Source organism: Tessaracoccus sp. OS52, assembly GCF_020687685.1.
In the GTDB taxonomy this organism is placed as follows: domain Bacteria; phylum Actinomycetota; class Actinomycetes; order Propionibacteriales; family Propionibacteriaceae; genus Arachnia.
The window spans coordinates 56,870-172,212 of sequence record NZ_JAJEWM010000004.1 but is presented as its reverse complement, the minus strand read 5'-3'; the positions used below and the strand labels follow the sequence as shown (position 1 = coordinate 172,212).

Genomic DNA, 115,343 nt, shown 5'->3' with positions numbered 1-115,343 from the left:
ACCTTCCGCGGTCTCATTCGCGCTCAATGGCCGCCCCGGGGTATCCCCGGAAACCCGCGAGCGCATCCTGGAAGTTGTCCGCCAGGCCAACTGGCGCCCCAACTACGCCGCGCAGGCGCTCAGCAGGTCCCGGGCGGGGGTGATCGGGGTGGTGACGATCCGAGAGCCGCACCAGCCACTCTGGTCGGCCAGCTTCGGCGGACACTTCCTCGCCGGCGTCCAGTCCGAGATCGCCGAGCACGGCGTCCTCCTCATCCTCCATACCGTTGAGAACCTCGCCGACGAGGCAGCGCTGTACGAGCGCTGGCTCGGGGAGCGCCGGGTGGACGGCGTGCTGGTCATCAATCCACAGGTGGCCGACCCTCGCCTGGACGAACTGGACCGGATCGGCCTGCCGGCCGTCGTGGTCGGCGACACCAGGGGGAGGTCCGACCTGAGCTGCGTCTGGACCGACGACGAAGCCGCCGCAGCGCTGGCGGTGCAGCACCTCGCCGACCTCGGACACGAACACGTGGCGCGAATCGGAGGCGACCCCCACCTGCTGCACTTCGCAATCCGAGAGGCCGCATTCCTGGAGGCGGCCAGGAAAGCGCGGGTCGAGATGCACGCCGAGACAATGCGGGCCGACCCGTTTGCCGCCGAGGCCGTCCGCCGACTCTCCACCCAGCGGCACAATCCGCTGACAGCGGTGATCGTCGAGGACCTGGAGTTCGCCGTGCACCTGACGGGCGCACTGCGTCAGGCAGGGATCTCGGTGCCGGGCGACGTTTCCGTCCTGGCGTGGGACGACGGCCCCGCCGCCACCCTGCTCACCCCCGCGCTGACCGCCCTGCACCGCGACATCACCCGCTATGGCCGGCTGGCCGCGAAGCAATTGATCGAGGTCATCTCGTCGGGCTCCCGCGAGGCCGTCGCGGGGACTCAGACGCATCTTGTCCCCCGCGAGAGCACCGGGGCAGCGAGAACGTCCGACACCGCCCCAGCCGCTGACCGGTCGGCGCCAACCGCCGAGTGAGCACGGGCCCGCCGTGAACCCGTCGAAGTTCAGCACTTGACAACTAAACCCCTTTAGTTGTTAGCTACTTCCACCGGCCAGGTCTCATGAACTACCCGCTTCCTACTCAATGCCGAGAGAATTCGAGGAACCAGAGATGCTTGCATCCATCCGCCGCACCGGCGCAGCACTCGCCAGTGCCGCCCTGGCCGTCACCCTGATCGCCGGTTGCACGACGACCGGTGCGCAGGAACCCGACAGCCCTGCCCCATCCAACTCAGCCAGCAGCGAGGCCCCCGCCACACCCGAACTCGGTGGGACCCTCGCGCTGGCCACCACCAGTGACATCGGACCCAAGCTGTTCATCGACGACTTCGAGGCCGAGACCGGCGTCACCGTGAAGGGCACCTACGCCGAGGCCGGCGCACTGGGTGAGCAGTTGCGAATCCAGATCACCTCCGGCACCGCGCCCGACCTGTTCCGCTCCGCGCCCGGTTATGCGGCGCCGTCGTCGGTGCTGAACCTGGCCCAGGAAGGAGCTCTCATGGACCTCTCCGACCAGCCGTGGGCAGAGAACGTGCCTGAGTCCTTCTCCCGTCTGCAGGAACTCGATGGCAAGACCTACGCCTTCCCGACCTACGGCCAGGCGATTCTCGCCTTCTACAACAAGGACGTCTTCACCGAGGTCGGCGTCGAACCGCCCACCACTTGGTCAGAGTTCATCGAGGTGCTCGACGAGCTCAAGGCCGCGGGGAAGGTGCCGATCTCTCTGGGACTGGCGGACAACTACGTCATCCAGTTCCTCCCGTACGCCCTGTCAGCGACTCTGGTGAACGGCGCCGAGCCGGACTTCTACGAGAAGCTCGAAGCCGGGGAGACCTCCTTCTCCGAGTCCCAGGGCTGGCGTGAGACGTTCGAGCTCTTCCTGGGGCTGATCGAGGACGGCTACACCACGCCCGAGCCACTGGGCATGCCGGGCGACCCCGCCATGCAAGCGGTCGGCAGCGGGGAGGCCGCGATCGTCGTGATGCCGTCAGCCGCCTCGCCGGTACTGGCCGGGTTCATGGCCGGCGGTGAGGACTCGATGGGTTCCTTCGCCATCCCGGCGACGGACGACGCCAGCCAGACACACATCCCCTTCACCCCTGACTACCTCGTGGTGAACGCGGACGCGGAGAACCCCGACGCCGCCCTGGCGTTCCTGGACTACATCTCCGAACCGGAGCGCACGGCTCAGTGGGCAGCAGAGGTGGGTGCCATCCCGGCGCTCGCCAACGCCGAGCCGATCGACAACCCCCTGAACCAGACCGTCCAGCCCTTCCTCGACGAGGGCCGCACCACCCCGTTCGCCAACCACGGCTGGCCTGGTGGGCAGGTCGCCACCGCGCTCATGGAGGTCGGGCAGCAGGCCGTTGAGGGCTCCAAGAGCGTCGACGACCTGCTGGCGGCACTCGATGCGGCCTACGAGGAGGCCATGCAGTGAGCACTGCACTCGCCACGAGGGGGTCTGCGGCCACCCCGCAGATCCCCTCGGGGGCGAGCCGCTCCGGGGGGCGCAGGGCGGCCCGTCGCCGGCTGGTCCCCCAATGGTTCCTCCTGCCCGCCCTCGCCCTCTACATCCTCGTCGTCCTGTATCCGTCGGTGGCGGGCGGCGTCTACGCCTTCACCGACTGGCGCGGCGGCGCCGAGGCCAACTTCATCGGCCTGGAGAACTTCAGCGACATGCTGGCGGACCAGGCCGCCGTCGCCTCACTGCGCAACACGCTGCTGATCGCCGTCGTCCTGACCATCGTGCAGTCCGGCCTCGGACTGCTCCTCGCCCTCGCGCTGAACTCGGCGATCCGGGCACGCAACCTGCTGCGCACCCTGTTCTTCGCCCCGATGATGATGCCGCCGGTCATCGTCGGCCTGCTGTGGCAGTACATCTACACCCCCGGCGGCCCGCTCGACACCGCCATGGGCGCGCTCGGTCTGGGCGAGCTGGTCCAGAGCTGGCTCGGCAACTCCGACGTCGCCCTGTGGTCCATCATCGCCAGCGTCGTGTGGCACCACGTCGGCATGTCGATGGTCATCTTCCTCGCCGGCCTGCAGGGCATCCCCTACGAGCTCTATGAGGCGGCCGCCCTCGACGGCGCCGGTCCGCTGCGACAGTTCTTCTCCGTCACCTGGCCGCTGCTCGGGCAGGCCATCACCATCGCCACCGCCCTGACCATGACGTCGTCGCTGAAGCTGTTCGACCAGGTCTTCGTCATGACCGGCGGCGGCCCCGGGGTGTCCACCCAGACTCTGTCGCTGATCATGTACCGCGAGGCCTTCGTCTACGGCGAGTACGGCTACGGCTCGGCGATCGCCCTCGTGCTGACGATGATCGTCGCGTTCATCGTGTTCATCCAGATGTCCATCACCAGACGAGGGGAGGTCGACGCGTGAGCGCCACCACCACCGAGTTGGCCGGGCGGGCGGTCTCCGCACCGGCAGCGCCGCGGCGTCGCCGTCGGCTCCGTCACGGCTACGGCAGGCCGCTGCTCGAGGTCGCGATGATCCCGATCACGATCGCCTACCTGTTCCCGCTCTACATCATGGTCTCGATGTCGTTCAAGACCACCTCGGAGATCGCCGCCTCCACCGTCGCTCCCCCGCAGTCGCTGTTCGTGGGCAACTACCAGACCGCCTGGATGAGCGCCGACCTCGGCCGCGCCATGCTGAACAGCCTGTTCATCACGGCCATCAGCATCACGGTGGCGGTCCTGATCGGAGCGATGGCCGCCTACGCCATCGTGCGCGGCAGCAGGCGCACCAGCACCATCAAGCTGATGACCTTCCTGCTGGGGCTCATGATCCCCGGCCAGCTCGGAATGGTCCCGCTCTACCTGCTTATGCGCGACGCCGGGCTGCTGCAGACCCACGCCTCGCTGATGATCTACTACGTCGGCAGCCTGATGCCCATGACGGTCTTCCTCTACACGGGTTTCCTCAAGACCCAGTCACCCACGTACGAGGAGGCAGCGAAGATCGACGGCGCAGGTTGGTGGAAGTCGTTCTTCCACGTCGTGTTCCCACTCCTGCGGCCAGTCACGGGAACGGTCATCATCATCAACACCATCAACACCTGGAACGATTTCCTGACGCCGCTGCTCTACCTTGCCGGCACGGACAACCGGACGCTGCCCGTGGCGGTGTTCTCCTTCCAGGGGGAATTCGCCAGCGAGTGGGGCCTGATCTTCGCGGGCATGATGATCGCCGCCCTGCCGGTGCTGATCGTGTACTTCTTCCTGCAGCGCCACGTCATCCAGGGCTTCGCCGGCGGTCTGAAGGGGTGAGCACCCACCCATGACCGACGGCGGCCTGCGCCCGGTTACCGGCAACGTCCACCTGCCCGTCCGCAGCGGGCCCCCGGACAACCTGACCGACGCCCGCTCCCTCACCACCCGGATGCGACACGAGCTGCTCGTGGACGCATCCGGGTTGCGGTTCGTTTTCGCCAACTGGTTCAACGACCTGGGCCGGGACAGCGCGGGCCCCAACCCCATCACCGTGGGAGCCGAGGTCGTCGAGGCGGATTCGGTCGTCACCTTCGATGGGGCGCCGACGATCACCCTCGCTCCCGGCGAGGCGCGCATCTCCGACCCCCTCGACGTCGACCTTCGTCGCGGAGCCCGGTTCTTCAGCGTCACGACGGTGTCGGCTCCCCCGGGAGGACGTATCCCGCTGGGCCCGCAGACGGACGCGCTGGACGGCGAGGGCGTCGGCTCCGGCACCCCTGATGGCGGCCGGTTCCGAGCCAGCACAGCGCACGGCTACGGGCCCTGGCAGATCCTGGCCCCTGCGCCGTCGACCGATGCCTCCCCCACGCTCCTGGTGACCGGAGACTCCAACGCCGTCGGCTTCGGAGACCGCAGGGGTGAGGCCTGCCACTTCGGCTGGGTCCGGCGCGCCTTCAGGCTTCCGACGGTGAACCTCGCCGTCAGCGGAGCCACCGCGCGGGGCACGCTGGGCGCGGACTCGCGCCGCCGTCGAGACGAGTTGCTGCGGTGGACCCGGCCCACGCTCGCCGTGGCAGCCCTGGGCACCAACGACCTCCAGCAGGGCGGGCCTGGTCTGTCCGAGATGCAGGAGATCCTCACCGCCCACTGGAGCGAGCTCGCCGACCGTGGAATGGCCGTGCTGGCCTGCACGCTACCGCCGGTCACGACCTCCGCCGACGGCTGGCACACCGTCGGGGGGCAGTCCCCCACCCCGGGCTGGGAGGTGCGAGAAGAACTCAACCTGTGGCTGCGCTCTCGTCCCGGGCCGCTGGCCGGGATCCTGGACCTCGCGGCTGCGCTGGGCACGGCGTCGTCGCCCCATCGCTGGGCCCCCGGCCTGACCGCGGACGGCCTGCACCCCAACCCGACGGGCCATGCGGCTGCGGCCCTCGTCGCGGCTGGCGGGCTCCCCGACCCCTGGCCCCTCTGAGACACCCGCGAAACCAAGGACGGGCGGCATGGTCAACATGCCGCCCGCCCCTGTGCGCTCGTGGCCGGGACCGGACCTGAACTCAGGCGATCCGGAAAATGGCGCTGTGCCACTTCTCCAATGGCAGCCGGATGCCGTTGTGGACAAGTGAGTCCGTGGTGCCCGAGAACACCTCTGAGCCGTCCTCCGCGATGAGCCGGAAGGAGCCCTCCCGCTCGATGCGCGGGTGGATCTTGTCGCGCCCGGGGTTCTTCTCCCCGCGTCGGTAGACCACCAGGTGCTCCGGCCCGACGGCGAACTGGTAGTCCACGCTCGTGCGCTTGTCCACCAGCACTCCGGCGCCCTCGAGGAAGTCGGCCAGGGCGTCCGCGTCCAGCTCCTCCAGGTCGTCGGTCCACAGGATCGGGATGTCGAAGCTCTCGGACTCAAGTACGGACCTGACGCGAGCGTCGAGGTTACGGCGGTCCGCCACCACCGCCTTGTAGCTGAACTCCGCGCTCAGACCGTCCACCTGCTCGAGCCCGGTGGGGACCATCGTCAGGAGGCGGTCGATCACCTCGTCGTCGGTCAGGAGATGGAACCTGGGCAGGTGCAGATCCAGCGCGAGCCGCACGAACGGAACGACGGAGAAGTTGTGGCCGTTGGCGATCGGGACCGCAGCGGGGTTCTGGATGAGCGCCACCTGCGCCCCGGACCAGTCCACCGGACCAGCTGCGTAGACGGGCGAGAATCTCCGGAAGTGCTCGTCGAAGACCTCCCGGAACGGCACGAAGTCGCTGGCGTTGTGCCACAACGCCCAGTGCAGCTGTCCCACCGCCCCGGCGGCGTAGTACTGCGCCAATCCGGCCTCGATCATCAGCTCGCCCGCCTCGGCCTGCGGCATCCCGGGCAGGAACGACTCCCAGCCGTAGCTGCCGCCCTCGCCGTTGTAGACCGGAACCGGCGACGTCGAGTAGGGCGCGAACAGCGACGAGATCGCGTGGCTGAACACATCGTCGACGTCCCGGGCCAGCCAGGGCGAACGGCGTTCCTGCGCGTCCGGGCGCAGGTCGATCGGGGCATTGGGCAGGTAGTGGTGGGGTGCGTTTCCGTCCACCAGGTTCGGCAGTTGCCAGGTCGCGACGGCGGTGGAGACGTCGTGGCCGTAGGCCGGCACCATCGCGAAGACCAGGCGGTCGGGGTCGGCGCCCTTCACTGCCAGCGCCGCCTTCTCGGTGACGCGGCGCCAGTTCGCCTGGATGGACATGAACGCGTCGTGCGGCTCGTTGTGCGGGATCTCGATGCCCATGACGGCACCGTTGCCGCGGTAGTGGCCGGCGAGCCACTTGTGCGAGTCCAGCAGGGCGGCGAGGTGCTCGGGGTTGGAGAGGTCGAGTGCTCCTCGTTCCGTGCTCGACGGCGCCAGGTAGGCGAAGGCGGTCCCCGGCTTGCCCGTGCCCGCGTCGTGGTTGTTACCGCCGCTCCAGTAGTCGTAGGGGTCCACGGGGAAGCGGTGCCAGTCCAGGATCAGCCGGATGCCGTGCTTGCCCGCCTGCTCGACGAAGTGATCCAGCATGGCCAGCCACTGCGGGTTCATGCCGCGGGAGGTGATCTCGCCGAGCCACGCGTCGTCGTCGGGGAACACTCCCCGGGCGGGCTGCACCATCCCGAGGTTGATCGGGACACGGACCGCCCGAAGGCCCCAATGGGCCATGAGCGCGACGTCGGCGTCCAGCGCCGTCCAGTCGGCATTGCGCGGGAAGCGGAGCATCACGAGGTCGTAGTTGAAGCCGGTGAAGCCGAAACGGCGCTCGCCGTCCATCAGCTTGCCGTCCACCACCCGCAGGCCCGCCAGTTGCTGGGGAGTCCGGACCTCGATCGGGAAGACGTGGGTCACGCCGAGGTGGTCGATGCTGATCTCGGTTGCGCCCGGCGCCACCGGAGTGAGGTAGCCGAACTCGTTGACGCGCAGCACCGACTCGTCGCCTGAGGTGAGGGTGGAGTGCTGGGTGACGTCCAGGGCGGAGCCGTCGGCGTACCGTGCGCGGACCACGAGAGGGACGAGGTCCGGCTCGCCGGTCAGGACCAGCGGCAGGCCGGTGGTCTCCAGTGAGGCCGGGACCTGCGGGTCGACGGTGTGCTCCACCCGTACGTCGTCGAACCATGCCGTGGCGCTGGTGGCACCCAGCGTCAGGTGGTCCTTCCACACCTGGAGCTCGAGGCGGATGACGTCGGCCATGCCTGCAATGTTGTTCCAGTGGGTCAGTGAGACATCCTGCCAGCCGGAGGCCCCGGGGGTGACGTTGACCTGGGCGTTGCGCTGACCCTGGGTGGCGCTCACAAGGCGCACCTGGACCCGCGATACGTGCTCGGTGCGCACCTTGAAGGTCACCCGCGTTACGGCCAGCCGGCCGAGGGTCTTGCGGAGGGCGACGTAGCGTCCGCTCGCGGAGAAGTCGCCCCTCAGCCGGCCCGACTTCAGCCCCTGGGCCGCGCGGGACTCGTCGAGGGTGAACTCGGCGACGGCGGCGCCGTACTCGTTGCCGAGGTGCACCGCCCAGGGCTCGTGCCGGGACTCGAAGTGGCCGACGACGTCGGTCCAGGTCGTCGGTTCGGCGGCGGCCTCGGACGGGAACACGCCGTTGGCCAGCAGCGACGTCGCGACCGACGTCGCCACCACCGCCCCGGTCCCCATCAGCAGACTCCGCCGGGTGATTGCTTCTTCCATGGATCCTCCTGGGTCATGCGCCGCGTCGTTGCTAAAGCGCTTTAGCCGAGCTTAAGGAAAGCAGCGGTCCATAGTCAATGGCCATCGGCTCCGGGGTTCGGGTCCCAATGCGGCATGCTTGCGGAATGAGACTCTGGAGCCTCAACCCCTCGCTGCTCGACCGCGCCGCCCTCGTGGCGTGCTGGCGGGAGGGGCTCCTGGCTCAGGCGGTGCTCGCCGGCAGGACCAAGGGCTACCGCAACCACCCGCAGCTTGAGAGGTTCCGCTCCGCCCCGGACCCGCTCGTCGCTACAGCCACCTATCTCACCGCCGTCGCCGCCGAGGCCGCAGTCCGGGGCTACCGGTTCGACCTCACCCGGCTGCTGGCCATACCGGACCCGGAGCTTCTGCTGACCGTGACGACGGGCCAGCTGGCCTTCGAACTTGAACACCTGCGGACAAAGGTGCGGGCGCGCGCACCGCAGTGGGAGCCGCAACTCACCGCGCCCCTCCCCCACCCCATGTTCGAACCGGTCGACGGCGACGTCGAACCGTGGGAGCGCCAGCAGGCAATCGGAGAACCCGCGGCCGGCTGAGGCGCTTAGCGCCCCTGGGAGACTTCCGGCAACCGCAGTCCCCACACCGCTCCGAACATCCCGAGCACGGCCAGGAACAGCAGCGCCCAGACCACCCCCGCGAGCGCCAGCAGGGAGCTGATCCCACCAACGACCAGCAGGATCACGCCCATCGCGGTGTTGGAGACGGCGACGTAGACGGTGCGCTTGTCGCCCTCGGCCATGTCGACGATGTAGGTCTTGCGGCCGACGCGCACGCCGGTGTGGAGCATCGTCAACAGCAGGTAGCCGAGGATCAGGGCCAGGGAGCCGACCAGCGTCGAGCCCGAGAACCCCGGGAGGGACACGACGACGACGAGGGCCACGATCACCACCGACGCCGCGGCGGCCCCGTAGGCCATGAGCTTGCGGCTGGAACGGTCGGCGGCGCGGCCGAAGATGCGGCCACCGATGATCGAGGCGATCCCCGAGGCGATGACGAAGCCACCCAGGCCCGCGAGGCTGCTGCTGCCCGACGAGACCGCCAGCGTCACGACGAAGGGCGGGCTCAGCGCCGAGACCAGCAGGAAGCTGCGGGTGGTCACGAAGCTTCGGAACAACCGGTCCTCGCGCAGCAGGCGAAGCCCGTTGCCGTCGGACAGGCTCTTGGCGCCCGCTTCCCGTCCGGCAGGTTCGTCGGCCGGTTCTCGCACCGCGGCGTAGACCGCAGCCGCGCCCGCCCACAACACTGCCGCTCCTGCGAGGAGCCAGGCGAGCTGGCCCGCGGAGAGCTCCGCGCCGCCCAGCGCACGGATGCCCAGGCCGAGGGTGATTGCGACCACCCCCGATGCCGTCGTGGAGAGCCCGTTGATCTGGCCGCGCTCCCCCTTGGGCAGCGTGCGGCCCATGACGTCCTTGGTGCCGATGGAGGTCAGGCACCGCCCCAGGGAGAACACCGCGAGCGCGACGACGATGGCCACGCCGCCTGCGACCCCGGCGGCGACCGCGGCGGCCAGAGCCATCGCGGCCACGGCGAGCGCCTGGACGACGTGGCCCGCGACCACCACCCACTTGCGGTACCTGATCCGCACGATGAGGGGCGTGAGGAAGGCCTGCGGGAGCATGGAGCCCGACTCACGGATGGGGACGAGCAGGCCGGTCAGCGCCGTCGGGGCGCCCATGGCGTGCAACAGCCAGGGCAGCACCGTCGAGGGTGCCATGGCCTTGTCCCCGGAGGACTGCAACGCGCTCGCGAAGACCTGCAGCAGGCCGTTGCGTGGGACGTCGCGGCGGACGTCGTCGGGGAGCTGCGCTTCAGCCTCGCGCGACCGGTTCACCAGTGCGGAATAGAGACTGCCCGACGTGCCCATCCCACGACCTTAGCGATTTCGCGCGCGGTGAGCGGATCGGCTAACATGGCCGATGGCCCAACGGCCAAATCGGGGTGTGGCGCAGCTTGGTAGCGCGCGTCGTTCGGGACGACGAGGCCGCAGGTTCAAATCCTGTCACCCCGACGTTGTGATTCGGCCCTGATCTGCGCATTCGCAGGTCAGGGCCGTTCTGGTCCCCCGGCTCGTTTCGTCGTCGATGTTCCAGCTGACGCGCCTTGGGCTGGCAGTTCGCCGGTCAGCGCCGGGTGTGCGGTTGCATGGTTTCACCCATCGGTCCGAGCCCGAAATGGGGCGGTCGCCCGACGCGGGCGGGTGCGGCGCGTTCCTACCGTGTTGGACATGAACACATCTGTGGAGACAGTCATCGTGGGAGGCGGGCAGGCCGGATTGGCAACCGCCCACCACCTGCTTCGCCAGGGACGGGAGTGCCTGGTCCTGGAGGCCAACCAGCGCGTGGGGGACGGCTGGCGGCAGCAGTGGGACTCCCTGCGGCTCTACAGCCCGGCCAAGTTCGACGGCCTCCCCGGGATGCCCTTCCCCGCGAGCGCGTGGCACTTCCCGACCAAGGACGAGACCGCGGACTTCCTCGAGGCCTACGCCACCCAGCTCGGGCTTCCCGTTCGCCTCGGCACCCGGGTGCTCCACGTCGCGGCCGACGATGGAGGGTTCCGGGTGGACACGGACGAGGGGACCTTCGACGCCGACAACGTCGTGGTGGCCACCGGGACGTTCGGGCGCACGCCATACGTACCCGACTTCGCCGCCGGCCTGGACCCCGCAACGACGCAGTTGCACTCCAGCCAGTACCGCCGACCGGCCCAGCTCCCGGAGGGCCGTGTCCTGGTGGTCGGGGCATCGCATTCAGGACAGGACATCGCGCTGGAACTGGCACGCGAACGCCAGGTGGTCCTGGCGGGCCGGGACTGCGGGGAGATCCCCGTACCTCTGGAGAGCCGGCGCATGCGGGCGCTGTTCCCCCTGATCTGGTTCATCTGGGGCAGGGTGCTGAATCGCGGTACGCCGATCGGTCGCAAGGAACTGAGGAAGATCCGGTTGCACGGTGGGCCGGCCCTTCGGGTCAAGCGGGCTGACCTCCGCGCGGCGGGTGTGGAGCGGACCACCGAGCGCGTCGTCGGGGTCCACGACGGCCGGCCGGTCCTCGGGGACGACCGCGTGCTGGAAGTATCCACAGTCATCTGGGCGACAGGCTTCCGGCAGCAATTCGACTGGATCGAGCCCGACGTCGTCGGTGAGGAAGGCTGGCCACGAGAGGAGCGGGGCGAGGTGGCCGAGGTACCCGGCCTGTTCTTCTGCGGGCTGTCATTCCAGTCCTCCTTCCGGTCGATGCTGCTCGGCGGCGTGGGCGAGGACGCTGCGCACGTCGCGCGCCGAATCACCGAGCGCGCCTCCCTCAGCGTCCGCGCGTGACGACAGAATCGACCGGCGTCACCCCCGGGCCAGGAGCGTAGCCTTGGTCCTGGGGTGATGTGCAGGTGGGCGTGGTCGAGGAACTGAACCGCGGTCGCGAAGCATTCGAACGGCGCGACTGGGCGACCACCTACGCCCGGCTCGCCGAGGCCGACGCCGACGCCGAGGAACCTCTCCCCACGAGCGCACTGGCAATGTGGGCCACCGCGGCACACCTGCTGGGACGCACCGACGCCTGCATCCGGGTACTGCAACGTGCCCTGCAGCAGCACATCGACGCCGCTGAGGTCGAGCCCGCGATTCGCTGCTGCTTCTGGCTGGGCATGACGCACATGTTCACAGGTGACATGGCGGTTGCGGGCGGGTGGTGGAGCCGCGGTTGGAGGCTGCTGGAGGAGCTCCGGGTCGAGAGCGCGGAGAGGGGCTACCTGCTGTTCCCCCAGTGCGTCCATGCACTGTCAACCGGACAGGCCGAGCTGGCGGCCGAGAGGGCGGCCGAGGTGGAGCAACTGGGCCGCCGGTTCAAGGACGCGGACCTCGTCGCCATCGGGATGCATGGACGCGGGAGGGCGTGGCTGTCCCAGGGCCGGGTCCCCGAGGGAGCCGCCCTCATGGACGAGGCCCTGGTCGGCGTGTCTGCCGGTGAGGTCTCACCGGTGCTGGCCGGCATGATCTACTGCAGCACGATCGAGGCGTGCCAGGAAGTATCCGATTTCGATCGCGCCCGGCAGTGGACGAAGGCGCTCACCCGCTGGTGCGACGAGCAGCCGGACCTGGTGCCGTACACGGGACAATGTGCCCTGCACCGCGGCCAACTGATGCGTCTGCATGGGGCCTTTCCCGAGGCCATCGACGAACTGCGCCTCGCGACCGACAGGTACGCCGTCGGCGGAGCGGTGTACGCGTCCGGGCTGGCGGTCTACGAGCGGGGCGAGGTGCACCGCCTGCGGGCGAGTACGAGGTGGCAGAGGCAGCCTACAAGGAGGCCAGCGGCTACGGTTGCGAGCCCCAGCCCGGTTTCGCGCTGCTGCGGTTGGCCCAGGGCCGCACCGACGACGCGCTCGCTGCGGTACACCGGCTGCTGGATGAGACCGACGACTCGGTACGGCGTTCCAAGATCCTGCCGGCTTGCGCTGAGGTCCTGCTCGCGGCCGGTGACGTCGAGGCTGCGCGCCACGCCGTCGCCGAGCTGAGCGACATCGCTGCGAGGTTCGACTGCACGGCGCTGCTGGCGCAGGCGGCCTCGGGGCGGGCCAGCATCGTGCTTGCCGACGGCGACCCGGCCCGCGCCCTGCCCGAGCTCCGCAGAGCCTGGCGGTACTGGTACGAACTGGACGCCCGGCACGAGGCAGCCCGCACGCGGCTGCAGCTCGGGCGGGCGTGCCTCGCCGCCGGGGACAAGGACTCAGCCCACATGGAGATCGAGGCGGCTGCGGTCGTCCTCGCCGAACTGGGGGCGGCCCCGTTGCTCGCGGAAGCCGAGGGCCTACTCGGACTGCGGCGGAGACCGGACTGTCTCACCGCTCGCGAGGTCGAGGTGCTTCGCCTGGTGGCCGTCGGGAAGCGCAACCCCGCGATCGCGGCGGAGTTGTTCCTGAGCGAGAAAACCGTGTCGCGGCACCTCAGCAACATCTTCACCAAGATCGACGTCAGCTCCAGGACCGCAGCAGCGGCGTACGCCTTCGAGCACCACCTGGTGTGACCCGCCGCCGGGCGCCCGACGCCGGCCGACTCGACGGTGCCGGTCTCCGGGGAAGTCGCGTCAGGCCCCGGGGGCGCCGGGCGGCGTCTGCCCGGGCTCCTCCATGCCTGTCTTCTCGTCGTGCTCGTTGGCGCCGAGGCTCTCCCCGCCGCGGCGTTGCAGGCGCATCCGCTGGTACTTCCAGCGCTGGGCGATGGTGGCGCGGGAAGCTGCCCGCTCCTTCGTCCCTAGCGGGTCGTCGCCGAGGACCGGGTCGTAGCCAGCCTGGTAGCGGTCGCTCCACACCTGCAGCACGGTCCACGCGACGGCCGTGTACGGCACCGCGAGCACGGCACCGAAGATGCCGCCGACGATGGTTCCTATGGTCAGCGCCAGGAGGACGATGAGCGCGTGCAGGCTGAGGGTGCGGCCCATCACGACGGGCTGCAGCAGGTTGCCCTCCACCTGCTGCACACCAATCACGATGGCCACGACGATCAGCGCCGCCACCGGGCCGTTGGCCACGAGCGCCACCAGCACAGCCAGGACACCGGCGAGGGTGGCGCCGATGATGGGGATGAACCCGCCGACGAACACGATGACGGCCAGCGGCAGTGCCAGCGGGACGCCGACGATGGCCAGCCCGATCCCGATCAGCACGGCGTCGACCAGCGCGATGATGGCCGTGCCGCGGACGTAGCCGCCCAGCACTTCGCGGGAGCGGTCCACGGACTCGGCCAGCTTCGCCCGCGTCTCACCGGAGAACCAGCGCAGCGAGAAGTTGACGATCAGCCCGCCGTCCTTGAGCAGGAAGAACAGCACGACGATCATCAGCACGAGCCCGGTCAGGAAGGTGGTGACCGCCGACAAGCCACTGAGTGTGTTGCTGGCCAGACCACTGGTGAGTCCGCCGCTGGTGATCAGGTCCCTGATCTGGTCGACGGCGTCCTCCACCAAAGCGGTGTCTATCGGCAGCGGCCCGGAGGCCACCCAGTCCTTCAGCGCGGCCCAACCGTCCTGTGCCGACAAGACCAGTTCGTCCCATTCCGAGCGGATGGCGAACACGATTCCGGTGACGGTTCCGCCCAGGACGAGCAGGATCCCCAGGAAGGCGGTCAGTGTCGCCAGCAAGTGGGACCAACCCTTCGACACCAGCCAGCGCACCAGCGGCGAGACCGCTGCCGCCAGGATCAGGGCCACCAGGATCGCGATCACCACGACGCTGACCCGCAGCAGGAGCCAGACGGCGCCCGCGATGACGGCACCGATCAGCAGCGTCTGCCCCGCTCGGGCACCTGCCCGGCCCAAGGGGTCGGCCCACGGGTTCCAATTGGTACGCACATCCCGCCCGGTGGGGCTGGTTTCCTGCGCGGGCCCCCCGCTGGATACCGGGGTCTCGTTTGGGGTGGTCATGCAGTTGCTCCTTCAGGTCGGGGCTGGATCCGGTGCGGTGTCGTCGTGAAACCGGTCCGGCGGGCGGGATTGGCGAGCACGGGCTACCAGTCCACCTGCGCGCCCGAGGTGTCGAGGCACTGCAGTTCGGGGTGTCCCTTCGGGATGTCGTTGTTCTCGAACTCGGCGCAGTCGAGCAGCGCCTGCATGCTCATCACGATCCCCCACTCGCCGTCGACCTCACCCCAGATGACGTTGGAGGCACCGCAGCCGGGCGCGAAGTCGGTGCCCGTCACGAACCCGCTGGGGTGGTAGGCGGTGATGGTGAGTTCGCTCTGGCAGCCGCTGGCGTCCGCGGTGCCGACGACCTGTGCGGCGTAGTCACGGAACGTCTGGGGAACCTCGGTCAGGTTCGACGCCTCCGCGGGCACCTTGACCTCCACCTCCATGGTCACCCACTCCCCCGCTCCAGGCTGGGCGGCGCTCGTGGCGGTATCCGGGTCCGACGGCGTGGGTGCCGGCTCTGGCGCCGGCTCGGTCGATTCTGCCGGGCTGGCCTGGGAGGGCTCGGCGGCCGTCGCCTCCGGTTCGCCGGTGGTCTCCTCGGGTGTCGGGGCGGTGGTTTCGGCTGCACTGGGAGTCGATGGCGGGGTCGTCGCATCCGGGCTGGTGGTCTGGCCGCAGCCGGTCAACAGCGCAAGTCCGAGCGCGAGGGCGGGGAGGGTCCGCTTGATTCTCATGCGTCGAGTCTTCCATCCCATCGGCCAAACCCGTAGCACCCGCTCGGCACGGTCTCGACACGCGCCGCTCGTTCGCACGGTCTCGACACGCGCCGCTCGTTCCTCGCGGGCGCTACTCGACCAACGGGCTCCACTGACCGAGCAGCAGCTACCGCGCGGGCGCTACTCGACCAACGGGCTCCACTGATCCAGTAGCACCCGCCCCCGGGTCTCGACACGCGCCGCTCGTTCCTCGCGGGCGCTACTCGACCATCGGTGGACCAGGCCTGGGTCAGGAGATCCGGCCCAGCACCAGCGGCGACGGCGTGGGCTCGGCCGAGGCGTATGCCACGGCCCCGTCCAACGCCTCCGCCGCGTGCTCGAAACGCTCGGGCGTGTCGGTGTGCAGCGTGAAAAGGGGCTGCCCTTTCGTGACGCGATCCCCGGGCTTGGCGTGCAGCTCGACCCCCGCCCCCGGCTGGATCGAGTCCTCCTTGCGCGCCCGCCCAGCGCCCAGCCGCCAGGCCGCGACCCCCACGGGGAGCGCGTCCAGCCGTGAGATCCAGCCGTCCTCGGCCGCCTCGATGACGCTCGTGTGCGCGGCCACCGGGAGTTCCGCCGTCGGGTCGCCGCCCTGGGCGCGGATCATCTTGTTCCACAGGTCCATCGCGCGACCGTCCCGGAGCGCCTCCGCCGGGTCCTCGTCCAGCTTTCCGACGGCACCGAGCAGCTCCCGCGCGATCGTGACGGTCAGTTCCACGACGTCGGCAGGTCCACCGCCGGCCAGGACCTCGACGGCCTCCCGCACCTCCAACGCGTTGCCGGCGGTGAGTCCGAGCGGCGTGTCCATGTTCGTCAGCAGCGCGACGGTGCTGATGCCGGCGTCGGTCCCGAGGTCCACCATCACGCGCGCGAGGTCACTCGCCTGGTCCACCGAAGTCATGAACGCCCCGTTGCCGACCTTGACGTCGAGCAGCAGCGCACCCGGGCCCTCTGCGATCTTCTTGCTCATGATGGAGCTCGCGATCAGCGGGATCGCGGCGACGGTGCCTGTGGTGTCGCGCAGCGCGTAGAGCTTCTTGTCCGCAGGGGCGAGTCCGGACCCGGCCGCGGCGATCGCGACGCCGATGTCGTCGAGCTGGGCGAGCAGTTCGTCGTTGGTGAGGTTGCCGCGCCAGCCCGGGATCGACTCCAGCTTGTCGAGCGTCCCGCCGGTGTGCCCCAGTCCGCGCCCGGACAGCTTGGGCACCACCACACCGTAGACGCCGAGCGCGGGGGCCAGCGGGAGGGAGATCTTGTCGCCGACGCCACCCGAGGAGTGCTTGTGGACGACGGGGCGGCCGAGCGAGGAGAAGTCGAGGCGCTCACCGGAGTTGACCATCGCCATCGTCCAGCGGGCCACCTCCTCGCGGGTCATCCCGTTGAGGTAGATGGCCATCGCCAGGGCCGCCATCTGCTCCTCGGCGACGATGCCGCGGGTGTAGGCGTCGATCACCCAGTCGATCTGTTCCCCGGTGAGGACACCGCCGTCGCGCTTGGTGTGGATCACATCGATGACGTCCATGTTCATACTCCGGATCCTATTGGCCGGTTGGCCTCGCCGCTCCCCCGGCGTCCCTCCGGGCCCCGCCGGATTCGTGCACGCGAAGATCGTCGAGCTTTCGCTGCAGCACCCGGCGCTCGCTGTCGTTGCGGACCGCCGCGACCGCGGCTTCGAGCTCGGTGCGCGCCTCGTCGATCCGTCCGAGCCTGCGCAGCAGTTCTCCGCGCACCGCGTGTGGCAGGTGGTGACCGGCCAGTTCGTCGCGCGCCCGCAACGCGTCCAGGAGGTCGAGCCCTGCCTGCGGCCCGTCGCTGTAGGCGACGGCCACCGCGCGGTTGAGCTCCACGACCGGGGAGCCGGTGAGGTCGGACAGCGCCCGGTAGAGCACCGAGATGCGCCGCCAGTCGGTGGACTCGACGGTGGCGGCGACGGCGTGGCACTCGGCGATCGCGGCCTGCAGTCCATAGGCCCCCAGACCCTCGCCCACCTCCTGCGCCCGCGCGAGGGCTGCGCGGCCGCGTCGGATGGCTTCGTGGTCCCAGCGGCGCCGGTCCTGGTCCTCCAGCAGGATCGGATCCCCGTGCTCGTCGAGCCGGGCCGGGAACCTGGCGGCAGTCAGTTCCATCAGGGCCAGCAGTCCGTGCGCCTCTGCGCTGCCGGGCAGCAGTGCCACCAGGATCCGTGCCAGCCGGATGGCTTCCGCGGCGAGGTCCGGGCGCATCCAGCCCTCCCCGTGGCTGGCGGAGTGCCCCTCGGTGAACAGCAGGTAGAGCACCCCGAGGACGCCCCTCATCCGCGCCGGCAGTTCCTCGCGCGGCGGCACCTCGAACCCGACGGCGGCGTCGGCCAGGGTCTTCTTCGCGCGCACGATGCGTTGCTGGACGGTCGCCGTCGAGGTGAGGAAGGCTGCCGCGATCTCGTCGGTGGTCAGGCCCGCGACCACCCGCAGGGTCAGCGCGACCTGCGCCTGCCCGCTCAGCACGGGGTGGCAGGCGATGAAGATCAGGCGCACGACGTCGTCGTCGATGGCGTCGGGGTCCCAGGGCAGCGCATCGGGTGGGCGCTGGTCGATGCCGAAGGCGAGCTCTGCCAGGTGGTCGCGGTGCCGGACGTCGCGGCGCCACTGGTCGATGGCGCGGCGTTTGGCGACGGCGGTGAGCCACGCCGCCGGGTTGCGGGGCACGCCCTGCTGCGGCCAGGACGCCAGCGCCTCGCTGAGCGCATCCTGGGCGAGGTCCTCGGCAAGGGAGAAGTCGCCGACGATGCGGGTCAGGGTCGCGACGATCTTCGCGGCCTCGATCCGCCAGACCGCGGCGACGGCACGCCGGGCGGATTCCTCCGCCCGGCGTGTGTCGTCGTCGCCGGTCATCGGCCGCGGCCCGGCCGGGCGTCAGCCGTCGCGGGCCGCGCGTTCGCCGTCGTCACTGGGCGCGGAGCGCCTCTTCCTCGCGCCAACCCTTCTCCTTCTCGATCCACTCGTTGTCGGCGGGGAAGTCGGACTCGTCGGTGACGCGTCGCACCTCCAGCTTGCTGCCGGGACCCAGCGGGCAGCGCTTGGCCCACTCGGCGGCTTCCTCGATGGTCGGCACCTCGAGCATCCAGAACCCGGAGAACAGTTCCTTGGTCTCGCCGTAGGGGCCGTCGGTCACCAGCGGGGTCTCGGTGGAGAAGTCCACCACCAGGCCGGGCTCCTCAGCCAGGCCATCACCGCCGATCATCACGCCGGCCTTCATGAGCGCCTCGTTGTAGCGGCCCATCCGTTCGATGACCTGCTCGAACGGGATGTCCTTGTAGGCCTCGACTGCTTCGTCGGTGGCCCGCATGATCAACATGAACTTCGACATTTTCAACTCCTTGGTGTGGGGGTCGCGTATCGACCCTCTCATTCAAGACGTCGAACGGGAAGGGCGTGGATCGACATCGGTTCGGAAGAAATTCTGCTGCAGCGCGGATCGGCTCGTCACGGGTCTTGATGCTCGATACAAGCCGTGTACGGCGGGTAACGAGCACCAAGGCTTGTATCTGGATACAGGTGGCGCCTCGGTCTCCCTCACGCCGGGGAGGGCCAAGGCTCAGTCGACGTTGTGGCGCAGGTAGGCGGGCTCGCGGAGGCCGAGCAGGGCCTCCGCCATGCGTACGGCCTCGACGGTGCGGGCGACGTCGTGGGCGCGGACGAGCCGGGCGCCGCGCTCGATGCACCACACCGTCGTTGCCAGGGTGCCCGCAAGCCGGTCCTGCTTGGACCTGTCGAGGGTCTCGCCGATGAAGTCCTTGTTCGAGAGGGCAGCCAGGGTGGGTGCCCCGAGCCGGGTGAACTCGTCGAAGCGGCGGCAGATCTCGAGGGTGTGGAGGGTGTTCTTGTTGAGGTCGGGGCCGGGGTCGACGATCAGCTGGTCCATCCGCACGCCGGCGTCGGCGGCTCGGTCGACGCGGTCGATCAGGAAGGAGATGATCTCGCCCACGACGTCGGTGTACTGCGGGCGGCGCAGATGCTTTCGGGGCTCGGCCTTGGAGTGCGTGAGGATCAGCGTGGCGCCGGTCGCGGCGGCCAGGGGCGCCATCTCGGGGTCGAACAGGCCGGAGGTGTCGTTGATGATGGCAGCCCCCGCTGCGATGGCGGCGCGCGCGACCCCGGAGCGGAAGGTGTCCACGGAGATGGCGACGTCGCTGGTCCGGGTCACCTCCTCGATGAAGGGGCCGATCAGCTCGATCTCCTCGGCCTCGGACACCTCGCGGGCGTCCGGGCTGAACGGGACGCCGCCAATGTCGACGATGTCGGCGCCGGCTTCCGCCGCGGCGAGGGCGGCGTCGACGGCGGGCTGCAGTTCGAAGGTGCGCCCCGCGTCGTAGAAGGAGTCCTTCGTCCGGTTGACGATGGCCATGACGGCGACCCTGCGGTCGAAGTCGAAGTCACGACGGCCGATGCGCCGTTGCGCGGCCGTGATCGTGGGGAATGTGGTCACACGGGCCATTCAACCAGTTGCCCCAAGGCTGCGGGCCTCGCGTCTGCTGCCGGTGCCGTAACTCGCCACCCCCACAGCAGTGGCGAACGCACCGAACGGTGGCGAACCCACCGGAGCGCGAAGGTCAGGCGCTCACCGATGGGGGTGGTGCATCCGTTTGAGTGAGGGGCTCAGGACGAGCATGATCAGCGCGCAGACGGGGGCCGCGTACAGCGCGAGCCGCAGCGAGGTGGCGTCGCCGATGGCACCGATGACGGGCGGCCCAACCAGGAAACCGACGCGCAGCAGCCAGGTGACGATCGTCAACCCGGTACCGGGTGCCATGCCGGGGAGTTCGTCGGCGGCATGCATCGCCGACGGGATCACCGTCGCCACGCCCCAACCCGCGCAGGCGAACCCGGCGATGGTCCCCACCGGGGTGGGGAAGGTCAGGGCAAGCCCCATCCCGACGGCGGCGATAACCGATCCCTGCAGCAGCGCACCCCGGGGCCCGAAGCGGTCCACCAGGGCGTCGCCGGTGAAGCGCCCGATCATCTGGGTTCCCTGGAGCGCGACGAACGCCATGCCGGCGACGAAGGGGACGACGGTGAAGGCGCGATCCATGTAGACAGCACCCCAGGTGGCGCCGACGTCCTCGATCAGCCCGGCGGCGGCGGCCATGATGCCGAGCGCTGCGAGGCGCAGCAGGATCCGGCCGGGGATCCTGCGGGTGGGGGCGGCGCCGTCGGCGTGGACGGTGGTGATTTCGCGGTCGGGTCCGGGCAGGAGCAGGGTGCGGCACCACAGGTCCAGCACCACGAAGATCAGCGCCAGCGCCAGGCACTGGAGCCAGATCTGGACGCCGGCCTGGGCAGCGATGGAGCCGAGGAAACCGCCGGACACCGCGCCGATGGACCACCAGGCGTGGAACGAGTTGAGGATGGAGCGCCCGTACTCGCGCTGGACCCGCAGTCCGTGGGCGTTCATGGAGATGTCGGTGAGTGCGTCGAAGGCCTGCATCAGGAACAGGCCCCCGGCGAACACCCACGCGGCCGGTGCGTTGCCGATGACGTTGATCATGATGATGGCGCCCAGTTGGGAGACGACCGCGACGTTGGCCGAGTTGAACCGCCGCATCAGCGCCGCCGTCGCAAGGCCCGCGACGAGCCCGCCCAGCGGCCCGATCCCGACCGAGAGCCCCCAGAACGTGTCGGACAGTTCCAGGGCGCGCTTGATCTCGGGGTAACGGGGCAGGAGGGATGCGAAGGTGGCGCCGTTCAGCCAGAAGAGCAGGACGACGCCCCAGCGGGCGCGGCGGGCTTGGTGCGAAGGCGCGGGCGGCATGATCCGCTGCTGCTAGAGGGAGACCGGATGCGGTCCGGGAGCCGGACCCCCGGCGGAACCCAGTTCCGGCGTGGACGCCGGTGCCTGGTCCAGTTCCGGCGTCGACGCCGGTGCCTGGTCCGCGACGACGGAGGGCTCGGCGCTCGGACGCCGGGTGATGGGGCCGCGGTCCGGGGGCTCGGAGGAGAACATGGAGCGACGTCCCTCGAACGCCCTGCCCAGGGTGACCTGGTCCGCGTACTCGAGGTCCCCGCCGACGGGGAGCCCGCTGGCAGGCCGGGTGACCTGGATGCCGAAGTCCTTCAGTATCCGGCTCAGGTACGCGGCGGTGGCCTCCCCCTGGGTGTCGGGGTCCGTGGCAAGGATCACCTCCGTCACCTCGCCGTCGGCGAGGCGCTGGAAGAGTTCCCTGGTGTGGAGGTCGCCCGGGCCCCTGCCGTCGATCGGGGAGATGGAGCCGCCGAGCACGTGGTAGAGCCCGCGGAACTCCGAGGTCCGCTCGATCGCGATGACGTCCTTGGACTCCTCCACCACGCAGATCATGGAACGGTCACGACGCGGGTCGCGGCAGACGCGGCAGCGGTCCTCCTGCGTCACGTTGAAGCAGATCTCGCAGAACTTGGCGGACTGCTTGACGCGACGCAGCGTGTCGGCGAGCTCGAACACCTCTTCCTCGGGCGCGTCCAGCAGGTGGAACGCGATCCGCTGGGCGCTGCGGGGACCGACGCCGGGGAGGCGGCTCAGCGCGTCGATCAGGTCCTGGATGGGGCCTTCGTACACCTCAGAACCCGAGGCCCCCGGGCAGCTGCGGCATCTGCGGCAGCCCGGCCTTCAAGGCTTCGTCGGCCTGTTCCTTCGCGGTGCGGAAGGCGGCGATGATCAGAGCGGAGAGGGTCTCGGTGTCATCCGGGTCCCAGGCCTCGGGCTTGATCTCGACGTCGAGCAGTTCCCCCGTGCCGGAGACGGTCACCTTCACCAGGCCACCGCCGGCCTCGCCGTCGAAGGTCTTGGCCGCCTGCTCCTCCTGGGCCTTGACCATGTCGGCCTGGAGCTTCTGCGCCTGCTCCATCAGCGCATTCATGTCGAGTCCTTCAAACATCTGTCACTCCTTCTCAGTGCCTGGGCCCAGCTTAGGTGCGTCGGGGAACACGGTCATCGGTCCTGCTCGCTCACGTCGATCACCTCGGCGCCGAACGCCTCGGTGAGCAGTCCGGCGGCCGCCGCGTCGGCGTCTGCGAGGCTGGCGTCGTCGTCGGCCACCTCAGGTTCCGGTTCCGGTTCCGACGGCGCGGGCTCGGCCACCTGCGGCGCGGGTGCCGCGGGCATCTGGCCCGCGGGGCGCTGCGCGGGGCGCTGCTCGTCCGGTTCGGCGCCGGCCACCCCACCGCCGCTGGCCACCACCGACTGGATCCGGAACTCCACCCCGATCACCTCGATGATGCTGTCGGCCAGCACGTCGAGGCTGCCACTGGTGCCGAAGTTCTCCTTGGCACCCGAGTTGGCGAACCCAAGCACCAGCGCCCCTTCGGTGACGTCGAGCACCTGCGCATGCTGGCTGAGCATCATGAACGTGAACCGACGGCGCTTCTTCACCTCGGCGAGCACGTCGGGCCACAGCCGGCGCACATCGGCGGCACCGAGGCTCGGGCCCCGCTGCTCCACCACCCTCGGCGCCGGTGCCGGCGTCGCCTGGGAGACGGGCGTCCCCGACGGCGGTTGCCCGGCCGGGCGCTGGCGCATGGGGTGGCCCATCGCCGCTGGCGTCGCGGCGTCGGCAGGCGCTGCGGGCGCCGACGCCGGGGGCCGCTGGGACTGAGGCCTGTTCTCGGGCGTCCCGCCGGCGGGCGCCGAGGGCTGGGCGTCGGGCGCAGGCCGCTGCTGCGGCGCCGACTCCGAGGGCGGCGTCGGCTGCGCGGGCTGCTGCCTCTGGGCGGCGGCTGCGGAGGGCACGTCGGCCCAGTTGGCCGGCGGTGCCTCCGAATGGCTGCCGAGCATGCCGACCACCCGCTCCAGCCGGTCCATGCGGGCGTGCAGGCCGCGCTCGTCGGCGTCGGCACCGGGCAGCAGCACCCGGGCACACATGAGTTCCAGATGGAGGCGGGGGGCGGTGGTGCCGCGCATCTCGGTGAGGCCGGTGGCGATCACCTCGGCGGCGCGGGTCAGTTCCCCCGCGCCCAGGCCGGCCACTTGCGTGGCAAGGCGCTGTGCCTGATCCGCGGCGACGTCGAGCATGCCGTTCTGGGCGGCGTCAGGGACGGCGGCCAGGATCACCAGGTCCCGTAGGCGGCGCAGCAGGTCCTCTGCGAACCGGCGGGGGTCCTGGCCGATCTCCACCACCTTGTCGATGGTGCGGAACACGCCGGCGGAGTCGCCCGCCGCGAAGGCATCCATGATCTCGTCGAGCAGCGCGTCCGGGGTGAACCCGAGCAGCGCCGCGGCCTGCTCGTAGGCGACGCCCTCCTCCCCGGCGCCACCGAGCAGCTGGTCCAGCACCGACAGCGAGTCACGCACCGAGCCAGCGCCCGCGCGCACCACCAGCGGCAGCGCCTTCTGGTCCACCGCGACGCCCTCGGCCTCGCAGATCACCGAGAGGTAGTCCCCCAGCACCTTCGGCGGCACCAGCCGGAAGGGGTAGTGGTGGGTGCGGGAGCGGATGGTGCCGATGACCTTCTCCGGCTCCGTCGTGGCGAAGACGAACTTGGCGTGCGGCGGCGGCTCCTCCACGAGCTTCAGGAGCGCGTTGAAACCCGCCGTGGTGACCATGTGGGCCTCGTCGACGATGTAGATCTTGTAACGGCTGTAGACGGGGGCGAAGAAGGCCCGTTCGCGCAGGTCCCTGGCGTCATCGACGCCGCCGTGCGAGGCGGCGTCGATCTCGATGACATCGATGCTGCCTGGCCCGCCTCGCGCCAGGTCCGTGCAGGAACGGCAGACCCCGCACGGCACCGACGTGGGGCCCTGCTCGCAGTTCAGGCAGCGGGCGAGGATGCGCGCCGACGTCGTCTTGCCGCAGCCCCGGGGCCCCGAGAACAAGTAGGCGTGGTTGACCTTGTTGTTGTCCAGGGCCCGCTGCAGCGGGACTGTGACGTGCTCCTGGCCGATGACGTCGCCGAAGGTGTCCGGGCGGTAGCGACGGTAGAGCGCCAGAGGCGCGGCGGTCTCGACACGCGCGGCAGTGGTCTCGACACGCGCGGCAGTGGTCTCGACACGCGCCGGCTCGTCCCTCGCCGGCGCTACTCGACCATCGGAGGAAGGCGCCACTGGCCCATCGGCGGAAGGAGCTACTCGACCATCGGCGGAGGGAGTTGCTCGACCATCGGGAGCGGGCTCGTCGAAAAGCCCGGGCCCGTCCTGGGGTTCGAAGTCGAAGCCGGCCTCGGCAGCGTCGTACTCGTCGTAGTCCTGATCCACACCCATACCCTATGCCAGCCCCCCGACATCACGACCTGGCGGCCCGGCGCCCGGGAATTGGCGTCGCGCTCCGCTACTCTCTTCGCCAGTGGAGCAGTAACGCCGCTGCTCCATGTGCACCTGCCCGTGTCCCCCGCACGACCAGCACTGGAGACAAATGCTCGACCCGATCCGACGCCTGTGGACGCGGCTGACGTACACCGAGAACGCCAAGCGGAGCATCCTCAACAAGCAGTCCCTGTTCATGGGGCTGCTGCTGGCAGTGGCTGTGGTGTTCGCGACGTCGGAAGGCGCCCTCGCCGACCCGGGCACCTTCTACGCGGGCGTCGCCCTCGCCGTCGTCGCCACCATCGTGGCAGGCCTCATCCCATGGGAGCGGATCCCGTTGACCTGGTCCGGGCTCCTGCCGGTGGCCGACTTCATCGCCGTCGGACTGCTGCGCTACTCGGTGGCACCCCACCTGATTGCCGTCTCCCTGTTGATGTTCCTCCCGACGGTGTGGCTGGTGACGCTGTACCGGAACGTGGGACTGTTCATCGCGACGGCGCTGGCGCTGCTGACCGTCGGCATCCCGGTGCTGAGCGACGAGGTGGGCCAATTCGGCGCCGTCGACGTGGTGCGCGTGCTGCTGCTGCCGCTGACGGTCTTCCAGGTGGGCTGGTTCATGTCTGGCCTCCTGCTCTACGTCGAGCGGGCCAACGAACGGATCCAGCAGGAGACCGACGCGAAGATGGCCCTCCATGAGGAGAGCGCCCGCCAGGCCCGCCTGCTGCAGAACATCATCGACAGCGTCGACGTCGGCATCATCGTCGTGGACCGCCGCGGCAACATCGTCTTCCGCAACCACTACCAGCGCCAGATCCTGGACTTCGTGACGCCCGCCGGCATGACGGATCCCACCGAAGCCGACCTGCTGGAGTTCCTGCCCAACACCGACATCCCCGTTCCGCCGGAGCGCCGGCCCCTGCGCCGGGCCACTCTGGCGGAGTCCTACAGCAACTACCTGGTGCTGATGGGTCCCCCCGAGGGCGAGCAGCGCGTGGTCTCCACCACCGCCCGCCAGATCACTGACTCCCGGGGCGAACGCGACGGGGCCGTCATCTCCTTCACCGACGTCACCTTCCACATGAAGGCGGTGCAGTCGCAGTCGAGGTTCCTGTCGATGGTGTCCCACGAACTGCGGACCCCGCTGACGTCGATCGTCGGGTACTTGGACCTGGCTCGCGACGAGGAGCTCCCGCCGGCCGCGGCCGGATACCTCGACGTGGTGAACCGCAACGCCGAGCAGCTGCTGGTGATCGTGGAGGACCTGTTGCACAGCCAGAAGCTGGCAAACGAGAAACTGACGTTCAAACGGCGGCCCGAACGGCTCGACCGGCTGGCGGAGCTGGCCTGCGACTCGGCCCAGGCGTCGGCTGCGGCGAAGGGGATCACCCTGGAGCGCCACCTCGAGCCCACGCCGGTGGCCAGTCTGGACCTCGCGCGCCTGTCGCAGGTACTGGACAACCTGCTGTCCAACGCCATCAAGTTCACCGCTCCCGGCGGGACGGTGAAGGTGGCCACCCAGGTGACCGCGTCGACGATGGACGTGGTTGTCTCGGACACGGGGATCGGGATGACCCCGGAGGAGCAGTCCCACCTGTACACCCGCTTCTACAGGACCGACGGGGCCACGGAGCACCACATTCCCGGTGCGGGCCTGGGGCTGGCGATCTCCCGTGACATCGTGCACGGGCACGGCGGTCAGATCTCGGTGGCCTCGGAGCCGGGCGTGGGAACGACGTTCCGGGTCTCGTTGCCGCTTCCCGGCCACGACCGGGCCGACGTCGGCAGGAGTCAAACCCAGGAGTCCCCCATCCGGGCAAACTGAGGGTTCAGGGCATGGAAAGAGCCCCTCGCGCACCCGGAAGAGCTCACTTACCCTTGCTGCCTTCCGACCCTGGGGGAGTTGGGCGAGATACCGCCGCGCGAGGAGCCTTCCGGGAGTCTACTGCATGCGGGCAGAACCGAAAAAGCGGCGGGATCCCCGGCGTCACCTGAGCCGGCAGAAGGCGTCGACGTCGTCCACCCGTCCTGAGACGATCAGTTCGTCACCGGCCTGGATCACGGTCTCCGGCACCGCGTAGATGAAGTCCTGTCCGGGTCTCTTCGCGCCCACGATGGTGACCTTGTTCCGGGTGCGGACCAGCGTCTGGCGCAGCGACTTGTCCCAGATCTCCCGCGGGGCGCGGGTGCGGGCCATGGCGAACCCGTCCTCGAACTCGAAGTAGTCGATCATGTAGCCCGAGACGGCGTGGGCGACGCGCTTGCCGGTGGAGGCCTCCGAGTAAACGACGTGGTGGGCGCCGATGCGTTCCAGGATGGCGCCGTGCTCCCGGGTGGCGGCGCGCGCCCAGATTTCCTTCACGCCCGCCTCGGACAGCGCCAGCACCGTCATGATCGACAGCTCGACCTTGCTGAGGGCGACCACCGCCTTCTGGATCCGCTCGATCCCGATCTGGTCCAGCGCCTCGCGGTCTGATGGGTCCAGTTCGATGACGTTGCTGAACTCGTCGGCGAAGCGCACGGCCTGGAGGTGGTCCTCCGTGACGGCGATCAGCGGCACGTCCATGTCCGCCAAAGCGCGCGCGGTGGCGGAGCCGAACAGGCCGAGACCCACCACCAGCACGGTTTCTTCCGTGACCCGTCGGTCACCCGATCTACCCAACAATTGGCTGCTCCTCCGGTAGGACGTAGCGCCGATGACGTGCGCGCAGGGCGAGCGCCGCTGCTACGGAAACGGTCCCCACCCTTCCCAGATACATCAAAAGCATAAGGATCACCAAGGACTCCGGTTTGAGTCGCGGGGTGATCCCGGTGGTCAGGCCGACGGTGCCGAACGCTGAGATCGTCTCAAACAGGACCTGCTGCAGCGTGAAATTCTCCGTCGCGACGATGACGTAGGTGGCCACTGCCACTGCTGCGGAACCCAGGATCACGACGGCGAGGGCCGCACGCTGCACCGTCGCCGGTATGGCCCTCGGGCCGACAACCACCTGGTTCTCGCCCCGCAACTCGGCCACGACGGTGGCCAGGATGATTCCGATGGTGCCCACCTTGACACCCCCGGCCGTGCCGGCCGAACCGCCCCCGATGAACATCAGCACGTAGTAGAGCCCCAGAGTGGACTCGCTGGCCCCGCCGTAGTCGATCGAGTTGAAGCCGGCGGTGCGGGGAAACACCGCCCCTGCCAGTACCGCAAGCGAACGGTCCTGGACCGACATGTTGCCGATGGTGTTGGGATTGTTCCATTCCGCGAGTCCGAAGACCACCGCCCCCAGCACCAGCAGCGAAACGGTGCCCGCGACGGTGAGCCGGGTCTGGGTGCTCCACCCAGAGTTGCTGGGGGCACGTCGCAACAGCCTGCGGCCCACCTCCAGAAGCACCGGGAACCCCAGTCCGCCGAGCACCACCGCCACACAGATGGGAACGATGATTCCGGGCTCACCGACGAAACTCATCAGGTTGTCGCTGTAGAGGGCGAAGCCGGCGTTGTTGAACGCCGAGACCGCGTGGAAGGCTCCCTGCCAGACCGCCGACGCCCAGCTGTCGGTATGGGGGCGGAATCCCAGCGTCAGGACCACGGCCGTGACCGCCTCCGCCGAAAGCATCACAGCGGCGATCATCCGGGGCACCCGCAGGACCGAGCCGAAACCGGTGCGCAACTCCTGACCCGCGACCATCGCGCCCTGCAGCGAAATCCGGCCCGTGACCACCATGGTCAGCAGGCTCGCCAGTGCGACGATGCCGAAGCCGCCCACCTGGATCAGCGCCATGATGATGAACTGGCCGACGGGGCTCCAGAATGTGGCGGTGTCCACGGTGGTCAGACCGGTGATGCAGACCGCAGAGACCGCCGTGAATGCCGCCTGCAGCAACGGTGCCGACTCACCACTGGTTGTCGCCTGGGGCAGCATGAGCAGCAGCGTGCCGACCGTGATGCCGATCAGGTAGACCACGGGCACTACCCGAGCCGGGTGACCCAGCCAGCGAGTTAGGCGCATGCGCTCGATCGTAGACCTCGGAGGCGCCCACGCGTCGCACCGGCCGTCAGCCGCCGCCGTTCAACCCCGTTCAGCTGGCAAGGGTCCGCGAGCGGGCGTCGTGCTTGCGGGCGGACCGCGGCAGCTGGAGCAGCCGCTCCGTGACCCGGCGGCGGGAGATGTCGTTGGTCATGGAGTCCAGCCCGGTCGCCACCAGGTCGTCGATGGAGACGACCCCCACGAGCTGCCCGTCGCTGAGCACCGGCGCGCGGTGCAGCCCCTTGGCGTGGATGAGGCCGATGAAGGCGGGCAGGTCGTCCTCCGGGCAGGCGCTGAGCAGGTCCTCGGAGCAGGCCTTGCGGACGGTGTCGTCCCCCGAGCCGCCCTGGGCGAAGATGCGCTCCACGAGGTCGCGGGCGGTCACCACTCCGACGACGTGGTCGTCCTCAATTACCACCAGGAACCCCGTGTGGTTGGCCTTCATGAGCTTTGCGGCGGCTCGCACGCTCTGGTTCGCCCGGATGGTCACGGCCCCGGTCATGCAATCAGCGACGGTCACAGGCATGGCGTCCTCCTTGACGTTCCTGTCTCCATTCAGCCCCCCGGAGGGGGTTCCATGATACGCCCGGGGCGGGCTCGTCGGGGACTGCTGTCCAAACGCGGCCCTCGCCATCGTTGATCGAGCAGCGCCGACGAGCGAAGCGAGCCAACCAGCCAGCCACCGTTGATCGAGTAGCGCCGCGCGAGCGAAGCGAGCCGGCCGCGTGTCGAGATCAGGGCCACGACTCTCCATGGCCTCGACACGGGCGCTCGCAGAGCTCGCCGGCCCTACTCGACCAGCGGGCGGAGGGAGCTCGCCGGCCGCCACCGTGATCGAGTAGCGCCGCGCGAGCGAAGCGAGCCGGCCGCCCTGCGTTGAGCAGGGAGCGGCAGCGACCGTGTCGAAACGTGACGAGATCACAACCCGCCCACGAAGATATTTCTGAGAAATCCCAGCTTTCCCTTAGGGTTGCTGGCGATGTTTCATTCCGCGGTGGAACCGCAGCGCGCCTCGAGGGCGGCTAGACGACTCACTTGGATGGACCTCCTGCGAGGGACGGCGGTCCTGTTGGTCATGGTCAACCACGCCATCGGCATGGCCCATATCGACGGCTGGGAGATGCCGCAGTGGCTGCTGGACGCGACGCGCTCCGTCGAGCCTTTCCGACTCCCGCTGCTGCTGCTGGTGTCGGGACTGTTCCTCCCCCGGGCACTGACCAAGCCGCTGCGAACCTACGTCAGCGGAAAGCTGCGGCACCTCGCCTGGCCGCTGTTGCTGTGGGCACCGTTGACCGTCTGGCTCCACGTCCCGGAGCGCGCGTCGGATCCTTCCGCCTACCTCGGGGCCTCGCACCTTTGGTATCTGCTGACGCTGCTGTTCTGCTACGCCGTCGGGCTCGTCGCGTACCTGATGGGGATGGGGACGCGGTTCATCCCAGCCTGGACTGTTCCCGTCGCGTTCCTCGTGATCCTCTTCCACTGGGCACCTGACAAGGGGAACTACTTCTGGTTCGGCGCCTTCTTCTTCGTCGGCGCTTGGCTGGTGCCGCACCTGCGGCGGCTCCAGAGTGCTCACTGGTCCGTCTTCCTCGGGCTTGCGATCGTCGCCGGGATCGGCTCCCACCTGCACGTCCAGGGCGTCACGAGCGGTCAGAACCTGCTGGTCTTCGGCGTCGCCCTGGCCGGCTGCGGGGCTGCGCTGTGGGCCGCGCCCCGGATTCCCAGGACCAAGGTCGTGCGCTGGCTTGAGGGGATCGGCCGCCGCTCGATCGCCTACTACGTCGTGCATCTGCCCGTGATTGCCGCGTTCTACAACCTCATCGAGGACCGGGGAATCCCGACGCTGCCCGCCGTCGCCGCGGCGTTCGCCCTGTCCTTCGCGGTCCCGTCCGCCCTTGTCCGCGCCCCCCGGCACGGCATGCTGTTCTCGTTCCCGGCGCCGTCCCCCGCTGGTCGACTAGGGCCTGCGCACCCTTCCGCTGGTCGAGTAGGGCCTGCGACGAAGTCGCCAGCCCGTGTCGAGACCACTCTCCACCCCCGGGATCTCGACACGGCATCCGCTCGCTCCGCTCACGGCTGCCTACTCGATCAGCGATAACACGCACCCCTCCGCTGGTCGAGTAGCGCCTGCGCACCCTCCGCTGGTCGAGTAGCGCCTGCGCACCCCTCCGCTGGTCGAGTAGGGCCTGCGACGAAGTCGCCAGCCCGTGTCGAGACCACTCCCCACCCCCAGGATCTCGACACGGCATCCGCTCGCTCCGCTCACGGCTGCCTACTCGATCAGCGGTAACACGCACCCCCCGCTGGTCGAGGACGACCCTCCACCCCCGCTGGTCGAGTAGCGCCCGCGAGGAACGAGCAGGCGCGTGTCGAGACCACCCCGGGATCTCGACACGGCATCCGCTCGCTCCGCTCACGGACGCCTACTCGATCACCGATAACGCCGCGCACCCTAAACCAGAACCTGAGAATCCTTTGGATTTCCTCTCAGCGAGTGTTAAGTTTCTCCAACCCGCACACAACCCGAGGACTCGAAAGGGGTGGCAATGCTCAAGCGTTCGCTGCACATCCTGCTCCTGGTCGTCATGGGGGCAGCGCTCAGCATCGCCGCTCCGTCGATGGCCAGCGCCGACATCTACACCCAGCCCGGAGACCACGTCGAGAACGGCCGTTACTGGCGCACAGACTGCGAGATGTACTCCTCCAACGTGGTTCGCTGCGAGACCGACATCTGGGCCACCACCGTCGTGGAGCACGAGGGCAACTACTACAACCACGACGCGTGGGTCTTCAACAACCTGACCTACCTGCCCTCCCCCGCCGCGGTCTGGGAGAAGAACCCGCTGGCCTACAACCACACCTGGACCGGCGACGACGGCCGCCAGTGGAAGACCGAGTGCAACACCGCCGCCACCGGGCAGAACGGCTGCCGCACCTACGCGCAGGCATCCTTCGTCTCCAATGAGGGCGGCGTCTTCCGCAACCAGACGGAGTACGTGTTCAACAACATCGTGCAGTTCTCCACCTCGACCATCCCGGCCCAGTCCACCATCCCGGCCGCAGCCCCGGCCATCTCGGGCATGCCTGAGGATTCGCAGTTCGTGCCGCCGGCCAACACCAACCCGGTCAACACCTGCCGCGCTTCGTACTACGGCCCCGGTTTCCATGGCAACCTCACCGCCAGCGGCGAGCGCTTCAATCAGTACGCGATGACCGCAGCCCACAAGACGTTGCCGTTCGGCACCTTGGTCAAGGTCACCAACGCGGCCAACGGCAAGAGCGTGACCGTGCGCATCAATGACCGTGGCCCCTACTCCGGCGACCGTTGCCTGGACCTCTCGCTTGGCGCCATGCAGGCCGTCGGCGGCACGGGTGCCGGCGTGATCACGGCCAACTGGCAGATTGTCAGCTGAGCCAGCAGAAATCCCCCCGCGCGTGGTGGCAACCGAATCCGGTTGCCACCACGTGTTGTAAGCAGGACAACTCAATGGGGCGGGCGTCCTGCCCGCACGAGCTCAGCGACCATTGGGATCTGATTGGGCTCGGTGTTATCGTCGGGAAGCAATTTCCTCGCGTATTCGGAAGGTCGGGGCATGCTCAAGCGCTCTCTATACATACTCATGGTGGTCGTGGTCGGAGCAGTCCTCGGCATCGCCCCCACGCAGACGGCGAAGGCAGTGGAGCCGACGCTGTACAACCAGCCGGGCGTGCACTACGTGAACGGCCGCTACTGGAAGACCGAGTGCGTCATGTACTCGACCAACGTCGTGCGCTGCTCCACGAGCATCTGGGGCAACAAGATCATCGAGAACGACGGTCAGTACTACGACCGTGAGGGCTGGGTCTTCAACAACATGACCTACCTGCCCTCGCCCGAGTCCAGCTGGGCCGGCAACAACCTTGCCATCCACAACGCCCGCTGGACCGACGACGGTGGCCGCCAGTGGCGCACCGAGTGCAAGACCCCCACCACCGGCCCCGACGCGTGCCGCAACTACGTGGTGGCCAGCATCCTGATCAAGGAGGGCGGCCAGTACAAGAGGGTGCAGCAGGAGGTCCTCAACTCCATCGTCCAGTTCTCGACGTCGAGCGTCCCGCCCCAGACCACCATCCTGGAGCCAGCTACCACGCCCCCGGGTGCCCCTGTCGAGGAGGGTTTCGTCCCGCCTGTTGCGACGTCGGTCTACACCCAGCCCGGTGACCACCTGGTCAACGACCGCTACTGGCACACCGAGTGCGCCATGTACTCCTCCAAGATCGTGCGCTGCACCACCGACATCTGGGCGACGAAGGTGGTCACCTACGCCGGGAAGTACTACACGCACAACGGCTGGGTCTTCAACAACATGACCTACCTGCCCGCGCCGAAGTCCGTGTGGGGCACCAACCCGCTCGCCAACACGGGCATCTGGACCGCCAGCGACGGCCGCCAGTGGAAGACCGAGTGCAACACCGCCGCCACCGGTACCAACGGCTGCCGCTCCTACGCGATGGCCAAGGTGGTCGACTCCGCCGGCGGCAGGTTCGTCGCCAGCAACAAGTTCGTCCTGAACAACATCGTGATGTTCAGCACGTCCAAGATCGCCCACCAGAAGACCATCCCGGCCTCCGCGCCGCCGCTGGCCGGCGTTCCCGTCGAGCAGCCGTTCGTCCCGCCGGCGAGCGTCACCTTCCGCGCCGATTCCCGCTGCCTGACCGGCCGCGCGCTGTGCGTGTCGAAGAACCAGCGCAAGATGGCCTGGATGGTCAACGGGCAGATCCTGAAGGTCGTCGACGTCCGCTTCGGCAAGGAGGGTGCCTCCACGGAGACCCGCAACGGCGCCCACCGCGTCGGCTGGAAGTCCCGTGACCACGTCTCGAGCATCTACGGGACTGCGATGCCGTTCGCGATGTTCTTCGACGGCGGCCAGGCGGTGCACTACTCGGACAACTTCCGCCGCGTCGGCTACGACGGCAACTCCGCCGGCTGCGTCAACGTCCGGGACTACGATGCCATCAAGTGGCTGTTCGACACCCAGGTGAAGGTCGGCGACAAGGTGATCGTCTACTACTGAGCAACCTCACCCCGCTGGTCGAGTAGTCCCCCTCGCTGGTCGAGTAGGGCCCGAGCGAAGCGAGCGCCCGTGCCCCACGCTGGTCGAGTAGGGCCCGAGCGAAGCGAGCGCCCGTGTCGAGACCAAGAACTGCGGCGTCCCACCCAGGGGCGTCGCAGTTTTCGTCTCACCACGCGACACCTCAATCAAGACTTGAAACATTCACCGGGCAGGCAGAGCTAAAGCCTTTTCGTCCGTGACAATGGGTTTCGCTCGGGGTCAGCCTGCCCACGCCAGAAACCCTTCCCCGTCATCGATGGAATTGGCGGCAGCCGGTTCCGGACTAGCCCCTTCTCCGCGATATGGTGGCCCCTATGGCCGGGGAACCTGAGACTAAGACCACCACTCCAATGTGGCGGACTCCGGGGAACCCACTTTCCGCAACCGTTTACAAAATGCCTGCGGTCTGGCGTCGCACCATCCTCATCGCCTGGGACGGTTTCTCCTGGATCCTCGCCATGCTGGCGTTCCTCGCAGTCCGGTACGACCTCCGGCTGACTGACCCCCAATGGGCCTGGGTGCTCGGCTACACCGGGATCTCCGTGGCCGCGCAGGTGGTTGTCGGGCTGCTCACCCAGCTGTATCTGGGACGCAACCGGATCGGGAGTTTCGCCGAGGCCTCCTGGGTCGGCGCCTTGGTGATGATCATCGCCATCCCGCTCGGTCTGCTCTTCAGCGTCATCTCGCCCGACTTCCCCCGCGGCGTCGCCATCATGCTGCCCCCGATGGCCCTCATCTTCATGGCGGCCGCGCGCTGGGTGTTCCGCATCCTCATCGCGGCCAGGCCGCACTCCCCCGGCGACGACGCGGTCCCGGCCCTCGTGTACGGCGCGGGTGATGCCGGCTACCAGGTGGCCCAGCTGGTCGACAAGGCCGAGAACGCGCCCTACCGGATCGTCGGGTTCCTCGACGACAACCCCGACAAGCGCCGCCTGCGCATCGAGGGGTACCGGGTGCGTGGCAACGGCAAGCACTTGGTGACCGTGGCCCGGGAGCAGGGCGCGCAGGCCGTCATCCTCGCCATCTCCAATGCCACCCCAAAGTTGATCAAGTCAGTTGCCGAGCAGTGCGACGCCCACGGCCTCGAGCTGGTGGTGCTGCCGCCGGTGCGGGAGATGATCGGTGGGCAGGTGACGCTTGGCTCCCTTCGGCACATGAACGTTGCCGACCTGCTGGGCCGGCGTCCCGTGGAGACGGACATCAGCGCCATCGCCGACTACATCAGCGGCAAGGTGGTCCTGGTCACGGGCGCCGGCGGCTCGATCGGCGCGGAGCTGGCCAGCCAGGTCTTCAAGCTGGGCCCGGCCAAGCTTGTGCTCCTGGACCGCGACGAGTCGGCCCTGCACGGGGTTCAGCTGGAGCTCTACGGCAACGGTCTGCTGGACACCGACGACATGGTGCTGTGCGACATCCGCGACACCGATGCGCTGATGCGGGTCTTCGAGACCCACCGCCCGGAGGTGGTGTTCCACGCGGCCGCGCTGAAGCACTTGCCCATGCTTGAGCGCTACCCCGCTGAGGGCTGGAAGACCAACGTTCTGGGTACCCGGAACGTGCTGCACTGCGCGCAGGCCACGGGGGTTGAGCGGTTCGTCAACATCTCCACCGACAAGGCCGCCGCCGCGAGCAGCGTGCTGGGCCGGACCAAGCGACTGGCCGAGCGCCTCACAGCCTGGTACGCGAAGGTCCACGGCCTGCCCTACCTCTCGGTCCGGTTCGGCAACGTGCTCGGCTCCCGGGGCTCGGTTCTGATTGCTTTCCGTTCGCAGATCGAGAAGGGTGGACCCGTGACGGTTACCCATCCCGACGTGACCCGGTACTTCATGACCATCCCCGAGGCCTGCGAGCTGGTGCTGCAGGCCGGCGCGATCGGCAGGCCGGGCGACGTGCTGGTGCTCGACATGGGGGAGCCCGTGAAGATTGTCGACGTTGCCAACCGGATGATCGCCGAATCCGGCAAGGACATCGAGATCCACTTCACCGGTCTGCGCCACGGCGAGAAGATGCACGAGGTCCTGTTCAGCACTGTTGAGCAGGGCGCACCGTCGGAGCACCCGCTGATCAGTGAGGTCTATGTGCCGGCGCTGGATCCGGAGTTGGTCCCCGAGTACCCCACTAGCCGGGACGAAGTGCTCGAACTTCTGGACATGGAACCGACGATGTACCCCCAGACGGTGGCCACCCAGTCAACTGAATGGCGAACGACCAGTCCATGATCGAACTACCCCCGTCCCCGGAACCATCCGACAGACCGGATGCACCCCCCGTGACACGCGACAGAGCAGCGTTGGTCCACGCGAGGACGGTATGACCGCGTTTCTGTGGGCGGCTGTGGCTGCAGCGGGAGTCACATCCCTGATCGCACCCATCGCACTTCGCCCCCTGCTGGTGCGGATGGGCACGTTCGACGTTCCGAACCAGCGGTCGTCTCACCTCAGACCGACTCTTCGTGGCGGTGGCCTGGCCCCGCTGTTGGGCCTCGCGATAGGGGCGGGTCTGGCTACTGCGACGGCGTCAGGCACTTGGTCCATCGTGTTTGGCGTAGTTACGCTCGCCGCTGTGGCGAGCGGGCTCCTGGGGCTTGCGGAGGACCTTCGCGGACTGCCGGTGACGGTGCGCGCCGGGATTCAACTCGGCATTGGCACCGCAATGGCAGCAACGCTGAGTGTGGCGACCGGCGCCCCCTGGCTCACGGTGCCGCTCTCGGCATTGTTCTTCGCGGCCAACGTGAACTTCACCAACTTCATGGACGGTGTCAACGGGATCTCCGCACTGAACGGTTTGGCAGCAGGGCTCGGATTCGGCGTTCTAGGCGTTGCCGCGGGCCAGCCCTGGCTGACCACCGTTGGACTCATCACCGCAGTGACGTTCATCGCTTTCCTTCCTTGGAACCTGGCACCTCCCGGAATGTTTTTGGGCGACGTCGGTAGCTACCTCCTCGGAGGAGCTCTGGGAGCCACCGCTCTCGGAGCAATCTTCGCCGGTGTGAACCCAGTGGCTGCCCTGGCTCCGCTTGCCATCTATTGGGCCGACACGCTGTCAACGCTTGTCCGGCGCATTCGCCACGGGGAGCCGGTGGCTCGAGCTCATAGAACCCACACCTACCAGCGACTGACAAACACAGGGCTTTCCCACGTCGGCTCGGCATCGGTTGTGGCGGCCTTCACCTCGGCTACCACGACGATCGGGCTACTCACCGGCACGTCCCTCATCCACTGGTCAGTTGCTGCAGCTCTCATCGTCGGGCTGGCCATGGTGTATCTCGCGCTTCCGAGGTTGCGCGGAGACGTTCTCCCCGCACCAGTGAAAAAGCCCGCTCCGGCGGTGCCGTTACCCGAGGCCTATTCCCCGCGCCCGGGCTGGCATCCGACGCGCTGGGCAGTCTTGGGTGCGAGCGGATTCGTGGGCCGAGCACTGGTCCAGCACCTAACTTCACAGGGTTTACAGATCCTGCCGATCACGGCACCTCGGCTGAATCTGGATCCTGCTGCTCTTGAGGTTTCCGACCTCTTGGAAATGGCGGGACGCCTGCCTGAGACAGCTTCTCTGGCGGATTTGCTGGCTGGCGTAGAAGTCGTCGTCAACGCCGCGGGTCTGGCTACTCCCGACGCCGCGGATGGCCCTGAGTTGCTCGGCGCTAACTCGCTGCTTCCTGCCGTGGTAGCGATCGCCGCCGAACGAGCGGCTGTGGGGCGAATGATCCACCTCAGTTCTGCTGCCGTGCAGGGCGCCCGGCAAGTACTGGACTCATCGGCCGAAGTAGACCCTTTCTCCCCTTATTCGCGTTCCAAGGCCCTCGGTGAGGCAGCACTTCTCACGTTGGCCCACGATCGGCCTGAGGCGTCCCGCGGGACAGACCTTGTAACCGTACGAGCGACGTCAGTCCAGGGAGACGGCAGGGCAACGACCGAGGCACTCCGCCGGGTAGCCCGTTCCCCAATAGCGACCGTCGCACATCCCGGCGACCACCCGTCTGTGGTCAGCAGTTTGACCGGGCTGGTTCACTTTGTGCACCGAGCAGGAGTGGCCACCGGTCCGGTCCCGGCAGTTCTACTCCAGCCGTGGGAGGGACTGAACGTCAAGGAGGTTCTCGAACTCGCTGGAGACCGGAGCCCTACCGTCCTGCCTGCGTGGCTATGTCGATCAGCGTTGTCAGTGGGGAAGTTGTTCGGTCGCTTCGCCCCCTCAATCGCTGGCGTGGTGAGGCGAGTCGAAGTGATGTGGTTCGGACAGCGACAGGGTCCATCGGGGTTGCCCGACCCGGAGCGCCCCAACTCCGAGTTCGTTCGGGCTGCCCTCCGACCGAGTGAGGCGAGGCGATGAAGCTTGGCCTGCTGAGCCAGTGGTATGACCCCGAGACCGGCCCTGCTTCCCTGCCGGGAGTCTATGCTCGAGAGTTCTCCAAGCAAGGGCACGAGGTGAGAGTGCTAACGGGTTTTCCCAATTATCCCGACGGGAAACTGTACCCGGGTTATTCTCTGAAACCCCGCCTTCGCGAGACCCATGGAGACGTAGAAGTCACCAGGGTGGCGCTGTATCCGAACCACAGCCACTCAGCGATTGGCAGAGCCCTCAATTACGCCAGTTTCGGCCTGTCAGCCACGGCCCTCGGATCTGGGTCGCTACGCGGCGTGGACGCGATCTGGGTCTATAACTCCCCCGTCACTGTCGCCGCGCCCATGTTGGCTCACAGCAAGTTCGGCCAGGTACCCGTATTCCTCCATGTTCAGGACCTGTGGCCTGACTCGCTGGTGGAGAGCGGAATGTTCCCCACCGGGTCCCTCGGGCAACGACTGGCCCGTGTCGTCGCCGCCCTGGTCCGACTGACTGAGCGCAAGTCCGCCGTCATCGGCGTGATCTCCGAGGGCGTCAGGGACCTCATCCTTGAACGTAACCCGGACATCGATCCATCCAAGGTGGTCTACGTTCCGAATCCAACGAACGAGGAACTCTTTCGTCCAGTGTCTGAGCTACGGAGCCAGGCAGGAATCGAGAAGCATCAAGGTGGTCCGGTGGAGGTCCTTTACGCGGGCGCCATCGGAGAGGTTCAAGGGCTGGACGTGCTCATCGACGCGGCCTCCAGCTTGATGAATCGCCCGGACATTCGCTTCACTCTCGTCGGCGACGGCATCAGCAGGGCCCGTCTCGAGGCGCGGGCGAAGCAGGAGGGCCTGACCAACGTGACCTTCACGGGGCGGGTCCCCCAGGATGCGGTGCCGGGGTTGATGGCTCGGGCAGACATTCAGTTGGTCAGCCTCGCATCCCGACCGTTTCTGGCGCATACGACGCCCAGCAAGATCCCGTCGCTTCTAGCCTCCGAAGTTCCCATCCTCGCCGCCTTGGAAGGCGACGGCGCCAACATGATCAAGGACTCCGGTGGTGGCATTGTGGTGCCACCGGGGTCAGCCGATGCGTTGGCTGCTGCTATCCGCCACCTCGCTGACGCGGGCCCCGAGGCTCTTGAGGCAATGGGCCGCACGGGGCGAACCTTCTACATGGAGAAGCTGTCCGCACGGGCGGCTGCCTCCAAGATCACCAAGGCGCTGGATAGTGTCATGACGAGACGATGATGGAGGAGTACCGATGACAGAGAATTCGTACGCAGACCGACGCGTTCTGGTGACGGGAGGTACCGGATCCTTTGGGCACACGGTCGCGGCCAAGCTCCTTGAGTTCGGTGCCTCGGAGGTTCGTATCCTCAGCCGTGACGAAGAGAAGCAGGACCGTATGCGGCACCAGTTGGGCGATGCCCGCCTCCGCTTCTACCTTGGCGATGTACGGGATTTCGTCAGCGTCGAACGCGCAACGCGCGACGTTGACTTCGTCTTTCACGCGGCTGCCCTCAAGCAGGTTCCATCCTGTGAGTTCTTCCCGCTGGAGGCAGTGCGTACGAACGTACTTGGGAGTGAAAATGTCGTGCGGGCGTCTGAGCAGGCCGGGGTCCGGTCCCTCGTGTGCCTCAGCACCGACAAGGCTGTCTATCCCGTGAATGCCATGGGAATGTCCAAGGCGCTCATGGAAAAGGTCGCTCACTCGCACGGGCTAAACAACCCGAATGCCGTCACCACGGTCTCGTGCGTCCGCTACGGAAACGTCATGTACTCGCGCGGGTCCGTGATACCTCTCTTCATCAGTCAACTGAAGGCCGGCAAGAATCTCACGGTCACCAACCCTGACATGACCCGATTCATGATGTCCCTGGCGGACTCTGTGAGCTTGGTCGAGTTCGCTTTCCACCACGCAGTTCAGGGTGACCTGTTCATCCGCAAAGCGAAGGCTTGCACAATCGGCGATCTGGCGCAGGCGGTCCTCAACCTCTTCAAGTCCGACGCTAGAGTCGAGGTCATCGGTACGCGACACGCGGAGAAGGTCTCGGAAGCTCTCGCTACGAGAGAAGAACTCTCTCGCTCCAAGGACATGGGTGAGTACTTCAGGATCCCTGCAGACAACCGCGACCTGAACTACAGCTCCTACTTCGAGGAGGGTGACCCGAGCCAAGCGAAGTACGACGACTACGACTCTCACACAGTCCCCCGGATGACCGTCACCGAGGTCGAAGCATTGCTCCTGACCCTGCCAGAGGTCCGGGCGGAGCTTTCTAGGGCTGGAGTATCGCAGTGACGGTAGTGCTCACGGGGGGACAGGGATTTCTCGGCTGGCACACTCGGGCGGCCCTGAGGGAACAGGGAATTGACGCAGGGCGGCTACCCGTGGGGCGCGGATTCGACTTGGCAGAGGCCGCACAGACGGTCTCCAGCGCGCATCGCCTCGTGCACATCGCAGGAGTCAACAGGGCATCTGACGGGGAGGTCCGCGACGGGAACGTCCTGTTCGCGAACCAGATCGCAGAAGCCCTGCGGCGGGCCGGAACGCCTCCGCCGGTGGTGGTGTACGCCAACTCGACCCAAGCCGGCAACGGCACCGTCTACGGCACCGCTAAAGCCCAAGCAGGGGACGTCCTGGCAGCGGCAGCGGCCGATGTCGGTGCGGAGTTCGTCGACGTCAGGTTGCCCAACCTCTTCGGCGAGCACGGCAAGCCGTTCTACAACGCCGTTACCGCGACGTTCTGTCATCTGCTCGCTGAGGGTGGCCATCCCACGGTGGAGAACGACAAGGAACTCACCCTCCTACATGCCCAGAACGCCGCGGACCTTCTGACAGGGGCGGTTGACACCTCCGGGCAGGCGGGATTGGAGCAGCAGGAGACTGTCTCTGGCCTCCTGCGCCGCCTCACCGGCCAAGCTGAGTTGTATGCCCAAGGTCAGATCCCGGACATCTCCAACCCCTTCGACCGGGATCTCTTCAACACCTACAGGTCCTACGTGATCCATTCGAAGACTCCGATCTCACTCACCCGGCACGCCGACGCGCGCGGTTCCTTCTTCGAGGTGATTCGCAGCCATGGGGGCACGGGGCAGTCGTCCTTCTCCACCACGGTCCCGGGTATCAGCCGGGGGGACCACTACCACCGCCGGAAGGTCGAACGGTTCACGGTCCTGGCCGGGGCGGCGCGAATCTCATTGCGCCGGCTCTTCAGCGACGAGGTGCTCCACTTCGACGTGACTGGGGCAGCGCCCGTGGCAGTCGATATGCCAACCATGTGGGCCCACCGGATCACGAACACCGGTTCTGGGGAGCTCTACACCTCCTTCTGGACCGACGACCTTTTCGACCCATCACGTCCCGACACGATTACAGAGGTGGTCTAGCCGCATGGTAGGAAAGCTGAAGGTTGTCACAGTCGTGGGCACCAGGCCCGAAATCATCAGAATCTCCGCCACAGCTAAATTGCTGGACAGGCACTGTGATCACGTGCTGGTTCACACCGGTCAAAATTACGACTACGAGTTGAATGAGGTGTTTTTTGAAAACCTCGGACTCCGGAGGCCGGACCATTTTCTGGAAGCCGACACAAGTTCTTTGGGCGCCGCGCTGGGAACAATCCTGACGAAGATAGAACCAGTCCTTCTCAGGGAGAACCCAGACGCATTCCTTGTCCTGGGTGATACCAACAGCTGCATCTCAGCGCTGATGGCGAAGCGTCTTCGGATCCCTGTTTTCCACATGGAAGCAGGGAACCGATCGTTTGACGAGAACGTCCCCGAGGAGACCAACCGACGACTCGTCGATCATGTATCAGACTACAATCTCGTCTATACAGAGCACGCTAGGCGCAACCTGCTGGCTGAGGGTATCCACCCATCACGAATTCTTCTCACGGGCTCACCCATGCGTGAGGTGTTGAATCAAAATGCAACCGCCATCGAAGCGAGCGATGTGGTGTCACGCCAAGGGTTGCAGCCCAAGCAGTACCTGTTGGTGAGTCTTCACCGCGAGGAGAACGTCGACAACGTCGAGAGGCTTAGGTCTGCAGTCGAGTCCCTCCAAGCGCTTCGCCGTGAATACCAACTCCCGGTCCTAGTCTCGACACACCCGCGAACCCGGAAGCGATTGGACTCGCTTGAGGAATGTGAGAAGGAGGGGATTACGTTCCACCCACCATTCGGCTTTCACGACTACGTCAGGCTTCAGCAAGATGCCAAGCTTGTACTTTCCGACAGTGGGACAATCAGCGAAGAATCCAGCATTCTCGGATTCCCAGCCGTTACGATGCGAGACTTCATCGAGCGACCCGAAAGCCAGGATAGCGGCTCAATCATAGCTGCGGGGTTGAATGCCGACGCAGTGATTGACGCCTCCCGCATAACCCTTGACCTCTTTGAGGCGACCAGAGCAACGGGAATCCTGCCATCAGAGTACGAGATCGAGGACACTTCTGTGAGAGTACTCAAGTTCCTTCGTTCTGCCGCACACTCGCACGCCGCGCGCACGGGCACCCGCAAGTGAGCACTGTCGCGATGAGCACCTCTCCCAGCCAAGAGGCACGCCGCATCGTCGTCGTCGGCGCTGGTGGCTTTGCTCGAGAAACTATCGATGTCATCGAGGACATGAGGGATAGCGGCGGTCGTGCTTACTCGATCGTCGGGGTGACGGATCCTTCTCCTGAGCCCCGCCACCTTGACCGACTGCACGAGCGAGGGATCGCGTTTCTGGGCGAAGATGGTGCGTGGCTGCGCCAGCGCGCCGCCGAGTACTTCACAGTGGCGATCGGATCGCCCGCCGTACGCACGCGCCTGGTGGCCCTCTACCTTGCCGCTGGCCTGCTTCCCGCCACATTGGTCCATCCCACGGCCATCGTAGGACGGCACTCCAGTGTGGGAGAAGGGGTAGTGGTGTGCGCAGGGGCAACGATCTCCACGAACGTGAGACTAGGGGCATTCTCCATCGTCAACCCGAACGCCACTATCGGACACGATGCGACTCTTCAGCGCTTCGTGTCCATTAACCCAGGAGCCATCGTCTCTGGGGATGTCTTGGTCGGTGAGAGAACGCTTGTCGGGGCCGGCTCGGTCATTCTTGAGAACCTTACGGTGGGGGCGGGGTCCGTTGTCGGGGCAAGTGCGTGCGTGACGCGGGACGTTCCCCCGGGCTCCGTCGTCACCGGGGTACCAGCGCGTCCCCGCCACTGAATGAGCGCCTTAGGAAGGAGTCAGGATTCATTATCAGATTCCGGATCTCCTCCAAGCTGGCTCACAAGCTTGTGGTAGCTGTACCACCACAAGGCAGCGTTGAGGACCGAGATCGCCGCCATTGCCCAGGCCGCCCCCTCAACTCCCCATCGGTAACCGCACCACAGAACGACGAATGGTCGCGGAAGACCCACCAGGACCCGAAGCAGGAGGCTCCGCGAACCGGCGAGCGCGACGCGATGGCCGGAGTCCGCGACGCTGCCTACCAACCCGAATAGCGCCTCAACGCTGATCGGGAGGAGCGCCATTGAAGCTACTTCCCATGACTCCCCCAAGGCCTGCTCGCCCCAAGACTCCGGGAGCAGCTGCAAGGCGACGAGCAACGGTAGAAAGACACAAACTTGAGCCAACATGGCAGTGGCCGCGCTCCGAAACTGGAGTGAGGGCTCGTCTCGACGTCGCCCCAAGAAGGGGAGCATAAGAGAGCGCGCGCTGCCAGAAAGCAGGTTCAGCGGCCCGAGGAGCGTGCCAGCGCCGCGTATAGCGGCGAGGATACGACCGTTGTCAAGAGCACCCAGCAATCCTGTGGTCATCAATGACCCGCCCGAACCCGCGAGGTAGTCCAGAGCGAAGATGGATGAGGTCTTGGTCTCCATCAAGTGGCGATTCCATTGTGGACGCAGTGGAGTTCGCTTCAACAGCACCAAGACATATCCGCAGATCGCTCCGCTGACGGCCCATACTCCGAAAAGAAGCAGTGGGTCAACGGGAATGAAGAGCGACGCCACACTCACGCCGACGGGGGCCAGGGCCCAAACTGCGCTGGCGACAAACCCGCGACGCTGATTTCCGGCGGCCGAATCGAAAGTCCGGACGAAGTCCAAGGATTGGAGACCGTGAAAGGCTGCTCCCAAAATTACGAGATACCCGTTCCCCGCGAGCGTCCCAAACAGGAGCATCACCATTGACCCAGCCACCGCTAGAACGGCGGCACGCTGAAAACAGAGCCTATACAGGACCGTGTCAGACGGCATCGACAGAGCAGAATTCGTAAGCGAGGCGCGCGTGAGCCCAGTAGTGAACAGATACGCCACCATCGCGAAAGAGAATGCCGCAAAGCCGGTCACAGATGACGCACGGGCTATCGCGATCGACAGAAAAAGGCTGGTCAAGCTAACGATCCCGTTCCCGCCCACAGCGAAGGCCACCCGCGTGCTCCTGAAGAGCCTCACAAAAAGCGTCTTCGGCAAGGTCGCCTAACTACGCTTCTCGAGTGCTTGCAAAAACGTGGTACAAACCACTTGAAGTTGGTCTGGACTCAAGTCAGGAAATGTCGGAAGGCTGATACCCTCCCGCGAGATCCGCTCTGCGACAGGCGTTACCGACTGCTGCCGGACCGGGACGAACGGCATATTCTGCACGAGCGGAAAGACGGGTCGCGACTCGACCCCAGACTCGGCCAGGGCACGGATCAGCGCGTCACGGTCGTCCACCGTGCAGTCCACGAGCCGCACCGAATACATCCAAGGACTCGGGGCGGCCCCGGCAGCAACCTCCTGCTGCCGGAGCCTTGGATCAGCATCCAGGGCGCGATGATACCCCTCCACGACCCGCCTTCTCTTGGCAATCAGACTCGGCGCTCGTTGGAGCTGTGCCGTGAGGATCGCAGCGGTAAGGTTGGTCATTCGGTAGTTGAAGCCAACCACTTCATGGAAATAGCGGATGTCGGGGTGATTTCCCTGATTACGCAGTTGACGGACCCTGGCATCCACCTCGGGCGATGCGGTCGTCACAGCACCCCCTTCGCCGCTGGTGAGGACTTTATTGCCGAAGAACGAAAACGTTGTGATGTCAGCCAGAGCCCCCGCCTTGACGCCGCTCAGGGATGCGCCAACGGACTCGGCAGCGTCCGCAATCAGTACGAGGCCATGCTTGCTCGCGATCGCTCTAAGGGCAGGGTAATCCGCTGGTTGCCCATACAAGTCGACCGCGAGAACAGCCTTCGTCCTCGGCGTGATTGCAGCCTCCACCGCATCGGGGTCTATGCACCAGGTTGAGTCCAGCACGTCCACGATCACCGCTTCAGCACCGACGTAGTTCACGGCGTTCAGCGTGGCGATATACGTGAGACTGGGTAGGATCACTTCGTCTCCAGCGGTCACCCCTGCTGCAAGAAGAGCGAGATGCAGTGCGGTCGTGCCATTCGTACAAACGGAGGCGAAGGGCGCCCCGGTGAGTTCGCAGAGCGCCGTCTCGGCATCCCCCACGTACCGCCCCAAGGACGAGATCCACCCACTGTCGAAAGCGTCCAGCAAGTACTCCCTTTCGAGTTGCCCAAGGTCCGGCTCGGAGACGGGGATCATTCGATTGCTCCCTTCATGAGTTCCGTCGGTTTGTCAGCAGTCCCAGCAACCCAGTTGAATATCCGGTTGTACTCGTGCGCCATATCGGCCCACGAGCGTACGCGCAGATCCTCCGCCACAGGACGCAGGCGACTGACTGTCTCGTCGTAACTCGCAAGCGTTGCACGGACGGCCCCAGCTAAATCTTCGGGTGAATCAGGGTCGAACGTCGCACCGTCGAGCCGCAGCTCAGCCAACTGAGAAGCAAGGGGAGGGATATCACTTGTCACGAACGGCAGGCCGCGAAGAATCGATTCGAAGACCGGACCACTCGCCGCTTCCCAACGGGTAGGCATCACCATGAGGTCGGCCCGCGCGTACTCTGCTTCCAACCGCTCAGATTCAACGAAACCGAGCCATTCGATACGATCGCTGACACCAAGGCGCTGAGCCAGATCCCTCAGGAAGTAGCCGTGAGTGCCGTCCTCCGAGCCAGTGAAGACCACCCGCCCCCCGGCTAGCTCCGGGAGGGCACGGATCAGCACCTCGTGGTTCTTGTGAGGGGTGATGAAGCCCGGAAGGAGGATTCGGAATGCATCTCCTCGCGGAGCCACATGTGTTTGCCAAGGCCCGGGATTGAGCACCGGAAGGGGGACCAGGAAAGTCTTACGCTGAGCAAAGGGGAACCGTTCAATCAACGAATAGTAGGGGTGGGGCCAACTACATATAACAGCAGCTGCTTCCCGCACGTTGTGTTCGATGATCCGTTGATCCATCACGGAAGCGAGCCCAGGCTCGAAGACGCGGAGGTCATGCACCGTGACGACTCCCCGCGTTGTCGTGATGGGAGCACGGTGGAAGGGTTGCCACACCACACCCTGGCCGATCAACCGTGAGGATGAGCGGGCACGAATCTGCCGCACCCTACCGATCAGTTCTTGAGCCAGCCAAGATGACCGAGGCACAAGCCGGCGGAGCGAACGCTGCCAATCGCTCGTCGCCGCTAGGTGAATCTCGGTCGAGACTAAAACGTCAGCCAGGTCGGGAAACCCCTCCACCCAGGACTGGTGGGAGCCAGAGTCGACGAGACAGCGAAAGGGGACGCCGCAGGATCTCAGACCCTGCGCCACCCCTGATGCCACGACACCAACACCTCCCGAGTCGGGGGCGACGGAAGTGAAATCGAGCGTGAGCGAGTCCCGGTTGCCGCCGTCCGAACTGTTGGGCTTCATGCTCAGATGTCAACACGGACGCGGCGCCCGGCCTTCTCGTCACGGACCTGCTGAAGGTCCTCATCCACCATGCGGTCGACCAACGCTTTGAAGGTTGTCTTCGGCTCCCAGCCGAGTTGCCTCTTGGCCTTCGCTGGGTCGCCAATCAGGGCATCGACCTCGGAGGGCCGCTGGTAACGCGGGTCGGTAGTCACGTACTTTTCCCATGGGAGGTTAACGCGATCGAAGGCTGCCTCCACGAACTCTCGCACGGAATGCGCCTCGCCCGTTGCCACGACATAGTCATCGGGCGTGTCCTGCTGGAGCATGAGCCACATGGCTTCGACGTACTCAGGTGCGTAACCCCAGTCTCTGACTGCATCGAGATTGCCGAGAACAAGTCGTTCCTGAACACCCTCGACGATGCGGGCTACCGCCCTAGTGATCTTTCGGGTTACGAATGTCTCTCCGCGACGAGAACTCTCGTGGTTGAAGAGGATGCCATTTGAGGCGTGCAGTCCGTAGGCCTCCCGGTAATTGATAGTGGCCCAATAGCTAAACACCTTGGCGCAGCCGTAAGGACTCCGGGGGTGAAAGGGCGTCTCCTCGTTCTGCGGGGGCGGAGTGGAACCAAACATCTCTGACGACGAAGCTTGATAGAAGCGCGTCTCGACTCCACTGGCACGTATCGCCTCCAGCAGACGGATGGTAGCCACGCCGGTCACGTCTACTGTGTACTCGGGGACATCAAAGGAGACTGCCACGTGGCTTTGAGCACCGAGGTTGTAGATCTCATCTGGTTGGATGTCACGGATCAGGTTCGTGAGAGAACTCGAGTCGGCCAGATCGGCATAATGCAGCATGAGCCTGTCAGGTCTGTGACCAGCCGCCGCAGCAACCTCTTCCAGTCGCTCGGTGTTGAAGGACGACGAGCGTCGCTTCGTACCGTGTACCTCATAGCCCTTATCGAGCAGAAGTTCGACGAGGTAGCTCCCGTCCTGACCGGTCGTGCCTGTTATCAGTGCCTTCTTCAAAACCCAAACCCTCCCGTGTGTCCAACCGATGCGGGATCAGTCGAAACCCTTGACAAACGACCGACAGCCGATGCCGAGCCAGTCTACAGTGAGATTCGTCAGGTGGACTCCATGCCAAGCCCCAAATTGCCGACAGGGCCGCTTAAGGCTGGTGGCGGCGGGCATCGCTGCCACGCCGTATACTGACGGACGGCCAGGTTCACCTCCATGTCGAGGCGTGTGTTCGTCACGCTTGGGAACGCCTGCGCAGAGTGCTACCGGCCCGTCCATGACGCGGAGCGAGAGGAGTAACCCCGTTGCGTTCCTATCCATCCCGTCCAGCGCCCACCCAGGCTCAACCCACATCCGATCGCCGTGACCGGGACGGGTGGGACCGTTTCACAAAGCCAAGCAGATTTACCTCCCTGTTCAGGCGCTACCCCACGACTTCTACACTCCTTGCCCCATACCTGCTCATAATTCTCCCATTGGCAGTCGCCTTCCAGAATCGGCATGCGTGGTTCTTAATGGCGGTCGCGCTCATAGCGATCGCAGGGACCTTGCTGCCTGAGATCTTGCGACCGCAATCTGGTCGGCTGCTTCCAAGCCACAACATAGGCGAGTACGGCACGGGCCTGCCCGGCCTCGCGTGCATCGCCATATCGGTGAGCAGCGCTGTCGGTGTCCTGGCTGCTGTTGGCGGCAAGGGATCTGTCTCGGCTCAGGTTGGCGTCTCCGATGCTGCGGGAGGACTCGTCGCAAGTATAGACAGCCTCACGGCGGGGTGGACGCCGGTCGGAATAGGGTTGCTCTTCGCCGCGTACGTCGGTCGTGAGTGCTCGCGGCGGTTTGTTGTTACCGTCCTCTGCATTCCAATTGCGGCGGAAGTCATCAATGTATCGCTGACGCAGATCACGGCTCCCGCAGTAGAATTTTTCACTTTTCTCGCAACATTCGCTCTTCTATTCGGAGTCGTCAGGGCGCGAATCGTAGTAGTTGCCGTACTGGCTGTGCTGATTGCTTGGCCGACTGTCTTTGAGATCCGAAATCAACTACGCGAGGCCGCAGGTGTGACGGTCAGTGATTCCGTCGACGCATTCGACCGCCTAAGGTTCGATCTCCAGTACTCAAGGGCACTCGAATTGCATACTCCTTTGGACCTGGAAGTACCTGGCTTCCTTCAGCACCCGACACCGTGGGATCTGCTGAGATATGGGCTTGTGCCCCGCTTTGTGGACCCGGATCGAGACGAAGTGTCCACGGGAAGGGTGTTAAATGTTGCCCTAGGCGGCAGCCGGGAGTCGTCATATAGCTTCGGGCCTGTCACAAACGCCTATGTGCTCGAAGGGCCGGTGTACCTTTTTTTCTACTACGTCGCAGTATCGCTCCTCGTCGCGGTTATATGGAGGCGAGGTGCTCGCATCACACCCATTAGGATGGTTCTACTCGCTCTCATGTTCCATGGTCCACTAGGCTGGTTTTCCACGTTTCCTGACAACCTTATCGGTACGCTGCAAGACTTGGCGTCGAGTCTGCCCCTGATTGTGACGCTTTCTTTCCTGCGAATGACAAGGCAACGCTTCGGCCATCCTGCGCCTGTCCCCAGACGATGAGCCTGCCGGGGCAGCCGTGCAGAGCGGATGTCCTCACGACTGCCTACAACGGAACTCCTCTTCCGCGATTTCCCAGAGGTGCGGATTCTTCGTGCGTGAAGACCACAACTCATAACACTCACCCGCCTCATAACGTCTCTTAAGACGTTCCTCGGGTGTGAGCTCAGCATACGATTCTATAGCCTGACTCCACGCATCGCTTGTCCGGTCCGGGACGAGAACCCCCCCGCCCAAACGAAGCGCGTCAGTCCATGGCGTGTATGGGGTCGTCATAACGGGGCAGGAAGCGGACAGCGCTTCCGCTATGACGTGACCGAAGTTCTCACCGGCCGTAGGGAGCACAAGGAGCTCGAAATCCGCCAACGTCGCCCGAACAGCCTCTGGTTGAACTTCACCCCGAAACCTGACAGTGACCCCGTATGGCAGTTCACGCGAAAGACGCTGACATTCTTCTAAGTATGTAGCATCCTCCGAAGCGCCGAAGATATCCAAGGATATCGGTCGACTAGAGTGCCGGAGCGCGGATAGTACGATGGAGAGTCCTTTGTGCTCCACTATCCTGCTCAAGAACACGGCTCTCAACGCAGGCTTATCGTTGACCGAAGGCGTAACAGCGCTCGGCGGCAGCAACGTGTCGTTAACACGGAGGATGACATCGGCATCTTTACCCCAAACGTGACGGATATCCTCGGCCTCATGCTCCGCAGTGGCATGCCACAAGACCGAGCGATGTAGACCGAGTGAACGGAAGACCAGCATGTATGCAACTTTCTTCCACCTGCTGCGACTGAGCGCTCCTTGGCCGAATTCTCCCCTTGGAGACAACAGCAAGTGAGCTTTGCCCCAGAACCCCCACCTCCACAGAAGAACCGGAAGCACACTGAAGAGTGGATTAAAGAAACTGTTTACGTGAATGAGATCCGGCTGGCGTTCGCGCACGCGCGACAAAGCGTGAAGAATGCTCTTGGGGGACGATAGGGAAGCGTAGAGCACCGGCACATCGTCTCTCAGCTGCCAAGAGTCAGGCTCTACTGGGAGCGGCTCCCGCTGACCTAAGTCGCGGTTCCGCGTGAGGACAATTGGAGCAAGCCGGATCGGAGCCGATTTCACCAACGCCTCGATGGAACGAATAGGCCCTCCTCCTCGAAAGGCGGGCGGATACCCCGGAGCGAGAACTGCTATAACCACTGCTGCCCCTATCCCTCGATCCCTAGAAGGGATACCCTCGCGAGTGACCTGGCCGCACCAGACCCTTGACTCGGGCCCAGACCCTACCAGCCCTCGGCCCCCTTTGGCGGTCGGGTCGGCACGACTACCGGCGAAGCTCCCAGGCAGACGGCCAAGCGAAGAGCCGCCTTGCATGCATCGCTGCTGGCTGCGGAACCGAGCTGTCTGGAGCGGGTGTAACGTTCGCATCAGAAGGAATGGCAACCACCAACGTGATTTGGAGCAGTGCGCCGTGGAAGAAACACTGACAGTCATCGGTCAAGGTTACGTGGGCCTGCCGCTAGCTGAAGCTGCAAGCCTCGCTGGCTGGAAAGTGTACGGTCTTGACGTCACGCCATCGCTGGTCGACTCGCTAAATCGGGGCCAGTCCCACATCGATGACCTCGAGGATTCGGACATCGCCAGGATGCTCGACGCCGGCTACGTCGCCACCACCGACGCCTCCTGCATCACGGAGTCGGCAGTGGTTGTCATATGCGTCCCCACGCCACTTGGGGACGGAGGCGCACCCGACTTGGGCGCAGTTACGGCGTCAGCCGAGGCGATCGGCGCAAATCTTTCAAGGAACACCCTTGTCGTCCTTGAGTCCACCACATACCCGGGCACAACCGAGGAGGTGGTGCTGCCGCTGATTGAAGCACACTCCGGGCTTGTGGGCGGACGAGATTTTGAGATTGCTTTCAGCCCAGAACGAATCAACCCCGGCGACCCGGATTTCGGAATAAGGAACACTCCGAAGCTAGTGGGCGGCTCCACTCAGGCAGCGTGCGAAGCCGGGGTAGCATTTTACTCCTCTTTCATTGACGAGGTCGTTCCACTGTCGGGTACTCGCGAGGCCGAGACGGCGAAGCTCTTGGAGAACACCTTCAGGCACGTCAACATAGCCCTCGTAAACGAGATGGCTAAGTTCTGTCACGAGTTGGGTATCGACATATGGGAAGTGATCCGGGGCGCCTCCACCAAGCCGTTCGGATTCATGAGGTTCACCCCCGGCCCAGGGGTAGGCGGGCACTGTATCCCGATTGACCCGAATTATCTTTCCTACGAGGTGCGCCGCGCTCTAGGATATCCTTTTCGGTTCGTTGAGTTGGCACAAGAAATCAACAACTCCATGCCGGCCTATATCGTCAACCGAATCGCGGACATCTTGAACGAGTCAGGCAAGGCGCTGAACGGTTCCAACGTGCTGCTGCTCGGCGTCACCTATAAGGCGGACATTGCAGACCAACGAGAGTCGCCAGCCGTGGCGATCGGCAATCTGCTGATCGCAAAGAAGGCGAATCTCCGATATTTCGATCCGCATGTGCCGTCTTGGAGATTGAGCACGGGGGCGATTGATCGTGTTGGCGATCTAGATGCGGCGTTGAGGGAGGCTGACGTTGTTGTGCTCCTGCAGGCGCACAGCTCCTTTGACCTCTCCGGAATGAACGCAAAGTCGACGAGGTTCTTCGATACTCGCGGAGCAGTCAGCGATGCCAGGGACCGGCTGTAGCTTGCAGTTCGTGCCCGGAATCTGACGCCCCACGCGATGGGGGTGGCGTTTGCCCCTCGATAATCTCACGATTCGCTGGTGGCAGCCAAGACTTCAGTAACCGGCGTTGCCCGTTCGACTAGCCAAGAACTCCTCGACGCGGCTCGCTTGCGGGTGTGAGCCACCATCAGCGCGCTTGAGATCGTCACGGAGAATCTGGTGTCGTCTATCGGCGGTTAGACCATGATTAGCGGCCCCAGTACGCGTGATGCTCACGACTCAGGATCTTGGTCGGGCCGCGAATTCTGTCTGCTGGCTGCTGTAGTAGCCCGCGTACGCGTCCGCTCGGGATGTCGGGACATCATTGAGGACCAGCCCCAGAAGTGTCACTTCACCAGCTTCAAGTAGGTGAAAGGCGGCTTCGAGTTGTGGACGACGCACGACGCCAGAACGAGCCACGATTATCGCACCGCCAGTCTGAGCTGAAAGGACGACAGAGTCAGTCACAGGAAGCAACGGCGGAGCGTCAAAAAGCACGTAGTCATACTGGCGCTCGACAGTCGCCAGCAGGTGGGCCATGGCCTCAGACCCGAGCAGTTCGGAGGGGTTGGGCGGCACGGTACCTGCTGGCAGCACCGACAGGTACCCGGGCGAAACGTCAATAATGAGGTCCTGAAGAGACCCGCGGCCAGTTAGGACATCCGATAGCCCGAGCGCACTGTCCAACCGCATACGCGTCGCCACCTGAGGCCGTCGAAGATCCGCGTCGATGAGCAGCACCGATTCACCGGCGTGCGCCAGCACGCGCGCCAGATTCGTTGCCGTCTCAGTTTTCCCCTCACCGGCCACCGAGGACGTCACCACCATCGAGGATCGCCTCTCACCCCCGAGGCCGACAAACCCTATGTTGGTCCGAAGGCGTCTATACGCCTCCGCGTTCGCCCATTGAGCGCCCTCGTTCTCAGCAGCGCGTTCACCTGCGGTCTGAATGCGGCCGATCGATGCCAGCACCGGTGCGTCGCTGATCTCGTCGAGGTCGCTGCTTGTCCTCACCCGTGTATCCACGAGGCTTCGCAGCACACCTTGAGCCAAGCCGAGCAAGACGCCGACGAGCCCACCCAGAGCCAGATTCAGCGGTGGGCGGGGTGCGGACGGCGCCGTAGGGACGACTGCTTGGTCGATCACCGTTGCGCTCACCAGTCGGGTACCTTCCGGCCCCGGAGGGGATAACTCATCCACAGCCGCGAGGAGGCTCTTAGCGACTTCGTTTGAAAGGTCCGCCACTGCGGTTGGTGAGCCATCCTGGGCAGTAATCTCGATGATCGACGTTCCTGCCGGGGACGAGACGTCTAGGTTCTTAGCTAGTTCACGGGGTGTCAGTTGCAGGTCAAGCTGATCGATCACAGGCTGCAATACCAACGCCGTGGAGGCCACATTCACATATGAAGAAACCTGGCGCTCCGCGTAAGTAGCACCCTGAGATAGTTCGCCAGCCGTTCCGCCGCTCTCAACGGTGAGGAAGATGGAAGCAGAAGACGTATAAGTGGGGCTCTGCAGCAAGGTGTAGCCGGCAGCAAGTGCGACACACAGCAGGATGGTCGCCAGAACGCTGCGCCAATACCGTTGAACGATCCGCAGGTACTGTTGAAGCTCCATCAAACATCCTTGTCAGGCCGCGACCCTCCAGGGTTCCAGAGGTCTCTGATTGAATATTGGTGACACTGTAGGCGATGCCCGGACCGGCGCCACGGTGACTACAGTAATGTCAACCCCACTGGTGAACCTACCCGACCCTAGCGAGCGAGGCCATGCGAGCACCCCGTGACACCGGAAAGCTGAGCGTCATCGGCTTGGTGCTGTTGGCTCTGGTGGCCGTTGCGCTGAGCGCTGCGGCGCTCCTGTCGAACCGGACCATCCCGGCTGAGCCCGCAGCAACCGGCACCACCGCCTCTGCTCCTGCCACCACCGAGACCCCTGCCACGTCGACGGCCCCGCCGGCCAGCCCGAGCGCCACGCCCGCCACCTCCAGCGCGTCGGCGTCGCCGAGCACTTCGCCGTCGGCCGAGAGTGCGGGCACCGTGGTGATCATTGGGGACTCCTACTCCATGGGCGAGCCGGCCGAGACCTGGGTGGGTCCCGTGGCCGAGTCACTGGGCTGGACCGACGTGGTCAACCTCTCCTCCCCCGGCCGCGGCTTCGTGATGTCGCCAAGGTCGTGCGACTTCGACCCGTGCGGCACGTTCGCGCTGTCCATCCCGGCCATCGTCGAAGCCGAGCCTGACATCGTCGTCACCTTCGGCGGCACCGCCGACGGCGACTACGGACTCTCGGAAGCCGCGTCGGCCTACTTCGACGAACTGCGTCAGGAACTGCCCGAGGCCGAACTGATCGCCATCTCCCCTGTCACCACCGCCGACAGCGCCGACTACTGGCTCACCCTGCACAACCAGACCATTGGCGCGGGCGTCGAGGACGTCGACGGCACCTTCATCAACGTCGGCCAGCCCGGTCTGGGCGACGGCGAGGAACTGTCCCCCCAGGGGCACGCCGAGATCGCCCAGGCCATCATCGAGGAGCTGTCCTGAACCGCTCAGGGCAGGATCGGCACGCATGAACCAGCTGTCAATCGAGACCACCGACATCCCGGGCCTGCTGATCCTGCATCTGGCCCTGCAGCACAACGAGGACGGCTGGTTCCGCGAGGGCTGGCACCGCGCCAAGATGACCGCGCTCGGCCTGCCCGACTTCGACCCCGTGCAGCACAACGTCACCCACGTCGTGTCCCGCGGCATCACGCGCGGCTTCCTCGCTGAGCCGTGGGACCGGATCGTCAGCGTGGTGCGCGGCCGGGCCATGGGCGCCTGGGTGGACCTGCGCGAGGGCGAGGGGTTCGGCCGCACCCTCACCCAGGACCTCGACCCGGGCACGGCCGTGTTCGTGCCCCGCGGCGTCGCCAACGCCCATCAGGTGCTGGAGGACGACACCACGTTCACCTACCTGATGGAACAGCACTGGACCCCACAGGGCCGCAGCCGCGCCGCCACCGTCGACCTGTTCGACCCCGCCCTGGGCATCAACTGGCCCATCGGCCGCGACCGGGCAATCGTCAACCACCGCGACACCCTCAACCCCAGACTGGCCGACGCCACCCCCATCGCCCCGCGGCGGACGCTGGTGGCCGGCACGGAGACGCAACTGGGCCGGGCCATCCTGGCCGAACTCCCCGGCTCCGACGGCATCACGACGGCCGAGCTGGCCCCGCGCGCCGCCACCGCCGTCGACCTCTCGGCCTACGACGTGCTCATCAACGCCCACGGCGACACCGCCACCGGACTCGTCGACGCCCCGGTCACCGAGGAGAGCTGGGCCGCGGCGGCAGAACGCGCCCAGCGGCTTGCCGAGGTGGCCCGTCGGCACCACCTGCGCTACGTCCACATCTCAACCGACTGCGTGTTCGAGCGGACCGCACCCTCCCACACCGAGGACGAGGACCTCAGCCTCCGCGACGCGCACGGCCAGGCCCTGGCGGCCGGCGAGGTGGTCGCCGCCGGGGTGCCCCGACACCTGGTGGTCCGCACCGGGTGGGTGATGGGCCGCGAGGAGGGCTTCGTCGAGGCGATGGCCGTCGCCGCCCGACGCGGCACCTCGCCGTCGGTGATCGGCGACCAGCACGGCCGCCTCACCTTCGCCTCCCAGCTGGCCGCCGGGATCACGCACCTGCTCAACAGCGGCGCCTCCGCCGGCACCTACAACCTCACCGGTGACGGCAGGGTGGTCAGCTGGCTGGAGGTCGCGCGTCGCGTGTTCCAGCTCAGCGGCGCCGACCCCAACCTGGTCCGCGAGGTTCGCTCGACGACCGTCGCGGGCGAACCGTCGCCTTCCTCGGCCGTCCTCGACCTCGACCGCATCAAGCACAGCGGCTTCCGCCCGGGCAACGCCTGGCTGGAGATCGCCGACCACCTCCCCCGCCCCGCCGAGCACCCGCGGCCAGTCGCCGTCGCCGATGGTGGAAGCCGGACCGCCGGCGGATCCAGACCGTTCAAGGTGCTGTTCGTCTGCACCGCCAACATCTGCCGCTCCGCCTACGCCGACGTCGTGGCCCGCCGCGCCGCGCCCCCCGGCGTCGAGTTCAGCTCCGCGGGCACCCGGGCGCTCGTCGGCGACGCCATCGACCCACCCATGGGAGACCTCGTCGGCGACCGCGGCGACGTCTCCGCCCACCGCGCCCGGCAGCTGACCCGCGAGCTGGTGACCGACGCCGACCTGATCCTCGCCATGGCCTCGGACCACCGTCGCTACATCCTCGACGAGTGGCCGACGCTGGGGCGCAAGGCCTTCGTCATCGGCTCCGTGGCACGCGCCATGGCCGACCTGCCCGACTCGGTCACCCTCGACAACCTCGTGGAACACCTGTGGCGCACCCGCACCTCCGACGCCGCCGACGACGTCGCCGACCCCTACCGCAGGGGCCCGGAAGCGGCAGCGACGGCAGCAAGTACGATCGACGCACATCTGCAGGCGATAATGGGTGGCCTGAACTCGCTGGTGAACCAACGATCGGAGCGCTGAATGAGCGTCGATGACTTCCTCTCAAACGATGAGGGCTCCGTCCGCGGCAAGCGGCCCAGGAAGCGCCTCCGCGACCGGTGGCTTCTGCTCAGCGTCGTAGGCCTGCTGCTTGTGGTGCTGGTTGGAGCGGCGGCGCTGGCCACGTACTACGGCAAGGCCACCCTCGACGCGCTGGACTCGGTGAAGCGCGAGCCCTCGCTCGCGCCGTCGCCCGGCGCCTCCCGGCCGGCTCCGGTGGTGGTGCCGCCCAGCAAGGAGGGCGAGGTCAGCAACCCTCCCATCAACTTCGTGCTCATGGGTTCCGACACCCGCGGTGGCGAGCGTGGCCGCTCCGACGTGCTGCAGATCCTGCATGTTCCTGGCGACCGCTCCGGGTCCTACCTGATGAGCATCCCCCGCGACACCTGGGTGGACATCCCCGGCCGCGGCAAGGCCAAGGTCAACGCGGCCTACTCCTACGGGGGCGCGGGGCTGACCATCCAGACGCTGGAGCAGCTGCTCGACGTGCCCATGGACCACACGGTGATCATCGACTTCCAGGGCTTCATCCGCGTCATCGACGCCCTCGGTGGCGTCACCGTGGAGAACAAGTACCCCTCCAGCTCCCAGGGCTACGACTTCCCCGCGGGCGAGGTCGAACTGACCGGCGAGAGCGCGCTGGTCTTCGTCCGGGAGCGCTACAACCTGCCCAACGGGGACTTCGGCCGCGCCGAGCGCCAGCGCGACGTCGTCACGGCGGTGGTGAAGAAGATCGCCTCCGCGGACACCCTGACCGACCCGAACAAGTTCCGCGAGGTGGTCACGACGCTGGGGCCCAACTTCACCGTCGACGAGGCGCTCACCAACCAGGCGATCATCGACCTCGGGATGGGGATGGGACTGAACGCCAAGAACGTGCGCTCGTTCCAGTTCCCGGTGACCGGAACCGCGACGTCGAACGACGGGCAGTCGATCGTGCTGATGGACGAGGAGAAGGTGGCCCGCCTGAAGGAAGCCCTCCGCGCCGACGACATGGCCGCCTACTACGAGACCAACCGCTGAACCAGATAGCATCGACCGAAGATGCGGCCCTTGAAGCAACGGCCGCCAAAGTATCCGCGCAGACGGGACGTGATGGTGTATGGCTGAGGGGAGCGTGGGGACTACCACGCGCACTGCACCTGCGCCCACGGGTAGTACAGTCACCGCGCGCCGCGACGACATTCAGGGGTTACGCGCTGTAGCAGTCCTATCTGTGATCGCGTTCCACGCTGGAGTTGCCATGCCAGGCGGCTTCGTGGGTGTCGACGTGTTCTTTGTCATTTCTGGTTTCGTAATCACGGCGATGTTGCTCCGAGAACACGTATCCCATGGGAGGGTGCGCTTTGGCCGCTTCTACCTCCGACGCTTCAAGCGACTGACGCCGGCCCTCGCGCTGACCGTGGTCGTAACCCTCATCGGCTCCACACTCATCCTGAGTCCGTTCGGCCCTCAGGAGGTGGCAGCGTCGACTGGAGTGGGGGCCATGCTTCTCGTCGCCAACTTCGTGACCGCTTTCAAGAGCGGCGGTTACTTCGATCCCGCGGCAGACCTGAACCCTCTCCTCCACACTTGGTCTCTTTCTATAGAGGAACAGTTCTATTTGGTGTTCCCGGCCCTGTTGGCCGGTGCTATGGCATTGGGCCTGCGCCGAGGCCGAACTCGAGGTACCAGTGGTGACCACCGACGTACGGGGCTGTTCGCGGTTCTCCTCCTATCTGCCATCTCCTTGGCCTTCTTGTCGCTCAACACAGCGGGAATCGACATGCCAGGAGCGGCCGCCGTCATGGGCTTCTACAGTCCCTTCTCACGGGCTTGGGAGTTCGGAGCCGGAGCGATTCTTGCACTGGTGCCACACAGCCATTGGGCTGGGACCCGCCGTCGGGCCACAGCGGTGGGAGCCTTGGGTATCGCACTGCTGGGAATGGCCTTCTTTTACATAAACGGCACTATGATCTGGCCGGGTCCTTGGACCCTTCTGCCTGTTGCAGGAACCATGCTGGTGATCGTGGCCGGCGCAGGCGGGCTCCACAACCCCATCACGCGACTGCTGTCGGCAACTCCATTGCGAAGGATCGGCGACTGGTCCTACTCCCTATACCTGTGGCACTGGCCATTGATCGTTTTCACGCACTTCCTGTGGCCCGATGTGGAATGGGCACCACTCGCCGCCGCGCTCTTGACGTTCATCCCAGCCCTCCTGTCCTACTACTTTATTGAGGAACCTGTCCGGCATGCTCGCGGAATGGTGGGTTGGGCACTCGCCCGTGCCGTCACGATCACCGTCCTTGTACCTGTCGCCGCGGCAGCGGCGCTCCTGGCAGGCAACGCACAGCACTGGGGTTCGAAAGCAATCGAGAGCTACAGCCGAGACGTCACGCCCGCCCATCTCGGAAACGAAATCGGCTGTGATTCGAGAACGCCGCTGGGGAGCCAACCACCCCAATGCTCTTGGAATCTGGGCAGCGGGGGGAAGCCGGTCTATCTGGTGGGTGACTCCAACATGGACCACTTTCTTGAGGGCTGGATCGCCGCCGCAGAGGCCAGCGAGCGCCCAATAGTCAGCGCCACCACCAACGCCTGCCCATTCCTTGAGGTATCCATCCAGGACAGGCGTCTCCCTGCGTCACAAGACGAGAAGTGCCGGGCATACGTGCAGAACTCACTTCAGTGGCTGGAACAGGCACCGCAAGGCACCCTCGTGATTTCGAACTCCGAGAACTACATCTCCAACCCCGACCTGGGGCTCGGGCCGCTGGCCAGCACGCCGAGGATCGAGCGGGACGCGAAACTCTCAGCCTGGGGACCCGGGTTGCGAGGCGTGATTCAGCGAGCGCAGTCGGCTGGGCACGAGGTGATAGTTCTCCAGGGCATCCCCTTGTGGCTCGAAGGTGACTCCTGGGATCCAGCAACCTGCACGACCATCGCAATCTTGGACGGCAGCTGTTCGTCGACCATGACCGTCTCCGACGCTGACTCCCGCCAGGGTCCGCTCCGAAAAATCTCGGAGGACGTGACTTCGGAACTCAACGCTGTCCTATGGGATTCATGGGATGAGCTGTGCGGCAACGGAACGTGCTCCACCCACGATGGGGCCATGGTGCGTTACCGCGATGCCAAACACATCTCGGTACCCCAGGCTCAGAAGCTTGCCCCCGCCTTCGTCGAGCTCCTTGCGCCCGGGACCGACTAGCGCGGCGCCGTCGTACGTGTGAGACTCGGCTCGTGCCGAAGCGCCGCATCATCCTCATCTCCCTGCTCGCCCTCTGGGCCATCGCGGGGTTGGCGGTCGTCTTCCTGCCGATCGGCGGCGAGATCGAGGACCTGCTGTGGTGGCTCACGGTTGCCGGGCTGCGGGTCGGCGTCCCGGGCAGCAACTTCTACGGCTACGACTTCGCCCTGAACATGGTCCTGTTCGCGGTGCCGACGGTGCTCGTCGCGGCCGCCTGGCCCAGCGTCCGACGGTGGATCTGGCTCATCGCGGCGTTCGTGCTCTCGTTCACCATCGAGACCGTGCAGGACCTCGCCCTGCCGCGCACAGCGTCGCTGATGGACCTGGCCGCCAACAGCCTCGGCGCCCTGCTGGGGCTGTGTGGGTTGTGGGTGGTGGAACGCCTGAACGCCCGCCGCACCGCGCGCCGAGCGGAGGCCTGAGACGCACCGTCGCGCTGGCGAGGATCACGCGGAACACTCCGGCACGCCAGTTACGGGCGTTGGTGCTCGATACGGGCCGTACACGGCTTGTAACGAGGATCAAGGCTTGTAACCAGCACGAGCACCGCGACCAAGCGCCGCGAGCAAGGTCGCGCCCCGGCTGCGCGGGTGGCCGACCAGCCGACCGACCGACAATCAGTCCCGGCCGTAGATGTCGCGGGTGTAGATCTTGTCCGCCACGTCGTCGAGCACCTCGGTGCGGCGGTTGGCGATGATGACGTCGGCGCGGTCCTTGAACTCGTCGAGGTCCCGGACCACCTCCGAGTTGTAGAACGTGTCCTCGGGCAGCTCGGGCTCGTAGACGATCACGGGGATGCCCTTGGCCTTGATACGCTTCATGATCCCCTGGATGGCCGAGGACCGGAAGTTGTCCGAGCCGGACTTCATGACCAGCCGGTACACGCCAACCACCTTCGGGTTGCGCTTGATGATGTCGAAGGCGATGAAGTCCTTGCGGGTGCGGTTGGCGTCGACGACGGCAGCGATCAGGTTCTGCGGCACCTCGGAGTAATTGGCCAGCAACTGCTTGGTGTCCTTGGGCAGGCAGTAGCCGCCGTACCCGAACGAGGGGTTGTTGTAGTGGGTGCCGATCCGCGGGTCCAGCCCCACGCCCTCGATGATCTGCGCGGTGTTCAGGCCTCGGGAGGCGGCGTAGGTGTCGAGTTCGTTGAAGTAGGCCACGCGCAGCGCCAGGTAGGTGTTGGCGAACAGCTTGATGGCCTCGGCCTCCGTGGAGCCGGTGAGCAGCACGGGGGTGTCAGTGTCGACGGCGCCCTCCACCAGCAGGTCGGCGAACCGCTGACCGCGCTCGGACCGGTCCCCCACCACGATCCGCGACGGGTGCAGGTTGTCATACAGCGCCCGGCCCTCGCGGAGGAACTCCGGGGAGAAGATGATCGGCGCGCCGTCGTGCTGCTCCCGCAGCTCCCGGGTGAAGCCCACTGGGACTGTGGACTTGATGATGATCGTCGCGTCCCGGTTCACGGCCAGCACCTCCGCGACCACCGACTCCACCGAGGAGGTGTTGAAGAAGTTGGTCTGGGCGTCGTAGTCGGTGGGGGTGGCCACGACGACGAACTCGGCGTCGGCGTAGGCCGCGGCGCCGTCGGTGGTGGCGGTCAGGTTCAGCGGGACGCGGGCCAGGTAGTCCTGGAGCTCGGAGTCGATGATCGGCGAGACCCGCTGGTTGATCTGGTCCACCTTGGAGCGGTTGATGTCGACGGCGGTGACGTCGTTGTGCTGGGCCAGGATGACCGCGTTGGACAACCCCACGTATCCGGTACCGACGACGACGATCTTCACCATCAGGACTCCTCATGCTCGTTCTAGGAGCGAACCTATCGCGTCCGGATGGGTGGCGGATAGCACGTCGCCCTCTGCAGGGGGCTCAGGAAAGACTGGCGCGGGCCTCCTCGTTGTTCGCCTCGATGGTCCCCACCAACTCCCGGAGCCTCGGCTCGGCCGCGGGCGGCACCGGCGCGAACGGGCTGCGACACGGCCCCAGCTCGAGCCCGCTCAGTTGCGCCTCCACCCACTTCGCCGCCGGGAACACGCCGACGTCCACCAACTTCTCGATGACGTCGTTGATCCGCCGCTGGAAACCGCGGGCCGCCGCCAGCTCCCCCGCGTCATGGTGGGCGCGGACCGCCTTGAACGTGTCGGTCTGCATGCTGATGGTGGTCCCGATGGACCCGGACGCCCCGGCCACGAGGCTGGCCAGATAGGCCTCGTCGAAGCCGTTGACCAACTGCAGGTTGGGCCGGTGGCGGGAAATCCTCTCCAGCTGGTACATGCTGTGGGCGGTGTACTTGACGCCGACGACGCGCTCGTCGGCCAGCAGTTCGTCGCCCGCGCCGATGTCCTGCCCGGTGAACTGGGGGATGTTGTAGACGATCATCGGCAGGTCGACGGCGTCCATCACGGCCCGGTAGTGCGCCAGCACCTCCTCGGGGGTGAACTTGTAGTAGATCGGCGGGATCATCGAGACCGCCACCGCCCCCACCTCCTGGGCGTGCTCGGCGAGCGTGATGGCCTCCCGGGTACTCAGCGCCCCGACGTGGGCCACCACCGGGATGGCGCCCGCCGCCCCGTCGACCACCGCGGCCAGCATCCGCTGCCTCTCGTCGGGGGTCAGCAGCAACCCCTCCCCCGACGATCCGCCGCAGTACAGCCCCTCCACGCCGCGCTCGACGTGCTGTGCCGCGAGCCGGGCCGCGACGTCGGCGTCGAGGCCACCGTCGCGGGTCACGGGCGTGGCGATGGCACTGAACAGCAGCCCGAGGTTGGGCGTCGGCCTCACCATGCGGTCCAACCGCCGTCCACCACGAGGTTGGCGCCCGTCATGTAGCGCGACGCCTCCGAGGCCAGGAAGATCACGGCACCGTTGAACTCGTCCGCCTCGGCCATCCTGCCCATCGGCATCCTGGCCGTGTAGTTGGCCCTGAAGGTGGCGTCCTGGGTGTCTCGTGCCACTCCCGAGGGCGTGAGGGTGTTGACCCGGATCCCGTGCCGGCTCCAGTAGGTGGCGCAGTAGCGGGTGAGGTTGTAGATGCCGGACTTGGCGGCCGAGTAGGCCACCGGTTTGGTGAAGGGCTGCCCCTGCTCGGCGCGGTAGGCGTAGATGTCCTGCACCGGCGACACCATGCCGTAGATGGACCCGACGTTGATGATCGAGCCCCCGACGTCGGCGCGGCGCATCTCCGCACCAGCGGCCTGCGTCACGATGAACGTGCCCGTCAGGTTGACGTCAACCACCTCGCGGAAGATCTCGACGGGGAAGTCCTCGAACGGGCCCGAGACCTCCGGTGGGGCGCTGGGCTGGGTGTCGAGGCCGGCGTTGTTGACCACCGTCGTGATCGGGCCACCGTCGTCGGCCAACTCCCGCAGCGCCGAGCGCACGCCGTCGGCGTCAGTGACGTCGAACTGGACCGCGACCAGATTGCGAGCGTCCCCGAAGTGCTCCTCAAGGCGGGCCTGGGTCACGCTGCGGGAGGCGACGAACACCGTCGCCCCACGGGACTGGAAGGCCCGCACGAACTCGGTGCCGATCTGGCCGAGACCGCCGGTGACCAGCACGCGCTGGCCGCTCACGTCGAACAGGGCGTCGCTCACCTGGTCACCTCGTGCTTCTTTAGGAAGTCGGTGTCGAACACCAGACCGTGGCCGGGCACCTCACGCGGCACGAACCAGCCGTCCTCGATGGGCTGCGGCTCGATCACCCCGAGCTCGGTCAAGGTCCCGCCCTCGGTCATCTCCGCCCAGGAGATGTTGGGCACCGCACACAGCACGTGGCAGCTCAGTTCCATGATGAAGTGCGGCGTCATGGGCAGGCCGTAGGCGCGGGCGGTTTCCGCAACGGCCAGGTACGGGGTGATGCCACCGATCCTGCCGACGTCGGTCTGCACGAAGTCGCAGGCATCGGCCAGGAAGTACTGGTTGAAGTGCTGCAGGGTGTAGATGTTCTCTCCCAGTCCGAGCGGAACGCGTGAGCGCTGCCGCAGGCGACGGTGGCCCTCGACGTCGTCGGTGCGCAGTGGCTCCTCCAGCCAGAGCAGGTTGAGGTGCTCGAACCGGTTGGCGGCGATCACGGCCTGCGGCAGGGTCCAGCCCTGGTTGGCGTCGACGGCCAGCGGGAAGTTGCCGACGCGCTCGCGCACCTTGGTGAGACGCTCGACGTCCTCCTCGACGTCGGGCTTGCCCACCTTCACCTTGGCCGCGCCGTAGCCGGTGCGCTTCCAGTTCTCCACCTGGTCGGCCACCTCGTCGGCGCTCAGGTGCAGGTTGATCCCGCTGCCGTAGAGGGGCACGCGGCTGCGGACTCGCCCGAGCAGGTCGGCCAGCGGGAGGCGGTGCGCGTGACCCAGCAGGTCCCAAAGGCCGATGTCGATTGCCGCCAACGCCAGGGTGGTGACCCCGCCGGGTCCGCTGTCGCGGAGGTAGTGCCAGGCTTCGTGCCACACGGAGCGGGGGTGGGCGGGCTTGCCGATGAGCTGGGGACGAAGTTCCTCAAGCATGGCGAGGATGGTGCGGCCCCCGACGCCGGAGGTGTGGGTGAAGCCGATGCCACGCGAACCGTCGTCAGCAGTGATCTCCGCGGTGATGATCTCGATGTGTGTGACGACGTGGATCTGGTCGCCCCAGGTGCCTCCCGGGAGGGGGATCCGGGAGAGCTGGAACTGGATGTCTTGGATTTTCACGAAACTCCATTCGGGTTGGGGTTTGGGGGGTCAGCCCTTGACTGCGCCTGCGGCCAGGCCGGCCACCAGACGTCGCTGCACGAGCAGGAAGCCGGCCACCACGGGCAGCACGGACAGCACGCCGCCAGCGGTGAGCAGTTCCCAGCGGATCTGGTACTCGCCGATGAACAGCTGCAGTCCGACGGGGAGGGTCCTGGTGGCTGGGGAGGCGGTGAACGTCAGTGCGTAGAGGAACTCGTTCCAGGTCAGGATGAACGCGTAGGTGCCCGCGGCCACCATTCCCGGCAGGAGCAGCGGCAGCAGGAGCAGGCGGATGATCTGCCAGCTGGAGGCGCCGTCGATCTGGCCGGACTCCTCCAGTTCGCGTGGGATGCCGTCGAGGAATCCCTTGAGGAGCCAGGTGGCGAACGGTGTGGCGAAGGCCGAGTGGACCAGTGCCAGGCCAACCTTGCTGTCCAGCAGGCCCAACACGTTCAGCTGCTGCTGCAGGGAGAGCACGAGCAGCACCGCGGGCAGCATCTGGGCCAGGATCAGCGCCGTCATCACCTGCCGACGGCCGATGAACTCGAAACGCGACAACGCGATGGCCGCGCCGGTTGCGCACACCAGCGTGATCGGGACCGCCATCAGCGCAACCAGGAAGCTGTTGCGCAGGTACGTCAGGAACGGTGTGGTCGAGATCAACTCGACGTAGGCGTCCAGCGTCAGGGCCTTCGGGATCAGGCTGGCTCCGGCCGCGGCCAGTTCGGCCCGCGGCGTCAGCGACGTCAGCAGCATCACCACATAGGGGCCCAGAACGGCCAGCAGGATCAGCACCAGGCCCAGGTAGCGGCTGGAGGTGCCCAAAGACCTCTTCCAGGAGAACGTTCGCCTTCTCATCGCTGTGCCTCGCTCTTGGCTGTGAGTCGCAGGTACATGACCACGAAGATCACGAGGATCGCCGCCTGCAGTACGGAGTAGGCAGCGCCCTGCCCGAAGTTGGTCGACTTGTAGGCCGTCAGATAGGACTGCAGCGCCAGCGTCGTCGACGACAGGCCGGGGCCGCCGCCGGTGAGGATGAAGATCAGGTCGATGTAGTTCGCGGTCCAGATGATCCGCAGCAGGACCGTGATGAGGATCGTCGGGATGATGGCGGGGAGGACCACGAACCGGAACACGCCGATGGGGCCGCAGCCGTCGGTGGCGGCCGCCTCCTTGAGATCACCCGAGACGCCTTGGAGGGCTGCGAGGATCATCACCGCGAACAGCGGGACGCCCTGCCACACGTCGATGACCACCAGGGTGGGCAGCGCCAGGTCCGGGTTGGAGAGGAACTCCACCGGGCGCTCACTGAGCCCGAGAGCGGAGATGCCCTTGTTGATGATCCCGTTGTTCGGGTCCAGCAGCCACTTCCACATCAGCGCCACCAGCACCGACGGCGTCGCCCACGGCACCATGATGAGGCCGCGGTAGACACCGCGGAGGGGGAACCTGGTGTTGACCAGCAGCGCGAGGATCAGCCCTCCGATGAGCTGGAGGAACACCGCGCCACCGACCCACATCGCGGTGCGCCCGAGGTGGGAGGGGAACTCCGGGTCGCGCAGGATGGCGGCGAAGTTCTCGAAGCCGATGAACGCCATCTCCCCGGAGAACGCCGAAACCTTGTTGAACGCCATCCAGACCGAGCGCAGCAGTGGATATCCAGCGAACACCACAATCAGCAGCACGGCCGGCGCCAGCAGCACATAGGGCTCGTAGGCCCGTTTGGACGGCTTCCGGCCCGCCCGGACCGGAAGCCTCTTGGTTCCAAGCAACATCAGCTGGCGGTTCCCTCGAGGACGGCTGCCATCTTGTCGAGCGCCTCCTGGCTGGTGAGCTCACCCTGGAAGGCCTGCTGGATGGTGGGGTTCCACTCCTTGCCGGCCAACGTCGCCACGCCGGGCAGCGCCGGCCAGGTGAGCGCGTCGGGGATGGCGTCGACGGCGACCTTCAGGTTCGGGTCGGAGGTGAACTCGTCGGACTCCATCACGGAGGTCAGCACGGGCAGCTGGCCCTGCGGGGAGGTGGACATCGTCGCCATCTGCTCGGTCTCGCTGAGCCAGGAGATCCACTTCCAGGCGGCCTCCTGCTTCTCGGAACTGGCCATGATGATGTTGCCGCTCATGCTGCCCAGCGTGCGCGCCGGCGAGGAGCCGTTGCCCGGGATCGGGATCACGCCGAGGTCGTCACCGAAGACTTCGGTCATCTCGGACAGGGACCCCGGGTGGTGGATCATCATGGCGGTGAGGCCACTGGCGAAGTTGGTCTTCACGTCCGCGAAAGCCGCCGTGATGGAGCCGGGGGGCGCGGCCTGCAGGTCTGTGACGATGCTGAGGTAGCGCTGGTTGGCCTCCACGCCGGCGGCGTCGTTGATGACCACCTCACCGGCTTCGTTGACGATCTGGGCGCCACCGGCGAACATCCACGCGAGCCACTGGTCCTGGCCACCGCCACCGCCACGGACGTCCATGCCGTAGCGCTTGCCGTCGGTCAGAGCCTCGGCCGCGGCGAGGAACTCATCCTGGGTGGTCGGGGCCTCAAGGCCCACCTCCGCGAAGTAGTCCTTGCGGTAGTACATGTAGAGCGTCACGTACTGGTGGGGAAGCATGTAGACCTTCTCCTCACCAGGCAGCCTGCCAGTTGCCCACAAGCCCTCCACGACGTCGTCGCGGGCCTCCCAGCCGTCCACGAAGGGCGTGAGGTCCGCCGTCGCACCCTCAGGGGCGAACTGACCGAGCCACCAGTCCTTGCACCTTGCCGCGTCCGGGCCGGTGTCGTTCATGGCGGCCGTGGTGAGCTTGTTCTGGTACTGGTCCAGGGGGATGGTCTCCATGGTGACCTTCACCTCGGACTGCGAGGAGTTGAAGGAGTCGACGAGGCCGGTCCAGGTGGTGTCGGTGGCGTCGTCCTGCCACAGCCAGTAAGTGATCTCGACGGGGCCACCGGAGGAGCCGGGTGTGTCTTCGCCGCCGCAAGCCGACAGCGCCACGAGGCCGGCGGTGCCGCCGACCGCACCGGTCAGGAAAGTCCTACGCTTCATGCCAATCTCCTTCATGATTGTGTTTGCGCACGCGTGCCGCTCCGATGCGGCCGCGCGATACCTGCGTTTTGGTTGAACCTGTGGGAGACGCGTCGGCGTACCCCATAGAAGTGCGTGTCCAGTTCATGGACGGCGAGGTCGTAGTCGCCATCCACGATGGCCAGCACGATTGCCGTGTGCATCTCGGCCACGATGGGCTCGACGGTGACCGGCGGCGCATCCCGCTCGACGACGTCGAGCAGCGCCCAGAAGGCGCCCAGGATGCCGTTGAGCGTCGAGTTGCGCAGCGGAGCGAACAGCGAGAGGTGGAACTGCGCGTCGAGTTCCACGAACGACTTTCCTTCGTGGGCGAGGTCCTCCATCGCATGGGTGAGGCGCAGGAGGTCGTCGAGCTCATTGCGCGACAGCAGAGGCATGACCTTGACCAGCATCGACGTCTCCAGCGCCTGACGTACCGTCAGCAGTTCAGCCATGGTCACGGCCGGCGAGCCGAAGAGCTGTGCCGACAGCGACACCAGCTCCCCCAGCTCCACACCGCGCCAACGACGCCTTGCGCCCTGGCGGGTCTCGATTGCACCGAACCCCTCCAGCACCCGAAGCGCCTCCCGCAGTTGCTGGCGGCCCACACCGAGCGTCGACATGAGACTCGCCTCGCTGGGTAGCGCGCTTCCGTCCGCGACGCTGACGGCGCGCAGGTGATCGGCAAGCCGGGACACCAACTCGTCCATCTTGTCTGACATCTTTGCCACCTTCGCGTCAATCAGCGCGGCAACGTTGCACGCTTGAACGCAATCCTGCGGGTAGGTGGCAGCCACGTCAACGTCACTTGTCTGACAAGTGGGTGCCAGCTTGTAGAGGGGCGAACTCAGGGCGCCCTCCGGCGCAAGGCCCAAGTGGGTCTGTCAAAGTGGACGACGCGGTGTTCTCGGCATGGGGGCTTCAAGACGCCGAGGGTCGCCGCTTGGCGTCGCTACCGCTGGTTGGCATCCGCCGAGGGCGAGTCAGCGACCACCTGAGAGGACCTGCCCAAAGACGGGCGACAGCCTTTCCGACTGGCCCACCGTGATGTGCAAGTCGTCGCGATACCTCATGAACCCATCCCCGTGAGTGGCGCAGACACCGTCGGGGCACATCGCCTGCCAGGAGTCCCAGATGTCGGCATCCTCCTGGAGCGCCACCGAACTCGTGATCTCCCGGATCTCGCTCTGCCTCGCAGCGGCGTCGTCAACGGTCATGCTGGCGAAACACGCCCCGAGCATCACAGCAGCGGTGGTACACCGCTTGCCGGCCCACGCGTCGGATCCGATCCACAACGGAACTCCCTGCACAATGACGACTTCGTGGCCGGATCGCCGAACATCCCGGATGATCTCAGCCAGTCCCGACCGGAAGGTGCTCACCTTGTCCGCGTAGGCATCGGATGTCCGGGTGGGCTCTGCGCCGAAACCGACCTGAGGCTGGAACAAGTAGACCTGTGAGTTCGAGATCACTACGGTCCCAGGTGGTGCACTGCGCAGCCAGCCCAAGGAGTCCTCCACATAGTCACGGCACGCCGCGTCGCGGGCTCGAGTGTTGCGCGTGTCCAGGACGTAGACGTCCAGAAAGGGGCATGAGCTGGCTGTGGCGGCCATGACAGGACGATCAACAGTCTCAGCAGCCGCGATCCACCCTTCCAGGAAGTGGTCCATATTCGAGTCACCCACGAGATAGATCGGCAATCCGTCTGCTTCGACGTTCCAGGAGCACCCTTCGGGCTGGCTGCCCAAGGGGGTTCGACCGTCACACCCGTTCTTCCTTCCGACATGCTCTTCAGCCACCTGAGCAACGAAATTCTCGACATCCTCGGAGCCCCAACTGCGAAGGCTGCCGTGTTGGAGCACCATCGCCGCGATCACGGGACCTGCCACCGCAAGAGCCACCAAGCGAATGGATCCAGCTCCCCCATGGTTGTCCGAATTCCGGATCGGATTCTCCAACCAGTAATAGGACGCGATCGCAGGGACCACAGCGGCCACGGCGGCCACGATGGGCGCCACGGGCTGGTCCGGCCACAGGAAACGGGAGAAGACGATGAGTGGCCAGTGCCACAGGTAGAGCGAGTAGGACGAGTCGCCGACCTTGACCATCGGGGGCGTGGAGAGCAGCCGCGAGACGGGGTTGGTGTGATCCGACGACGAGCCGCCCATGATCACCAGCGCCGTGCCAGCCACTGGAAGCAGCGTCCAAGGACCCGGCCACACTGTGCCGCCATCGATGATGAAGAACGCACCGAGGAGCATCAGGGAACCTGCGACCCCGACGGCGAGAGCGGTCCCTCGGACGCGGATCCATCCCATGGGGACCAGAGCCAGCGCCGCCCCGGCACCGAACTCCCAAAGCCGCGGAAACGGACTGTAGAAGCTGGTGAATCCGTAAGGCAGGGCGACGCCCTCCACAATGGCGAGCATCAACAGCGCAGTGAGCAGGGAAAGTCCCATGACGGCCAGCAGCGCTACCCGTCGGGCAGACCTCATGCCAGCAGAGCCGCGACTCCCCAACAGGAGAGCCCCCATGAGCAGGGCCGGAAAGACCAGATAGAACTGTTCCTCAACTGCGAGGGACCAGGTGTGCAGTAGGGGATTGAGTTCGGCGAGTGGACCAAAGTATCCGCCCGTCGACGCCGAGATGACGAAGTTCGCCAGCAGCACCACGGTGGCCAGCCCGGTCATCGCTGTGATCGGCTGATAGCCCATGGGACTCAGGAATGCGATCGAACCGACCAGCGTGACTGTTACCACCAGCGCCAGAGCCGGGCTCAACCGCTTGAAGCGCCTCCAGTAGAAGCGTCGGAGGCGGATGCGGCCATGTTGTTCGAATTCGCGAAGCAGCATGGCTGTGATGACGAAGCCCGAGATGACGAAGAAGATGTCGACCCCGACGAAACCACCCGGGACTGGTAGCCCGGCGTGATAGAGGATCACGGCCAGTACGGCGACGGCGCGTAGGCCCTGGATGTCTCGACGGCGGGGATGGCCAACAGGGGGATCCGGTGGTTCGGCTACTTGGCGCCGCGTTTTGACGACAGCGCTCTCGGCCATCTGCTTCCGTTCAAGGTGGGGGAATTCTCCGGGAAGATTACAAGATGACAAAGGAGATCGCGCGCTTGAGGTCGGGTCTCGGGGGGTCTCGACACGTTCGGCACGGTCGCTGGCGCTCCCTGCTCAACGCGAGGACGCCGTTCGTTCCTCACGGGCGCTACTCGACTGGCGGGGAGCGACCCGTCGGCTAGCTGTGCGTTTGCTGCTCAGTGACGGAGCAAGGAACGAACACCTAGCGACCCGCCTGCCCGACCAGGGGTGCCGGCCCACAGCCTTTCCGGTGATCGAGTAGTCGCCGCGTGAGCGAAGCGAACCGGCCACGTGTCGAGATCAGGGGTCTCGACACGTTTCGGCACGGTCGCTGGCGCTCCCTGCTCAACGCGAGGACGCCGTTCGTTCCTCACGGGCGCTACTCGACCAGCGGGGGCACGGGCGCTACTCGACCAGCGGTGGGCACGGGCGCTACTCGACCAGCGGGGTGCGGACTCCGCAGGTCTCCGGGGATCGAGTAGTCGCCGCGTGAGCGAAGCGAACCGGCCACGTGTCGAGATCAGGGGGTCAGCAGGTTTGGGACTCGTAGGTGGCGGTCTGGGTGAAGGTGACGGGGTCGCCGTCGATCGTGGCCGTCGCTGTGATCGTCACCTCCCCCGCCGGCAATGCCTTCTGCTTGGTCTGGAAGGGAAGGCTCTTGGTCTGCCCGGGCCCGACCTCGTCGAAGGCCTTCGTGCCGTAGGCAGTCTCGACGCTCGCGGTGACGGGGACGTCGTCGACGTTGGTCAGGCTGACCCGCAGCATGCTGAGCGGGCCAGTGCACTGCGTCGCCACGGCCAGCTGGAGGTCCACCGGCAGCGGGACCGGCTCGCCGGGGGCGGGGTCGCCGCCGACGTAGTCCAGCACCGGCGCTTCCGGTTGGCCCATGCCGTCGCCCAGGTAGAAGGACGTGTGCGGCGGCTGGTTGTAGGCCGTGTTCTGCCACGCGACGCCGAGCCGGTAGACCGGGTCCGACATCAGCGTGCGCAAACGCACGTCGGTGAGGTCGAGGGTGGTGTGGATCCGCAGCGCGCTGGAGTCGGTCAGCGGGGTGACCACCTCTTCGCGCCAGTCGCCGAACAGGTCCGCCTGGAGGCTGGGGTTGCCCTTGGTGTGGTTGTTGGTGCGGGTGCCGTCGGCGCGGTAGATCTCCTGCTCCGTGGCGGTCTCCCAGTCCCACTTGGCGATGGTGGGCACGCCCAGGCCGGCGACCTGGTCGAAGTCGTGGTCCAGGATCTCGCGCAGGAGGTCGCCGTCCCACCACACGAGGTGGTTGGCGGCCGGGATCTGCTCGGAGATCAGCTCACCGTCGGAGGACTTCAGCTGCCCGACCGGCGAGTTCCACGCTGCGTCGCCACCGACGGCCCAGCCCTCGGCACCCGTGTAGCGGGGGTCGATGTCGGCCATGGCGGCCCGGCCGGTGTCTCGGGTGGCCGGGATGGACCAGATGACCTCGCCGGTGGCTGCGTCGCGGAAGGTGGCGCCGCGGTTGCCGGAGGCCGACATGGACTCGTGGGCCGCGAACACCTCCAGGCCGGGGCGCTCCGGGTCGAAGTCGGCCACGTGCAGCGCGTCACCGTGCCCGAGGCCGGTGTTGTACAGGACGCTGCCGTCGTCGTCGATGGTCATCGAGCCGAAGACGATCTCGTCCAACTGGTCGGAGTCGACGTCGGCCACCGAGAACTGGTGGTTGCCCTGACCCGTGTAGGCGGATCCAGCGTCGTTGGAGTCGAACACCCAGCGTTGCTGGAGGTTCTCACCGTCGAAGTCCCACGCGGCGATCACCGTGCGGGTGTAGTAGCCGCGGCTGGTGACCAGGCTCGGGGTCTGCCCGTCGAAGTAGGCGGTGCCCGCCAGGAAGCGGTCCACACGGTTGCCGTAGCCGTCGCCCCACGCCGAGACGGTGCCGCGCGGCGGGATGTAGTCGACGGTGTCGATGGCGGCGCCGCTCTGGCCGTCGAAGATGGTCAGGAACTCGGGGCCGGCAAGGACGTAGCCGCCGGAGTTGCGGTGGTCGGCGGAGGCGTCGCCGATGACGGTGCCCTCGCCGTCGACCGTGCCGTCGGCGGTCTTGAGCGCCACCTCGGCGCGGCCGTCACCGTCGTAGTCGAAGACCTGGAACTGCGTGTAGTGGGCGCCGGCGCGGATGTTGCGGCCGAGGTCGAGGCGCCACAGCTGGGTGCCGTCGAACTCGTAGGCGTCGATGTAGACGTTGCCGGTGAAGCCCGCGCGGGAGTTGTCCTGGGAGTTGGTGGGATCCCACTTCAGGACCAGCTCGTAGGTGCCGTCGCCGTCGATGTCGCCGACGGAGGCGTCGTTGGCGCGGTACTCGTAGGCCGTGCCGTCGGGGTTGGTGCCGCCGGCGGGCCGCTGGAGCGGGACGTCGAGGTACTGCTCGTCCCAGACCTCGAACTCCTGGGTGACCCAGCGCTCGACGTCCTGGACCGCGCTGATGCGGTAGGTGGCCGCGGCGTCGCCCTCGGCGTCGAGGAAGTTGGTGGAGCCGACGACCGGCTCATCGGTGACTCGCCTGCCGTCGCGGTAGACGTGGAAGGCAAGGTCCGCGTCGTCGTCGCCAAGCAGGCGCCACCCCACGTAGACGCCGTCGTCGGTTGCGACGGCGACCGGTGCGCGGTCGATGCGCTCGGCCTGGCGGGCGTACTGGACGCTGGCCTCTACCGTCACGACCTCCGTGCGTTCCGAGATGCCGCCAAGTCCGACGGCTGCCACCTGGTAGGAGTGGTCGGCGCTGGCGACGGCGGCGGCGTCGGTCCACGCCGGCTCGGTCACCCGGGTCTCGAAGACCGGCTCGCGACCGCCGGTGGCGCGGAAGACGTCGTAGGCGACGGCACCGTCGACCGGCTGCCACTGCAGCGCGATCTGCTCCCCCGACCACGCCGCCGTGAGGCCGGTGGGCGTGGCGGGCGCGGGCGCGTCCGGGTCGACGACCTCGACGGTGACCGGCGCCGTGGGCGGGCTCACCAGCCCCGTCGTCCCGACCGAGACCACCGTGTAGGTGTACTCCCGGCCGAGCGCGACGGTGGTGTCGGTCCACGAGTTGGTGTCGGTCTCCGCCAACACCTGCGCATCCGCCGAGCCCTCCTGGCGGTACACGCGGTAGGCGGCGGCGCCGTCGGCGGCATCCCAGCTGAGCGCGACGTGCGGCGTCGCGGCATCCACCGTCGCCGCCAGCGAGGTGGGGGCGGACAGGGGCTCGTGGATCTCGATGGCGTTGAGCCGCAGCGAGCTGCCGGAGAAGGTGAAGGTGAGCTGGCCGTCCGCGACGACCACGTCGTCGAGCACGCGGTTGGCGACCTGCCCGCTGGGGACGCCCTGGTTGGGCAGGGACCTGCCCTCGACGGTGAGGCCGGAGTTGCTGGAGGCGATGTAGTCGCCGGTGCGGAACACGATGGTGTAGGTGCCGTTGGGGACGTCGGCGCGGAAGACGGTGCCGGCGGGCGGAAGGGCGAAGTCGCGGGCGGCGGCGTCGTCACCACCGCGGTCGCGGCAGGCGTTGGCGGCCAGCGGGGCGTCGAACCCGTAGCCCTGCTCGATGGTGTAGCCGACGTTCGGCAGAACGCCGACGTGGCCGTCAGCGGTGGGGCTGGTGGCGCAGTTGAAGTCGAAGCTAAGGGGTGGATCCTGCGCGACGGCGGGGGCGGCCGTGAGGCCTCCCAGTGCCAGGGCGGCGGCCGCCGCGAGCGCGGCAGTTCGCCTCGGAGCGCCGGCTCTTGGGTGGACGATGGGCATTCTTCATCACCTGCAATCGGTCGTTGATCACGTGACTGGGCTGCTGTTCGGCTGGGGCGCCCCGCGGTCCATTCCACGGGAGAACGCTTTCCCATATGTGCGATGGGGGCGACGTTACCAGCGTCGGTAATCGCTGTAAAGGGTCTGGCGAGCTCCGACGTCGGCTCCAGCGTGCCCGGTGGGAGCGGGACTGCCCATCCCGACCCGATGACACGCGGCTCCGGGCTGCGGATTCGCACGCGCCGACCGCTACTGTTCAGGGCAGATCCCCGGGACCAGGGCGGCCCCGGCCGACCCAAGGGGAACCTGTGAAGTTGTGGCGCCTCCTCTGCGCGGCCCTCTGCATCGCGCTGCTGCCTCTGACGGCGGTTACCCCATCGCGGGCCGACGTCGACGTCTACACCACCCCCGGCACCCACACCGTCGGCGGCAGGCTCTGGAAGACCGACTGCGTCCCGTACTCCCAGACAAGGCGGTGCACCACCTTCATCTGGGGAACACGCGTCTCGCAGGTGAAGGGCCGTTTCGTGCAGCGGAACGACTGGGTCTTCAACAACCTCACCTACGAGCCCTCGGCGCGATCCCTCTGGAAAGCAAACCCCCTCGGCGGCAACGGGGTCTACGGAGCCCACATCTCCTGGACCGCCAAGGACGGGCGGAGATGGGAGACCAGGTGCGACGACGCCGTCAGCGGCCGCAACGGGTGCCGCGCCTACGCTGAAGCGCGGGTCCTGGAGGCCTACCAGGCCGGATCTCGGACGTCGTACCGCTGGGTCACGAAGCTGGTTTTCAACAACATCGTCCGCTTCGCCACGCCCTCGCCAGCCCCCGCTCCCGCGCCGGCGCCCGCCGTCGACCTCAGCAAGGTCGTCGACCCAGCCCTGCGGGGATGCATCGCCGACGCCGCGGGCGTGGCCCCGACCGGACCGCTGACGCTGGTCCGCGCGGCCCAGGTCACCTTCCTGGACTGCACCGGTTTGGGCATCCGGACGCTCGCGGGCATGCCGTCGCTGCCGAACCTGGACGCACTGTGGCTGGGAGGAAACGCGCTGACGAACCTCTCCGGGTTCCCGCGCCTGCCGAGCCTGACCCACCTGGAGCTCTACGAGAACCAGCTGACGGCTGTGACCGGGTTGCCCGTTCTGCCGAAGCTCGCCTACCTCGACGTCATGGACAACCAGCTGCGCGACCTGTCGGCGCTGCCAGCGCTGCCGGACCTCGCCACCGTCTGGGCCGGCAACAACCGCCTGAGCGACCTCAGCGGACTGCCTGACCTGCCGAAGCTCCTGGAGCTTTCCCTCGACGGCAACCAGGTCCGCGACTTCTCGTTCCTGTCCCGCTTCGACCAGCTCGCCTACCTGGACGTCAGCCACAACGGAGCCGCGAGCCTCGCCTCGCTGCCGAACCTGCCGAACCTGACGGGCCTGGTTCTGACGGGGAACGGGATCACCCACGTCGGGAACCTCCCTGAGTTCCCCGCGTTGATGTTCTTGGTCCTGGATGACAACGAGGTGTCGTCGGTGGCCCCCCTGGCGACGCGGACCGGGCTGCTGCTGCTCTTCCTCGAAGGCAACCCCGTCACCGATGTGGAGACTCTCCAGCCCCTGGTCGACGCCGGCTGCGCCGTCGACATCTGGGAGCCCTGAGCCGCTGACCCCGCCGGTCGAGTAGGGCGGCACCGCGGGTCGAGTAGGGCGGCACCGCGGGTCGAGACCCCACCCCCGCGGGTCGAGTAGGGCACGCGAGCTCTGCGAGCGCCCGTGTCGAGACCCCCCCCGCCGGTCGAGTAGCCGGCACCCGCGGGTCGAGTAGGGCACGCGAGCTCTGCGAGCGCCCGTGTCGAGACCCCCGCCGCAGCACTGATCTCGACACATGGCCGGCTCGCTCCGCTCGCGCGGCACTACTCGATCAACGGTGAGAGAGACCCAACCCCGCGGGTCGAGTAGGGCACGCGAGCTCTGCGAGCGCCCGTGTCGAGACCCCACCCCCGCCGGTCGAGTAGGGCACGCGAGCTCTGCGAGCGCCCGTGTCGAGACCATGGAGAGCCGCGGCCCTGATCTGATCTCGACACATGGCCGGCTCGCTCCGCTCGCGCGGCACTACTCGATCAACGGTGAGAGAGACCCAACTCCGCTGGTCGAGTAGGGCACGCGAGCTCTGCGAGCGCCCGTGTCGAGACCCCGTTGCCTCGCGGAGACTGACTGTGCGTCCCGCGCTCCGACACCGAGCACCCAACGCACACCCAACCCGCAGCGCACCCAGCGAGCCGCACCGACGTCGGCGCTCCCGGAGGCCAACTGTGCGTTCCGCGCTCCAACACCGAGCACCCAACGCACACCCAACCCGCAGCGCCCACAGCGAGCCACGCCGACGTCGACGCGCCCAAACGCTGACTGTGCGTCCCGCGCTCCAACACCGAGCACCAAACGCACACCCAACCCGGAGCGACCGACGTCGGATGGACGAACGAAGCCGCGCAAGCGAACCCGCCCGCGATAACCTCTGCCCGTGAGCTACGCGGAAACGCCAGTCCTGAGCAATGAGTTCGTCGAACTGCAGCCTCTGAGCCCGGCCCACCGCGACGACCTCGCCGAGGCCGTCGCCGTCGAGGACCTCGGGCGCACCTGGTACACCAGGATCCCCTCCCCCGACGCGATGGCCGCCGAGATCGATCGTCGACTCGCGCTGAAGGCCGACGGCAAGATGGCACCTTGGGCGGTCGTGGACCCGGGGAGCGGGAAGGCCGTCGGCATGACCACCTACATGAACCTCGACCCGGACAACCGGCGGCTCGAGATCGGCTCGACGTGGCTGGGGCGCGCAACGCAGGGAACCAGGATCAACCCGGCCACGAAGCTGCTGCTGCTGGGGCGCGCGTTCGACGACCTGGGCTGCATCGCCGTCGAGTTCCGCACGCACTGGCACAACCGGCAGTCGCGCGCGGCCATCGAGAAGCTGGGCGCGAAGCAGGACGGCGTGCTGCGCAACCACGTCATCTTCCCCGACGGCCACGTGCGCGACACCGTCGTCTACTCGGTGATCGACGGCGAATGGCCGGCGGTGCGGGCGGGGCTCAGGGCCAGACTGGCCTAGCGGCGCTTCAGGAGGTTACGCAGGTATTCCCCGTAGCCGGACTTGGCGTACCTGTCGGCGAGCATGAGCAGTTGGTCGTCGGTGACGAAGCCGCGCCGCCAGGCGGCCTCCTCGGGGCAACCGACCAGCAGCCCCTGCCGCGCCTGGATGGTGCGCACGAAGTTGGTGGCGTCGCCCAGGGAGTCGAAGGTGCCGGTGTCGAGCCAGGCGGTGCCGCGGGGCAGGATGCTGACGTTCAACTGCCCCCGCTCCATGTAGGTGCGGTTGACGTCGGTGATCTCGAGTTCGCCGCGCGCCGACGGCTTGAGGTTGCGTGCGATGTCGACGACGTCGTTGTCGTAGAAGTAGAGACCGGGCACCGCGAAGTTGGACCTGGGCTCCGCCGGCTTCTCCTCGATGGAGATGGCCAGCCCCGACTCGTCCACCTCGACGACGCCGTACGACGTCGGGTCCGCCACCCAGTAGCCGAAGATCGAGGCGCCGTCGATGTCATTGAGCGTGGCCAGCTGCGTCCCCAGCCCGGGGCCGAAGAAGATGTTGTCGCCGAGGACCAGGCAGACCTTGTCGTCGCCGATGAAGTCCGCGCCGATGGTGAACGCCTGCGCCAGGCCGTCGGGGCTGGGCTGGGTGGCCCAGGAGATGCGCGCGCCGAACTGTGAACCGTCGCCCAGGAGGTGCTCGAAGAGGTGGGCCTCGTGCGGGGTGGTGATCACGAGGATGTCCTGGATGCCGGCGAACAGCAGCGTCGAGAGCGGGTAGTAGATCATCGGCTTGTCGTAGACGGGCACCAACTGCTTGCTGATGCCCAGCGTGATCGGGTGGAGCCTGGAGCCCGTCCCGCCGGCCAGAATGATTCCCCGCATGATGCCCCCTGAACCGTTTGCCCCGACGCTGCCCACGCTATCCCAGCCAGCCACCAGAATCAGCCGTTCCGAATAGTCCGGCCGACGTCGCGCAGCCCCTTCCAGCCGGAGCCCCGACCCCTAGACTCCTGCCATGACCTCATATTTGTGCACCGGGGGGGCCGGCTTCATCGGGAGCGGGTTCGTGCACCGACTGCTGGCCCGCAACGAATCCGACACCGTCACCGTCCTGGACGCCCTCACCTACGCCGGGCACCGCGAGAACCTCCCCGACGACCCGCGCTGCCGTCTGGTCGAGGGGTCGGTGTGCGACGGCGCACTGGTCGATGAGCTGGTGGCCGGCCACGACGTCGTGGTCCACTTCGCCGCCGAGTCCCACAACGACAACTCGCTGAACGATCCCTCGCCGTTCATCCAGACCAACATCGTGGGCACCTTCACCCTGCTGGAGGCGGTCCGCAAGCACGGCACCCGGCTGCACCACATCTCCACAGACGAGGTCTACGGCGACCTCGAGCTCGACGACCCGGCCAGGTTCACGCCGTCGACGCCCTACAACCCCTCCAGCCCGTACTCGGCGAGCAAGGCGGCCTCCGACCACTTGGTGCGTGCGTGGGCGCGGTCGTTCGGGATCCACGCCACGCTTTCCAACTGCTCCAACAACTACGGCCCGCGCCAGCACGTCGAGAAGTTCATCCCCCGCCAGATCACCAACGTCATCGACGGCATCCGCCCCAAGCTGTACGGGGCCGGCCTGAACGTGCGCGACTGGATCCACGTCGACGACCACAACGACGCCGTGCTGCGCATCATCGACGCCGGCCGCCCGGGCGCGACCTACCTGATCGGCGCCGACGGCGAGATGGACAACAAGTCGGTGATCGAGCTGATCCTGGAACTCATGGGGCAGCCCACCGACGCCTACGACCACGTCAACGACCGCGCCGGCCATGACCTGCGCTACGCCATCGACGCCTCGCTGCTGCGCGACGAACTCGGCTGGGAGCCCCGCTACACGAATTTCCGCGACGGCCTGGCCGCCACCATCGAGTGGTACCGCGACAACGAGGACTGGTGGCGCCCGATGAAGGCCGCCACCGAGGCGAAGTACGCCGCGAAGGGACAGTGATGGCAGACCTCCAGGTGGAACCGACGGCGATCGACGGGCTCCTCGTCCTGCGCCTGCCCATCCACGCCGACAACCGTGGCTGGTTCAAGGAGAACTGGCAGCGCGCGAAGATGACGGCACTGGGGTTGCCGGACTTCGGGCCGGTGCAGCAGAACCTGGCGCACAACCACGCCGTCGGCACCACCCGCGGCATCCACGCCGAGCCCTGGGACAAGCTGGTCAGCCTCGCCTCCGGGCGCGCGTACGGCGCCTGGGTGGACCTGCGCGAGGGCCCCGGTTTCGGGACCGTGGTCACCGTCGAACTGGAGCCGGGCAACGCGGTGTTCGTGCCGCGCGGCGTCGGCAACTCCTACCAGACCCTGGAGCCCGACACCTCCTACACCTACCTGGTCAACGAGCACTGGAGCGCCGAGGCCCGCGACCGCTACACCTACGTCAACCTCTTCGACCCGGCGCTGGGGATCGCCTGGCCGATACCGCGGGAGCAGTGCGAGCTCTCTGCCGCCGACGAGGCCCACCCGCTGCTCGCCGACGTCGTACCCATGGCCCCGCGCCGACCCTTGGTGGTCGGCGCCGGCGGGCAGCTAGGCCGCGCGCTGCTGGCCGCGCTGCCCGGCGCCGTCGGCGTGGGGCATGCCGAACTGGAGGTCACCGACGCGGACGCCGTCGCCGCCTTCGACTTCTCCGGCACGAGTTGCATCATCAACGCCGCGGCCTGGACCGCCGTCGACGCGGCTGAGACCGACGAGGGGCGTCGGGGTGCGTGGGCCGTGAACGCGACGGCGGTCGCGCACCTGGCCGCGGCCGCGCGCCGCCGTCGGATCCCGTTCGTGCACGTGTCCACCGACTACGTGTTCGACGGCCTCACCGAGGAGCACGCAGAAGACGAGCCGCTGTCCCCGCTCGGGGTCTACGGGCAGTCGAAGGCGGCCGGCGAGCAGGCCGCAGCCACCGTCGACGACCACTACATCGTGCGGACCAGCTGGGTGGTCGGCGAGGGCAGGAACTTCGTGCGCACGATGGCCCGGCTCGCCGACGAGGGCGTCCGACCCACCGTCGTGGACGACCAGTTCGGGCGGCTGACGTTCGCCGACGACCTGGCGGCGGCGATCGCGCACCTGCTGGCCGAGCGCGCGCCGTCGGGCATCTACAACGTGACCAACTCCGGCCCGACGACGACCTGGGCCGACGTCGCCAGGCGCGTGTTCGAGCTCCGGGGACGCGACCCGGGTGACGTCGCGACGACCTCCACAGCGGACTGGGCCAAGGGAAAGGTCGTGTCCCCCAGACCCCGCCACAGCACGTTGCGGCTGGACAAGATCGTCGCCGCGGGGTTCCAGCCGCCACCCGCCGACGACCGGCTCGCGGCCTACGTCGCGCAGCTCGGGCGCCCGGACCAGTGAGCCTGCGCCTGCTCCTGCTCGCCGACACCCACGTCCCCGCCCGGGCACGCGACCTGCCCGAGCAGGTGTGGGCGGAGGTGGAGGCGGCCGACGTCGTCGTGCACGCCGGTGACTGGGTCACGCCCGCACTCCTGGACGAGCTGGAACGCCGCTCGACCAGGCTGATCGGCGTCCACGGCAACAACGACGGCGACGAGCTGCGCCGTCGGCTGCCGAAGGTCGCGCGGGTGGAGCTGGAGGGCCTGCGCTGGGGGGTCGTTCACGAGACCGGGCCCAAGGCCGGGCGCGAGGCCCGGATGCGCGCCGCCTTCCCGGACCTCGACGTCCTCGTCTTCGGCCACAGCCACATCCCGTGGCACACCGAGCACGAGGGGCTGCTGCTGCTCAACCCCGGCTCCCCCACCGACCGCCGCCGCGAGCCCAATTGCACCTACCTGACCTGCACCGTCGCCGACGGCGCCATCCACGACCTCCAGCTGCACCGCCTCCCGCCGCGGCCACGCTGACCCCGGCCAGCGAGGACTTCCTCGCTGATCGAGTAGGAGCTGCGAGGACGTCCGGGAGGGTGAGGACTTCCTCGCTGATCGAGTAGGGGACGCCAAGACTTCCGGAACAGTGGAGGACTTCCTCGCTGATCGAGTAGGAGCCGCCAGGACTCCGGGACGGTGGAGCAATTCCTCGCTGATCGAGTAGGGGCTGCCAGGACTCCGGGACGGTGGAGGACTTCCTCAATGATCGAGTAGGAGCTGCGAGGAACGAGCGGCGACGTGTCGAGATCCCTCGCTGATCGAGTACGAGCTGCGAGGACTCCGGGACGGCGGAGGACTTCCTCGCTGATCGAGTAGGAGCTGCGAGGAACGAGCGGCGACGTGTCGAGATCCCTCGGCGGTCAGGTGCTGCGGCGCTCGAAGCCCGCGATGGACCAGACCAGACCGTGGCGCTGCATCGCGAGCCTCATCCCCGCGCGTTCGAGCACCTCGAACATCGCCGCGGGTTGGTGGATGAACCCGCGGAAGTCGTTGCGGCGCACGACCCGGGACCAGGTCTCCAACCTGAGCACGACACGGTTAAGCGCATGGTTCGTGGGATAGCTGAAGACCAGCGCTGACCGCGCGTGGGAACCAGCCGATGACAGCAGCGCTCGGTAGTTCGGATAGCAGCAGACCACGCGGTGGAAAATGACAACGTCGGCAGGCGGCGCGGCTTCAGGATCAGTCGCGAGGTCCACCTGGCGGCTGGTCATGCGTCCTTCCAGCCCGTAACGGGTGACCAGGGCGCGGGCCTGATCCTGGTAGTTGGGCGACAGGTCCAGATTGGTGGCCGTCGCTGCACCGCGGCGCAGCAGCTCCACCGAGAGGTAACCGACGCCGCCGCCGATTTCGAGCACCGAGGCGCCCGAGACCCCGCGCGACTCCAGGAAGTCCACCATGCGGCGGGGCACCCGGCCGAGTCCGCGTCGCACATATCGACGCGCGGTGCGCTGGGCGAAGCCGGAAGAGAACTCCGCCTCGTAAGCGTCGCCACCGGGGCAACATTCCATCTCGGACCTCCGCCCTCGACACCACCAGCGTAAACCCGGATTGCCTGTGGGGCGCTGTCGAATCGGCAGCGGACTGGGCGTGCCGCTGACCGGCTGCCCCGACGTCGGCCCCTCCCGAACGGCATACCACCCGACGGCGTGCGCGGAGGTGGGACGAGGTCCGGTGGCCACCGACCGAGGAGGTGCCGATGAGTGATCCGAGTCGATTTTGCTGGGCCGGGAGGACCTCCGGTAGGATCCCCGATGGAGGATTCGCCTAGAGGCCTATGGCGCTCGGTTGGAAACCGGGTTGGGTTCACGCCCTCACGAGTTCGAATCTCGTATCCTCCGCCAAACAGATTCCCGCCCTGGTGGCGGGATTCTTCGTTTCCCCCCGGCAGACGCGCCCCCACCCCTATCGTCACCCCCAGATGCTTCTGACACCGACCTTCAAACTGTGCGACTCGATCCGCACGGGACCAGGAGAAAACCGTTGCCCGCGCATCGAGGTGCACAGTTTGAAGTCGTCGAGGCCGGACCCCATCGCCGCGACCGTCTCGCTGCTGAGCGGGTATCGCCGCCTGCCCAACCCGGTCCCGCCTAGACTCGCCCTCATGTGTCCGGAGGATGAGCCGTGGGCGGCGTGACGCTCGCCGGGCGGTACCGGCTGGTGCGCCGGATCGCGACCGGAGGCATGGGGACCGTCCACGAGGGTCTGGACGAGCGCCTCGGCCGACGCGTGGCCGTCAAGGTGCTCAAGCCCGAGTACGCCTCAGCCCCGGGATTCGTGGAGCGGTTCACCCGCGAGGCGCGGGCCACCGCAGCACTGGCCCACCCCAACATCGCGCAGGTCTACGACACCGGCCGCGACGGGGAGCAGCACTTCATCGTCATGCAGTTCGTCGACGGTGAGCACCTGGGCGAGGTCCTGCACCGGGAGGGCAAGGTCCATCCGAGTCGTGCGGTGCAGATCGCCGCCCAGGTCTGCTCCGCGCTGGCGGCGGCGCACGCGGTGGGCATCGTCCATCGGGACATCAAGCCGGGCAACGTGATGATCCGGCCCGACGGCCAGGTGATGGTCACCGACTTCGGGATCGCCCGCAGCCTCGGACAGGCCACGCTGACCGAAGCCGGCTCCGTGCTGGGAACGGCCAAGTACCTGTCACCCGAGCAGGCCTCCGGTGAGCCCGTCACGCCGGCCTCGGACGTGTACTCCGTCGGGATCCTCTGCTTCGAGATGCTGACCGGCAGGGCCCCTTTCGATGGCGAGACGCCCTTGGCGGTCGCGTTGAGCCACATCCGCGACGAGGTCCCGGACGTGCGCGAAATCGTCGCCGACGTGCCCGCGCCGCTCGCCGCGGTCGTAGCCCGGGCGACGGCGAAGGATCCCGCTCGGCGGTTCGCCGACGGCGGCGAAATGGAGCGGGCGCTTCGAGGCTTGCCTGCTGTGGCCGAGCCACAGACGTTGATCCTCCCGACGGAGCCCCCGCCCACCGCGGCGACCGTGCCACTCGCCGCCCAGCGCCCCACCGGCGCCGCCACCCTGCCGCTCGCGCCCCAACGGCACAACGAGAGGAAGTGGTGGCCACGAGTGGCGGTGGGGCTGCTCGCCGCCGGCGTGCTGGTGGCGGGCTGGGCCGTCTGGCGTGGACAGTCGCCGGAGGGCGCGCCCGAACCCACCGACCCAGGTGTCTCCTCAGCCGCGACGACGTCGTCGGGGCAGCCCTCGCCGCAGGACGTCACCACCGCCGTCGCCACACCACAGACCACTCCTCCTGCGGACCCGGACCCCGCGACGGACCCGGCCGGGCTGACAGTCCCACCGGATGCGGTCGGCATGGACGCGAAAGCCCTCGAGGAGGACCTCAAGGCGCAGGGTTTGGACGTGCAGCGGGTGGAGGTGAGGGTCCAGGGGCCAAAGGGTTCAGTCGTGGCGACGATCCCCGATCCGGGATCAGCCGTGGCGGACGGTCAGTCGGTGGTGCTGATCGAGAGCCAGGGCGGGAAACCGAAGAACCCCCAGCCACCGATCGTCGTGCCGGACAACCTGGTGGGGACCGACGTCAAGGAAGCCAGAGAGCTGCTCAAGGCGCCTGGCGTTGACGTCGAGACGGTCGACATCGCCGCCGAGACCCCCAGGGGCACCGTCGTGGGGACCTATCCAGCGCCGGGGACCAGCACCGACGTCGTCGTGCTGTTGGTCTCGGCTGGAGCCTGAGCGCACGGAGCACGTGAGCCGCCGACCCCTTGAGGGTGTCAGCACCGCAACTTCAAACCGTGCGACTCGATCACCGGGCAATGGTTTTCCGAGCCGCCCCAGCTGATCGAGTCGCACAGTTTGAAGTCCGATCGGAAGACGGCTACGCAGCGCCCTAGATAGTAATGAAGACCCTGTCCAGCGTTCGAAAAGGTCCTTTATTACTCCCCTGCGGCCGACATAGCGTCGACTCGACATGTACAGATTGGGGAAACAATGAAGTACTCCACGAACAGGCCGGGCCGGCGAGCCACATCGCTGCTCGGCGTCGTAGCCCTGCTGCTCGGACTGTTGGCCATCACCCCGGCACCAGCCTCCGCAGCGGACAACCTCATCACCAACGGCACCTTCAACAACGTGAACCCGGACACGGGCCTGCCCGCGGGCTGGACCACCTGGGCCCCGGCCGGAACCACCACGTTCGCCGTCGAGCCCACCGCCGGACCCGTCGGCGACCGCGCCCTGCGGATCTCCGCGGAGCCGGCCACCGACCTCACCGCCCGGCGGGCTCTGGTGCAGCACATCGCCATCAGCGACGCCACGCCGCGCACCCTGCAGCTGACCGGCTTCATCCGCGGCGAGAACCTGGCCGCCACCAACTGGACCTCCATCCGGGTCCAGGGCCGCGACGCCGCAAACAACGTCACCATTCCGATGGCTTACCACGGGCGCAGCAGCGGGACCTTCGGCTGGACCGCGGTGGAGGCGCTCATCTCCGTCCCCGTGGGCACCACCAAGCTGATGGTGGAGCCCATGCTCGACCGCTCGGGCGGCAGCGTCTGGTTCGCCGACCTCTCCCTGCACGCGGTCGACGACAGCGCCGCCGGGATCCTCAGCGCGCAGCCCCACCCAAGGGGCGCGGCGGCCGTGGTCCTGCAGTGGGACTTCCCCGGCATCGACGCCGACCGTTTTGCGATCCACCGGGCCGAGGGTGACCAGGCTCCCGCCGTCGACGCCGACTCCGTGATCCGGCACTCCTTCGCCGACCGCGTCGCCGACGAGACCGTCACCGCGGGCACCACCTACACCCACGTGCTCGAGGCGCTCGCCGCCGACGGCTCCCCCCTCGGCGTGTCCAACGCCGTCACCGTCGCCATGCCCGACGAGGTGGTCAACCGGCAGCTCATCAACGTCATGAGCGCCTTCGCCGGAGCCGACGGCGTGCGCGTGGACTGGAGCCTCAACGACGAAACCTTGGCTACCGGCGACGTCACGCTCCGCGCCGGAGCCAGCGCCGACGCCGAACTGGCCGACGTCCTCACCGTCCCCGCTTCCGACGGCGGAGCCACCCTCCCCGCCGGAACCGGTCCCTACCTGGAACTGGTCCAGGGCGGCGAGGTGCTCGACTACACCGTCGTAGGGATCGCCGGATACCCGCGCGCGATGGTGACCGACGACGGGCTCGCGGACGTGCGGGATCGGATCGAGTCCGACCCGACCACGAAGGGCGCCTGGGAGGACCTGCTGCTCCGGGTGCGCGACAACGGCTACACCGGCGCCGCCTCCCAGATGTACCGGGCACGCGACGCCGCCTTCGCCTACGCCGTCACCGGTGACGAGGCCTACGCCGAGCAGGCCCACGCCTACACGATGGCCGACGCCGGGTTCGTCACCTGGTACGCCACCAACAACGGCCTCAACCTGGGCCGGGCGCAACTGCTGCTCGCAGCCATCTACGACTGGGGCCACAACGGCTTCTCCGACGAGCAGCGCGCCGACATCCGTCGCCTGATCTCCGAGGCCAGCGACATCATGACCGCCGACAACCACGACAACCTGGAGGGCCCGGACAAAGCCAGCAACTGGGTGGGCGTGGCGTCGACGACGGAACTGGCAGCACTGCTGGCGGCTCGCGGGGACGCCGACTTCGGCCTCAACCACGAGCGCATCAACTACCTGTCCAACCTGGTGCGCCAGCACGTCCAGCAGGGCTACACCGACACCGGCTACACGCAGGAGGGCTGGGACTACTTCCACTACGCGGGCCTGTACATGTTGCCGTCGGCCTATGCCGCCATCGGCTCCGGCCACGTCAGCCTCGCCGACGAACTCGAACGCCCCGAGTGGTGGAACCTCGCGCTCCACACGCTTTCGGCGCGCGAGACCCTGGACATGGCGCAGTGGGGCGTCGGTACCCCGCGCAACCAGACGCAGGGCATCATGCCACTGCTGTTCCCCCTGACGCCCGAGGGCGCCCTCCCCGGACTGCAGTGGACCTACGACGCGACCCGCGGCCTGGGCCGCAGCGACGGCCCGATCTTCGACGGCGCCCACAACGCCTACACCGTCCTGCTGTACCCGGGCGGCCAGGGTGATCCCTCCGAGATGACCGCCGATGAGCCGCGGCGGGCGATCATCGACGACAAGCCCGGCTTCTACGAGTTCCGCAATGCCCACACCGGCGCCGACGACGTGCTGGCCACGCTGAACAACCGCAACAACCAGCACAAGGGCTGGGCCGGGTCGGAGACCTTCGGGCTCTCGCTCATGGGCTTCGACACCACCTGGGCGCTGATGGCGGGGAAGGGTTCCGACCCGAACCTGTTCTCCATCCCGCTGGTCGACGGCCGGATCCAGACCCGCGGGCAGTACAGCACCCCCGACGGCCAGGGCGTCACTCTCGACTCCCGCGCCTACCCGGGACAGGGCGGAGGCTACGTCCACCTGGACGGTTCGCTGAACTACGAGCTCGACTCGGCCATCAGGCAGGCCGTGGTGGACATGAGCGACCGGGACGTGACCGTGCTGGCGTTCAAGGACACCTTCAGCGACGCCGAGTCCCACACCTACGACTGGCAGGTTCACCCCGAGGCCGGTGTGACCATCGACCTCGCTCACCCTTCCGGCGCCGACTTCGTCCTCACCTCCGACGGTGGTGCCCTCACGGGCTGCGTCGCCGGGGATGGTGAGGTCTCCGTCGTCAACGGGAACCTGCGGGTCACACAGGTGGGGACTGACGCCGACTTCAAGATCGTGATGGCGGTGGCCGCAGAACCGGTGGCCATCGACTGCACCGACGCCGGCGCGGTGACCGTCGACGGCCGGGTCCTGGATCTGGACGACCTCGGCTCCTACGCCCCCAAGCCGGGCCCGCAGGGACCTGGCTTCACCCCGCCGGGCCTCGCGGTCCGCCCAACGCCGCCTGGACCGTTCGCCACTCCCCCCGGGCACGCCGTGCGTGCCACCCCCCACGAGGAGCAGTAGGCGCGGCAGGCATGAAGAAGGGCGGCCCCGGATCTGATCCGGGGCCGCCCTTGTTCCTCTTCCGATGATCGAGTAGGAGCGCGCGAGCGGCTCCTGGTCTCGACACGCCGACTCGTCCCTCGTCGGCTACTCGACCAACGGAGAGCCCCCTCCCGCTGATCGAGTAGGAGCCCGCGAGGAACGAGCGGCGACCCCTCCCGCTGATCGAGTAGGAGCCCGCGAGGAACGAGCGGCGACCCCTCCCGCTGATCGAGTAGGAGCCCGCGAGGAACGAGCGGCGACGTGTCGAGATCACACCCGCGCGAACAGTGGGATTCCAGAACGCAAACACGGCGTGTCGTGGACAACCTCCGTCCACGACACGCCGAGTTCGCGTCTCCTGGTCTCGACACGCCGACTCGTCCCTCGTCGGCTACTCGACCAACGGAGAGCCGGCTACTCGACCAACGGAGAGCCCCAGTCCCAACGGTCTCGACACGCCGACTCGTCCCTCGTCGGCTACTCGACCAACGGAGAGCTGGCCACTCGACCAACGGAGGGCCCACCCTCCCGCTGATCGAGTAGGAGCCCGCGAGGAACGAGCGGTGACGTGTCGAGATGAGACCCTCGACCAGCGGGACGCGTCAGAGCATCTGCGTCACTGGGGCGGCGTCCATGTCGTCGAAGGCCTGGTTCTCCCCGGACATGGCCCAGATGAACGAGTAGGCGCGCGTGCCCACGCCGGAATGGATCGACCAGCTCGGGGAGATGACCCCCTGCTCGTTGCCGACGACGAGGTGCCTGGTCTCGCTGGGCTCCCCCATGAGGTGGATGACGCGCGCGTCGTCGGCGACGTCGAAGTACAGGTAGGACTCCATGCGCCGGTCGTGGGTGTGCGCCGGCATGGTGTTCCACATGCTGCCCTCGGCCAGCGTGGTGACGCCCATCATGATCTGGCAGGTCTTGACCTCGCCGTTGTAAAGCAGCTGGCGCAGCGTGCGCTTGTTCGACGTCGCCTGCTCGCCCAGTTCCAGCACGTTGCCCTCGTCGGGGCCGACGAGCGTGGTCGGGTAGGCGGTGTGCGCGGGCGCGCAGTACAGGTAGAAGCGGCCCGGCGCCGAGAGCACGACCTCACGCGCGCCGCGGCCGATGTAGAGCAGTCCCTTGCGGGGGACGGTGTAGGTGGTGCCGTCGACGGTGACGTCGGCGTCCTCACCGATGTTCACGATCCCCGCCTCGCGGCGGTCGAGCAGGTGCTCGGTGTGCAGGGCCTCCGGCGTGGGAAGGGTCAGCGGGGAATCGCCGGGCACGATGCCGCCCATGATGATGCGGTCGTAGTGGCTGTAGACGAACTTCGCCTCGCCGTCGACGAACAGGTCCTCGACGAGGAACCGCTCGCGCAGCTCGGCGGTCTTCATGGTCGCGACGTGCTCGGGCGCACAGGCGTACCGGTTCTCCATGGTTGCTCCTTGGTGTTGGTTGGTCATCGGGCGAGCCAGCCGCCGTCGACGGCGAGCAGGGCACCGTGGACGTAGGCGGAGGCTCGGGAGGCGAGGAACACCGCTGCGCCCGCCAGGTCGTCGGCCTCGCCCCAGCGCCCCGCGGGGATGCGGGCCAGGATGCTGGCCGAGCGGTCCTCGTCGGCTCGGAGGGCGGCGGTGTTGTCGGTGGCGAAGTAGCCGGGCACGATCGCGTTCACGTTGATGCCGGCAGGGGCCCATTCGTTGGCCAGTGCCTTGGTGATCCCGGCGACGGCGTGCTTGCTGGCCGTGTAGGAGGCGACGTTGATGCCGCCCTGGTGGCTGAGCAGCGAGGCGGTGTTGATGATCCGCCCCCCACCCGCTGCCTTCATGACGCGTCCCGCGGCCTGGGCAAGGAAGAACAGGGACTTCTGGTTCACCTGCACCACGTCGTCCCAGTCGTCCTCGGTGAAGTCCATGGCGGGGGCGCGTCGGATGATGCCGGCGTTGTTGACGAGGATGTCGAGGCGGCCGAACTCGCCCGTGGTGCGCTCGACCAGCTCCTGCAGTTCCTGGGGCGTGGCCACCGAGAGGTCGCACACCAGCGTCAGGGCGCGTCGGCACAGCGCGGTCACCGCCTCGGCGGTGGCGGTGGGCGGTTTGGTGGACCCGACGAGGGCGACGTCGGCGCCGGCCTCAGCGAGCGCCACGGCCATCGCCTGGCCGAGTCCGCGGGCTGCGCCGGTGACCAGCGCAACCTGCCCGTCGAGTCGGAATGCGTCGAGGATCATGATTCAACTCCGTTGGTGGACTGTCCCGGGTGCCAGTAGGACACCCACTGGGGGTCGTCGCGGCGCTGCAGCGCCTCGAGGTAGAAGTAGTCACCCCAGAGATTACCCTCGTCGACGCCGCGGCCTCCGGCCTTGAAGTAGACGCCGTGGCGCAGCAGGCAGGTGGCGGGTTCGGTGTCATGGGTGGAGTAGCTCTCGATGAGCGAGTCCAGGATGCGGTCTGCTGCCTGGCGGTACCGCTCCTCCCCCGTCGCCTTCGCGATCTCGACGAGCCCGCACACGGCGATCGCGGCGGCCGAGCTGTCGCGCTCCTCGTCGTCGCCGTCGCCGAACACGAGGTCCCAGTAGGCGACGTCGTCGGCGGGCAGGTGCGCGAGGAAGTAGTCGGCTGCGCGGACTGCGGTGGCCAGCAGGCTGGCGTCACCGGTGTGCAGGTGGTTGAGCGCGAAGCCGTAGATGGCCCAGGCCTGGCCGCGCGCCCAGCAGGAGTTGTCGGCGAAGCCCTGCGCGGTCGAGCCGTGTAGCGGTTCCCCCGTGGCGACGTCCCAGTGGAAGGTGTGGAAGGTGGAGCCGTCCTCGCGGACGATGTGGTCGCGCAGGGCGCGGGCGTGCGCGGCGGCCACGTCGGCGTACCGGGGCTGGCCGGTGACCTCGCTCGCCCAGTACAGCAGCGGCATGTTCATCAGGCTGTCGATGATGGCCCGGCCCTGCTGGGCGACGTCGGACAGGTCGCCCCAGGACTGGATGATGCCAGCGGCCGGCAGCAGCCTCGTCATGAGGTGGTCAGCGGCGGCGAGCGCAGCGTCCCTGGCGGACTGGTCCCCGCGGTGGCGCCACGCCGGGATGCAGGCGAGGCTGTAGAGGAACCCGAGGTCGTGGTGGTCGATGTGGACCCGGCGCTCCATGCGGTCGACGAAGCTCGCCACGTGCGCCTGGGCCGCGTCGTGCCAGGCGTCGTCATGGGTGAGTTCGCCCGCCAGCCAGAGCATGCCCGGGTAGAAGCCGGTGGTCCACTCGGTGTTGCCACCCTCCGGCTCGCCGAACTGCGCTGCCCGCAGCGGGTACACATCCCCGGAGGTGCAGTCGTCGGGGTAGCGGAGCCCGAAGTCGGCCACGAGTCGCCGGAGCGTGCCGAGGGCCTCCTGAACGGGCGGGGGCACAGCCTCCGAAACGGGTGGCTTGGCGACGGATGTGGTCACGATCTCTCCTGCAGTTGTGTCGGGTTCGGCGTGGGACTGGTGGTTGGCGCGACGACTCACGTGGGCGGGGCGGTCCGGGACGACCCGCAGGACTCGCGGATGACCAGGACGGGGCGCAGCTTGACCTGCTCGAGCGGTGAGGACTTGCCGCCACGGAGGCGGCGGATGATCACGTCTGCGGTCATCTGCCCCAGTTGGTACTTGGGGGGCGCGACGGCGGTGAGCGGCACCGCCGCGAGGTCGGCGGTCTCGTCGTCGTAGGAGACCATCGCCACGTCCTCGGGAACCCGGACGCCGCGTCGGCGCAGTTCGTTCTGCAACCCCATGGCCTCGCGGTCGCCGAAGGCGAGCACAGCCGTGAGTTCGTCGCGCTGCAATGCGGAGGCGGCCGCCGAGATCTCCTGGGCCGAGGCGTTCTGCCCGAGCGGCGGCAGCGGCAGTTCCCACTCGCACGGCTCCAGCTCCAGGTCCCGGCACGCGAAGCGGTAGCCCTCGACCACGCCGTCGGTGGTGTTGGTGCCGGTGCGGTAGACCAGCGCGATCCTGCGATGGCCGAGCCGGTGCAGGTGACCGATGGCGTCGTAGGCCCCGCCGGTGTGGTCGCTGACGACGTGCTCCATGACGTGGCTTGGGCCTGCCCAGGCCACGCTGCGTTCGGCGAGCACCACCGGTACGGGGAGTTCCCGCAGTTGGCGCAGCAGCTTGCGGGAGCGCTCGCCCTCGGGGAGCGTGGGGGTGAGGATCAGGCCGTCGACGCCGGCCTCGAGCAGTGTCTGCAGGGCCTGGGACTCGCGGTCCGGGTCCCACTCGTAGGTGGCGAGCAGCGTCGAGCCGGAGCGGGTCGAGGCCAGCTGGTCCTGGATGCCCTGGATCACGCGGTCGTAGTACGCGCGGGTCTCCGGCACCATCACACCGATCAGGTAGCTGGACTTCTCACGCTTGGCCACCCAGGGCTCGACGAAGCTGCCCGCGCCGCGCTGGCGGCGGATCCAGCCCTCGTCGGTCAGCAGCTGGAGCGCGCGCCGGACGGTGGTCAGCGACATCCCGGTGGCAGCCATGAGCTGCTTCTCGGTGGGGATCTTCGCGCCGACGGCCCAGGCGCCGGCCCGGATGTCGCGGCGAATGGTGGCGGCCAGGCCTTCGTACTTCAGGTCGTTCGACGGCACCCGCATGGCTTCGACGTCGGGTCCGGAGAGATCGGGGCTCACGTCGTGGCTCCTTCACGCAGGCGGCTCCGGACCCAGTCGAGGCCTTCCCAGTCCTCGCCCGCAGCGGCCAGTTCGGCGAGCAGCAGCGCGGCCAGTTCGGACTCCAGTGCGGGGTCGTCGAGGGGGTGTTGTTCGTAGGGGTCGGACTCCAGGTCGATCAGCACTGATTCAGTGGCGCCGTCAGCCTCGCGGACGACGACGTACTTGTGCCGGTGCGTCCGGACTCCGCGGGCCCCGCTGGACCGGTCATCCACTGGCCAACGGTAGTACAGCGACACGTCACGCGCGTCGTTTGCGACGGTCCCCAGAAGCTGGTCGGAGACGTCGCGGCCCTGCATCATCGCCGGCGCGGCGAGCCCGCACAGCCCCAGCAGGGTGGGTGCGATGTCGACGCTGGTCAGCATCGTGTCGGTGGTGCCGGCCTCCAGCCCGGGCACCCGGATCAGGCATGGGAGCCGCATGGACTCCTCCCACGGGGTGTTCTTGTAGATCTCGTCGTGGCTGCCCAGCTGCATGCCGTGGTCGGAGCTGAACACGACGATGGTGTCGTCGGCCAGCCCGAGCTCGGCCAGGCGGTCCAGCAGCCTGCCCACCTGCACGTCGATGCACTCCACGGCGGCGAAGTACTGCGGGGCGATGCGGGCCGCCTCCGTCCCGGCCGGGGAGTCCAGCCGCACGTTGGGCCGCACCAGCAGGGACTCGGCGGGCCGGCCCTCGTAGTGTTCCAGGGGCGCCCAGTCGGGCAGCTCGTCGAAGGGCTGGTGCGGCGGGTTCCACGACACCATCAGCGCGAAGGGCCGATCCCGGTCCAGGGCTCCCAGGTAGTCGAGCGCGACGTCGGTCTCGTGCTCGGCGGACCACTGGGCCACGTCGAGGCGCTGCTCGCGGGGCGAGTCGGTCTCCCAGTAGTGGGGGGTCAGGTGGTGGTCGTTGCAGCCGTGCCCGTGCCAGAACTGGAACCCGAAGCGACGCTCAGGGGGCGACCAGGCGTCCCAGACCTTGCCGTCGGAGCGCCTGCCCTCCCCGTGGATCTCATCGTCGGGGATCACCGGCTGCTCGAGGTGCCACTTGCCGATCATCCCGGTCTGGTAGCCGACGCCCGCCAGGACGCTGGCCCAGGTCTCCTGCCCGCCGCGCAACCCGACGTCGGGCCGCGAGTCGTTCACGTTCCGGGGCACCCCGTTGAGGCTGGGGTGCCTGCCGGTCATGAGCATCGCTCGGTGCGGACTGCACACCGGGTAGCAGCTCACGGCCTGCGTCAGCATCAGCGACTCGGTCCGCAGCCGGTCCAGGTTCGGGGTCCGGACCGGGTCGTCCTCCAGGCACATTGCCCGGAACTGGTCGGAGAGGATGAACAGCAGGTTTGGGCGCTGCACGGTTACTTGCCCATCCCGACGGTGAGGCCCTGCGTGAGGCGGCCACCGATCCACATGTACAGACCCAGCATGGGCAACACGATCAGGCAGATGCCGGCGAACTGGGCACCCCAGTCGGCTCCGGAGTAGGTCTGCTGCTGGATGAACGAGATCAGCGCCACGGGAAGCGTGTACTTCTCCGACGACTGCAGCAGCGCCATGGCCAGCAGCGTCTCGTTCCAGTGCGAGATCACCTGGAGGATGAACGCGGTGAGGATGCCGCCCTTGGCCAGCGGCAGCGTGATCCGTAGCATCGACGTGATGGGGCCCGCGCCGTCGATGGCCGCGGCCTCCTCCACCTCTTCGGGGAGGCTGCGGAAGAACGCGATCAGCAGGAACACCGTGAACGGCAGCGAGGTGCCGATGTAGACGATGTTGAGGCCGATGAGGCTGTCGGTCAGGTAGAACTGGTTCAGCATGACGAACAGCGGGATCAGGATGACCTGCACCGGGATCCCGAGGCCGATGATGAAGAACATGGTCAGACCCCTTGTGAGGGGCGTGTCGACGCGGGCGAAGTAGTACGCGGCCGGAGCGGCGATGGCCACCGTCAGCGCCGAGGAGACCAGCGTGGTCACCGTCGAGTTGATGACGGCCGGACCGAAGTTGCCCTGGGTCCAGGCGCGGGCGTAGTTGCCCCACTCGATGGCGCTGGGGAACCCGAACGGGGAACCCAGGATGCTGCGCGTGTCGCGCAGCGACTGGACGATCACCCAGATCAGCATGAGCAGGCCGAGTGCCACGAACAACCAGACCAGGGCGATTCCGACGGTGCGCAGCGGTGAGCGCTCACCGCGCATGGCGGGGCTGCCGGAGCTGCGGTTCGGAATCCGCGCGGGACGCGCAGGTGCGAAAACAGACATTCTTCCTGCTCCTTAGAACTCGATTGCTTCGCGTCGGGTCACGCGGCGCAGGAGGACCACCAGGACACTGATCAGGATCAGTGACACGACAGCGCTGGCGGTGGCTCGCCCGAAGTTGGGGATGGAGTTGCCGCTGAAGGCGGTGACATAGGTGTAGACGGCCACGGTCCAGGTGTCGATCGGGGGTGCACCCTCCGCGGCGACGGAGCCGCCGAAGAGCCAGACCACCTCGAAGATCTTGATCGAGCTGATGGTCCACAGCACCGCACAGGTGGCGAACACGTCCCAGGTCAGGGGCAGGATCAGGTAGCGCAGGCGCTGCCAGCCGTTCACCCCGGCCAGGGCGCAGTCCTCGAACAGGTAGTCGGGGATGCGGTCCACGCCGGCCATGATGATGGTCGTGTAGTAGCCGGTGGAGATCAGCACCATCGTCGCCATGATGAGCGGGAAGATGTTCTCCGACGCCAGCCAGGCCGGGTGGTTGTGGATGCCGAAGAAGTCCAGGATGGCGTTGACCAGGCCGTTGGGGTTCAGCAGGAATCCCGCGAGGACGCCGAAGACCAGCGCGTTGACCAGGTGCGGGAAGAAGATGACCGACCTGACCAGCGACTTGCCCTTCATGTTGCGCAGGACCAGCGTGAGGGCGAAGGCCGTCACGAAGATGATCGTGCCCACCACGAACAGCAGCAGCAGCGTGTTCTTGAACGAGTTGAGGAACAGTTCGCTGCTGAGGATGTGGCGGTAGTTGTCCACCCCGACCCATTCCATGGGGCCGGCGCCGGACCACTTGTGGAGGCTGATCCAGGCGGCCGCGAGAGCGGGGCCGATGAACAGGACCACGTAGAACAGCAGCGCCGGGGACACCAGGGGGATGAACAGCTTGCGCCGTTGCCGGTCCAGCAGGTTCCTGGGAGCGTTCGACGGCCGCCGTCCGCGAGGGCGCCGGGGCAGCCCCGGCCCGCGGCCCCGGCGGCGGGGCAGGGCCGCCTCCGGTGCCGCGGGCAGGGCTTCGGTGGTGGTGGTCACGAGTTGTTCTTCCAGTAATCCACCGTGGCCGCCTTGAGGGTGGCGATGTATTCCTCGGCGGTCAGCTTGCCGGTGATGAACTCGTTGCTGCTGGGGAACAGGACGGTGTCGACGTAGGTCGGGAACATGATGCCGTCGAGCTGCTGGTAGAGGCCTTCGGCGGCGTCGATGTCGTCCTTGATGCCCTGCAGGGTCGGGGAGACCTCGGCGTCGCTGCGGATCGGCAGGACCTTGGCCTCCACGCCGGCCGCGTCCTGGTACTCCTTCTGCAGCACGCTCGCGGCGAACTGTCCGGCCCATTCCTTGTTGGCGGACTTCTCCGGGATCACGAAGCCGACGTAGTCCGCGCGGGCGTAGTGCTTGTCACCGTTGACCGGCATGGGGAAGGAGGCGAACTCGAAGCCCTCGTCGACGTAGGTGCCGGTCTCCGCGGGGATCCAGGAGCCGTTGAACAGGAGCGCTGCCTTGTGGGCGCCCCAGGCCTGCTGCTGGGCGGGGAACTTGCTGGCGCCGTAGCCGTCGATGAAGTAGCCATTGGTCACCAGGGATTCGACCCGCTTGGCCGCCTCGAGGACCTCGGGTGCGTCCCAGCCTGCGCCGGAGGGGTCCTCCACCAGCGAGTAGAAGCTGCCGGGACCGTTCTCGCGGATGTACTGCGTGACGAACCAGGCTGCGTTGTAGCCGCCGATGTCGCCGTCCTGGGCGAGTGGGGCGACGCCGTCGGCCTTCAGTTGCGCGAGGGCCTCGGCGAACTCGTCCCAGGTCTGGGGCGGGTTGGAGGCGAACTCCGGGTACGCGGCGGCGTCGAACCAGATGGCGTCCGAGCTGACGGTGTAGGGCAGGAGCCACGGCTTGCCGTCGACGACCGTGCGGCCCTCGATCAGGTTGCGCTCCCCCACGAGGTCCTTCACGGCCTCGCCGTCGACCTCGCTGTCGTAGACCGCGGTCAGGTCGGCGGCCTGGCCGGACCCTGCGAACACCGGCGCCAACTTCAGGAAGGGCGAGTCTGCGATGTCGGGGACCTTGTTGGTGTTGAGGGCGGGGATGAGGCTCTGAGTCACTCCGCGGCCCTGCCACTCGACGTTGACCTTGATCCCGGTCCCCGCCTCGAAGCCCTCGATGGCCTGGGCAATCACCTGCTGCTGCGGCTCGTCCTCGTTCCACATCGACCAGTAGGTGATGCTCTCGGGCTTCTGGGCGGCTCCGTCGCCGGCCTCGGCGTCAGCACTGTTCCCGCCGCTCCCGCACGCGGTCAGCGCGAGGGCCCCACCGGCAATCACCGTGGCGAGGATGCGCCTGGCTGCACTTGTCTTCATTAACGTCTACCCCTCTGTAGAAAGTTCAAGTCCGTCGTGGACCCGCCCATTCAAACCTTGGGGAAAGTAAGTAAACAAGTAGTAATCAGAAGTATCTTCGCAATCTTTGCGCTTCGGGCTTTGGCTTCGGTCAGTCGGGGTACTGCGCAGCACCGGTTCTCGGCACCCTGGGGCCTCTCGGGTGGACTCACACGCCCCGCGCCCTCGACGTTGACCAGCGCCTGTTCGCGGTTGACCAGCGTTGTTCGTCGCCACCAGCCCTAGAGCGCTGGTCGCGACGAACAACGCTGGTGAACGCGCAAGAGGGCTGGTCGACTGACAATAGGGCTGGTCGGCGCTGGCACCCAGCGCGGCGACCCGACCTGCGACCCGCGCGTCCACGGACCAGAGGGTCAGCCGCGCAGTGAACTCGCACGGATCTGCAGCACCGGGTCCAGCGTGATACGGCCGTGCTTCATGGTCTGGCCTCGCGAGCGCGTCGCCAGCAACTGGCCGGCCCAGGTGCCCAACTGTTCGGCGGGCTGCTCGACCACCGTCACCTGCGGCTGCACCATGGTGTTCCAGCGGTGGTCATCCACGCCGACCAATCCCACCTGCGGGCCGATGGCCATCCCCATCGCCTGCATGGCCACGAACGCCTCCGCCGTCAGGGTGTTGGTGGTCGCGAATACGGCATCAACTCCCGGGCGCTTGCGCAGGAGCTCGCGGATGATCGCCTGTCGGCCGTCGTGGAAGGCCAGGTGCGCCACCCATTTCTCCGGCAGCGGATGCCCCGCCTCCGCCATCTTCTGGCGGAAGCCCAGTTCGCGGTCTCGCATCGGGGAGAGTTCGACGGTGTGGCTCAGGATCAGCGGCTTCGTGCGTCCCTGCTCAAGCAGGTGCTCGGCTGCCATCCGGCCGATGAGCACGTTGTCCACGGTCACGGCGTCGCCGGAGAAGTCGTTGACGCGCCGGTCTATGGTCACCACGGGTATGCCGAAGCGCTCGAACACGCGCAGCTTGGTGGCCGGTGAGGCTGCGGCGATCAGCACCCCGGAGACCTGGTGGGCTATGACGGTGTCGATGGCCGCCTTCTCACGGGCCAGGTCCTCCTGCGAATTGCACAGCACCACCGAGTAGCCCTCCGCGTTCGCGACGCGTTCAAAGGCGTCGACGACCTTCACGAAGAACGGGTTCTGGATGTCGGGAACGATGGCCGCCCACAGATCCGACTTCTGGCGGCGCAAAGCCCGGCCGGCGCCGTTGGGACGGTAGTTCACCTCGTGGACCGCCGCCTCCACCCTTTTCACCAGTTCCGGCGCCACCTTGGGGTTCCCGTTGAGCACCCGCGACACCGTCGCCACGGAGACGTTCGACGCCCGCGCCACGTCGGCGATGGTGGCCGCCTTCTGGTGGTCGACCGTTTCAGCCATCGGATCCACCGCCTTCCATCGCGACCCAGCCGTCCTCAGGGGTGAGCGTGCCGGACAGTCGCCACCGCGCACCGTCGCCGACGACGACTGAGCGCAACCCGATGCTCCCATTGTGGCAGCGTGCGCGCACGCCGTCGGGTGAGGCTTCCACCTCGCCCCAGCCCGTGCCCGTCAAGAGCGGGAGCGTGCCCTTGCGCGCGGCCCGGAAACTCCCGTCCAGCGCGTTCCAGGCGAGCCCGAGTTCCGCCTCCAGCACGCTCCAGCCGGCCATGGCTCGCGCGTAGTGGTCCCCGCACTCCACCTCGTTGAACGGGTTGCGACGGCGTCCGTCGTGCCTTTCCCAGAGCGCACCCAGGATGCGCTCGGCCTCTTCCCGGAGACCCTCCTGCAGGCAGTGTGCGGCCACCTGGTACTCGACGCCGGTCCAGACCTCGTCGCAGTACAGCGTCGGCACCTCCGGCCGCCCCCCGTTGGGCCAGGTGCACATGACCAGTCCGGACTCGCCCGCGACGGCATACGGCCGCTGGGCGAACCCGGTGGTCTCGACACGCGGGACTTCGTCGCCGCTACTCGACCAGCGGTGGTCGTCGCCGCCACTCGACCAGCGGTGGTCGTCGCCGCCGCTACTCGACCAGCGGTGGTCGTCGCCTCTACTCGACCAGCGGTGGTCGTCGCCGCTACTCGACCAGCGGTGGTCGTCGCCACTCGACCAGCGGTGGTCTCGCTGATCGAGCAGGAACCCGTGAGCGGAGCGAGCGGGAGACGTGTCGAGATCCTCGTCGCCGCCACTCGACCAGCGGATCTCCCCGAAGTTCCACCGCACCACACTGCGCAGCGCCGTGCGCACGTGCTCCTCAGGAAGCAGGTGGCCAAGGTCCAGCGTGTGCGCCCACCACTGGCCGATCAGCTGGTCGGAGAGGCACCCGATCCCCCACTGGTGCTCCTCGGGCAGGTCCGGATCCGGCTTCTGCACGTAATGTTCGCCGTCGAAGCACTCCTCGTCGTAGCGGGCCGACGACGTCTCGAACCGTCCCCGCCACTCGGACGCGCGGCCATCGTCGCCGACGATGCGCGCCAGCTCCTCCGCCGCGCGCAGTGCCGCCAGCCAGTACGTCCCCATGTAGGTGTTGGTCCCGTGGAGGCCGATGTCGTGGGTCGAAGGCTGGATGCCGGACAGCAGCCCCGTGCCCTCTGGATCCCATTTGGCGACGATGTGGTCCATGAGGGCGCAGACCTTCCCCCACCGTCGCCGCACCCATGCCACGTCGACGGCGCCACGCCGCAGCTCACGGTAGGTCTTCAGCACCGCCCCGCACATGCCGTCGAGCGCGGCCTCGACGGGCCCGCCGATCGGGCCGTCGCCGAACTGCTCGAGGTAGGGCGGCATGAACACCCGGTGCGGCAGTGCGCCTGACGGTGCCTGCATCACGTCGAACTCCGTCTCGCGCATTGATCGCTCGAGAGAGGGGAACAGTGCCGAAGCTGCCATGGCGTAGTTCCAGACGTGGGTGCAGTTCAGCGGACAGGACCCGCCGACGTCACCCGACCACATCCCCGTCGACGCACCCAGCACGCCCTCGAACCCGTAGAAGGCTCCGTCGTGCGTGCGGAAGCTGGTCGGGGTTCGCAATGGCACGGGCTGGGTGGCCAGGTGGGTTCGCCAGCGGGCAGGCAGGTCCAGCCGATCCATGGCCGAGGTCCACGCGAGCGTCGAGTCCCAGTGCCGGTCCCATGCCGCGAACAGGTCGTCGGCCACCTCGACGGCGTCGGCCCAGCGCGACGCGTAGTGGTTGCCGAGCCAGAACCGCGTCGCTCCCAGTTCGGGCCGGTCCGGCCCGAACTGCACGAAGTCAACCATCCGATTGGGGAAGTACCAGGCCAGGACGAACCGCACCGTTCGCGACTCCCGGGGTCCCAGCACGGTGTGGCCGACCAGCGCCCCCAGCCAGGTGCGGCCAGCGGGCGACGGTCCGTATCGAGGCGACGGCGAACTGTTCTGAGGCGCCTGCACCGACGGCGCCGCCGCGGCCCGCGTGTGGTCACCCCAGGGGGCCAGCAGGCGAAGGAAGTCGACGAGTTCGCGCGGGCGTTCGTAGCAGGGCAGCGCCACCACTTCGTCGGCGAGGCACCCGAGCACCAGCTGCCCGGCCCACGGCGAGGAAGGGTCGAGGCTCGGGTTCTCCATCACCAGGTCGACGCGCCCGTCCCGCCGTCGGCGCATCGTGTTGACGTTCCCGCCGTAGCCAGCCGCGCGGACCCCCTCGGGGTTCAGGTGCGGATCCAGCCCGACGGCGTTGTGGACGCTGTGGGCGAGCCACGCCTGTGTGACGGTGTCGGTGTGGTTGGTGAGCGTGACGTCGAGCAGCACCGCCGGGTAGCCCGAGGCGTCGGCGTCGCCCGGGGTCATCGGCGACGTCGCCCGCACCACCACACTGACCGGGCCGCCGGTGTGGTGGGCCACCTCCGCGACGGGGTAGGTGCCCGTCATCACCGTGGAAGTCCCACCGAACTCCGCAACCAGCTCCCGCTGCCAGGCGGGCACGAGATCGTCGTTGAACATCGGCACAGCGGGCGTGCCCAGCGCCCCGCCGTCGGACCGGGCGGCCTGGAGCACGATCGTCTGGTCGTGGATCGGCTCGTGCTGGCTGGTTCGCAACGCCATGAAGGTCCCGGGCAGGTCGCCGCGGTGGTTGCCGACGTTGTGCAGCTGGATCTGGCGCCAGCCGCCGTCGGAGCCCAGCGCCATGGACCCCGTCCCGATCCCGCCCAACGGCATGGCGACGGCGGGGTGCTCGCCCGGGGTCCACACCACCTGGTCGTCGAGGGAGTCCGCCGGGCTCACTTGAGACCGGCCATCTTGATGTTGCCGATGATCTGGCGCTGGAAGATCAGGAACAGGATCACCACGGGCGCCGCGGCCAGGGTGGACCCGGCCATCAACATGCCGAGTTCGCTGGAGCGTTCTGAGCGGAAGGTGGTCAGGTACTGCTGCACCACGTAGTTCTCGGGGCTCGTGATGGTCATGATCGGCCAGACGTAGGAGTTCCAGTACGCCAGGAAGGCGGTGATGCCCATCACCACGAAAGGCGGTTTCGACAGCGGCAGGAACAGGCGCACGTAGATCTGGAAGCGGCCGCAGCCGTCCAGCATGGCCGCCTCCTCGAGGCTGGCCGGGATGTTCAGGTAGAACTGCCGGATGAAGAACACGCTGGCAGCGCTGGCGGCCCCGGGCAGCACCAGCACCGCGAGCGTGTCGAGCATGTACAGGTTGGTGACGACGATGAAGCTGGTCAGCAGGATGGTCATGCCGGGGATGAACATCGTGGTGATGATGATCACCCACATCGTGCGCTTGAACCGGAACTCCAGCCGCGCGAACGCGTAGGCAGCGAACGAGTTCACCACCAGATGCAGCAGTGTGAAGAGGATCGCACCACCGAAGGTCCACAGCATCGTACGCACGAAGGTGGGGTCCGAGGCGATCTGGATGTAGTTCTCAACCAGCCAGACCTCGGGGAAGAACTGGAACGGGGTGGAGACCACCTCGGTCTTGGCCTTGAAGCCCGCGATCACCATCCACGCCAGGGGGAACAGTGCGGCCACGAGGAAGATGAGGCCGACGACGGCCTTGAGTACCACCCCGACGTACCAGCCACCGCTGCGGTGGCGGCGTCGCGCCTTGAACTTCTGCGGAGTGTCTTCGGCGCTGGCCACGACGGCGCGTTCCAGCGGTGCAGACGTTGTAGTCATCAGTCCACCAGCTTTTCGGAGTTGAGAACCTTGAAGATCAGCGCGGACACGGTGCCGAGCACGACGAAGAGCAGCAGCGCCGCAGCGATGGAGTAGCCCACGGCGATGTCGTTGCGGAAGTGGTTGAAGATGAACAGGTTGGGCAGCGTCGTCGAGTCCAGCGGCCCGCCCCCCGTCATGACCAGCGGCAGCTCGAACTGCTGGATGGAGGCGACGAATCCGGTGATCAGCAGGTAGAGGATCACGTTCTTCATCTGCGGGATGGTGATGTAGAGGGTCTTCTGCCACCAGTTGGCGCCCTCCATGGACGCGGCCTCGTAGAACTCGCCCGGGATGTCCACCATGGCAGCGACCATGATCAGCGAGGTGAGCCCCATCCCGAGCCAGATCGACGGGATGGCGATGGCCAGCAGCGCCCACGCCGGGTCACCCAGCCAGGCGATCGGCGCGACGTCGAACCAGTTCGCCAACAGGTGGTTCAGCAAACCGCCCGAGTAGTCGTAGATCAGGGTGAAAACGATGGAGGTGATGACACCGGAGATGATCGTCGGGATGTAGACGCTGACCTTCAGCACCGTGGCGAACTTCCGACCGACGCTCACCACCAGACTGGCGAAGAGGAAGGCGAGCACGAGCATGATGGGAACGGTCATCAGCACGAAGATGAAGCCGCGACGGATCGCCGCGAAGAACAGCGGGTCGCGCAGGACGTTGGTGAAGTTGCGCCAACCGACGAACTCGGCCGGCTTGTAGAAGCTCCAGTCCTGGAACGAGAGCACGACGGCCTGCGCGGTCGGCCAGATCACGAAGATGCCCAGCATTATCGTGACCGGAGCCAGCATCAGGAACGCCAGTGGCGTGTCGCGGTTCCGGCTCCTCTCCAGCCGCCGACGGTCGTCCCGGGCGCTGCGTTGGACCTCAGTCGTCGACATCTTCCTCACCTCTTTCTCACTTGGTTGTGCGATTCATCGGCCGAGCCCGACGCCGTCACCAGCGGTGGTCTCGACACGCAGCCTGCTCGTGCCTCGCAGCCAGCTACTCGACCAGCGGGGAGACGGGCCCACACCCCACCGCTGGTCGAGTAGTAGCCGCGCGAGCGGAGCGAGCCGGCCACGTGTCGAGACCTCTCCCGCTCAGCTCGTACCTCGCAGCCAGCCACTCGACCAGCGGGAAGGCGGGCCCACACCCCACCGCTGGTCGAGTAGGGGCCGCGCGAGCGGAGCGAGCCGGCCACGTGTCGAGACCTCTCCCGCTCAGCTCGTCGGGGCCTTGTCCGGCAGCTGGTCGCGCTCGATGACGGTCTCGATGGCGTCGGCAGCCGTCGCCAGGGCAGTGTCCACCGGCTGGGCGCCCTTCATGCCGGATTCCATCGCCGTCCCGACGGCCAGGGAGACGTCCCACGGGTACTTCGGCTCGGAGATGGCGTCGGGCGCGATCTCGTTGGTGACGATGTCGGACCAAGGGGCATCGCCGGCTGCCGGATCAGCGGCCACGGCCTCCTGCACAGACGGCCGCACGGACACCTTCGTGAACTGGGTGTTCACGAAGAACGGCACCAGGTTGGCCGGGTCGCCCGCGATGCACCAGGTCAGGAACTTGCCGGCCGCCTCGGCGTTCGCGGTCTTGGCGTCGACGACCCACTTGAAGTTGCCGAGCGTGGTGGCGGTCCGGTCGGAGCCGGGCGCCGAGGGGAACTTGCCCACGCCCGTGCGCGTCAGCAGGTCGGGGTAGTCGGAACCGATCTCCGACATCATCCAGGACCCGGACACCTTGAACGCGCACTTCTTCTCGCCGAAGTCCTCACCGGCGACGTATGGCGCCAGCGCCTGCTTGGCCATGTAGTCGTTGTCCCAGAGGGTCTTGTACGCCTGGATGAGCGCCGTGTACTCGGGGTTCTCGACGTCCGGCGCGGTCCAGTCCTCGGTGAGGGCGGTGTGGCCGGCGAAGTTGTACTGCTGGCCGACGGTGGACCATGCGAAGGTGACGGCGTCGGAGGCCGGAGAGATGCAGTAGGCACCCTCGGGCAGCGTCGGCTTGATCGCCTCGCACATCTCGAAAAGGTCGTCCCACGTCTCGGGGCCAACTTCCGGATCAAGGCCTGCCGCCTCGAGCATGTCCTTGTTCCAGAACAGCACCGTCTGGGGCTCCAGCAGCAACGGGTAGGCGTAGAACTTGTCGTCGATCGCCGACACCGGGAGGGCCGCGTCGATGATCTCGTCGAGCGCCTCCTGCGGCACGATGTCGTTCAGTTCGCGCAACTGGCCGGCATTGACACCGTCCTGGATTGCGCCGGGATGGGTGTACACGTCAGGCGCCTTGCCGGCGGCCTGGGCGGCCTTCATCTTCTGCTCCCAGGCGTCTGCGGGGACCTCGGTGTCGACCACCTTGACCTCGCTCTGGGCCTCGTTGAACTGCTTGACGATGTCCGAGTACCACTCGTTCTCGACCGGCGTGAACGTGCGATGCCAGAACTGGATCGTGACGGTCGCGGCTGCGGAACCGTCGCCGGTGGCACTGGTCTGCCCCGTGCCGGGATCCTGGGTGGCCGGCTCGCCGGGCGTGCCCGACCCACAGGCCGTGAGGACGGCTGCTGCGGCCAGGCCGGAACCTGCGCCCAGAAGCTGTCGCCTGCTTACGTTGAACCCCATTGTGTTGCTCCTTTGCGTTGATCCTGCAGCGGTGCAGGTTTCGGTGGGTTCGCCCCTTGTGGAAGGGCAATTCAGTTGTGGCGGTGCGGCTCAGCCGCCCCGCTTGACGAGGTCCATCGAGTACCAGAAGACCTGGTACGGGTTCCAGATGGACAAGGTGAAATAGACCCGCTCCCCGCTGACGTAGCGCGGGTTGGTGTAGGGCGCATACAGACCAGGGGTCTCGCCCTGGGTGGTGATGGTGTGCGGCTGACTCCAGGGCCCCCAGGGGGCCAGGCCCTCGAACACCACGGCGGAGCCGTTGTCCACCATCGTGGTGAGCAGCCAGCGTCCCAGGTGCTCAGACCACAGCACCGACAGCTCCCCGACGGACGCGTCCAGGACTGTCACCGCGTCGGACTCCTCCTTGGACCAGCTAGGGAGGTCGTCGGCGAGACCACTGAAGTACTCGTAGGCCCCCAGGTCCACGACGGCGTCCGCGTCCGCGCGCACGCGCATCAGCTTCACTCCCCCGAACCTGCCCGCGGGAATCCCCCACAGGTAGACGTAGGTGTCACCGGCCTCGACCACGTGGGCGTGGGCGAGCTGGATGAAGTTGGAGTCCCCTGCCCAGACAAGGCCGGGGATGATCTCCCAGGTCTGGGCGTCGTCGAGGGAGCGGGCGACGCCGGCGTGGTCGGCCGTCCAGGCCCCCGGTTCCCCCCAGTGGTGCACCGACATGTATCCCATGAACAGTGCGTCCCCGACGGCCCACATCTGGGTGGGGATCTTGGTGACCTCGCCCACCTGGTCGTTGGGCTTGTGGTCGCCGGGGATGACCTCCTTGACCTGCCCGAGGTCGTCCAGGATCCAGCCGTCGAAGGTGATGCCGTCGGCCGGATCGTCGTCGGTGGTGAAGGCGATGCAGTTGGACTTCCACACCTCGCCACCGGCCCCGATGGTGTCAGGGTCCCGGAGTCCGAAGTTGTCACCGAAGACGAAGTACGTGCGGTCCCCGACCGTGGTCATGTGTCCCAGGTCGGCACCTTCCAGCAGGTACTGGACGGTGTCGTTCATTGCACCCGGGCCGGTCAGTTGCGCCAGCTGGGTCACGGCGTCGACGCGCTCCAGCACGAAGTCGTCGCCGAGCTGCACGGCGTTGGGGATGCCCTCGCTCCCGCAGGCCGTGAGCAGGGGCGCGACGGCCCCAGCGGTCAGCAACGTTCGACGCGACACCATGTCACCCGAGCCTCGGGAGCCGCTGTTCGACCGGCGGGAGCGTCAGCGTCTCGTCGACGCGGTCCAGGTACCAGTAGGCAACCGATGAGATGTCGTCGCTTCGGGAGTTGTTGTGGCCGTGCTCGATCGTCACGCGCACCGACTCCTGGAAGGTGACCGGGTCCTCGATGTGGAAGCGGTACATGGACACCTGACCAGACCAGTTGGGGCCGCCCGGCATGGTGATGCCGTGGTAGGCGCTCTGGTAGGGCTCCGAGGGGCACCACGCGGTATTGAAGTAGTCCTCCGTGCCGGTGCCGTGGATCTCCGGCGGCCAGGGCTCGCCGTCGATGAAGATCATGTCGTCACCCTCGCCGTACCAGTTCCAGTCCTCGGTGTGGCGCAGGTTGGTGACGTTGAAGGTGCAGCCGACGTAGTGGCCGCGGCCCCTGGTCTCGAGGATGGTGTAGTTGCCGTCCCCGGTGGTGTTCTCGCCCCCGAACAGGAACTCCCCGTTGGAGCGGTCGCCCTGCTCCTCACCATCGGTTGGGTTCTCGCGGTGCCAGGAGGCGTGGAACCTTCCGATGCCGTCCTCCAGGGAGTCGAACGCCTCGTAGTCGATGTAGTAGTAGAACCACAGCACGAGCTCACTGCACTCGCTGGTCAGCTCGAAGCGGGCACCGTCGGCGAAGGGCATGTGGAAGAACGAGTTGAACGACTTGCCGTCCTGGGGACTCATCTGCAGCGGCAGCGACGCGAAGTTGGTGGTCTTCGCGTGCCCCACCCCGAAGAAGTCTCCAAGCGGCACGAGGACGCTTGGGTGCTCGTTCCCGTCCCAGAAGACGCGAAGCACAAGTTTGCGCAGGAAGTCGTTGTCGGGAGTGTTCGGATCAGTCGGCCCGGCTGGGGCGACGGTCATCCAGATGTGGTTGATGTCGCCGGCGCCGCTGATGTTGGCGAGCTCCACGGTGTCGCCGGGCCTGAGCGTCACCCTGTCCTCGTTGCCGCCGGAGCGGTCGTAGGAGGAGACGCGCCGACGGCGAGTGTGCCTCAGGCGCGGCAGATCACGGAGGCTGGAGCCGTGGTCCCCGTAGGAAGACGTCATCCTTGACTACCCTTCTTCGCATCCGCGGCACCAGCGCCGCAGGAAACTGTGTGAAATCGTTTACACAGATTATGCACGGTCCAGCCCGTTGTCAAGCGGCTCTGAAACTCCGCGAAAGAAGTTTCTCGAACACGTCTCGATACTCCAGAGTCCTTTACATGCCCACCCGCGCTGGTTACGCTCCACGGGCATGGCCTCCACGCCGACAGTGGTGGCGCGGCACATCAACTCAAAGGAGAAGCGATGGGACGCAACAGACTGAGTAATCGATTTATCATCCCCCTCACGGGCAGCGCCCTGCTGCTCTCCGGGATCGTTGCGGGGAACGTGGCGCGCGCCGACGAGCACCAGGGCCCGCCCATTTCGCCCGCGGTCCTGGTCGATGAGATCACCGGCAGGGACGCGGTCACCGACACCGCCGAGGTCTGGGACATCGGCGCCACCGACCTGGGTGTCATCTGGGACGACGGCAGCGAGAACGTGCTGATGGCGTTCGGAGACACGTTCTCCACCCCCGGCGGCGACGGCGCCGGCACCGGCAACTGGCGCAGCAACGTCCTGTTGCGCTCCTCCGACACCGACCTGACCGACGGCATGTCCTTCGACTGGGCGCTCACCGACGACTCCGGTCGGGCTGTCGAGATCATCGGCTCACAGAAGGTCCCCGGCGAGGAGCACACCACCATCCCGACGGCTGGCATCGAGGTGGAAGGCCGCCAGTACCTGGCATACATGTCAGTTCGTGAGTGGGGACCGCCCGGTCAATGGTGGACCAACTTCTCGCAGCTCGCCTACTCCGACGACGGCGGGCAGACCTGGTCCACCGAGGGCGCCCCGCGCTGGGACAACACCGAGGCCGACGACGACCCGTTCCAGATGGTCGCATTCACCCGCCATGAGGACTTCGTCTACATGTTCGGAACCCCGAACGGCCGCCTCGGTGCGGCGTCGGCGGCCCGCGTACAGGCGGACTCGATGCTGGACAAGGCAGCTTACGAGTACTGGGACGGCAGCGCCTGGACCGACGACTACGCCGCCGTCGAGCCGATCATCGGCCCCGCCGTCGCAGAGCTGTCCGTCCGCCACGACCCGGTCACCGGCCAGTGGCAGATGGTCTACCTCAACACCAACGCGGACCTGGTGCTGCGCGTCGGCGACTCACCGACCTCGTGGGGCGAGGAGCAGCTGCTCGCCTCCCAGCTTGAGCACCCAGGGCTCTACGGCGGCTACATCCACCCGTGGTCGGCCAGCGGTGAGCTCTACTTCGCCCTGTCCATCTGGAACCAGTACAACGTCGCACTCATGCACGTCACCCTGGATGAGGACGGCCAGGTCATCCGGCCGAACCTGATCCGGGACTCCTCCTTCGAGCAGAGCGACGCGCTGAACGTCCCGGGCGGCTGGACGCTGCAGGGCAACGGCGGGATCGACACCAACCAGGCCTGGGCCAAGATGGGCCGGCGCCAGTTCTGGGTGAGGAGCAACGCCGGAAGCCACGCCGTCGTGCAGCTGGTCGACGTGACCCCGCACACGCAGTACCGGCTGACCGGCTGGCTGCGGACGGGCGACTCGTCAGGAGGCGGCGCGGGAGAGGGCTTCCTGGGCGTCAGGCAGAGCGGCCCGGGTGGGGTCGTGGTGGCCGAGGAGACCTTCGGGGACCTCGACGGCTGGCACATGTTCGTCGTCGAGTTCGACTCCGGCACCCATTCACAACTCGAGGTCTACGCCGGCTCGACCATGACCGCCGACCGCTGGGTGCAGGGCGACAACATCAACCTCGTGGCCACGAGCGATTCCGAGCCGCCGACGTCGCCGTCGCCTTCGCCGTCGCCGTCGCCGACCGTGTCCCCGACGCCGACCGTGTCCCCGACGCCATCGCCGTCAGCCACGGCCAAACCCGTGGACCCTGCGGTGGCGCTGTACACCACGCCCGGATTCCACAACGTCAACGGCCGGCGCTGGATGACCGTGTGCGAACCCTATTCGGCTACGGTGAGGTGCTGGACCTACATCTGGGCCACCACGATCCTCCGCAGCGGCGACGACTACGTGAAACTCAACCAGTGGGTGTTCAACAATCTCACCTACGTGGATGCGCCGAAGTCACTGTGGGTGGGCAATCCCCTGGCGACGCCGGGCAGCTGGACCGGCGCGGATGGGCGTGCGTGGCGCACCGAGTGCAATACCCCCGCCACCGGCGGAAATGGTTGTCGCAGCTATGCCGAGGCCTCGGTGATCGAGCAGACAGCCACCGGGTACCGGACTGTCAGGAAGATGGTGTTCAACAACATCGTCCGGTTCCGCTGAGCTCCTGGAAGCTCGAGCGGGGCTACGGGGTCGGGCGTAAGCCCGGCCCCTTCGCTTGTCCTCGCCACCGGTTGGCGCCCTCGCCACCGGTCGGCGCCCGCGCCACCGGTCGGCGCCCGCGCCACCGCTACAGCGGTGGCGAACCCCGATAACGGTGGCGAGTGAGGCGATCGGTGGCGACGGCAGGATGCGGTGCCGCTCGTGTGCGCGCGGGTCCTTGTGGCGACCGAGGCGTGATGGGAGGGTTGACCCATGCCGCGCGTGATCACCTCCGAGCAGATGCGGTTGGCCGAGCAGCAGGTTCTCGACGCCGACCCCGACGTGGACCTGATGGGCCGAGCCGCCCGCGCCGTCGCCGATGCCGCCACTGCGTTCCTGTCCCCGAACCTTGCGCGAGCCGACCACCGCTTCCCTGCGACACCGCTCGAGTCACGGCCGCCCGACCTCGACCGACGACCAGCGGACGCGCCGAGGGGCCGGGTCCTGGTTGCCGTAGGCCCGGGCAACAACGGCGGCGACGGGCTGTTCGCCGCAGCCATCCTTGCCGAGCACCACGACGTCGCCGTCTGGCTGACCTCCAACCGCGCCCACCCCGGCGGTCTGGACGCCGCCAGGGACGCCGGCGTGCGGGAGGTGGATGCCGCCACCGCCCTGGAGGAACTCGAGGAGACCCACCTGGTGATCGACGCGGTGCTCGGGATCGGGGGGCGGCCGGGGCTGACGGGGGAGGTCGCGGAGTTCGCGCGCGCCTGTGAGTCCGCCCACGTGACGGTGATCAGCGTGGACCTGCCCAGCGGACTAGACGCGGACTCCGGTGACGTCCGGGGCGTCACCTTCCGCGCCCGACGAACCGTCACCTTCGCCGCTCTCAAGCCCTGCCACATCACGCCGCCGGCCAGTGACCGCTGCGGCCGCGTCGTCGTGGCCGACATCGGGATTCCCCTCCCCTGAGCCCTGCCGGGGAACGTTGGCGCGGCCCGATTAGGCTGGCGGGATGACCTCGCCTGGCGCTCTCCCCGGAAACCTGGACTGGAGGCCGGCCGACGACGCCGCCCACCTCCTAGCTGCCCCGACGGCCGCAGCCATCCGCGGTCTCGGGGCCCGCGTGGCCCCCATCGACCCGGAACTGGCCGACACCGCCGCGTTCTGCGAGGCCTACGAGGTCGAACTGGCCGAGTCGTCCAACTGCGTGGTCGTGGAGGGGCGCCGGGGTGAGCGCACGTCGCGCGCCGCGGTGATGGTTCTTGCCACGGACCGCGCCGACGTCAACAAGACCATCAAGAAGCACCTCGACGTCCGGAAGATCTCGTTCGCACCGATGGACACCGCCACCTCGCTCAGCGGCATGGAATACGGCGGAATCACGCCCATCGGACTGCCCGAGGACTGGCCGATCCTCGTGGACGAGAAGGTCGCGGCCTCCGGGTGGCTGGTCATCGGCTCCGGGATCCGCGGCAGCAAGGTCGCCATCCGCGGCACGGACCTGGCGCGGCTACCCGGCGTCGAGGTAATGCCGCTCGCCCTCTGAGCCACCCCGGGAACCACGGCCAGAAACTCCGTTTACTTTGCGCTCGAGTGCAAAGAAAACGGAGTTTCTGGCAGATCCTCACGCCTCCCCGAGTAGCCCTTCGGGTTGAGACCGGCGGGCGACGATTCTCCGCTTCGGTTGCGCGGCTGGTAGTCTCATCAAGTCGGTCCGCCCAGTCTTACCTCGGACCGCTGGCGCGCAGGTCAATCCAAATCCTGCAGGACGCCGCTTTCGCTTCACAGCTTTTGCACCCGGTGAGACAACTCCCGATAGGTACCCCCTTTGTCTTCAGATTTCGCACGCCTCGGCGTGCCCGCCCAGCTCGCCTCCGCCCTGGCGGAGCGTGGCATCACTTCCCCCACCCCCATCCAGGCAGCGACGTTGCCCGACTCCCTCGCGGGGCGCGACGTCCTCGGACGCGGCCGCACCGGCTCGGGCAAGTCGTTCGCGTTCCTGCTCCCGATGGTCGCCCGCCTGAGCGAGTCGAACAAGCGCAAGCAGGCCAAGAAGCCGCGCGCCCTCATCCTCGCCCCGACCCGTGAGCTGGCCACCCAGCTGCACGAGTCCCTCGTCACCCTCGAGAAGCCCGCCGGCCTGACCTCCACCGTCGTGTTCGGCGGCGTCGGCCAGAACCCCCAGGCCAAGGCGCTGCAGCGCGGCGTCGATGTCCTGATCGCCTGCCCCGGCCGCCTCCTGGACCTCATGGGCCAGAACCTCGCCGACCTCTCGGCCGTCGAGATCACCGTCATCGACGAGGCCGACCACATGGCCGACATGGGCTTCCTGCCCGGCGTTCGCCGCATCCTGCAGGCCACCCCCGGCACCGGGCAGCGCATGCTGTTCTCCGCCACCCTCGACGCGGGCGTCAACACGCTCGTAAAGCAGTTCCTGCACAACCCCGTCACCCACGAGGCCGACTCCGAGCTCTCCCCCGTCGGTGAGATGGACCACCACGTCCTGCGCATCGACAACGACGACCGCACCCAGGTGCTCGCCGAGCTCGCGGCCGCCCCGGGCAACACGATCATCTTCACCCGCACCAAGCACGGCGCGAAGAAGCTGGCCAAGCAGCTGCTGAGCCTGGGCGTCCCGACGGTGGACCTGCACGGCAACCTCAGCCAGAACGCCCGCACCCGCAACATGGACGCGTTCCACTCGGGTCGTGTGCAGACGCTGGTGGCGACTGACATCGCAGCCCGCGGCATCCACGTCGATGACGTCGCCCTGGTTGTCCACGCCGACCCGCCCACCGAGCACAAGGCCTACCTGCACCGCTCCGGTCGCACGGCCCGCGCCGGCAATTCGGGCACCGTCGTGACGCTGGAACTGCCGTCGCAGCGCAACGACGTGCGGCAGTTGCTCCGCCAGGCGAAAATCAACCCCACCTTCACCAACGCGACCCCCGGCCACGAGATCCTCAGCTCACTCGCGCCCGGCGCCCGCACCTACCTGTCCGCCGACGAGGCGGCCAAGCTGGCCGGTGTCACGGCTCACAGCGAGCAGCAGACCTCGGGTGGCGGTAACCGTCGCCCCGGCAATGGTGGCGGTGGTCGTCGTGACGGTTCGCAGGCCGGAAGCGGCGCTCCCCGCAACGGTGGCGGTCAACGGTCTGCGGGCGGTGCGCGCCGCGGTGGATCACGTGGCCGGTCGGCAGCCCCGGACGGCGCATCGTCGGGAGCTGGCCGCAGCGCGGCCGACTTCTCGCGGAGCCTTCGCTCACGCTGAGCCAGATGTGAAGCAGCCCGCGTCCCGCCCCCCAAAGGGGCAGGATGCGGGCTGTTGTCTGCAACGCTGGGCTTCAGAATGAAGTAAACGCCGCGCTGGCCATTCCCCCGAAAGTCAGCGCGGCGTCCGTCGTCCCCCGAATAATCAGGAAACTTCCTCTATCCTGCCATGAGTCAGCTCGGCTGCGATAACTTGGGTCCATTTTTCGCTGAACTCCACACGATACAGGGCTGTATTTGCCCGCGGACCTTGGATTTTTGCCCACTATCGTTGATTTGGCGCGGCTTACCCCATGAATCCACGTTCAGGGCAAATAGCAGGACGCCAAGTAGGACTGCCCACTGGGGACCAGCCGGAAGGGCAGGCGCCCAACCTTCGCAGTCCACCCGGAATCGGCATCGCTTCGGTGGTAGAACGAGAACATGAACGCCACCATCTGGGAAGGGCGGCTCGCGGCTGCCAACGACGTCCGGTTCTTCATCGACTCCGCAGACCGCACCGCCGCCGAACCGTGGTTGCAGATCGGCATGTTCTCCGGCGTCACGACGAACCCGCAGCTCATGCGCGAGGCCGGCCAGCACATCTCCGACATCGCGGACATCTACTCGTGGGCGCGCGCGGCCGGCGCCCGTGAGGTGTGCTTCCAGGTGTGGGGCTCCACCGTCGAGGAGCAGTACCGCTCGGCCATGGAGATCCGCGAGATCGCGCCCGGTGCCACCATCAAGGTGCCCTGCACCGTCACGGGCGCACACACCATCTCCAAGCTTCGCGACCAGGACATCCCAGTCCTGCTCACCGCCGTCTACTCGGCCAAGCAGGCGCTGATCGGTTCCGCGCTCGGCGTGAAGTACATCGCGCCTTACTTCAACCGGATGTTCCGCGCCGGCCTCGACGGCACCGAGGAGATCAAGCACATGGTCAAGGCCGTGCCGCAGGACGGCTCGGGACCGATGATCATGGCGGCCTCCATCAAGTCTGCGAAGCACCTGGTCACCCTCACCGACATCGGCGTCCGCGTCTTCACCGTCTCCCCCTCCGTGCTCGACGACCTGTTCACCGACGACCTCACGGCCAAGGCCGTCGAGGACTTCGAGGACTTCATGACCGACGTCCGCTGACCTGGGCAAGAGGAATCCGGGACGCCCAGGGCCCTGCCGTGGACGAGCACCCTCGACCACCCGCCCCTCGGTGAAATCCCCCGCGATTGACCCGCGGCCCAGCCCTCAGTCCCTGCCTGAGCCTGCACCGACGAGGGACGTCCGGAGGCTTTCCGGGCCCGGCTCGATCCCGTCCAGGTGTTCAGAGCGCAATTCGTCCATGAAGCGCCGCTGCAACGCTTCCCCGCCAGCATGCAGCGCTGCCGCAGTGGCTCCGATGTCCGGATCCGCCGGGAGCCAACGGTTACCCCAGTCCCCCAGAGCCACAAGCACAGGGACCAGTTGAATCGCCGGTTCCGTTAGCCGATAGAGCACTTTCTGACTGTGCCGGGGGTCCGTGTGCTTGCTCAGGAGACCGGCCGCTGTCAGCTTCTCGAGACGAGCGCTGAGAATGTTGGACGCGATCCCTTCAAGTGAACCGGCCAGCAGGTCCCGGTAGTGCCGGGGGCCGCCGAAGACCAGGTCCCGGAGAATCACGAGACTCCATCTGTTGCCGAGCAATTCACTGGCGAGGTTGATCGGGCAACCGGAGCGTCCCGGAGGAACCGACAAACCCGCCCGCAAATCTGGTTGCATCATGCACCCAGTCTACCCTACGCTGAATCCGGTTGCCTTTTGCAACCAGTCTGGCACGACAGCCGTCGACAGTCACAGGAGGGCCAGAGTTCATGCCAGCAGCCGAGTTCCGAAACGAAGGGAATGCAATGAACACAACGGAAGAACTGCCCTACGTCCTGCTCATCCCGGGGGCCTGGATGGCCTCCTGGATCTGGGAACCGACGGCGGAGTCCCTCCGCCGTCGTGGCATCGACGCGGAGGCCATCACCCTCGCCGGTCTGGAGCCCGGAACACCAGAGGAACGGGTCGGGCAAGTGCGTCTGGAAGACCACGTCATCCAGGTGCTGGACCACCTCGCGAGGAGGGGTTCCCGCCGGGTTGTCCTCGTCGGTCACTCCTACTCAGGCATGGTCGTTGGCCAGGTGGCCGACCGGCTGGGCCAGAGCGTGGCTTCCGTGCACTTCGCGAGCTTCCTCCCGAGGGACGGGCGGAGCCTGCTCGACGACTGGGGGCCGGACGACGCCGCGCGGGCACAGGAGCGCGCCGAGATCGTCGCGGCGGCACACCTCTGGGCTCCGCCTCCAAGGGCGGCACTGGACCTGGAGAAGGGGTTGTCCCCCGACGACCGGGGCCTCTTGGCCGCCCGCTTCACCCCGCACCCGGGACGGACCGTGCTCGACCCAGCCAAGATGCGCAAGCCCGTCACTTCGCAGGAGGC

Annotated in this window: 90 protein-coding genes, 2 tRNA genes, 1 other RNA gene and 1 pseudogene (2 of these 94 running past the window's edge); 43 read left to right on the top strand and 51 right to left on the bottom strand. The window is 67.2% G+C overall.

Annotation, left to right across the window (positions count from 1 at the left end; genetic code table 11):
- The 5 genes from LKO27_RS13235 to LKO27_RS13215 form a co-directional block, all read left to right on the top strand.
- Positions 1-1,015, top strand: partial view of a LacI family DNA-binding transcriptional regulator gene (locus LKO27_RS13235; protein ID WP_227737983.1) — the 3' portion only. The gene continues 74 nt to the left of window position 1, outside the view; only the last 1,015 of its 1,089 coding nucleotides appear in the window; its start codon lies beyond the left edge, outside the window; it ends in the stop codon at positions 1,013-1,015.
- A 136-nt stretch (positions 1,016-1,151) separates the two neighbouring features.
- Positions 1,152-2,477 (top strand): ABC transporter substrate-binding protein, encoded by a 1,326-nt coding sequence (locus LKO27_RS13230; RefSeq protein ID WP_227737982.1) that lies wholly within the window; start codon positions 1,152-1,154, stop codon positions 2,475-2,477.
- Positions 2,474-3,424 (top strand): carbohydrate ABC transporter permease, encoded by a 951-nt coding sequence (locus tag LKO27_RS13225; RefSeq protein ID WP_227737981.1) that lies wholly within the window; start codon positions 2,474-2,476, stop codon positions 3,422-3,424. Before LKO27_RS13230 ends, LKO27_RS13225 begins: the two co-directional genes overlap by 4 nt.
- Positions 3,421-4,314: a carbohydrate ABC transporter permease gene (locus tag LKO27_RS13220; protein WP_227737980.1), complete on the top strand. Its 894-nt coding sequence runs from the start codon at positions 3,421-3,423 to the stop codon at positions 4,312-4,314. The genes LKO27_RS13225 and LKO27_RS13220 overlap by 4 nt, the downstream gene beginning before the upstream one ends.
- Positions 4,315-4,324: 10 nt before the next feature.
- Positions 4,325-5,449, top strand: coding sequence for an SGNH/GDSL hydrolase family protein (locus LKO27_RS13215; protein WP_227737979.1), 1,125 nt, complete (start codon positions 4,325-4,327; stop codon positions 5,447-5,449).
- An 82-nt stretch (positions 5,450-5,531) separates the two neighbouring features.
- On the opposite strand, the gene LKO27_RS13210 is transcribed toward LKO27_RS13215, so the two are convergent.
- Positions 5,532-8,156 carry a glycoside hydrolase family 5 protein gene (locus LKO27_RS13210; RefSeq protein WP_227737978.1) on the bottom strand — a complete coding sequence of 875 codons (2,625 nt, stop codon included), beginning with the start codon at positions 8,154-8,156 and terminating at the stop codon, positions 5,532-5,534.
- A gap of 125 nt (positions 8,157-8,281) precedes the next feature.
- Here LKO27_RS13210 and LKO27_RS13205 point away from each other — a divergent pair, with 125 nt between their 5' ends.
- The gene (locus LKO27_RS13205) at positions 8,282-8,731 is read left to right on the top strand and encodes a pyrimidine dimer DNA glycosylase/endonuclease V (protein ID WP_227737977.1); all 450 of its coding nucleotides are present in this window, start codon (positions 8,282-8,284) and stop codon (positions 8,729-8,731) included.
- A 5-nt stretch (positions 8,732-8,736) separates the two neighbouring features.
- Here LKO27_RS13205 and LKO27_RS13200 read toward each other — a convergent pair whose 3' ends face one another.
- Entirely contained in the window at positions 8,737-10,059 is a 1,323-nt protein-coding gene (locus tag LKO27_RS13200) for an MFS transporter (RefSeq protein WP_227737976.1), read from the bottom strand.
- 70 nt (positions 10,060-10,129) lie between these two features.
- Here LKO27_RS13200 and LKO27_RS13195 point away from each other — a divergent pair.
- From LKO27_RS13195 to LKO27_RS13180, 4 genes are all read left to right on the top strand, one after another.
- A tRNA-Pro gene (locus LKO27_RS13195) sits at positions 10,130-10,203 on the top strand.
- A 216-nt stretch (positions 10,204-10,419) separates the two neighbouring features.
- Positions 10,420-11,508, top strand: a complete 1,089-nt coding sequence (locus LKO27_RS13190) for an NAD(P)/FAD-dependent oxidoreductase (RefSeq protein WP_227737975.1) — start codon at positions 10,420-10,422, stop codon at positions 11,506-11,508.
- A 71-nt stretch (positions 11,509-11,579) separates the two neighbouring features.
- Complete coding sequence (locus LKO27_RS13185) at positions 11,580-12,701, top strand: hypothetical protein (RefSeq protein ID WP_227737974.1); 1,122 nt, start codon at positions 11,580-11,582, stop codon at positions 12,699-12,701.
- A gap of 221 nt (positions 12,702-12,922) precedes the next feature.
- Positions 12,923-13,210, top strand: coding sequence for a response regulator transcription factor (locus tag LKO27_RS13180; protein WP_227738051.1), 288 nt, complete (start codon positions 12,923-12,925; stop codon positions 13,208-13,210).
- Between the two features lie 60 nt (positions 13,211-13,270).
- On the opposite strand, the gene LKO27_RS13175 is transcribed toward LKO27_RS13180, so the two are convergent.
- The 10 genes and pseudogenes from LKO27_RS13175 to LKO27_RS13130 form a co-directional block, all read right to left on the bottom strand.
- Positions 13,271-14,602 carry an AI-2E family transporter gene (locus tag LKO27_RS13175; RefSeq protein WP_227737973.1) on the bottom strand — a complete coding sequence of 444 codons (1,332 nt, stop codon included), beginning with the start codon at positions 14,600-14,602 and terminating at the stop codon, positions 13,271-13,273.
- A gap of 83 nt (positions 14,603-14,685) precedes the next feature.
- Positions 14,686-15,321, bottom strand: coding sequence for a hypothetical protein (locus LKO27_RS13170; protein WP_227737972.1), 636 nt, complete (start codon positions 15,319-15,321; stop codon positions 14,686-14,688).
- A 271-nt stretch (positions 15,322-15,592) separates the two neighbouring features.
- Entirely contained in the window at positions 15,593-16,870 is a 1,278-nt protein-coding gene (locus LKO27_RS13165) for a thymidine phosphorylase (RefSeq protein WP_227737971.1), read from the bottom strand.
- Positions 16,871-16,880: 10 nt separating this feature from the next.
- The gene (locus LKO27_RS13160; RefSeq protein WP_227737970.1) at positions 16,881-18,212 is read right to left on the bottom strand and encodes an RNA polymerase sigma factor; all 1,332 of its coding nucleotides are present in this window, start codon (positions 18,210-18,212) and stop codon (positions 16,881-16,883) included.
- Between the two features lie 52 nt (positions 18,213-18,264).
- Entirely contained in the window at positions 18,265-18,687 is a 423-nt protein-coding gene (locus LKO27_RS13155; RefSeq protein WP_227737969.1) for a YciI family protein, read from the bottom strand.
- 228 nt (positions 18,688-18,915) lie between these two features.
- A complete protein-coding gene (gene folP, locus LKO27_RS13150; RefSeq protein WP_227737968.1) occupies positions 18,916-19,806 on the bottom strand; it encodes a dihydropteroate synthase in 891 nt (296 codons plus the stop codon).
- Positions 19,807-19,938: 132 nt separating this feature from the next.
- Positions 19,939-21,129, bottom strand: a complete 1,191-nt coding sequence (locus LKO27_RS13145) for an MFS transporter (protein WP_227737967.1) — start codon at positions 21,127-21,129, stop codon at positions 19,939-19,941.
- Positions 21,130-21,327: 198 nt separating this feature from the next.
- Positions 21,328-21,909: pseudogene (gene recR / locus LKO27_RS13140) on the bottom strand (recombination mediator RecR); the annotation flags it as partial.
- Between the two features lies 1 nt (position 21,910).
- On the bottom strand, positions 21,911-22,228 hold the full coding sequence (locus tag LKO27_RS13135) for a YbaB/EbfC family nucleoid-associated protein (protein WP_227737965.1): 318 nt from the start codon (positions 22,226-22,228) through the stop codon (positions 21,911-21,913).
- Positions 22,229-22,281: 53 nt separating this feature from the next.
- A complete protein-coding gene (locus LKO27_RS13130) occupies positions 22,282-24,540 on the bottom strand; it encodes a DNA polymerase III subunit gamma and tau (RefSeq protein WP_370630029.1) in 2,259 nt (752 codons plus the stop codon).
- A gap of 157 nt (positions 24,541-24,697) precedes the next feature.
- Between LKO27_RS13130 and LKO27_RS13125 the strand changes: the two genes are divergently transcribed.
- On the top strand, positions 24,698-26,410 hold the full coding sequence (locus LKO27_RS13125) for a cell wall metabolism sensor histidine kinase WalK (protein ID WP_227737963.1): 1,713 nt from the start codon (positions 24,698-24,700) through the stop codon (positions 26,408-26,410).
- 13 nt (positions 26,411-26,423) lie between these two features.
- Here the strand turns inward: LKO27_RS13125 and ffs are convergent.
- From ffs to LKO27_RS13105, 4 genes are all read right to left on the bottom strand, one after another.
- Positions 26,424-26,520: signal recognition particle sRNA small type (gene ffs, locus LKO27_RS13120), an RNA gene on the bottom strand.
- 52 nt (positions 26,521-26,572) lie between these two features.
- Positions 26,573-27,250, bottom strand: a complete 678-nt coding sequence (locus tag LKO27_RS13115; protein ID WP_227737962.1) for a TrkA family potassium uptake protein — start codon at positions 27,248-27,250, stop codon at positions 26,573-26,575.
- Positions 27,240-28,583, bottom strand: a complete 1,344-nt coding sequence (locus LKO27_RS13110) for a TrkH family potassium uptake protein (RefSeq protein ID WP_227737961.1) — start codon at positions 28,581-28,583, stop codon at positions 27,240-27,242. Before LKO27_RS13110 ends, LKO27_RS13115 begins: the two co-directional genes overlap by 11 nt.
- Before the next feature lie 70 nt (positions 28,584-28,653).
- Positions 28,654-29,127 (bottom strand): CBS domain-containing protein, encoded by a 474-nt coding sequence (locus LKO27_RS13105; protein ID WP_227737960.1) that lies wholly within the window; start codon positions 29,125-29,127, stop codon positions 28,654-28,656.
- Positions 29,128-29,640: 513 nt separating this feature from the next.
- Between LKO27_RS13105 and LKO27_RS13100 the strand changes: the two genes are divergently transcribed.
- The 10 genes from LKO27_RS13100 (at position 29,641) to LKO27_RS13055 (ending at position 43,224) form a co-directional block, all read left to right on the top strand.
- Positions 29,641-30,699, top strand: a complete 1,059-nt coding sequence (locus LKO27_RS13100; RefSeq protein ID WP_255622603.1) for an acyltransferase — start codon at positions 29,641-29,643, stop codon at positions 30,697-30,699.
- A gap of 448 nt (positions 30,700-31,147) precedes the next feature.
- A complete protein-coding gene (locus tag LKO27_RS15635) occupies positions 31,148-32,014 on the top strand; it encodes a septal ring lytic transglycosylase RlpA family protein (RefSeq protein WP_370630028.1) in 867 nt (288 codons plus the stop codon).
- Between the two features lie 180 nt (positions 32,015-32,194).
- Positions 32,195-33,655, top strand: a complete 1,461-nt coding sequence (locus tag LKO27_RS13090) for a L,D-transpeptidase (RefSeq protein ID WP_227737958.1) — start codon at positions 32,195-32,197, stop codon at positions 33,653-33,655.
- 434 nt (positions 33,656-34,089) lie between these two features.
- Positions 34,090-35,910 (top strand): nucleoside-diphosphate sugar epimerase/dehydratase, encoded by a 1,821-nt coding sequence (locus LKO27_RS13085; RefSeq protein ID WP_227737957.1) that lies wholly within the window; start codon positions 34,090-34,092, stop codon positions 35,908-35,910.
- Between the two features lie 178 nt (positions 35,911-36,088).
- Positions 36,089-38,017 (top strand): NAD-dependent epimerase/dehydratase family protein, encoded by a 1,929-nt coding sequence (locus LKO27_RS13080; protein WP_227737956.1) that lies wholly within the window; start codon positions 36,089-36,091, stop codon positions 38,015-38,017.
- On the top strand, positions 38,014-39,264 hold the full coding sequence (locus LKO27_RS13075) for a glycosyltransferase family 4 protein (RefSeq protein WP_227737955.1): 1,251 nt from the start codon (positions 38,014-38,016) through the stop codon (positions 39,262-39,264). Before LKO27_RS13080 ends, LKO27_RS13075 begins: the two co-directional genes overlap by 4 nt.
- A gap of 13 nt (positions 39,265-39,277) precedes the next feature.
- Positions 39,278-40,315: a polysaccharide biosynthesis protein gene (locus LKO27_RS13070; RefSeq protein ID WP_227737954.1), complete on the top strand. Its 1,038-nt coding sequence runs from the start codon at positions 39,278-39,280 to the stop codon at positions 40,313-40,315.
- Complete coding sequence (locus tag LKO27_RS13065) at positions 40,312-41,403, top strand: NAD-dependent epimerase/dehydratase family protein (RefSeq protein WP_370630027.1); 1,092 nt, start codon at positions 40,312-40,314, stop codon at positions 41,401-41,403. Before LKO27_RS13070 ends, LKO27_RS13065 begins: the two co-directional genes overlap by 4 nt.
- 4 nt (positions 41,404-41,407) lie before the next feature.
- Positions 41,408-42,541: a non-hydrolyzing UDP-N-acetylglucosamine 2-epimerase gene (gene wecB / locus LKO27_RS13060; protein WP_227737952.1), complete on the top strand. Its 1,134-nt coding sequence runs from the start codon at positions 41,408-41,410 to the stop codon at positions 42,539-42,541.
- The gene (locus LKO27_RS13055; RefSeq protein WP_227737951.1) at positions 42,538-43,224 is read left to right on the top strand and encodes an acetyltransferase; all 687 of its coding nucleotides are present in this window, start codon (positions 42,538-42,540) and stop codon (positions 43,222-43,224) included. Before wecB ends, LKO27_RS13055 begins: the two co-directional genes overlap by 4 nt.
- Positions 43,225-43,244: 20 nt before the next feature.
- Here the strand turns inward: LKO27_RS13055 and LKO27_RS13050 are convergent, their stop codons facing one another.
- A complete protein-coding gene (locus tag LKO27_RS13050; RefSeq protein WP_227737950.1) occupies positions 43,245-43,880 on the bottom strand; it encodes a hypothetical protein in 636 nt (211 codons plus the stop codon).
- Positions 43,881-44,244: 364 nt separating this feature from the next.
- On the opposite strand from LKO27_RS13050, the gene LKO27_RS13045 reads away from it, so the two are divergent.
- Positions 44,245-44,484, top strand: a complete 240-nt coding sequence (locus tag LKO27_RS13045) for a hypothetical protein (protein WP_227737949.1) — start codon at positions 44,245-44,247, stop codon at positions 44,482-44,484.
- Here LKO27_RS13045 and LKO27_RS13040 read toward each other — a convergent pair.
- From LKO27_RS13040 to gmd, 3 genes are read right to left on the bottom strand one after another with little or no spacing between them, the layout of a single operon-like run.
- A complete protein-coding gene (locus tag LKO27_RS13040; protein WP_227737948.1) occupies positions 44,481-45,587 on the bottom strand; it encodes a DegT/DnrJ/EryC1/StrS aminotransferase family protein in 1,107 nt (368 codons plus the stop codon). The genes LKO27_RS13045 and LKO27_RS13040 overlap by 4 nt on opposite strands.
- Positions 45,584-46,798 (bottom strand): glycosyltransferase family 4 protein, encoded by a 1,215-nt coding sequence (locus LKO27_RS13035; RefSeq protein ID WP_227737947.1) that lies wholly within the window; start codon positions 46,796-46,798, stop codon positions 45,584-45,586. The genes LKO27_RS13040 and LKO27_RS13035 overlap by 4 nt, the downstream gene beginning before the upstream one ends.
- 2 nt (positions 46,799-46,800) lie before the next feature.
- Positions 46,801-47,811 carry a GDP-mannose 4,6-dehydratase gene (gene gmd / locus LKO27_RS13030; RefSeq protein ID WP_227737946.1) on the bottom strand — a complete coding sequence of 337 codons (1,011 nt, stop codon included), beginning with the start codon at positions 47,809-47,811 and terminating at the stop codon, positions 46,801-46,803.
- 467 nt (positions 47,812-48,278) lie between these two features.
- On the opposite strand from gmd, the gene LKO27_RS13025 reads away from it, so the two are divergent.
- Complete coding sequence (locus tag LKO27_RS13025) at positions 48,279-49,403, top strand: hypothetical protein (protein WP_227737945.1); 1,125 nt, start codon at positions 48,279-48,281, stop codon at positions 49,401-49,403.
- A gap of 33 nt (positions 49,404-49,436) precedes the next feature.
- Here the strand turns inward: LKO27_RS13025 and LKO27_RS15630 are convergent, their stop codons facing one another.
- Complete coding sequence (locus LKO27_RS15630; protein ID WP_227738050.1) at positions 49,437-50,162, bottom strand: glycosyltransferase family 4 protein; 726 nt, start codon at positions 50,160-50,162, stop codon at positions 49,437-49,439.
- 700 nt (positions 50,163-50,862) lie between these two features.
- Between LKO27_RS15630 and LKO27_RS13015 the strand changes: the two genes are divergently transcribed.
- On the top strand, positions 50,863-52,122 hold the full coding sequence (locus tag LKO27_RS13015; RefSeq protein WP_227737944.1) for a nucleotide sugar dehydrogenase: 1,260 nt from the start codon (positions 50,863-50,865) through the stop codon (positions 52,120-52,122).
- A 258-nt stretch (positions 52,123-52,380) separates the two neighbouring features.
- Here the strand turns inward: LKO27_RS13015 and LKO27_RS13010 are convergent, their stop codons facing one another.
- Together LKO27_RS13010 and LKO27_RS13005 are read right to left on the bottom strand one after the other, a co-directional pair.
- The gene (locus LKO27_RS13010; protein ID WP_227737943.1) at positions 52,381-53,757 is read right to left on the bottom strand and encodes a polysaccharide biosynthesis tyrosine autokinase; all 1,377 of its coding nucleotides are present in this window, start codon (positions 53,755-53,757) and stop codon (positions 52,381-52,383) included.
- A 127-nt stretch (positions 53,758-53,884) separates the two neighbouring features.
- A complete protein-coding gene (locus LKO27_RS13005) occupies positions 53,885-54,190 on the bottom strand; it encodes a hypothetical protein (protein WP_227737942.1) in 306 nt (101 codons plus the stop codon).
- On the opposite strand from LKO27_RS13005, the gene LKO27_RS13000 reads away from it, so the two are divergent.
- From LKO27_RS13000 to LKO27_RS12980, 5 genes are all read left to right on the top strand, one after another.
- Positions 54,180-54,686: an SGNH/GDSL hydrolase family protein gene (locus tag LKO27_RS13000; protein WP_227737941.1), complete on the top strand. Its 507-nt coding sequence runs from the start codon at positions 54,180-54,182 to the stop codon at positions 54,684-54,686. The genes LKO27_RS13005 and LKO27_RS13000 overlap by 11 nt on opposite strands.
- Before the next feature lie 25 nt (positions 54,687-54,711).
- Positions 54,712-56,670: a sugar nucleotide-binding protein gene (locus LKO27_RS12995; protein ID WP_227737940.1), complete on the top strand. Its 1,959-nt coding sequence runs from the start codon at positions 54,712-54,714 to the stop codon at positions 56,668-56,670.
- Complete coding sequence (locus LKO27_RS12990) at positions 56,671-57,711, top strand: LCP family protein (protein ID WP_227737939.1); 1,041 nt, start codon at positions 56,671-56,673, stop codon at positions 57,709-57,711.
- A gap of 79 nt (positions 57,712-57,790) precedes the next feature.
- Complete coding sequence (locus tag LKO27_RS12985) at positions 57,791-59,881, top strand: acyltransferase family protein (RefSeq protein WP_227737938.1); 2,091 nt, start codon at positions 57,791-57,793, stop codon at positions 59,879-59,881.
- A 32-nt stretch (positions 59,882-59,913) separates the two neighbouring features.
- Positions 59,914-60,342, top strand: coding sequence for a VanZ family protein (locus LKO27_RS12980; protein WP_227737937.1), 429 nt, complete (start codon positions 59,914-59,916; stop codon positions 60,340-60,342).
- Positions 60,343-60,537: 195 nt separating this feature from the next.
- On the opposite strand, the gene LKO27_RS12975 is transcribed toward LKO27_RS12980, so the two are convergent.
- The 10 genes from LKO27_RS12975 to LKO27_RS15420 all read right to left on the bottom strand — a co-directional run bounded on the left by LKO27_RS12975 (position 60,538) and on the right by LKO27_RS15420 (position 74,513).
- Entirely contained in the window at positions 60,538-61,707 is a 1,170-nt protein-coding gene (locus tag LKO27_RS12975; RefSeq protein WP_255622597.1) for a nucleotide sugar dehydrogenase, read from the bottom strand.
- 82 nt (positions 61,708-61,789) lie between these two features.
- Positions 61,790-62,704 (bottom strand): dihydrodipicolinate synthase family protein, encoded by a 915-nt coding sequence (locus LKO27_RS12970; RefSeq protein ID WP_227737936.1) that lies wholly within the window; start codon positions 62,702-62,704, stop codon positions 61,790-61,792.
- On the bottom strand, positions 62,698-63,513 hold the full coding sequence (locus LKO27_RS12965) for an SDR family oxidoreductase (protein WP_227737935.1): 816 nt from the start codon (positions 63,511-63,513) through the stop codon (positions 62,698-62,700). The genes LKO27_RS12970 and LKO27_RS12965 overlap by 7 nt, the downstream gene beginning before the upstream one ends.
- Complete coding sequence (locus LKO27_RS15625; protein ID WP_227737934.1) at positions 63,510-64,598, bottom strand: mandelate racemase/muconate lactonizing enzyme family protein; 1,089 nt, start codon at positions 64,596-64,598, stop codon at positions 63,510-63,512. The genes LKO27_RS12965 and LKO27_RS15625 overlap by 4 nt, the downstream gene beginning before the upstream one ends.
- A 30-nt stretch (positions 64,599-64,628) precedes the next feature.
- Complete coding sequence (locus LKO27_RS12955; RefSeq protein ID WP_227737933.1) at positions 64,629-65,477, bottom strand: carbohydrate ABC transporter permease; 849 nt, start codon at positions 65,475-65,477, stop codon at positions 64,629-64,631.
- Positions 65,474-66,394 carry a carbohydrate ABC transporter permease gene (locus tag LKO27_RS12950; protein ID WP_227737932.1) on the bottom strand — a complete coding sequence of 307 codons (921 nt, stop codon included), beginning with the start codon at positions 66,392-66,394 and terminating at the stop codon, positions 65,474-65,476. The genes LKO27_RS12955 and LKO27_RS12950 overlap by 4 nt, the downstream gene beginning before the upstream one ends.
- Positions 66,394-67,656, bottom strand: coding sequence for a sugar ABC transporter substrate-binding protein (locus LKO27_RS12945; protein ID WP_227737931.1), 1,263 nt, complete (start codon positions 67,654-67,656; stop codon positions 66,394-66,396). Before LKO27_RS12945 ends, LKO27_RS12950 begins: the two co-directional genes overlap by 1 nt.
- A gap of 11 nt (positions 67,657-67,667) precedes the next feature.
- The gene (locus tag LKO27_RS12940) at positions 67,668-68,471 is read right to left on the bottom strand and encodes an FCD domain-containing protein (RefSeq protein ID WP_227737930.1); all 804 of its coding nucleotides are present in this window, start codon (positions 68,469-68,471) and stop codon (positions 67,668-67,670) included.
- 186 nt (positions 68,472-68,657) lie between these two features.
- Complete coding sequence (locus LKO27_RS12935) at positions 68,658-70,733, bottom strand: acyltransferase family protein (protein ID WP_227737929.1); 2,076 nt, start codon at positions 70,731-70,733, stop codon at positions 68,658-68,660.
- A 558-nt stretch (positions 70,734-71,291) separates the two neighbouring features.
- Positions 71,292-74,513, bottom strand: a complete 3,222-nt coding sequence (locus LKO27_RS15420) for a hypothetical protein (RefSeq protein ID WP_304650906.1) — start codon at positions 74,511-74,513, stop codon at positions 71,292-71,294.
- Positions 74,514-74,821: 308 nt separating this feature from the next.
- On the opposite strand from LKO27_RS15420, the gene LKO27_RS12925 reads away from it, so the two are divergent.
- On the top strand, positions 74,822-76,159 hold the full coding sequence (locus tag LKO27_RS12925) for a leucine-rich repeat domain-containing protein (protein ID WP_227737928.1): 1,338 nt from the start codon (positions 74,822-74,824) through the stop codon (positions 76,157-76,159).
- A gap of 862 nt (positions 76,160-77,021) precedes the next feature.
- Positions 77,022-77,606, top strand: a complete 585-nt coding sequence (locus tag LKO27_RS12920) for a GNAT family N-acetyltransferase (RefSeq protein ID WP_227737927.1) — start codon at positions 77,022-77,024, stop codon at positions 77,604-77,606.
- On the opposite strand, the gene rfbA is transcribed toward LKO27_RS12920, so the two are convergent.
- A complete protein-coding gene (gene rfbA / locus LKO27_RS12915; protein ID WP_227737926.1) occupies positions 77,603-78,469 on the bottom strand; it encodes a glucose-1-phosphate thymidylyltransferase RfbA in 867 nt (288 codons plus the stop codon). The two genes, LKO27_RS12920 and rfbA, sit on opposite strands and share 4 nt — an antisense overlap.
- A gap of 133 nt (positions 78,470-78,602) precedes the next feature.
- Here rfbA and rfbB point away from each other — a divergent pair, with 133 nt between their 5' ends.
- The 3 genes from rfbB to LKO27_RS12900 are packed head-to-tail and all read left to right on the top strand — an operon-like array spanning position 78,603 to position 81,507.
- Complete coding sequence (rfbB, locus tag LKO27_RS12910) at positions 78,603-79,598, top strand: dTDP-glucose 4,6-dehydratase (RefSeq protein WP_227737925.1); 996 nt, start codon at positions 78,603-78,605, stop codon at positions 79,596-79,598.
- Positions 79,598-81,001, top strand: a complete 1,404-nt coding sequence (locus LKO27_RS12905) for a bifunctional dTDP-4-dehydrorhamnose 3,5-epimerase family protein/NAD(P)-dependent oxidoreductase (protein WP_227737924.1) — start codon at positions 79,598-79,600, stop codon at positions 80,999-81,001. The genes rfbB and LKO27_RS12905 overlap by 1 nt, the downstream gene beginning before the upstream one ends.
- Positions 80,998-81,507: a metallophosphoesterase gene (locus LKO27_RS12900; RefSeq protein ID WP_227737923.1), complete on the top strand. Its 510-nt coding sequence runs from the start codon at positions 80,998-81,000 to the stop codon at positions 81,505-81,507. The genes LKO27_RS12905 and LKO27_RS12900 overlap by 4 nt, the downstream gene beginning before the upstream one ends.
- 383 nt (positions 81,508-81,890) lie before the next feature.
- Here LKO27_RS12900 and LKO27_RS12895 read toward each other — a convergent pair whose 3' ends face one another.
- Positions 81,891-82,442 carry a class I SAM-dependent methyltransferase gene (locus tag LKO27_RS12895; RefSeq protein ID WP_370630025.1) on the bottom strand — a complete coding sequence of 184 codons (552 nt, stop codon included), beginning with the start codon at positions 82,440-82,442 and terminating at the stop codon, positions 81,891-81,893.
- 344 nt (positions 82,443-82,786) lie between these two features.
- On the opposite strand from LKO27_RS12895, the gene LKO27_RS12890 reads away from it, so the two are divergent.
- The 3 genes from LKO27_RS12890 to LKO27_RS15415 all read left to right on the top strand — a co-directional run bounded on the left by LKO27_RS12890 (position 82,787) and on the right by LKO27_RS15415 (position 87,981).
- Positions 82,787-82,874: transfer RNA gene (locus LKO27_RS12890), tRNA-Ser, on the top strand.
- A 280-nt stretch (positions 82,875-83,154) separates the two neighbouring features.
- Positions 83,155-84,738, top strand: coding sequence for a protein kinase (locus LKO27_RS12885; RefSeq protein ID WP_227737922.1), 1,584 nt, complete (start codon positions 83,155-83,157; stop codon positions 84,736-84,738).
- Between the two features lie 255 nt (positions 84,739-84,993).
- Positions 84,994-87,981 carry a hypothetical protein gene (locus LKO27_RS15415; protein WP_304650905.1) on the top strand — a complete coding sequence of 996 codons (2,988 nt, stop codon included), beginning with the start codon at positions 84,994-84,996 and terminating at the stop codon, positions 87,979-87,981.
- 623 nt (positions 87,982-88,604) lie between these two features.
- Here the strand turns inward: LKO27_RS15415 and kduI are convergent.
- From kduI to LKO27_RS12805, 15 genes are all read right to left on the bottom strand, one after another.
- Entirely contained in the window at positions 88,605-89,420 is an 816-nt protein-coding gene (kduI, locus tag LKO27_RS12875; protein ID WP_227737921.1) for a 5-dehydro-4-deoxy-D-glucuronate isomerase, read from the bottom strand.
- Between the two features lie 23 nt (positions 89,421-89,443).
- Positions 89,444-90,211: a 2-dehydro-3-deoxy-D-gluconate 5-dehydrogenase KduD gene (kduD, locus tag LKO27_RS12870; protein ID WP_227737920.1), complete on the bottom strand. Its 768-nt coding sequence runs from the start codon at positions 90,209-90,211 to the stop codon at positions 89,444-89,446.
- Positions 90,208-91,410 (bottom strand): glycoside hydrolase family 88 protein, encoded by a 1,203-nt coding sequence (locus LKO27_RS12865; protein WP_227737919.1) that lies wholly within the window; start codon positions 91,408-91,410, stop codon positions 90,208-90,210. The genes kduD and LKO27_RS12865 overlap by 4 nt, the downstream gene beginning before the upstream one ends.
- A gap of 56 nt (positions 91,411-91,466) precedes the next feature.
- Entirely contained in the window at positions 91,467-92,618 is a 1,152-nt protein-coding gene (locus tag LKO27_RS12860) for a GntR family transcriptional regulator (RefSeq protein ID WP_227737918.1), read from the bottom strand.
- Complete coding sequence (locus tag LKO27_RS12855) at positions 92,615-93,994, bottom strand: sulfatase (RefSeq protein WP_227737917.1); 1,380 nt, start codon at positions 93,992-93,994, stop codon at positions 92,615-92,617. Before LKO27_RS12855 ends, LKO27_RS12860 begins: the two co-directional genes overlap by 4 nt.
- Before the next feature lie 2 nt (positions 93,995-93,996).
- Entirely contained in the window at positions 93,997-94,896 is a 900-nt protein-coding gene (locus tag LKO27_RS12850; RefSeq protein ID WP_227737916.1) for a carbohydrate ABC transporter permease, read from the bottom strand.
- A gap of 12 nt (positions 94,897-94,908) precedes the next feature.
- Positions 94,909-95,922, bottom strand: coding sequence for a carbohydrate ABC transporter permease (locus LKO27_RS12845; protein WP_227737915.1), 1,014 nt, complete (start codon positions 95,920-95,922; stop codon positions 94,909-94,911).
- Positions 95,919-97,238 carry an ABC transporter substrate-binding protein gene (locus tag LKO27_RS12840; RefSeq protein ID WP_227737914.1) on the bottom strand — a complete coding sequence of 440 codons (1,320 nt, stop codon included), beginning with the start codon at positions 97,236-97,238 and terminating at the stop codon, positions 95,919-95,921. Before LKO27_RS12840 ends, LKO27_RS12845 begins: the two co-directional genes overlap by 4 nt.
- 392 nt (positions 97,239-97,630) lie before the next feature.
- Complete coding sequence (locus LKO27_RS12835; RefSeq protein WP_227737913.1) at positions 97,631-98,650, bottom strand: LacI family DNA-binding transcriptional regulator; 1,020 nt, start codon at positions 98,648-98,650, stop codon at positions 97,631-97,633.
- Positions 98,643-101,492 (bottom strand): GH116 family glycosyl-hydrolase, encoded by a 2,850-nt coding sequence (locus LKO27_RS12830; protein ID WP_227737912.1) that lies wholly within the window; start codon positions 101,490-101,492, stop codon positions 98,643-98,645. Before LKO27_RS12830 ends, LKO27_RS12835 begins: the two co-directional genes overlap by 8 nt.
- A complete protein-coding gene (locus LKO27_RS12825; protein WP_227737911.1) occupies positions 101,489-102,400 on the bottom strand; it encodes a carbohydrate ABC transporter permease in 912 nt (303 codons plus the stop codon). Before LKO27_RS12825 ends, LKO27_RS12830 begins: the two co-directional genes overlap by 4 nt.
- Positions 102,400-103,332: a carbohydrate ABC transporter permease gene (locus LKO27_RS12820; protein ID WP_227737910.1), complete on the bottom strand. Its 933-nt coding sequence runs from the start codon at positions 103,330-103,332 to the stop codon at positions 102,400-102,402. Before LKO27_RS12820 ends, LKO27_RS12825 begins: the two co-directional genes overlap by 1 nt.
- Before the next feature lie 321 nt (positions 103,333-103,653).
- The gene (locus LKO27_RS12815) at positions 103,654-105,048 is read right to left on the bottom strand and encodes an ABC transporter substrate-binding protein (protein WP_227737909.1); all 1,395 of its coding nucleotides are present in this window, start codon (positions 105,046-105,048) and stop codon (positions 103,654-103,656) included.
- Between the two features lie 90 nt (positions 105,049-105,138).
- A complete protein-coding gene (locus LKO27_RS12810) occupies positions 105,139-106,266 on the bottom strand; it encodes a DUF4185 domain-containing protein (protein ID WP_227737908.1) in 1,128 nt (375 codons plus the stop codon).
- A 1-nt stretch (position 106,267) separates the two neighbouring features.
- Complete coding sequence (locus LKO27_RS12805) at positions 106,268-107,350, bottom strand: glycoside hydrolase family 172 protein (RefSeq protein WP_227737907.1); 1,083 nt, start codon at positions 107,348-107,350, stop codon at positions 106,268-106,270.
- Between the two features lie 243 nt (positions 107,351-107,593).
- Between LKO27_RS12805 and LKO27_RS12800 the strand changes: the two genes are divergently transcribed.
- The 5 genes from LKO27_RS12800 (at position 107,594) to LKO27_RS12780 (ending at position 114,028) form a co-directional block, all read left to right on the top strand.
- Positions 107,594-109,657, top strand: coding sequence for a DUF4185 domain-containing protein (locus LKO27_RS12800; protein WP_227737906.1), 2,064 nt, complete (start codon positions 107,594-107,596; stop codon positions 109,655-109,657).
- A 252-nt stretch (positions 109,658-109,909) separates the two neighbouring features.
- Positions 109,910-110,608 carry an NAD(P)H-hydrate epimerase gene (locus LKO27_RS12795; protein ID WP_227737905.1) on the top strand — a complete coding sequence of 233 codons (699 nt, stop codon included), beginning with the start codon at positions 109,910-109,912 and terminating at the stop codon, positions 110,606-110,608.
- A 43-nt stretch (positions 110,609-110,651) separates the two neighbouring features.
- Positions 110,652-111,185: a YbaK/EbsC family protein gene (locus LKO27_RS12790; RefSeq protein WP_227737904.1), complete on the top strand. Its 534-nt coding sequence runs from the start codon at positions 110,652-110,654 to the stop codon at positions 111,183-111,185.
- Positions 111,186-111,467: 282 nt separating this feature from the next.
- Positions 111,468-112,910 carry a DEAD/DEAH box helicase gene (locus LKO27_RS12785; RefSeq protein WP_227737903.1) on the top strand — a complete coding sequence of 481 codons (1,443 nt, stop codon included), beginning with the start codon at positions 111,468-111,470 and terminating at the stop codon, positions 112,908-112,910.
- Positions 112,911-113,332: 422 nt separating this feature from the next.
- Positions 113,333-114,028 (top strand): transaldolase family protein, encoded by a 696-nt coding sequence (locus LKO27_RS12780; RefSeq protein ID WP_227737902.1) that lies wholly within the window; start codon positions 113,333-113,335, stop codon positions 114,026-114,028.
- Positions 114,029-114,133: 105 nt separating this feature from the next.
- Here the strand turns inward: LKO27_RS12780 and LKO27_RS12775 are convergent, their stop codons facing one another.
- The gene (locus LKO27_RS12775; RefSeq protein ID WP_227738047.1) at positions 114,134-114,643 is read right to left on the bottom strand and encodes a helix-turn-helix domain-containing protein; all 510 of its coding nucleotides are present in this window, start codon (positions 114,641-114,643) and stop codon (positions 114,134-114,136) included.
- 128 nt (positions 114,644-114,771) lie between these two features.
- On the opposite strand from LKO27_RS12775, the gene LKO27_RS12770 reads away from it, so the two are divergent.
- A protein-coding gene (locus LKO27_RS12770) for an alpha/beta fold hydrolase (RefSeq protein ID WP_227737901.1) crosses the window boundary here: on the top strand, positions 114,772-115,343 show its 5' portion. Its footprint extends 169 nt past the window's final position; 572 of the gene's 741 nt are visible here — the first part of the coding sequence; the start codon lies at positions 114,772-114,774; its stop codon lies off the right edge, out of view.

Excerpts from the sequence above, each read along its gene's own strand:
- kduI (WP_227737921.1), bottom strand. The coding sequence starts at position 89,420 with ATGGAGAACCGGTACGCCTGTGCGCCCGAGCACGTCGCGACCATGAAG.
- LKO27_RS13210 (WP_227737978.1), bottom strand. The coding sequence starts at position 8,156 with ATGGAAGAAGCAATCACCCGGCGGAGTCTGCTGATGGGGACCGGGGCG.
- LKO27_RS12780 (WP_227737902.1), top strand. The coding sequence starts at position 113,333 with ATGAACGCCACCATCTGGGAAGGGCGGCTCGCGGCTGCCAACGACGTC.
- LKO27_RS12905 (WP_227737924.1), top strand. The coding sequence starts at position 79,598 with ATGGCAGACCTCCAGGTGGAACCGACGGCGATCGACGGGCTCCTCGTC.
- LKO27_RS12990 (WP_227737939.1), top strand. The coding sequence starts at position 56,671 with ATGAGCGTCGATGACTTCCTCTCAAACGATGAGGGCTCCGTCCGCGGC.
- LKO27_RS13215 (WP_227737979.1), top strand. The coding sequence starts at position 4,325 with ATGACCGACGGCGGCCTGCGCCCGGTTACCGGCAACGTCCACCTGCCC.
- LKO27_RS12945 (WP_227737931.1), bottom strand. The coding sequence starts at position 67,656 with ATGAAGCGTAGGACTTTCCTGACCGGTGCGGTCGGCGGCACCGCCGGC.
- LKO27_RS13005 (WP_227737942.1), bottom strand. The coding sequence starts at position 54,190 with ATGATCACCACGGTGCCCGCACTCTCGGCCGACGGCGAAGTGCTCGGC.
- wecB (WP_227737952.1), top strand. The coding sequence starts at position 41,408 with ATGGTAGGAAAGCTGAAGGTTGTCACAGTCGTGGGCACCAGGCCCGAA.
- LKO27_RS13180 (WP_227738051.1), top strand. The coding sequence starts at position 12,923 with ATGGAGATCGAGGCGGCTGCGGTCGTCCTCGCCGAACTGGGGGCGGCC.
- LKO27_RS12810 (WP_227737908.1), bottom strand. The coding sequence starts at position 106,266 with ATGGTGTCGCGTCGAACGTTGCTGACCGCTGGGGCCGTCGCGCCCCTG.
- LKO27_RS12955 (WP_227737933.1), bottom strand. The coding sequence starts at position 65,477 with ATGAGAAGGCGAACGTTCTCCTGGAAGAGGTCTTTGGGCACCTCCAGC.
- LKO27_RS12820 (WP_227737910.1), bottom strand. The coding sequence starts at position 103,332 with ATGTCGACGACTGAGGTCCAACGCAGCGCCCGGGACGACCGTCGGCGG.
- LKO27_RS13050 (WP_227737950.1), bottom strand. The coding sequence starts at position 43,880 with ATGGAGACCAAGACCTCATCCATCTTCGCTCTGGACTACCTCGCGGGT.
- LKO27_RS13040 (WP_227737948.1), bottom strand. The coding sequence starts at position 45,587 with ATGATCCCCGTCTCCGAGCCGGACCTTGGGCAACTCGAAAGGGAGTAC.
- LKO27_RS13090 (WP_227737958.1), top strand. The coding sequence starts at position 32,195 with ATGCTCAAGCGCTCTCTATACATACTCATGGTGGTCGTGGTCGGAGCA.
- kduD (WP_227737920.1), bottom strand. The coding sequence starts at position 90,211 with ATGATCCTCGACGCATTCCGACTCGACGGGCAGGTTGCGCTGGTCACC.
- LKO27_RS13175 (WP_227737973.1), bottom strand. The coding sequence starts at position 14,602 with ATGACCACCCCAAACGAGACCCCGGTATCCAGCGGGGGGCCCGCGCAG.
- LKO27_RS13110 (WP_227737961.1), bottom strand. The coding sequence starts at position 28,583 with ATGCGCCTAACTCGCTGGCTGGGTCACCCGGCTCGGGTAGTGCCCGTG.
- LKO27_RS13070 (WP_227737954.1), top strand. The coding sequence starts at position 39,278 with ATGACAGAGAATTCGTACGCAGACCGACGCGTTCTGGTGACGGGAGGT.
- LKO27_RS13125 (WP_227737963.1), top strand. The coding sequence starts at position 24,698 with ATGCTCGACCCGATCCGACGCCTGTGGACGCGGCTGACGTACACCGAG.
- LKO27_RS13155 (WP_227737969.1), bottom strand. The coding sequence starts at position 18,687 with ATGTCGAAGTTCATGTTGATCATGCGGGCCACCGACGAAGCAGTCGAG.
- LKO27_RS13080 (WP_227737956.1), top strand. The coding sequence starts at position 36,089 with ATGGGCACGTTCGACGTTCCGAACCAGCGGTCGTCTCACCTCAGACCG.
- LKO27_RS12995 (WP_227737940.1), top strand. The coding sequence starts at position 54,712 with ATGAACCAGCTGTCAATCGAGACCACCGACATCCCGGGCCTGCTGATC.
- LKO27_RS12935 (WP_227737929.1), bottom strand. The coding sequence starts at position 70,733 with ATGGCCGAGAGCGCTGTCGTCAAAACGCGGCGCCAAGTAGCCGAACCA.
- LKO27_RS12975 (WP_255622597.1), bottom strand. The coding sequence starts at position 61,707 with ATGGTGAAGATCGTCGTCGTCGGTACCGGATACGTGGGGTTGTCCAAC.
- LKO27_RS12775 (WP_227738047.1), bottom strand. The coding sequence starts at position 114,643 with ATGCAACCAGATTTGCGGGCGGGTTTGTCGGTTCCTCCGGGACGCTCC.
- LKO27_RS13010 (WP_227737943.1), bottom strand. The coding sequence starts at position 53,757 with ATGGAGCTTCAACAGTACCTGCGGATCGTTCAACGGTATTGGCGCAGC.
- LKO27_RS13145 (WP_227737967.1), bottom strand. The coding sequence starts at position 21,129 with ATGCCGCCCGCGCCTTCGCACCAAGCCCGCCGCGCCCGCTGGGGCGTC.
- LKO27_RS15420 (WP_304650906.1), bottom strand. The coding sequence starts at position 74,513 with ATGCCCATCGTCCACCCAAGAGCCGGCGCTCCGAGGCGAACTGCCGCG.
- LKO27_RS13160 (WP_227737970.1), bottom strand. The coding sequence starts at position 18,212 with ATGACCGGCGACGACGACACACGCCGGGCGGAGGAATCCGCCCGGCGT.
- LKO27_RS13190 (WP_227737975.1), top strand. The coding sequence starts at position 10,420 with ATGAACACATCTGTGGAGACAGTCATCGTGGGAGGCGGGCAGGCCGGA.
- LKO27_RS12795 (WP_227737905.1), top strand. The coding sequence starts at position 109,910 with ATGCCGCGCGTGATCACCTCCGAGCAGATGCGGTTGGCCGAGCAGCAG.
- LKO27_RS12805 (WP_227737907.1), bottom strand. The coding sequence starts at position 107,350 with ATGACGTCTTCCTACGGGGACCACGGCTCCAGCCTCCGTGATCTGCCG.
- LKO27_RS12850 (WP_227737916.1), bottom strand. The coding sequence starts at position 94,896 with ATGTCTGTTTTCGCACCTGCGCGTCCCGCGCGGATTCCGAACCGCAGC.
- LKO27_RS12985 (WP_227737938.1), top strand. The coding sequence starts at position 57,791 with ATGGCTGAGGGGAGCGTGGGGACTACCACGCGCACTGCACCTGCGCCC.
- LKO27_RS12790 (WP_227737904.1), top strand. The coding sequence starts at position 110,652 with ATGACCTCGCCTGGCGCTCTCCCCGGAAACCTGGACTGGAGGCCGGCC.
- LKO27_RS13100 (WP_255622603.1), top strand. The coding sequence starts at position 29,641 with ATGGACCTCCTGCGAGGGACGGCGGTCCTGTTGGTCATGGTCAACCAC.
- LKO27_RS13075 (WP_227737955.1), top strand. The coding sequence starts at position 38,014 with ATGAAGCTTGGCCTGCTGAGCCAGTGGTATGACCCCGAGACCGGCCCT.
- LKO27_RS12825 (WP_227737911.1), bottom strand. The coding sequence starts at position 102,400 with ATGACTACAACGTCTGCACCGCTGGAACGCGCCGTCGTGGCCAGCGCC.
- LKO27_RS13105 (WP_227737960.1), bottom strand. The coding sequence starts at position 29,127 with ATGCCTGTGACCGTCGCTGATTGCATGACCGGGGCCGTGACCATCCGG.
- LKO27_RS15635 (WP_370630028.1), top strand. The coding sequence starts at position 31,148 with ATGCTCAAGCGTTCGCTGCACATCCTGCTCCTGGTCGTCATGGGGGCA.
- LKO27_RS15630 (WP_227738050.1), bottom strand. The coding sequence starts at position 50,162 with ATGCTGGTCTTCCGTTCACTCGGTCTACATCGCTCGGTCTTGTGGCAT.
- LKO27_RS13205 (WP_227737977.1), top strand. The coding sequence starts at position 8,282 with ATGAGACTCTGGAGCCTCAACCCCTCGCTGCTCGACCGCGCCGCCCTC.
- LKO27_RS13135 (WP_227737965.1), bottom strand. The coding sequence starts at position 22,228 with ATGTTTGAAGGACTCGACATGAATGCGCTGATGGAGCAGGCGCAGAAG.
- LKO27_RS12970 (WP_227737936.1), bottom strand. The coding sequence starts at position 62,704 with ATGGTGAGGCCGACGCCCAACCTCGGGCTGCTGTTCAGTGCCATCGCC.
- LKO27_RS12815 (WP_227737909.1), bottom strand. The coding sequence starts at position 105,048 with ATGGGGTTCAACGTAAGCAGGCGACAGCTTCTGGGCGCAGGTTCCGGC.
- LKO27_RS12800 (WP_227737906.1), top strand. The coding sequence starts at position 107,594 with ATGGGACGCAACAGACTGAGTAATCGATTTATCATCCCCCTCACGGGC.
- LKO27_RS13200 (WP_227737976.1), bottom strand. The coding sequence starts at position 10,059 with ATGGGCACGTCGGGCAGTCTCTATTCCGCACTGGTGAACCGGTCGCGC.
- LKO27_RS13035 (WP_227737947.1), bottom strand. The coding sequence starts at position 46,798 with ATGAAGCCCAACAGTTCGGACGGCGGCAACCGGGACTCGCTCACGCTC.
- LKO27_RS13085 (WP_227737957.1), top strand. The coding sequence starts at position 34,090 with ATGCCTGCGGTCTGGCGTCGCACCATCCTCATCGCCTGGGACGGTTTC.
- rfbB (WP_227737925.1), top strand. The coding sequence starts at position 78,603 with ATGACCTCATATTTGTGCACCGGGGGGGCCGGCTTCATCGGGAGCGGG.
- LKO27_RS15415 (WP_304650905.1), top strand. The coding sequence starts at position 84,994 with ATGAAGTACTCCACGAACAGGCCGGGCCGGCGAGCCACATCGCTGCTC.
- LKO27_RS12840 (WP_227737914.1), bottom strand. The coding sequence starts at position 97,238 with ATGAAGACAAGTGCAGCCAGGCGCATCCTCGCCACGGTGATTGCCGGT.
- LKO27_RS12950 (WP_227737932.1), bottom strand. The coding sequence starts at position 66,394 with ATGTTGCTTGGAACCAAGAGGCTTCCGGTCCGGGCGGGCCGGAAGCCG.
- rfbA (WP_227737926.1), bottom strand. The coding sequence starts at position 78,469 with ATGCGGGGAATCATTCTGGCCGGCGGGACGGGCTCCAGGCTCCACCCG.
- LKO27_RS12835 (WP_227737913.1), bottom strand. The coding sequence starts at position 98,650 with ATGGCTGAAACGGTCGACCACCAGAAGGCGGCCACCATCGCCGACGTG.
- LKO27_RS13165 (WP_227737971.1), bottom strand. The coding sequence starts at position 16,870 with ATGAACATGGACGTCATCGATGTGATCCACACCAAGCGCGACGGCGGT.
- LKO27_RS13170 (WP_227737972.1), bottom strand. The coding sequence starts at position 15,321 with ATGAGAATCAAGCGGACCCTCCCCGCCCTCGCGCTCGGACTTGCGCTG.
- LKO27_RS13230 (WP_227737982.1), top strand. The coding sequence starts at position 1,152 with ATGCTTGCATCCATCCGCCGCACCGGCGCAGCACTCGCCAGTGCCGCC.